This window comes from Micromonospora sp. NPDC049523 (genome assembly GCF_040676775.1).
GTDB lineage: Bacteria > Actinomycetota > Actinomycetes > Mycobacteriales > Micromonosporaceae > Micromonospora_G.
On sequence record NZ_JBFAPP010000019.1, the window covers coordinates 1 to 115,343 of the forward strand.

The 115,343-nt window shown below is 70.2% G+C and carries 92 protein-coding genes, 1 tRNA gene, 2 pseudogenes and 1 CRISPR repeat array (1 of these 96 running past the window's edge); of the genes and pseudogenes, 43 read left to right on the top strand and 52 right to left on the bottom strand.

Annotated elements, in window-relative coordinates; translation table 11 throughout:
- Both AB0J90_RS25940 and AB0J90_RS25945 read right to left on the bottom strand, forming a co-directional pair.
- On the bottom strand, positions 1-161 hold a 161-nt coding region (locus tag AB0J90_RS25940), incomplete at its 3' end, for a glycogen/starch synthase (RefSeq protein WP_363600292.1).
- Positions 162-448: 287 nt separating this feature from the next.
- Positions 449-2,383 (bottom strand): amylo-alpha-1,6-glucosidase, encoded by a 1,935-nt coding sequence (locus AB0J90_RS25945; RefSeq protein ID WP_363600036.1) that lies wholly within the window; start codon positions 2,381-2,383, stop codon positions 449-451.
- Between the two features lie 53 nt (positions 2,384-2,436).
- Between AB0J90_RS25945 and AB0J90_RS25950 the strand changes: the two genes are divergently transcribed.
- The 5 genes from AB0J90_RS25950 (at position 2,437) to AB0J90_RS25970 (ending at position 9,681) form a co-directional block, all read left to right on the top strand.
- Entirely contained in the window at positions 2,437-5,160 is a 2,724-nt protein-coding gene (locus AB0J90_RS25950) for a glucosidase (RefSeq protein ID WP_363600038.1), read from the top strand.
- Between the two features lie 170 nt (positions 5,161-5,330).
- Positions 5,331-5,867: a (2Fe-2S)-binding protein gene (locus AB0J90_RS25955; protein WP_363600040.1), complete on the top strand. Its 537-nt coding sequence runs from the start codon at positions 5,331-5,333 to the stop codon at positions 5,865-5,867.
- Complete coding sequence (locus AB0J90_RS25960; RefSeq protein WP_363600042.1) at positions 5,864-6,856, top strand: xanthine dehydrogenase family protein subunit M; 993 nt, start codon at positions 5,864-5,866, stop codon at positions 6,854-6,856. The genes AB0J90_RS25955 and AB0J90_RS25960 overlap by 4 nt, the downstream gene beginning before the upstream one ends.
- The gene (locus AB0J90_RS25965; RefSeq protein ID WP_363600044.1) at positions 6,853-9,060 is read left to right on the top strand and encodes a xanthine dehydrogenase family protein molybdopterin-binding subunit; all 2,208 of its coding nucleotides are present in this window, start codon (positions 6,853-6,855) and stop codon (positions 9,058-9,060) included. Before AB0J90_RS25960 ends, AB0J90_RS25965 begins: the two co-directional genes overlap by 4 nt.
- Positions 9,061-9,084: 24 nt before the next feature.
- The gene (locus tag AB0J90_RS25970) at positions 9,085-9,681 is read left to right on the top strand and encodes an HD domain-containing protein (protein WP_363600046.1); all 597 of its coding nucleotides are present in this window, start codon (positions 9,085-9,087) and stop codon (positions 9,679-9,681) included.
- Between the two features lie 48 nt (positions 9,682-9,729).
- Here the strand turns inward: AB0J90_RS25970 and AB0J90_RS25975 are convergent, their stop codons facing one another.
- Genes AB0J90_RS25975 through pdhA form a run of 3 tightly spaced genes read right to left on the bottom strand, consistent with a single transcriptional unit; the run spans position 9,730 to position 13,426 of the window.
- On the bottom strand, positions 9,730-11,181 hold the full coding sequence (locus tag AB0J90_RS25975; protein ID WP_363600048.1) for a dihydrolipoamide acetyltransferase family protein: 1,452 nt from the start codon (positions 11,179-11,181) through the stop codon (positions 9,730-9,732).
- Entirely contained in the window at positions 11,178-12,200 is a 1,023-nt protein-coding gene (locus tag AB0J90_RS25980) for an alpha-ketoacid dehydrogenase subunit beta (protein ID WP_363600050.1), read from the bottom strand. The genes AB0J90_RS25975 and AB0J90_RS25980 overlap by 4 nt, the downstream gene beginning before the upstream one ends.
- Positions 12,200-13,426 (bottom strand): pyruvate dehydrogenase (acetyl-transferring) E1 component subunit alpha, encoded by a 1,227-nt coding sequence (pdhA, locus tag AB0J90_RS25985; RefSeq protein WP_363600294.1) that lies wholly within the window; start codon positions 13,424-13,426, stop codon positions 12,200-12,202. Before pdhA ends, AB0J90_RS25980 begins: the two co-directional genes overlap by 1 nt.
- A 72-nt stretch (positions 13,427-13,498) precedes the next feature.
- On the opposite strand from pdhA, the gene AB0J90_RS25990 reads away from it, so the two are divergent.
- A complete protein-coding gene (locus AB0J90_RS25990; protein ID WP_363600052.1) occupies positions 13,499-14,005 on the top strand; it encodes an Lrp/AsnC family transcriptional regulator in 507 nt (168 codons plus the stop codon).
- Positions 14,006-14,192: 187 nt separating this feature from the next.
- Here the strand turns inward: AB0J90_RS25990 and AB0J90_RS25995 are convergent, their stop codons facing one another.
- The 3 genes from AB0J90_RS25995 to AB0J90_RS26005 all read right to left on the bottom strand — a co-directional run bounded on the left by AB0J90_RS25995 (position 14,193) and on the right by AB0J90_RS26005 (position 17,612).
- Positions 14,193-15,164 (bottom strand): hypothetical protein, encoded by a 972-nt coding sequence (locus AB0J90_RS25995; RefSeq protein WP_363600054.1) that lies wholly within the window; start codon positions 15,162-15,164, stop codon positions 14,193-14,195.
- Positions 15,161-15,835, bottom strand: coding sequence for a hypothetical protein (locus AB0J90_RS26000; RefSeq protein ID WP_363600056.1), 675 nt, complete (start codon positions 15,833-15,835; stop codon positions 15,161-15,163). Before AB0J90_RS26000 ends, AB0J90_RS25995 begins: the two co-directional genes overlap by 4 nt.
- An 85-nt stretch (positions 15,836-15,920) precedes the next feature.
- Positions 15,921-17,612, bottom strand: a complete 1,692-nt coding sequence (locus AB0J90_RS26005; protein WP_363600058.1) for a metallophosphoesterase family protein — start codon at positions 17,610-17,612, stop codon at positions 15,921-15,923.
- A 256-nt stretch (positions 17,613-17,868) separates the two neighbouring features.
- Here AB0J90_RS26005 and AB0J90_RS26010 point away from each other — a divergent pair, with 256 nt between their 5' ends.
- From AB0J90_RS26010 to AB0J90_RS26035, 6 genes are all read left to right on the top strand, one after another.
- Positions 17,869-18,372, top strand: coding sequence for a hypothetical protein (locus AB0J90_RS26010; RefSeq protein WP_363600060.1), 504 nt, complete (start codon positions 17,869-17,871; stop codon positions 18,370-18,372).
- Between the two features lie 399 nt (positions 18,373-18,771).
- Entirely contained in the window at positions 18,772-20,910 is a 2,139-nt protein-coding gene (locus AB0J90_RS26015) for a hypothetical protein (RefSeq protein WP_363600062.1), read from the top strand.
- Positions 20,910-23,831 (top strand): hypothetical protein, encoded by a 2,922-nt coding sequence (locus AB0J90_RS26020; RefSeq protein ID WP_363600064.1) that lies wholly within the window; start codon positions 20,910-20,912, stop codon positions 23,829-23,831. The genes AB0J90_RS26015 and AB0J90_RS26020 overlap by 1 nt, the downstream gene beginning before the upstream one ends.
- Positions 23,831-25,378 carry a hypothetical protein gene (locus AB0J90_RS26025; RefSeq protein WP_363600066.1) on the top strand — a complete coding sequence of 516 codons (1,548 nt, stop codon included), beginning with the start codon at positions 23,831-23,833 and terminating at the stop codon, positions 25,376-25,378. The genes AB0J90_RS26020 and AB0J90_RS26025 overlap by 1 nt, the downstream gene beginning before the upstream one ends.
- A 13-nt stretch (positions 25,379-25,391) precedes the next feature.
- Positions 25,392-26,930, top strand: coding sequence for a vWA domain-containing protein (locus tag AB0J90_RS26030; RefSeq protein WP_363600068.1), 1,539 nt, complete (start codon positions 25,392-25,394; stop codon positions 26,928-26,930).
- Between the two features lie 37 nt (positions 26,931-26,967).
- Positions 26,968-30,066: a tubulin-like doman-containing protein gene (locus AB0J90_RS26035; protein ID WP_363600070.1), complete on the top strand. Its 3,099-nt coding sequence runs from the start codon at positions 26,968-26,970 to the stop codon at positions 30,064-30,066.
- Positions 30,067-30,172: 106 nt separating this feature from the next.
- On the opposite strand, the gene AB0J90_RS26040 is transcribed toward AB0J90_RS26035, so the two are convergent.
- Entirely contained in the window at positions 30,173-30,745 is a 573-nt protein-coding gene (locus AB0J90_RS26040; RefSeq protein WP_363600072.1) for a snapalysin family zinc-dependent metalloprotease, read from the bottom strand.
- A 230-nt stretch (positions 30,746-30,975) separates the two neighbouring features.
- Between AB0J90_RS26040 and AB0J90_RS26045 the strand changes: the two genes are divergently transcribed.
- Positions 30,976-31,692 (top strand): hypothetical protein, encoded by a 717-nt coding sequence (locus AB0J90_RS26045; RefSeq protein ID WP_363600074.1) that lies wholly within the window; start codon positions 30,976-30,978, stop codon positions 31,690-31,692.
- Positions 31,693-31,814: 122 nt separating this feature from the next.
- Here the strand turns inward: AB0J90_RS26045 and AB0J90_RS26050 are convergent, their stop codons facing one another.
- Complete coding sequence (locus AB0J90_RS26050) at positions 31,815-32,090, bottom strand: hypothetical protein (RefSeq protein WP_363600076.1); 276 nt, start codon at positions 32,088-32,090, stop codon at positions 31,815-31,817.
- 46 nt (positions 32,091-32,136) lie between these two features.
- Positions 32,137-32,568, bottom strand: coding sequence for a hypothetical protein (locus AB0J90_RS26055; RefSeq protein ID WP_363600078.1), 432 nt, complete (start codon positions 32,566-32,568; stop codon positions 32,137-32,139).
- Positions 32,569-33,020: 452 nt separating this feature from the next.
- Between AB0J90_RS26055 and AB0J90_RS26060 the strand changes: the two genes are divergently transcribed.
- Entirely contained in the window at positions 33,021-33,149 is a 129-nt protein-coding gene (locus AB0J90_RS26060; protein WP_363600080.1) for a hypothetical protein, read from the top strand.
- A 131-nt stretch (positions 33,150-33,280) separates the two neighbouring features.
- On the opposite strand, the gene AB0J90_RS26065 is transcribed toward AB0J90_RS26060, so the two are convergent.
- Positions 33,281-35,191, bottom strand: a complete 1,911-nt coding sequence (locus tag AB0J90_RS26065) for a chorismate-binding protein (RefSeq protein WP_363600082.1) — start codon at positions 35,189-35,191, stop codon at positions 33,281-33,283.
- Positions 35,192-35,532: 341 nt separating this feature from the next.
- On the opposite strand from AB0J90_RS26065, the gene AB0J90_RS26070 reads away from it, so the two are divergent.
- The 3 genes from AB0J90_RS26070 to AB0J90_RS26080 all read left to right on the top strand — a co-directional run bounded on the left by AB0J90_RS26070 (position 35,533) and on the right by AB0J90_RS26080 (position 40,033).
- Positions 35,533-36,903, top strand: a complete 1,371-nt coding sequence (locus AB0J90_RS26070) for an FGGY family carbohydrate kinase (RefSeq protein ID WP_363600084.1) — start codon at positions 35,533-35,535, stop codon at positions 36,901-36,903.
- Between the two features lie 140 nt (positions 36,904-37,043).
- Positions 37,044-39,614 (top strand): nitrate- and nitrite sensing domain-containing protein, encoded by a 2,571-nt coding sequence (locus AB0J90_RS26075; RefSeq protein WP_363600086.1) that lies wholly within the window; start codon positions 37,044-37,046, stop codon positions 39,612-39,614.
- Positions 39,615-39,619: 5 nt separating this feature from the next.
- Complete coding sequence (locus tag AB0J90_RS26080; RefSeq protein ID WP_326563248.1) at positions 39,620-40,033, top strand: roadblock/LC7 domain-containing protein; 414 nt, start codon at positions 39,620-39,622, stop codon at positions 40,031-40,033.
- A gap of 25 nt (positions 40,034-40,058) precedes the next feature.
- Here AB0J90_RS26080 and AB0J90_RS26085 read toward each other — a convergent pair whose 3' ends face one another.
- The gene (locus AB0J90_RS26085; RefSeq protein ID WP_363600088.1) at positions 40,059-41,066 is read right to left on the bottom strand and encodes a phosphotransferase; all 1,008 of its coding nucleotides are present in this window, start codon (positions 41,064-41,066) and stop codon (positions 40,059-40,061) included.
- Positions 41,067-41,271: 205 nt separating this feature from the next.
- Positions 41,272-41,979 (bottom strand): SDR family oxidoreductase, encoded by a 708-nt coding sequence (locus tag AB0J90_RS26090; protein ID WP_363600090.1) that lies wholly within the window; start codon positions 41,977-41,979, stop codon positions 41,272-41,274.
- Positions 41,980-42,102: 123 nt separating this feature from the next.
- On the opposite strand from AB0J90_RS26090, the gene AB0J90_RS26095 reads away from it, so the two are divergent.
- Positions 42,103-42,468 carry a MerR family transcriptional regulator gene (locus AB0J90_RS26095; protein WP_363600092.1) on the top strand — a complete coding sequence of 122 codons (366 nt, stop codon included), beginning with the start codon at positions 42,103-42,105 and terminating at the stop codon, positions 42,466-42,468.
- Positions 42,469-42,517: 49 nt separating this feature from the next.
- Positions 42,518-44,281, top strand: a complete 1,764-nt coding sequence (locus AB0J90_RS26100; protein ID WP_363600094.1) for a serine/threonine-protein kinase — start codon at positions 42,518-42,520, stop codon at positions 44,279-44,281.
- Positions 44,282-44,299: 18 nt separating this feature from the next.
- Here the strand turns inward: AB0J90_RS26100 and AB0J90_RS26105 are convergent, their stop codons facing one another.
- Positions 44,300-44,821, bottom strand: a complete 522-nt coding sequence (locus AB0J90_RS26105) for a hemerythrin domain-containing protein (RefSeq protein ID WP_363600096.1) — start codon at positions 44,819-44,821, stop codon at positions 44,300-44,302.
- A gap of 124 nt (positions 44,822-44,945) precedes the next feature.
- Positions 44,946-46,448 (bottom strand): GH1 family beta-glucosidase, encoded by a 1,503-nt coding sequence (locus AB0J90_RS26110; protein ID WP_363600098.1) that lies wholly within the window; start codon positions 46,446-46,448, stop codon positions 44,946-44,948.
- Between the two features lie 1,093 nt (positions 46,449-47,541).
- Between AB0J90_RS26110 and AB0J90_RS26115 the strand changes: the two genes are divergently transcribed.
- Entirely contained in the window at positions 47,542-50,445 is a 2,904-nt protein-coding gene (locus AB0J90_RS26115; RefSeq protein ID WP_363600296.1) for a glycoside hydrolase family 48 protein, read from the top strand.
- A gap of 305 nt (positions 50,446-50,750) precedes the next feature.
- On the opposite strand, the gene AB0J90_RS26120 is transcribed toward AB0J90_RS26115, so the two are convergent.
- Entirely contained in the window at positions 50,751-51,413 is a 663-nt protein-coding gene (locus AB0J90_RS26120; protein ID WP_363600100.1) for a DUF3159 domain-containing protein, read from the bottom strand.
- Positions 51,414-51,605: 192 nt separating this feature from the next.
- On the opposite strand from AB0J90_RS26120, the gene AB0J90_RS26125 reads away from it, so the two are divergent.
- Positions 51,606-52,487 (top strand): phosphatase PAP2 family protein, encoded by an 882-nt coding sequence (locus tag AB0J90_RS26125; protein ID WP_363600102.1) that lies wholly within the window; start codon positions 51,606-51,608, stop codon positions 52,485-52,487.
- A 106-nt stretch (positions 52,488-52,593) separates the two neighbouring features.
- On the opposite strand, the gene AB0J90_RS26130 is transcribed toward AB0J90_RS26125, so the two are convergent.
- Complete coding sequence (locus AB0J90_RS26130; RefSeq protein ID WP_363600104.1) at positions 52,594-54,144, bottom strand: ricin-type beta-trefoil lectin domain protein; 1,551 nt, start codon at positions 54,142-54,144, stop codon at positions 52,594-52,596.
- A 193-nt stretch (positions 54,145-54,337) separates the two neighbouring features.
- Between AB0J90_RS26130 and AB0J90_RS26135 the strand changes: the two genes are divergently transcribed.
- Positions 54,338-54,865, top strand: coding sequence for a GNAT family protein (locus AB0J90_RS26135; protein ID WP_363600106.1), 528 nt, complete (start codon positions 54,338-54,340; stop codon positions 54,863-54,865).
- A 55-nt stretch (positions 54,866-54,920) separates the two neighbouring features.
- Here the strand turns inward: AB0J90_RS26135 and AB0J90_RS26140 are convergent, their stop codons facing one another.
- Complete coding sequence (locus AB0J90_RS26140; protein ID WP_363600108.1) at positions 54,921-55,766, bottom strand: DUF1028 domain-containing protein; 846 nt, start codon at positions 55,764-55,766, stop codon at positions 54,921-54,923.
- A gap of 131 nt (positions 55,767-55,897) precedes the next feature.
- On the opposite strand from AB0J90_RS26140, the pseudogene AB0J90_RS26145 reads away from it, so the two are divergent.
- Positions 55,898-56,854: pseudogene (locus tag AB0J90_RS26145) on the top strand (LLM class F420-dependent oxidoreductase); the annotation flags it as partial.
- Between the two features lie 201 nt (positions 56,855-57,055).
- On the opposite strand, the gene AB0J90_RS26150 reads toward AB0J90_RS26145, so the two are convergent.
- The 6 genes from AB0J90_RS26150 to AB0J90_RS26175 form a co-directional block, all read right to left on the bottom strand.
- Positions 57,056-59,515: a DUF3488 and transglutaminase-like domain-containing protein gene (locus AB0J90_RS26150; RefSeq protein ID WP_363600110.1), complete on the bottom strand. Its 2,460-nt coding sequence runs from the start codon at positions 59,513-59,515 to the stop codon at positions 57,056-57,058.
- Positions 59,512-60,693, bottom strand: a complete 1,182-nt coding sequence (locus tag AB0J90_RS26155; protein WP_363600112.1) for a DUF58 domain-containing protein — start codon at positions 60,691-60,693, stop codon at positions 59,512-59,514. The genes AB0J90_RS26150 and AB0J90_RS26155 overlap by 4 nt, the downstream gene beginning before the upstream one ends.
- A gap of 12 nt (positions 60,694-60,705) precedes the next feature.
- A complete protein-coding gene (locus AB0J90_RS26160; RefSeq protein WP_363600298.1) occupies positions 60,706-61,701 on the bottom strand; it encodes a MoxR family ATPase in 996 nt (331 codons plus the stop codon).
- Positions 61,702-61,772: 71 nt separating this feature from the next.
- Positions 61,773-64,382: a fibronectin type III domain-containing protein gene (locus tag AB0J90_RS26165; RefSeq protein ID WP_363600300.1), complete on the bottom strand. Its 2,610-nt coding sequence runs from the start codon at positions 64,380-64,382 to the stop codon at positions 61,773-61,775.
- A gap of 211 nt (positions 64,383-64,593) precedes the next feature.
- Positions 64,594-66,228 carry a tetratricopeptide repeat protein gene (locus AB0J90_RS26170; protein WP_363600114.1) on the bottom strand — a complete coding sequence of 545 codons (1,635 nt, stop codon included), beginning with the start codon at positions 66,226-66,228 and terminating at the stop codon, positions 64,594-64,596.
- 125 nt (positions 66,229-66,353) lie between these two features.
- A complete protein-coding gene (locus tag AB0J90_RS26175; protein WP_363600116.1) occupies positions 66,354-66,803 on the bottom strand; it encodes a RidA family protein in 450 nt (149 codons plus the stop codon).
- A gap of 149 nt (positions 66,804-66,952) precedes the next feature.
- Here AB0J90_RS26175 and AB0J90_RS26180 point away from each other — a divergent pair.
- A tRNA-Leu gene (locus AB0J90_RS26180) sits at positions 66,953-67,036 on the top strand.
- Here AB0J90_RS26180 and AB0J90_RS26185 read toward each other — a convergent pair.
- A complete protein-coding gene (locus AB0J90_RS26185; protein ID WP_363600118.1) occupies positions 67,018-67,653 on the bottom strand; it encodes a hypothetical protein in 636 nt (211 codons plus the stop codon). The two genes, AB0J90_RS26180 and AB0J90_RS26185, sit on opposite strands and share 19 nt — an antisense overlap.
- A gap of 80 nt (positions 67,654-67,733) precedes the next feature.
- On the opposite strand from AB0J90_RS26185, the gene AB0J90_RS26190 reads away from it, so the two are divergent.
- On the top strand, positions 67,734-68,660 hold the full coding sequence (locus AB0J90_RS26190; RefSeq protein WP_363600120.1) for a hypothetical protein: 927 nt from the start codon (positions 67,734-67,736) through the stop codon (positions 68,658-68,660).
- A 403-nt stretch (positions 68,661-69,063) separates the two neighbouring features.
- Here the strand turns inward: AB0J90_RS26190 and AB0J90_RS26195 are convergent, their stop codons facing one another.
- Positions 69,064-70,380 (bottom strand): hypothetical protein, encoded by a 1,317-nt coding sequence (locus tag AB0J90_RS26195; protein ID WP_363600122.1) that lies wholly within the window; start codon positions 70,378-70,380, stop codon positions 69,064-69,066.
- Positions 70,377-70,817: a hypothetical protein gene (locus tag AB0J90_RS26200; protein ID WP_363600124.1), complete on the bottom strand. Its 441-nt coding sequence runs from the start codon at positions 70,815-70,817 to the stop codon at positions 70,377-70,379. The genes AB0J90_RS26195 and AB0J90_RS26200 overlap by 4 nt, the downstream gene beginning before the upstream one ends.
- 222 nt (positions 70,818-71,039) lie before the next feature.
- Here AB0J90_RS26200 and AB0J90_RS26205 point away from each other — a divergent pair, with 222 nt between their 5' ends.
- A complete protein-coding gene (locus tag AB0J90_RS26205; RefSeq protein WP_363600126.1) occupies positions 71,040-71,591 on the top strand; it encodes a hypothetical protein in 552 nt (183 codons plus the stop codon).
- Between the two features lie 122 nt (positions 71,592-71,713).
- Here the strand turns inward: AB0J90_RS26205 and AB0J90_RS26210 are convergent, their stop codons facing one another.
- From AB0J90_RS26210 to AB0J90_RS26250, 9 genes are all read right to left on the bottom strand, one after another.
- On the bottom strand, positions 71,714-72,112 hold the full coding sequence (locus AB0J90_RS26210) for a hypothetical protein (protein ID WP_363600128.1): 399 nt from the start codon (positions 72,110-72,112) through the stop codon (positions 71,714-71,716).
- Positions 72,113-72,405: 293 nt separating this feature from the next.
- The gene (locus tag AB0J90_RS26215; RefSeq protein ID WP_363600130.1) at positions 72,406-72,762 is read right to left on the bottom strand and encodes a hypothetical protein; all 357 of its coding nucleotides are present in this window, start codon (positions 72,760-72,762) and stop codon (positions 72,406-72,408) included.
- A 497-nt stretch (positions 72,763-73,259) separates the two neighbouring features.
- Positions 73,260-73,508 (bottom strand): hypothetical protein, encoded by a 249-nt coding sequence (locus AB0J90_RS26220; protein WP_363600132.1) that lies wholly within the window; start codon positions 73,506-73,508, stop codon positions 73,260-73,262.
- Complete coding sequence (locus AB0J90_RS26225; protein ID WP_363600134.1) at positions 73,493-73,720, bottom strand: hypothetical protein; 228 nt, start codon at positions 73,718-73,720, stop codon at positions 73,493-73,495. Before AB0J90_RS26225 ends, AB0J90_RS26220 begins: the two co-directional genes overlap by 16 nt.
- Before the next feature lie 299 nt (positions 73,721-74,019).
- A CRISPR array of direct repeats spans positions 74,020-74,292; the repeat unit is 21 nt; unit sequence CGGACCACCCCCACGGGCGTG.
- A gap of 124 nt (positions 74,293-74,416) precedes the next feature.
- Positions 74,417-77,053, bottom strand: coding sequence for a hypothetical protein (locus AB0J90_RS26230; protein ID WP_363600136.1), 2,637 nt, complete (start codon positions 77,051-77,053; stop codon positions 74,417-74,419).
- Complete coding sequence (locus AB0J90_RS26235; protein ID WP_363600138.1) at positions 77,050-78,438, bottom strand: hypothetical protein; 1,389 nt, start codon at positions 78,436-78,438, stop codon at positions 77,050-77,052. Before AB0J90_RS26235 ends, AB0J90_RS26230 begins: the two co-directional genes overlap by 4 nt.
- 755 nt (positions 78,439-79,193) lie before the next feature.
- A complete protein-coding gene (locus tag AB0J90_RS26240; protein ID WP_363600140.1) occupies positions 79,194-79,688 on the bottom strand; it encodes a hypothetical protein in 495 nt (164 codons plus the stop codon).
- 256 nt (positions 79,689-79,944) lie between these two features.
- On the bottom strand, positions 79,945-81,234 hold the full coding sequence (locus AB0J90_RS26245; RefSeq protein WP_363600142.1) for a nucleotidyltransferase: 1,290 nt from the start codon (positions 81,232-81,234) through the stop codon (positions 79,945-79,947).
- Positions 81,231-81,857, bottom strand: coding sequence for an SLATT domain-containing protein (locus tag AB0J90_RS26250; RefSeq protein WP_363600144.1), 627 nt, complete (start codon positions 81,855-81,857; stop codon positions 81,231-81,233). The genes AB0J90_RS26245 and AB0J90_RS26250 overlap by 4 nt, the downstream gene beginning before the upstream one ends.
- 769 nt (positions 81,858-82,626) lie before the next feature.
- On the opposite strand from AB0J90_RS26250, the gene AB0J90_RS26255 reads away from it, so the two are divergent.
- Positions 82,627-83,688: an integrase core domain-containing protein gene (locus AB0J90_RS26255; protein ID WP_363600146.1), complete on the top strand. Its 1,062-nt coding sequence runs from the start codon at positions 82,627-82,629 to the stop codon at positions 83,686-83,688.
- A 311-nt stretch (positions 83,689-83,999) separates the two neighbouring features.
- On the opposite strand, the gene AB0J90_RS26260 is transcribed toward AB0J90_RS26255, so the two are convergent.
- Complete coding sequence (locus AB0J90_RS26260; RefSeq protein WP_363600148.1) at positions 84,000-84,218, bottom strand: hypothetical protein; 219 nt, start codon at positions 84,216-84,218, stop codon at positions 84,000-84,002.
- 15 nt (positions 84,219-84,233) lie between these two features.
- The gene (locus AB0J90_RS26265; RefSeq protein WP_363600150.1) at positions 84,234-84,890 is read right to left on the bottom strand and encodes a hypothetical protein; all 657 of its coding nucleotides are present in this window, start codon (positions 84,888-84,890) and stop codon (positions 84,234-84,236) included.
- A 66-nt stretch (positions 84,891-84,956) separates the two neighbouring features.
- Between AB0J90_RS26265 and AB0J90_RS26270 the strand changes: the two genes are divergently transcribed.
- Positions 84,957-85,673: an IS6 family transposase gene (locus tag AB0J90_RS26270; RefSeq protein WP_363600152.1), complete on the top strand. Its 717-nt coding sequence runs from the start codon at positions 84,957-84,959 to the stop codon at positions 85,671-85,673.
- 155 nt (positions 85,674-85,828) lie between these two features.
- Here AB0J90_RS26270 and AB0J90_RS26275 read toward each other — a convergent pair whose 3' ends face one another.
- The gene (locus tag AB0J90_RS26275) at positions 85,829-87,115 is read right to left on the bottom strand and encodes a vanadium-dependent haloperoxidase (RefSeq protein WP_363600154.1); all 1,287 of its coding nucleotides are present in this window, start codon (positions 87,113-87,115) and stop codon (positions 85,829-85,831) included.
- Positions 87,116-87,439: 324 nt separating this feature from the next.
- Here AB0J90_RS26275 and AB0J90_RS26280 point away from each other — a divergent pair.
- The 3 genes and pseudogenes from AB0J90_RS26280 to AB0J90_RS26290 form a co-directional block, all read left to right on the top strand.
- A pseudogene (locus tag AB0J90_RS26280) lies at positions 87,440-87,603 on the top strand (transposase); the annotation flags it as partial.
- A gap of 1,769 nt (positions 87,604-89,372) precedes the next feature.
- Positions 89,373-90,878 (top strand): alpha/beta hydrolase, encoded by a 1,506-nt coding sequence (locus AB0J90_RS26285; protein ID WP_363600156.1) that lies wholly within the window; start codon positions 89,373-89,375, stop codon positions 90,876-90,878.
- 183 nt (positions 90,879-91,061) lie between these two features.
- Positions 91,062-91,448 (top strand): helix-turn-helix domain-containing protein, encoded by a 387-nt coding sequence (locus AB0J90_RS26290; RefSeq protein ID WP_363600158.1) that lies wholly within the window; start codon positions 91,062-91,064, stop codon positions 91,446-91,448.
- A 9-nt stretch (positions 91,449-91,457) separates the two neighbouring features.
- Here AB0J90_RS26290 and AB0J90_RS26295 read toward each other — a convergent pair whose 3' ends face one another.
- From AB0J90_RS26295 to AB0J90_RS26325, 7 genes are all read right to left on the bottom strand, one after another.
- Positions 91,458-91,865: a RidA family protein gene (locus AB0J90_RS26295; protein ID WP_363600160.1), complete on the bottom strand. Its 408-nt coding sequence runs from the start codon at positions 91,863-91,865 to the stop codon at positions 91,458-91,460.
- 398 nt (positions 91,866-92,263) lie between these two features.
- A complete protein-coding gene (locus tag AB0J90_RS26300) occupies positions 92,264-92,866 on the bottom strand; it encodes a response regulator transcription factor (protein ID WP_363600162.1) in 603 nt (200 codons plus the stop codon).
- The gene (locus AB0J90_RS26305; protein WP_363600164.1) at positions 92,863-94,017 is read right to left on the bottom strand and encodes a histidine kinase; all 1,155 of its coding nucleotides are present in this window, start codon (positions 94,015-94,017) and stop codon (positions 92,863-92,865) included. The genes AB0J90_RS26300 and AB0J90_RS26305 overlap by 4 nt, the downstream gene beginning before the upstream one ends.
- A gap of 348 nt (positions 94,018-94,365) precedes the next feature.
- A complete protein-coding gene (locus AB0J90_RS26310; protein WP_363600166.1) occupies positions 94,366-94,962 on the bottom strand; it encodes a TetR/AcrR family transcriptional regulator in 597 nt (198 codons plus the stop codon).
- 316 nt (positions 94,963-95,278) lie between these two features.
- The gene (locus tag AB0J90_RS26315) at positions 95,279-95,959 is read right to left on the bottom strand and encodes a GPP34 family phosphoprotein (RefSeq protein ID WP_363600168.1); all 681 of its coding nucleotides are present in this window, start codon (positions 95,957-95,959) and stop codon (positions 95,279-95,281) included.
- Entirely contained in the window at positions 95,956-96,675 is a 720-nt protein-coding gene (locus AB0J90_RS26320; RefSeq protein ID WP_363600170.1) for an ABC transporter permease, read from the bottom strand. Before AB0J90_RS26320 ends, AB0J90_RS26315 begins: the two co-directional genes overlap by 4 nt.
- Positions 96,676-96,701: 26 nt before the next feature.
- Positions 96,702-97,583, bottom strand: a complete 882-nt coding sequence (locus AB0J90_RS26325; RefSeq protein ID WP_363600172.1) for an ABC transporter ATP-binding protein — start codon at positions 97,581-97,583, stop codon at positions 96,702-96,704.
- 620 nt (positions 97,584-98,203) lie between these two features.
- Here AB0J90_RS26325 and AB0J90_RS26330 point away from each other — a divergent pair.
- The 3 genes from AB0J90_RS26330 to AB0J90_RS26340 all read left to right on the top strand — a co-directional run bounded on the left by AB0J90_RS26330 (position 98,204) and on the right by AB0J90_RS26340 (position 101,866).
- Complete coding sequence (locus AB0J90_RS26330; RefSeq protein WP_363600174.1) at positions 98,204-99,670, top strand: alpha/beta hydrolase; 1,467 nt, start codon at positions 98,204-98,206, stop codon at positions 99,668-99,670.
- 463 nt (positions 99,671-100,133) lie between these two features.
- The gene (locus AB0J90_RS26335) at positions 100,134-100,526 is read left to right on the top strand and encodes an ester cyclase (RefSeq protein ID WP_363600176.1); all 393 of its coding nucleotides are present in this window, start codon (positions 100,134-100,136) and stop codon (positions 100,524-100,526) included.
- A gap of 686 nt (positions 100,527-101,212) precedes the next feature.
- The gene (locus AB0J90_RS26340) at positions 101,213-101,866 is read left to right on the top strand and encodes an SDR family NAD(P)-dependent oxidoreductase (RefSeq protein WP_363600178.1); all 654 of its coding nucleotides are present in this window, start codon (positions 101,213-101,215) and stop codon (positions 101,864-101,866) included.
- A 560-nt stretch (positions 101,867-102,426) separates the two neighbouring features.
- Here AB0J90_RS26340 and AB0J90_RS26345 read toward each other — a convergent pair.
- Complete coding sequence (locus AB0J90_RS26345; protein WP_363600180.1) at positions 102,427-103,452, bottom strand: NlpC/P60 family protein; 1,026 nt, start codon at positions 103,450-103,452, stop codon at positions 102,427-102,429.
- Positions 103,453-103,885: 433 nt separating this feature from the next.
- Here AB0J90_RS26345 and AB0J90_RS26350 point away from each other — a divergent pair, with 433 nt between their 5' ends.
- The 6 genes from AB0J90_RS26350 (at position 103,886) to AB0J90_RS26375 (ending at position 108,660) form a co-directional block, all read left to right on the top strand.
- The gene (locus AB0J90_RS26350; protein ID WP_363600182.1) at positions 103,886-104,797 is read left to right on the top strand and encodes a cation diffusion facilitator family transporter; all 912 of its coding nucleotides are present in this window, start codon (positions 103,886-103,888) and stop codon (positions 104,795-104,797) included.
- Positions 104,798-105,062: 265 nt separating this feature from the next.
- A complete protein-coding gene (locus tag AB0J90_RS26355) occupies positions 105,063-105,488 on the top strand; it encodes a hypothetical protein (RefSeq protein ID WP_363600184.1) in 426 nt (141 codons plus the stop codon).
- 254 nt (positions 105,489-105,742) lie between these two features.
- Positions 105,743-105,970, top strand: coding sequence for a heavy metal transporter (locus AB0J90_RS26360; protein ID WP_363600186.1), 228 nt, complete (start codon positions 105,743-105,745; stop codon positions 105,968-105,970).
- Positions 105,971-106,019: 49 nt separating this feature from the next.
- On the top strand, positions 106,020-106,985 hold the full coding sequence (gene ccsB, locus AB0J90_RS26365; protein ID WP_363600302.1) for a c-type cytochrome biogenesis protein CcsB: 966 nt from the start codon (positions 106,020-106,022) through the stop codon (positions 106,983-106,985).
- Positions 106,986-107,183: 198 nt separating this feature from the next.
- Positions 107,184-107,843, top strand: a complete 660-nt coding sequence (locus AB0J90_RS26370; protein ID WP_363600188.1) for a DUF3105 domain-containing protein — start codon at positions 107,184-107,186, stop codon at positions 107,841-107,843.
- Positions 107,844-107,946: 103 nt separating this feature from the next.
- On the top strand, positions 107,947-108,660 hold the full coding sequence (locus AB0J90_RS26375; RefSeq protein ID WP_363600190.1) for a DUF1775 domain-containing protein: 714 nt from the start codon (positions 107,947-107,949) through the stop codon (positions 108,658-108,660).
- Positions 108,661-108,761: 101 nt separating this feature from the next.
- On the opposite strand, the gene AB0J90_RS26380 is transcribed toward AB0J90_RS26375, so the two are convergent.
- Positions 108,762-110,264, bottom strand: coding sequence for a SulP family inorganic anion transporter (locus tag AB0J90_RS26380; RefSeq protein WP_363600192.1), 1,503 nt, complete (start codon positions 110,262-110,264; stop codon positions 108,762-108,764).
- A gap of 196 nt (positions 110,265-110,460) precedes the next feature.
- Positions 110,461-110,808 (bottom strand): hypothetical protein, encoded by a 348-nt coding sequence (locus AB0J90_RS26385; protein WP_363600194.1) that lies wholly within the window; start codon positions 110,806-110,808, stop codon positions 110,461-110,463.
- A gap of 285 nt (positions 110,809-111,093) precedes the next feature.
- Here AB0J90_RS26385 and AB0J90_RS26390 point away from each other — a divergent pair, with 285 nt between their 5' ends.
- Positions 111,094-111,462 carry a BlaI/MecI/CopY family transcriptional regulator gene (locus AB0J90_RS26390; protein ID WP_363600196.1) on the top strand — a complete coding sequence of 123 codons (369 nt, stop codon included), beginning with the start codon at positions 111,094-111,096 and terminating at the stop codon, positions 111,460-111,462.
- Positions 111,459-112,355, top strand: a complete 897-nt coding sequence (locus AB0J90_RS26395; protein WP_363600198.1) for a M56 family metallopeptidase — start codon at positions 111,459-111,461, stop codon at positions 112,353-112,355. The genes AB0J90_RS26390 and AB0J90_RS26395 overlap by 4 nt, the downstream gene beginning before the upstream one ends.
- A 42-nt stretch (positions 112,356-112,397) precedes the next feature.
- On the opposite strand, the gene AB0J90_RS26400 is transcribed toward AB0J90_RS26395, so the two are convergent.
- Positions 112,398-113,099, bottom strand: a complete 702-nt coding sequence (locus AB0J90_RS26400; RefSeq protein ID WP_363600200.1) for a M23 family metallopeptidase — start codon at positions 113,097-113,099, stop codon at positions 112,398-112,400.
- Positions 113,100-113,285: 186 nt separating this feature from the next.
- Here AB0J90_RS26400 and AB0J90_RS26405 point away from each other — a divergent pair, with 186 nt between their 5' ends.
- Positions 113,286-113,792 (top strand): PH domain-containing protein, encoded by a 507-nt coding sequence (locus tag AB0J90_RS26405; RefSeq protein ID WP_363600202.1) that lies wholly within the window; start codon positions 113,286-113,288, stop codon positions 113,790-113,792.
- A 283-nt stretch (positions 113,793-114,075) separates the two neighbouring features.
- On the opposite strand, the gene AB0J90_RS26410 is transcribed toward AB0J90_RS26405, so the two are convergent.
- Positions 114,076-115,343: the 3' portion of a zinc ribbon domain-containing protein gene (locus tag AB0J90_RS26410; RefSeq protein ID WP_363600204.1), read on the bottom strand. 583 nt of this gene lie beyond the right edge of the window; 1,268 of the gene's 1,851 nt are visible here — the last part of the coding sequence; its start codon lies off the right edge, out of view; it ends in the stop codon at positions 114,076-114,078.

Here is a 115,343-nt window from a genome sequence, read left to right on the forward strand (position 1 = left end):
ACGACGGTGACGTCGTGGCCGGCGGCGGCGAGGGCGACGGAGAGGGCGTGTACGTGTCGGCCGAGTCCGCCGACGAGGACGGGTGGGTATTCCCACGAGAGCATCAGAATCCGCTGCTTACGAGCCGACCGGATGTCTATTACCTCGGCGTTCGGTGACATGGACCGGCCCTCCAAGTCTGTTTCGGCGCAGGCTCCAGTGGACACCTGAGCGGGTGCCGTGGCGCGTCCTTTGGGTTGGCCCAATCCTGCCGGTACGGAGATAACCAGCGAAGACGCGGCCGTTGCGGTCATGTAACGGCGATCGGTCAGTTTTGTCCAGCGCACGAATGAGGTTTTGCTCGACGGTATGAAATATGTGCGTCGGAACGTGGAAGATGCGTATTGACCGGGGGTCGTGGGCGTTGCCGTCCGGTGACGGTGAGGTGAAACTGTGCGGTGCGGTGCGGTCAGCTGCGACGGACCCGCAACACTTCGGCCACCGACCAGGCCTGGAACGGGCAGCCGGTGGCGGTGTGTGGCGGCAGGCCGTCTGCCGTCTCACTCACCGAGCCTAGGCCAAATTCGGGCAAATGTGAATCTATGCCGATCAACATATCGCCGGTTGGCACACCCGCCCGACGGGCGGCGTCCACGTACGGGCCGAGCAGCCAGGGCCAGACCGTGCCCTGGTGGTAGGCCCCGTCCCGCTCGGCCGGGCCGCCCCGGTGCCGGCCCACGAAGCCGGGACCGTCCGGGGCCAGGCTGCGCGGGCCGAGCGGAGTCAGCAGCGCCGCCCCGAGCAGCCGTACGGTCGCCGGGTCCGGATCGAGCGGCGCGTACGGCAACGACCACGCCAGCAGTTGGTTGGGGCGGACCAGGTCGTCGTCGTGCAAGACGGCGCCACCCAGCGGATACGTCGGTGCCGGTGCGTCGACCACGTCGTAGAGCCAGCCCGCCGGGGTCGGGAACCGCTCCCGGAACGAGGCCAGCGCCCGCGCGTGCGCCCGTGGCGCGGCACCCGGATCCTGCCCGGCCAGTCCGGCCAGTTCGGTGACCGCCGCCAGCCCGTTGACCCACAGGGCGTTCACCTCGACCGGCTTGCCCGCCCTGGGCGTCACCGGGATGCCGTACACCCGGGCGTCCATCCAGGTCAGTGCCTCACCGGCGGCGCCCTGGGTGAGCAGCCCGTCGACCGGGTCGGCGCCGATGCCGTACCGGGTGCCGGCGAGGTGGCCGTCGACCACCGCGCGCAGCGCCGGCAGCAGCTCGTCGGCGAGATCGGTGTCCGACGTCAGCTCCACGTGCCGGGCCACCGCGTGCAGGAACCAGAGCGTGGCGTCGGCGGTGTTGTACTCCACCCGGCCGGTGTCGGCGGTGTTCGCCAGCATGCCCTCGGACAGCGTGGCCGCGTACGACCGCAGCAGCTCCCGGCCCTCGTCGGCCCGACCGGTGTGCAGGAACAGCCCCTCGTACGAGGTCATCGTGTCCCGCGACCAGGCGCCGAACCACGGGTAACCGGCCACCACGTCCGGCCCGGTGCCGGTACGCACCACGAACGCGTCGGCGGCCAGGGCCAGGGTCGCGTCGACCGGGTCGGCCGGCTTCGCCGCCGCCACCACCTGACGGTTGCGCCGCCGCGCCTGCGCGACGATCTCCACTGCCGGCGGCGGCTGCTCGCCCAGCTCGTCCGCCCAGGCCAGCACCGACACCGTGTCGCCGGGGCCGAACAACTCGGCGGAGAAGGTGCCGGCGTGCCAGAGGTCCTCCTCCGGGTGCAGTCCCCGGACGGCCTCCTCACGGTGGTGCACCCCGTGCCACCACTGACCGGCCGGCAGCCAGCCCGGCCCGGACAGCCGGTACGCCCCCTCGACGACCGCCCCGTCGGCGACCTGCTCGACCCGGGGCGCCGGCCCGTCCGCACGCCGTTCGCCGTGCACGTCGCGCCAGGTGCAGGCGGCGGCCAGGTTCAGCCGTACCGGGCCGCCGGAGATCAGCCGGTGTACGACGGCGACGCAGGACCGCCCGTACGCCATGGCCAGCTCGCGTTCGATCACCAGGTCGCCGATCCGCCACCGCCAGCGCGGCAGCCCGTCGACCAGGTCGAAGCGTTCGAGCAGCTCGAAGCCGCGCGGGTCGACCACGCCGGAGTGCCACTCGTGGGTGGCCAGCCGGACCTGGGTGCCGGTCGGGAGGGTGATCGCCGCGTCCAGGCTGGCCAGCCCGAGCCGCCGGAGCGCCGGGGTGTCCCCGGCGACCACCAGCAGCCCGTGGTATCGGCGGGTACGCAGCCCGCTGACCGTGCCCATGGCGTATCCGCCCCGACCGTCCGGCACCAGCCATTCGCGGCTGGCACCCGCGCTCAGTTGGCCACAGACCTGCGGACCGAAGCCGATCTCGATCAATCTTCCTCCCGATGCACGCCCCACGAGGGTGTCTGTAACACGCCCCAGGAACAATGGCGAGTGTGGTCAAGTTCGTGCGAGGGATCTTCCAACGGAAGATCGAGAAGGTGGAGGTGATCAGCGACGTGCCGGCCGCCGCAGAACCGGGCAACGACGCGGAGCGGGCCCGGTTGGCCCAGGCCGACTCGGGGGAGCAGGCCTGGCGACAATGGGGTCCCTATCTGTCGGAGCGGGCCTGGGGAACGGTACGCGAGGATTACAGCGAGCACGGTACGGCCTGGGACTACTTCCCGCACGATCATGCGCGCTCCCGTGCCTACCGGTGGAACGAGGACGGCATGGCCGGCGTCTGCGACGACCGGCAGACGTTCTGCTTCGCCCTCGCGCTGTGGAACGGCGCCGATCCTATCCTCAAGGAGCGGATGTTCGGGCTCGGCAGTGACGGCGGGAACCACGGCGAGGACGTCAAGGAGTACTGGTGGTACCAGGACTCCACGCCGACCCACTCCTTCATGCGCTGGCGCTACCACTACCCGCAGGCGCGCTACCCGTACGACGACCTGGTCTCGGTCAACGGCCTGCGTGGCCGCGACGAAACCGAGTACGAACTGGTCGACACCGGCATCTTCGACGACGACCGCTACTGGGCGGTGACGGTCGACTACGCCAAGGCGTCGCCGACCGACATGTGCGTCCTGATCACCGTGGCGAACCGGGGCGACCAGGCTGCCCGACTGCACGTGTTACCCACCCTCTGGTTCCGCAACACCTGGGCCTGGGGACTGCCCGGCCGCGACGCCGTACCGACGATCACCGGCGCCGACGCCCGGCTGGTCGGCCAGCACGGCATCCTCGGCCAGATCGTGCTCCAGGGCGACGGCGACCCGACCGCGCTGTTCTGCGACAACGAAACCAACGCCGAACGGCTCTGGGACCTGCCGGGACGCAGCCTCTACCCGAAGGACGGGATCAACGACCACGTGGTTTCCGGCGCGGCCACGGTCAACCCCGACCGGCAGGGGACCAAGGGCGCACTGCACTACGTGCTCGACGTACCCGCGGGTGCGCAGGCGGAGATCCGGGTCCGGCTCAGCCTGACCGCCCCGCCCCCGGGCACCGCCCCGGCCCCGGAACTCGACCTCGGCGCGGACTTCACCACCACCATGGCCGCCCGCCGGGCCGAGGCGGACGACTTCTACGCCCGGATCATCCCGCCGACCGTCCCGGCCCACGAGGCCGAGGTGGCCCGGCAGGCCATCGCCGGGCTGATGTGGGGCAAGCAGTTCTACCACTTCGACGTGCAGCAGTGGCTCGACGGCGACCCCGCCTCGCTGCCGCCGCCGCCCGGCCGCCGACACGGGCGCAACAGCGCCTGGTGGCACATGAACAGCTTCGACGTCATCTCCATGCCCGACCCCTGGGAATACCCCTGGTACGCGGCCTGGGACCTGGCCTTCCACTGCGTCACCATCGCCCGGGTCGACCCCGGTTTCGCCAAGGCCCAGCTCGTCCTCCTGCTCCGCGAGTGGTACCTGCACCCCAACGGCCAGATCCCGGCGTACGAGTGGGCGTTCGCCGACGTGAACCCGCCCGTGCACGCCTGGGCGGCGCTGCGGGTGTTCGAGATCGACGGCGGGCGCGACTACGACTTCCTCGCCCGGGTGATGCACAAGCTGCTGCTCAACTTCACCTGGTGGGTCAACCGCAAGGACGTCAACGGCAACAACGTGTTCGAGGGCGGCTTCCTCGGGCTGGACAACGTCGGGCCGTTCGACCGTTCGGCCGCGCTGCCGGTGGCCGGGGTGCTGGAGCAGTCCGACGGCACCGGCTGGATGGCCATGTACGCGCTCAACCTGCTCGACATGGCGCTCGCCCTGGCCCAGCACGACCCCACGTACGCCGACATCGCGACCAAGTTCTTCGAGCATTTCGCATACATCGCGGGGGCGGCGTACAAGCAGGGGCTCTGGGACGACGAGGACTCCTTCTTCTACGACCAGCTCCGGCTCCCCGACGGCAGCAAGGTGCCGCTGAAGGTCCGTTCGGTGGTCGGCCTGCTGCCGCTGGCGGCCACCACCCGACTGAACGCGAAGACCCTGCACCGGCTGCCCGAGCTGGCCGCCCGGCTGCGCTGGTTCCTCACCCACAAACCCGAGTACGCCGACGTGCTCGGCGCCCGCCGGCTCGCCCCGGACGGCCGCCAGCAGCGGCTGCTCTCCATGGTCGGCCCGGACCAGGTGGTACGCCTGCTCGGCCGGATGCTCGACGAGGAGGAGTTCCTCTCCCCGTACGGGCTGCGCACGCTGTCCCGCCAGCACCTGGACAAGCCGTTCACGGTGTCGCTGGGCGGGCAGGACTTCACCGTCGGCTACGAGCCGGCCGAGTCGACCAGCGGGCTGTTCGGCGGCAACTCCAACTGGCGTGGCCCGATCTGGATGCCGACCAACTACCTGCTGATCCACGCGCTGCGCGACTACGCCGCGTTCTTCGGCGACGACCTGCTGATCGAGTACCCGACCCGGTCCGGGACCAAGCGCACCCTGAGCGAGATCGCCGACGACCTCTCCAACCGGCTGATCTCGCTGTTCGTACCGGACGACTGGGGCCGGCGGCCGATGTACGGCGCCTGCGACCTGTTCCAGCGGCACCCGGACTGGAAGGACCTGATCGCGTTCCCGGAGTACTTCCACGGTGACAACGGCGCCGGCTTGGGAGCCTGGCACCAGACCGGCTGGACCGCCCTGGTCGCCGACCTCATCCTGACCACCCGTCGGTAGCGGGAGGGCGCCGCCGGTCAGTGAGGGTGCTTTCCGCACTGGAAGATGCCCTTACTGGCCGGTTCGGCCCGCTCCCGGTGGCCGGCGCCGGTAGATTCCCGGCAGGGCGTTCGTCGTCCGTGCGCCTCGTGGACACCACCCCCCGAGCAGCACGCGGAGGGGTCGTATCCATGACAGCCGGACATCCCCCGGACGTCGAGGTGACGTTGCGGGTCAACGGGCAGGCGCGGCCAATACGGCTGGAAAGCCGGGTCACCCTGCTCGACGCACTGCGCGAACACCTCGGCCTGACCGGTACGAAAAAGGGCTGCGACCAGGGCGCCTGCGGCGCCTGCACGGTCCTGCTCGACGGCGAGTCGGTGGTGTCCTGCCTGGTCCTCGCGGCCCAGTGCGACGGCCGGGAGGTGACCACCGTCGAGGGACTGTCGTCCGACGGGCGGCTGCACCCGGTGCAGCAGGCGTTCGTCCGGCACGACGGCTTCCAGTGCGGGTACTGCACACCGGGGCAGATCATGTCGGCGGTCGCGCTGCTGCGGGCGGGGCGGGCGGGTTCCGACGACGAGATCCGCGAGTTCATGAGCGGCAACCTGTGCCGCTGCGGGGCGTACCCGAACATCCTGGCGGCGATCCGGGACGTCGCCGCGCAGGGTGATCACGTCGAGGTCGTCGGAGCCGGCCGGGTCCCGGCGGGCGGTGAGCGGTCATGACCCTCTTCGAGTACGTACGCCCCGACGACGTGACCGGTGCGGTCGACCTGGTCAGCGCCGACCCGGGTGCCGCCTACCTGGCAGGTGGCACCACCCAGCTCGACCTGCTGCTCAAGGACGGTGTGATCCGGTCGAACCGGCTCGTCGACATCGGCCGGCTGCCGCTGCGGGGGATCACCCGCGACGGCGACACCCTGCGGGTGGGTGCGTTGACCACGATGGATGCGCTGGCCGCCGAACCGGTGGTGGCGCAGCGGGTGCCGTTCGTGCGGGAGGCACTGCTGGCGGGTGCGTCGCCGCAGCTGCGCAACATGGCGACGATCGGCGGCAACCTGCTGCAACGTACGCGCTGCCGGTATTTCCGGGACTCGGCGGTGGCGGCCTGCAACAAGCGCGTACCGGGATCGGGGTGTGCGGCGGTCACCGGGGTGGCGCGGATGCACGCGATCCTCGGCGCGAGCGAGCGCTGCATCGCACTGCACGCCTCCGACCTGTGCGTGCCGCTGGTCGCGCTCGACGTGCGGGTGCACCTGCGGGGCACCGACGGGGAACGCAGTGTGCCGCTGACCGAGTTCTACCTGCCGGCGGGGGAGAGCCCGGAGATCGAGACCGTGCTCCGGCACGGCGAGTTGATCACACGGGTGGAGCTGCCGCTGCTGGCGCCCGGCACCCGCTCGGGCTACCTGAAGGTACGCGACCGGGCCTCGTACGAGTTCGCGCTCACCTCGGCCGCCGCGGCCCTGGTGGTCGACGACGGCGTGATCACGTACGCCCGGTTGGCTCTCGGTGGCGTCGGGACCGTTCCCTGGCGTGCCCGGGCGGCCGAGGCGGTCCTCACCGGGGCGCCCGCGAACGTCGAGACCTTCCGCGCGGCGGCGGAGGCCGAGATCCGGGACCCGTTCACCGTGCCCGGTACCGAGTTCAAGGTCGAACTGGCCAAGCGGACGATCGTCCGCGTCCTGCGGACCGTGGCCGGGGCGCGGCCGTGAGCCCGGTGACGGTGGACGCCAAGCTGCTCGGTGATCCGATCGACCGGGTCGACGGGCCGCTCAAGGTGGCCGGAGCCGCCCCGTACCCGTCGGACGTCTCCTATCCGGGGATGGCGCACGCGGCGCTGGTGCAGTCGACCATCGGGGCCGGCACGATCATCCGGATCGACGCCGCCGCGGCGAGGTCCGCGCCGGGCGTGCTGACCGTGATCACGTACGAGAACACGCCCGCGCTCCCGGACGGGCCGATGACGATCCTCGGCCCCTCGCCCCGCTTCCCGTTCAAGGACAACCGGATCGTGCACTACGGCCAGCACGTGGCGATGGTGGTCGCGGAGACAGCCGAGCAGGCGGTGGCGGCGGCCCGGCTGGTGAAGGCCGAGTACGAGCCGACGACCCCGGTCCTCGGCATCACCAACCCGGACGCCCCGCTCGAGTTCGACGCGTGGGGGATGGACTCGACACGCGGCGACGTCGAAGGCGCGCTCGCTTCCGCCGAGGTGACCTACGACGAGACGTTCACCATCGCCCCCGAGACCAACAACCCGCTCGGCCTGTTCGCCACGGTGGCCCGATGGGAGGCCGGCCGGCTCGTCGTACACGAGTCGACCCAGTGGCCGATCATGGCCCGGCAGACCCTGGCGACCGTGTTCGAGCTGGCCGAGCAGGACGTACGGGTGTTCGTACCGTTCATCGGAGGCGGATTCGGCGCCGGACTCCGCTTCCCGCCGCACGCGATCCTGACCGTGCTCGCCGCCCGGATGCTCGACCGCCCGGTCAAGGTGGTGCTGACCCGGCCGCAGATGTTCACCTCCATCGGCCACCGGCCCGAGACGAGGCAACGGCTGCGGATCGGCGTCGCCCGCGACGGCCGGTTGCTGGCCATCGACCACGAGGCCACCTCGACCATCGGGATCGAGGAGACCAACCTCGAACCCGTCACCATGCCCACCCCCAACTCGTACGACTGCGACAACGTCGCCACCCACGAACGCCAGGTACGGCTCAACATCCCGAACCCCGGCGCGATGCGCGGCCCCGGCACCACCCAGGGCAACTTCGCGGTCGAGTCGGCCCTGGACGAGGTCGCGTACCGGCTGCGCTGCGACCCGATCGCGCTGCGGTTGCACAACTATGCCGAGGTCCAGCCGGGCACGGGCCTGCCCTGGTCGAGCAAGGCGCTGCGGGAGTGCTACCGGGTCGGCGCCGAGCGGTTCGGCTGGGCGGACCGTAATCCCGAGGTCCGGTCGATGCGCGACGGCGACTGGTTGATCGGGTACGGGATGGCCGGGGTCACCTTCGACTGGTACCAGGCCCCCTGCCGGGCCCGGATCTCGATCCGCCGCGACGGCACCGCGTACGCCCGCAGCGCCGCGACCGACCTCGGTACCGGCACGTACACGATCGCGACCCAGCTGACCGCGCAGCTGCTCGGCCTCGACCTCGACCGGGTCCGCTTCGACCTCGGCGACAGTGACCTGCCGCTCGCCCCGCAGTCCGGCGGCTCGGGGCTGGCGATGTCGCTGAGCGGCGCGCTGCACCAGGCCGCCGGCAACCTGCTGGGCGCCTTCCTGGACGCGGTCGCCGACGACGCCGCGTCACCGCTGCGCGGCCGGAGCCCGGACGACGTCACCGCCAGTGGCGGGCGGCTGCACCTGGTGGACGATCCGTCGGTCGGGGAGACCTACACCGACATCCTGGACCGGCACGGGCTCGACGAGTTGACCGCCGACGGCGCCGTGGACCCGAAGGCGGAGGGTGCGGGCATGATGCCGGCCGGTGGGTTCGCCGCCCGGTTCGTCGAGGTACGGGTGGACGAGGACCTCGGTGTGCTGCGGGTCGCGCGGGTGGTGACCGCCATCGACGCCGGCCGGATCCTGAACGAGAAGACCGCCCGGAGTCAGGTGCTCGGAGCGACCGTGATGGGCATCGGCATGTCGCTGCTGGAGCAGACCGAATTCGACCCCGGTACGGGCCGGGTCGCGAACGCGACCTTCGGCGACTACCTGATCCCGGTCAACGCCGACGTACCCGATCTCGACGTCGTGTTCGTCGGCGAGCCGGACCGGTTCAGCCCCGTTGGTATCAAGGGCATCGGCGAGATCGGCATCGTCGGGGTCGCCGCCGCCATCGCCAACGCGGTCCACCACGCCACCGGCCGGCGGATCCGGTCGCTGCCGATCACCATCGAAAAGCTGCTGTAGCCGGCCGTCGGTACCCTTGCCCCGGTGACGAACACGGTGCTCGACAACGCGCTCACCGACACCGGCATGCCGCTGCGCCCGCTGCCGGACGAGGTGGTGGACCTGCTCCGGAGCCTGGAGGCCCCACCGCGACTGGCCGCGCACCTGCGTGCCGTACACGACGTCGCGGACCAGCTCACCGACCTGGTCACGGGTCGTTTCCCGGGGCTCGCGGTCGACCGTCCGGCCGTGCTGTACGGGGCGGCGACCCACGACATCGGCAAGGTGGTCCACGTCGAGGAACTCTCCGGCCCCGGTACGGCGCACGAACCCGCCGGTGAGGCCCTGCTGCTGGCCCGGGGTGTGCCGGCGCGGCTGGCCCGTTTCGCCGGCAGCCACGGCAGTTGGACCCGGAGCGGGATCCCCGTCGAGGACCTGCTCGTCAGTCTCGCCGACAAGATCTGGAAGGCGAAGCGGGTCACCGACCTGGAAACCCTGGTCCTCGACCGGATAGCCGACGCCGCCGGGGTGCAGCGCTGGCAGGCATTCATGGACCTGGACGACATCCTCGACCGGTTGGCGGCCGACGCCGACAAGCGCCTTGCCTACCAGGGCAGCTATCCAATCCGTTCGACCCGCTGATCGTCGCGCCGGCCCCTCGACCGGGGGCCGGCGCGTCCGTTTCTCCGGTCAGGAGTGGGCGATCAGCATCGCCGGCTGTTCGACGCAGTCGGCCACGTGCCGCAGGAAGCCTCCCGCGACGCCACCGTCACAGACCCGATGGTCGAAGGTGAGGCTGAGCTGGGTCACCTTGCGTACGGCAAGTTGGCCGTCGACCACCCACGGCTTGTCGACGATGCGCCCGATGCCGAGCAGCGCCGCCTCCGGGTGGTTGATGATCGGGGTCGACCCGTCGACACCGAACACGCCGTAGTTGTTCAGCGTGAAGGTGCCCCCGGTCAGCCGGGCCGGCGGCAGCGTACCGGCGCGGGCCGCCGCGGTCGTCTCCGCGAGCGCGGTCGCGAGTTCGCTGGTGGTGAGCGCAGACGCGTCCCGCAGAACCGGTACGAGCAGGCCCCGGTCGGTCTGCGCCGCGATGCCCAGGTGCACGGCGGCGGACTGGACGATCCGCTGGCCCTCGGTGTCGACCCGCGAGTTGAGCTGAGGGTAGCGGCGCAGCCCGCTGAGGCAGATCCGGGCCAGCAGCGCGAGGATGCTGACCGGCTGGTCGGGGCGGGCGGCGTTGATCGCCGCGCGGGTCTCCAGCAGCGCGGTGGCGTCCACGTCGACCCAGATGGTGACCTCGGGGATCTCCCGCCGGCTGCGGGAGAGCTTGTCCGCGATCACCTTGCGGACCCCGGTCAGCGGAATGATCACGTCCGCGCCGGCCTGATTGTCGACGGGTCGGTGCGAGCCCGGCAGCGCCGCCTCGGGCTGCGGTGCGGGTTGCGCCGCCGCGGCCACCGCGGCCTCGACGTCGGCCCGCCGGACCACACCACCGGGTCCGGTGCCGTGCAGCCCGGCCAACTCCAGGCCGTGTTCCCTGGCCAGCCGCCGCACGATCGGCGAGAGGACCAGCGGCGCGTTGCCCGGCCGCGCCGGCTCGGCGACCGTCGTGGCCGGGGCGACGCTGGTGGCGAGTGCGACCGGGGTCACCGGGGCGGGCGTGACAGCCGCGACGGCGGCCGCGGGCTCCCGGCCGGCGTCAGCTCGGCTCTGCTGCTCGGATGCCGCGACGGACTGCTCCGGCGCCGGGCGGGGACGGCGGCGTCGGCCGGAGGTGCCGTGGCCGGTGCCGTACCCGATGAGGACGTTGCCGGAGCCGGCCCGTTCCTCCTCGCGATAGGTGGCGTGCGCGGCGGGCTCGGCCGGGGTGTCCGGGCCGGCGTCCAGTGCCGCCACGGTGATCAGGGGCTGGCCCACCGGGCGCACCTCACCGACCGCGCCGTGCAGGGCGACCACCCGACCCGCGTACGGGCAGGGCACGTCGACCACCGCCTTGGCGGTTTCCACCTCCACCACGCTCTGGTCCACGGTCACCACGTCACCGACCGCGACCCGCCAGCCGACGATCTCCGCCTCGGTCAGCCCCTCGCCCAGGTCGGGCAGCAGGAAGACCTGCGCGGCTGCGACCGCACTCATGCCGCGCTGCCTTCGAGCGCCGGCAGCCAGCGCCGGTCGGGCTGGTCGTCCCACTGGAGGCGGGCCACCGCGTCGAGCACCCGGTCGACGCTCGGCAGGTGGGTGTGCTCCAGCATCGGTGCCGGGTACGGGATGTCCAGGCCGCTGACCCGCAGCACCGGAGCGTGCAGCGAGTGGAAGCAGCGTTCCTGGACCCGGGCGGCGATCTCGGCGCCCACGCCCGCGAAGCTCTGCGCCTCCTGGATCACCACACACCGGCCGGTACGGCGTACCGAGGCGCTGATCGTCTCGTCGTCGAACGGCACGATGGTGCGGCAGTCGATCACCTCGAGGTCCCAGCCCTCCTCGCGGGCGGCCTCGGCGGCCTCCAGCGCGACCGGGACCGACGGCCCGTACGCGACGAGGGTGGCGTCCCGTCCGGGGCGCCGGACCACGGCCCGGCCGAACGGCTCGGCGGTCACCGGCAGGCTGACCTGATCACTTGCGAAGTAGAGCTTCTTCGGCTCCATGAAGACCACCGGGTCCGGATCGGCGATCGCCTCCCGCAGCAGCGAGTACGCGTCCTCGACGGTGGCCGGGGTGACGACCTTCAGGCCCGGGGTGTGCGCGTAGTACGCCTCGCTGGAGTCGCAGTGGTGCTCGACCCCACCGATGCCCCCTGCGTACGGCACCCGGATCACGATCGGCACGCTCAGCGCGCCCCGGGTCCGGTTGCGCAGCTTCGCCACGTGCGAGGCGATCTGCTCGAACGCCGGGTAGGCGAACGCGTCGAACTGCATCTCGACCACCGGCCGCAGCCCGGACATCGCCATCCCGACCGCGAAGCCGACGATGCCGGCCTCGGCCAGCGGGGTGTCGAAGCAGCGCTGGTCACCGAAGCGGGCCAGCAGCCCGTCGGTGATCCGGAAGACGCCGCCGAGCTGGCCGACGTCCTCACCGAAGACCACCACCCGCTCGTCGGCGGCCATCGCGTCGGCCAGCGCCGCGTTCAGCGCCTTCGCCATCGTGGTGCCGGCCATCAGCGTGCTCCCCGCTCGTGTGCGTCCCGTTCGTCGGCGGCCTGTTCGGCGTCCGCGGCCAGCTCGGCGCGAACCTGCTCGCGCTGCTCCACCAGTTGCGGGGTGGGCTCGGCGAAGACATGGTCGAAGAGGCTGAGCGGGTCTACGGTCGGCTGCACGTTCATCCGGGCCCGCAGGTCGGCCGCGTACGCCTCCGCCTCGGCCGCGATACCCGCCTCGGCCCCGTCGTCCAGCACGCCGAGATGCCGCAGGTAGGCCGCCAGCCGGGCGATCGGGTCACGGTCGCGCCAGGCGTCGACCTCGGCGCCGTCGCGATAGCGGCTGGCATCGTCCGCGTTGGTGTGCGGTTCCATCCGGTACGTGTGCGCCTCGACCAGGAACGGCCCGTTGCCGGCCCGCGCGTGCGCGACCGCCCGGTTCAGCACCGCCAGTACGGCCACCGGGTCGTTGCCGTCGACCTGCTCGCTGGGCACCCCGTAGCCGACACCCTTGTACGCCAGCGACGGCGCGGCGGTCTGCCGGGACAGCGGCACGCTGATCGCGTACCGGTTGTTCTGCACGAAGAAGACCACCGGTGCCTTGAACACGGCGGCGAAGTTGACCCCCTCGTGGAAGTCGCCCTCGCTGGTGGCGCCGTCACCGATGAACGCCAGCGCCACCGTGTCGTGCCCCTGGTACGCCTCGCCGTAGGCGACCCCGGCCGCGTGCACCGTCTGGGTGGCCAGCGGGGTGCACTGCGGCGCGGTACGCCGGGCGGCCGGGTCGTACCCGCAGTGCCAGTCGCCGCGCAGCAGGGTCAGCACCTCGACCGGGTCGATGTCCCGGGAGACCAGTGCCATCGACTCCCGGTAGGTGGGGAAGACCCAGTCGGTCGGGCGGACCGCGAGCATCGCGCCGACCTGGCAAGCTTCCTGCCCGCGCGAGGACGGGTAGACCGCCAGCCGACCCTGCTTGGTCAGCGTGGTGGCCTGGAGGTCGAAGCGGCGCCCGATGACCATGCGCCGGTACAGCTCGCGCAGCGCGTCGGCGGAGGGCTCGGGGTAGTCGGACCGCTCGGGCAGCCGGTTGCCCTGCTCGTCGATCATCCGGACCGGTTCGAGACTGGGCAGCAGGGCGCGGGCCGGGTCGGGCGGGGTGACCGCCCGACGGGTACGCGGGGATGCCCTGCGGACCGCCTGGGGTGTGGTTGTCACGGCGGGGACCTCCTGGACGTGTGGTGCGCCTATGCTCACGCCCACGGATGATTGACTCAAGATCCTCAGGAAACGCGGGACGATTGGCAATGGAGGCGTACGCGGATGGACCAGGAGGACCGGGAGCGGGGCCCGTTCGCCGCCGACGCGGGACGATCGGCCCGACCCCTCGACGAGGTCGACCGGCGGATCCTCGACGAACTCGTACGTGACGGCCGGACCTCGATCCGTACGCTCGCCGAACGCATCCACATCTCCCGGACCAACGCGTACGCGCGGGTGGAGCGGCTGCTGCAGGACGGGGTGATCACCGGGTTCCGGGCGCAGGTGGTGCCGGAGCGGGCCGGGCTCGGCACGTCGGCGTACATCGCGCTGAAGATCGAGCAGAACAGTTGGCGGGAGGTGTCGGTGGAACTGGGCCGGGTGCGTTACATCGAGCACGCGGCCCTGCTCGGCGGGGACCACGACGTGTTGGCCCTGGTCAGGGCGCCGGACAACGTTGCCCTGCGGGACGTGGTGCTCAACCGGGTGCAGGGCATCGCCGGGGTGCTTTCCACCCGTACTTGGCTCGTCTTCGAAGAGTTCGACGGCGCCACAACCCCCTGGACCTAACCCCCCGCCCCCCGTCCCTCCCTCCCCCGTCCCCTCCCTCCCCGCCCCGATCTCGCCAACGATCTTGCAGTTGTGGCGCCCGGATCAGGGCATTCATCCAGATTTGTGCGCCGCCACAAGTGCAAGATCGTCGCGTGCAAGATCGTCGCGGTGCCTGCGGTTGGGTGGCGGGGTGCCGGCGCGGGAGTCAGGTGAGGACGGTGAGGGCGGCCAGGACGTAGAGGCAGCCGCCGAGGGCGACGACTACTCCGGCGGCGGCGGGGACCCAGCCGATCACCTTCGCGAGTGGTGACCAGGAGCGGGATCGGCCCGCGAGCAGGGCGTACCCGCGGATGGTCAGCACGCCGACCCCGGTCAGGGTGACCGCCATGCCGATCCCGAACACGATCACCAGGATCACCGCGTCCAGCGCGCGTCCGGTGAGCAGGCCGCTGACCAGCACCAGGAACGCCGACGGTGAGGGGAGCAGCCCACCGGAGAGGCCGAGCGCGAGCAGCCCACGACGGGACCACGGGTCGGTCATCTCGTCGGCGTCATGGTGGTGGTGGTGATGCGCCGCCTCGGTAGCGGTGACCGGGTCGGCGGTGAGCGTCGCGGTGGCGCTCGCCGCGTGCGCCCCGTCGACCGCGTGGTCATGGGAGTGCTCGGCCACCGGCTCCGGCTCATGCGAGTGCCCGGGGGCGTGCGAGTGGCCGTGCCCGGGGGCGTGCGAGTGGCCGTGCCCGGGGGCGTGCGAGTGGCCGTGCCCGGGGGCGTGCGAGTGGCCGTGGCCGTGCGTGTGGGAGTGGCCGTGGCCGCGCAGGTGGCGGTAGGTGAGGTGGGCGCCGACGCCGATCACCACGAGCCCGGCGAGCACCTGGAGCCAGGCGGTGATCGTCTTGGTGCCGAGACCGGCGGCGCCGGTCAGACCCACCCAGACCAGGGCGAGAACGAGTACGGAGAAAGTGTGCATCAGCGCGACGATGGCGCCGAGCCGTACCGCGTCCCGATACCGTCCCCGGGTGCCGACCAGGTATGCGGCCGTCACGCTCTTGCCGTGTCCGGGTGCGACCGCGTGCGCGGCGCCGACGCCGAGCGCCACCAGCAGGGCCAGCCAGAACACCGCTCCACTGTCGAAGAGCGCGATCAGGCGGCTGTCCAGCCCGTTGATCCCGGTCATGCCGTCCTCCTCGTCCGACGCCGCCGGTTCACCAGCATCCCGGCGATGATGGCGACCGCGGCTATGCCCGTACCGGCGGCGACCGTGCCCACGGCGGCCGGGCGACCGGAGCCGCCCTCGCCCGCGGTGAGGCGGACCTGGTGGCTGCCCTCGGTGGCGGTGAAGAGCGCCTCCGTCGGGGTCATCGGCACGTCCGAGGTGAGCGCCGTGCGGTACGCGGTGTTCAGGTCGGTGAGCGCGCTGACCGTCACGTCGAGGTCGCTGACCGGTTGCGGGCAGTCGAAGGTGAGCCGGGCGCCCTTCTTGACCAGCTGTTCGAGGGTGTCGAGGCGGCTGGAGCAGGGCGTGCCGGTCTGGCTGACCGTGATCCGCTTCAACAGGTAGTCGTGTACGGCGGGGGAGCGTTGCAACTTCTGCTCGCCGGTGAGCCCGGTGTCGACCTTGCCCGTGGCGGGGTCCTCGAACGCGCCGAGGGACTGGCCGAGGGCCACCCAGTCGTCCTCGGCGGCGAGCCAGTTGATGGTCACCCGCGTATCGTCGGCGCTGATCCGGGCCGTGGCCGGTGGGCCGAACGGGTGGGCCGAGGCCGGGCTGGCCGGCCCGGTGACCGCGACCAGCGCGGCCAGGGCGCCCAGCATCGTGCCGGCCAGTGCGCGCGTACGGATGGTCACAAAGGCTCCTGTCCGGGCCGGACCGGGTGCGGACCGACCGGTGTGGCCGGTCCGCACCCGGGGCGGATCACTGCTTGCGGGCGGATTACTTCTTGATGGTGATCACCGGGGTGGTGATCTTCTGGTTCTCGCTGACCAGGTAGACAACCTGGGTGCTGCCCTTCTTGGTGCCCTCCGGCACGGCGAAGGTGTAGTTGAACTGGCCCAGCTCGTCGGCCTTCTTGGAGGCGATTAGGACGCCGGGCTTGCCCTCGCCGAGGGTGGTGCTGCGCAGGTACACGCTCACCGTCTCGTTCGGGTCGTAGTTGTACGCCTTGACCTGGACCTTCTCGCCGACGGCGACGGTCTTCTGGGCGGTCAGGGCCCGCTCGCCGGTGGTGTTCTCCGGGGTGCGGAACTCGTTGACGGTACGCACACCCGCGTCGTTCTTGCGGATGAGGAAGCCGTCCTCGTGCTTGCCCGTGGCGGTACGCGCCTCGAACCGGATCGAGTCCTTCTCGACGTCGATCATCTGGTAGAGCTGGACGTTCTCGTCCCGGTCGCTGATCTCCGCACCGTTACCGGTCCAGTTCTCGCCACCGTTGAGCTCGTACATCTTGCCGCCGGAGACGGACACCACGTAGACGACACCGTTGTGCACGGTGCTCGACTTACGGTTCGCCGCCACGTTGCCCCGGGCGTACGAGTGGTCGTGGCCCTGCAGGACCAGGTCCACGCCGTACTTCTCCAGCAGCGGGCCCCACTGGTCGCGGACCTGCGGGTTGTTGCGGGAGCCGGTGTTCGAGTAGACCGGGTGGTGGAAGGTGACCACGGTCCACTTGTTCGGGTTGTCCTTGAGCAGGCTCTCCAGCCACGCGGTCTGCGCGGCCATGACCTCGGGGATGCTCTGCACGTTGCTGTTCAGCCCGATGAACCGCACACCCTGGTAGTCGGTGTAGTACGCGGTCTTGTCCAGGGCCGACTCGGTCCCGGCCGGCCACTGCGGCCCGTTCGACGGGAACGGGAACTGCGGTGCCCAGAACGAGGACAGCGCGGAGCCGCTGTACTCGTGGTTACCGGGGATCGCGATGTTGTTGACCTGGCTGTTGATGAAGCCGTCGGCGTCGAACCACTGGCCCCACTGCTCTTCGCTGTTCGCGCTGTCGATGAGGTCACCGGCGTTGACGACCATCTTGGCCTCGGGCCGGTCGGCGAAGGCCTGCCGGAACACCCGCGGCACCGCGGAGTCGATGTAGTTCTGCGCGTCGCCGTAGTAGATGAACGAGAACGGCGAGAACGCCGAGTCCGCGGTGGTGAAGTCGGACCACTCGTTCCAGTTGGTGCCGTCGCCGACCCGGTAGGTGTAGCGGGTGTTCGGCTTGAGGTTGGTGAACTCGACCGTGTGGTAGGTCGAGGCGTAGCCGAGTGAGGTGTTGACCGCCGAGTTCGCGCTCGCCTTGACGGTGGACACCGCGCCGGCTGCCGGTGCGACGTCACCGAGTGCGTTGGGCGCCTCGAGGATCTGGGCCTGGGCCCACTCGGCCGACGCCTCGGCCCGCCAGGTCACCTTCTGCGAGGTGGCCGGCGTGGCGGTCGGCGTCAGGATGACGCGGTCGGGCATCGGGGAGGGCTTGTAGATCTCGGCCGCCGGGAACTTGGTCGGCGCGGCGTCACCGAACGCCGACGGGCCGAACGCGAAGCCGCCGACGATGAGCGCGGCGGCACCCACGGCGGCGAGTTTCGCCCGCCGCGAGCCCGTGTTCCACGGTCGCTTGTTGTCGTCCAAGGTAGGGGTCACCCCTCAAGAGAAGTGGATCGTCCACCAGCGGGAGCGCGGCGGACCTTCGCATTGAGTCGGAATAGGCCGACCTCCACTCGACGGTTGGCTTGCCGCCAGGTGAACTGATGATCACTACGGCGAAGCTCGCGCCGGGCGTCATCCGGTGGCCGTCGGGCGGACCGCTCATGTCCCCCGTCGGTTCACCAATGCCCACTTACCATGCGGCGGGGCCCGTCCGGTAGCCCGTACCGCCCGTCCAGAACAGGCCGCGTCGATGACTCTCGCCCTGCCGAATTCACTGCTGCAGCGCCGTCGCCGCTGGGCCGCGGTGGCCGCCGTCGCGCTGATCGCGGTTTTCCCGAAGGCCGAGCCGGCGCAGCCGATCGCGGTCAAGGGCGACGACTTCATCTCCGCGGAGACCACCGGCATCCTCAACATCGAGGGCGGTGAGTGTTTTTCCGACCCCGCCTATTCGAAGCGGTCGAACGACGTGGTGGTGATCTACAAGGCGTGTGAGGAACGGGCCGACAACGAGTCGTTCGGCTTCGTGCACGTCGCTGACGGGGAGTGGAACCGGCCGGCGGTGGCCGCGTACGGCTGGGCCGAGTGCGGGAAGGACTTCCACCGACGGTGGGGCACCCCGCAGGAGTCGGGCCTGAACTTCTTCCCGATCCTGCCGACGGCCGAGACCTGGGCCGACGGTGACCGGGACATCATGTGCGTGGTCTACAACCCGGACGGCAAGATCACTCGGAACATGGTGCCGCTGGTGCACTGAGCGGCCGGACCGTTCCCGCCCCATCCGCGTACATGGATCAGACGGACAAACCGGTGTAGGTGACCCGGTTGCAAAGTCCTATGTGGTGTTCTGCGCGCAGGCGACAGTCGAACCCCATCTGATGATGGCAATCGCGACTGCGTGATCCGCTGCAATAGCGGCATGGCAAACCTCGGTCTCATTCTCGCGCGTACGCCGTCGACCCAATCGGCTCCTCCGGTCGGTCCGTACGGCCCTTTTTGCTGATTCCGTCCGCTGAATTGTCAGCTTGCTGACATCCACGTTTCGTCGGTGGGCCCCGCATTTCTTTCCGCCCTTCCCCTCCGGGTAACCGTGACGCCACCAACGTGTGTCGGCGGTGGTGTCGCGGAACACCGTACGAGCAGTCAGGAACAGCCCGTGCCCAGATCAGAAGACTCGGCAGCCCAGATCCGGGCGCGGGCCGAGCGACTCCTCCGACAGGTCGACACCGCCGCCCCGCCGGGTTCGCCCAGCGCCGGGCTGCTCGAACCCGTACACCTGGCCGGTGCGGCGGTCCGTGACGCCGTGGACGCCCCGCTGTCCGTGGCGGTGCTGGCCGAGTCGGCCGGCGACGACCGGGTGGTCAGCCACCACCTCTGGGGGCAGATCCTCGGCGACCGCGGGGTACGGATCAGTCCCGAAAGGACGATCACCGGTTACGTCACCGTCGTACGGCTGCAACCCGTCGACGGGCCGTCGGTGACGCTCGGCCCGGCCACCGTCGACATCCTGGACCGGGATGCCCTGGCCCGGTGCCGCCGGGACCTGCTCGCACAGCTCGACTCGGGCGGATGGGATTCGCTGCCCGCCGACGCGGGCTGGCCCGAGGTGATCGCCGAGGCCCGGCGGCTCGGGCCGGCCACGGCCTCGGACAGCCGCGGGTGGCTGCGCGAACTCTACGACCTCTACCGGGCGGAGAGCTTCGCCGAGCACCTGCTCGGTGCCACGGACCGGCCGGTACGGCTGGCGACCGTGCACCACGCGGCGATGCCGTTCGCCCGGCCCGACGGAGGGCTCGGCCAACCCTTCGTCGAACACGTCCCACCGGCCGTCGCCCTGCCCGCCGACACCAACCTGACCGACGGCGTGCTGCACCGCATCCTGCCGGCCGTCGCCCGGGTGGTGGTCGCGGTGCAGGTGCCGGCATCGCTCTGGAAGCTCGACGGCGACGCGTTGGACCTGGTCGACCTGCCGATGCTGCACCCGCACCGACCCGCCGGACGGGAACGGCACCTGATCGAGTCCGAACTCGTCCGGGCGGGCGCGGTGGTCGTCCTGCCCGGGCCCGACGCCGCCGTCGCACGGTTCACCGCGACCCTCAACGGTGCGAGCCCGTCGACCGTGCTCGCCGGGCCGGAGAGCCGGTCGGTGCTCGCCGGGCGGGTGCCACCGGGCGAGTACGAGCAACTGCGCGCCGCGGTCGCCGGCACCGGGCTGGCCGCCGCCCTGGCCGTCCGCGCCGAACGGGCGGGCCGGGCCCACCTGGGACTGCGGGGCGCGATCCGGGAGGTGGTCGTCGCCCTGGACCGGGCACCCGCCGAGCAGCCCGCGCCGACGGCCCGCCCCGAGGACGACCTGCGCGAGGTGCTGGGACGGATCGCGCAGGAGACCGCGGCGCTGATCGAGGACGTCGAGGAGGGCATCGCCGGCTCCCGGGCCTGCCTGGCCACCGGGATGACCCCGCAGGACGCCGTACGTCAGGCCGTCACCGCCCAGGTCCACGCCTGGCCCCAGTGGCCGGTCCTGTTCGCCGCGCTGAGCCAACAGACCGTGAAGCGTGGCTCCGGCTTCGGTCGCGACGAACTGCCCGACACCCCGGATGTCTTCGAGGCCCGGTTCCGTGCCGCGGTCGGCGAAAGCGCGGCAACCGTGGAGCAGGTGGTGGACGCGGTGGTGGCGAACTGGCTGAGCCGCCGGTCCGGCCGCCTGGTCGAACTGAAGGCGGCCCTGCTGGAGCGCGTGGAACCGGTCCGGAGCCGGTTGGTGCGGCCGAACCGGGAACCGGTCCTGCCCGACCTGCGGCGGGCCGTCCAACTCGACTGGTTGGCGCAGGTCCGGCCGGAGGAGAACAACCCGGCAGGCACGCCTGTGCAGCCGGCGGGAGGCGCGACGGCGGGGGTGCCGCGTACGGCGGCGGAGCGGCAGGCGCTGCGCCAGGCGTTCCCGCTCGATCCCGTACGGCCGCTGCCCTGGGCCGCCGAGGGCGGGCTCCGGACCCGGTCCCCGCACGGAGGTCACCAGATGGCCGTGATGCGGCTGCGTCGCGAGATGGTCGAGGCCACCCGGCGGCTCGCGCTGGCCCGGCTCGCGGTCGAGTTGCCCCGGCGGGCCGAGGCGATCCACCGCAGTCTGCGCGCACTGCAACAGCGGCTGCCGCGTACCGACAGCGAACTGCGGGCCCTGGTCGACGGGCCGGACGCACAGCTTCCGCCGGAGCCACCGGCCGTCGTCGCGCGGCGGCTGGAGGCGGCACTCGACCACGACGACGACTGGCCCACGCTCTCCGAGGAGCGCTGATGAGCGACAGCACCGCCACGACACCGCCGGATCCCCGGATCGTCCCGTTCCCGCGCTACTGCCCCGACCGCCACAGCGGGTTCGCGGCCGTGGACTTCGGCACCACCAACTCGACCGTCACCCTCTACGATCCCAGCCGCCCCCGGCCGTCGCTGCCGCTGCCGGTCGACCAGCGGGCGGCACTGCGCCGGCAGACGGCCGACCTGCTGCGCCGCGAGCCCCGCGACGAGGAACTCACCGAGCCTCGGGAGGCGCAGTGCCGGGCGGAGTGGACGGTGCTGCGTACGCGGGTGGCCGCCGACCTGGCCCAGGTGGACCCGTCGGCGTTGGAGGACCTGGTCACCGCCGACGAGTCGACCAACGGGCCGCTCCTCTACGACGTGCTGCTCGCCCTGGACAACGCCCAGGTCGGTTGCACGCCCCAACTCGGTGCCTGGCTCGCCGCCCGGCTGCACGACTGCTACGACACCGCCTTCAGCACACCCGCGCTGGCGCACCACTCGCTCTACCCGGTACGCCTGGACAGTGCCACCGAACTCGACGAGGTGTCGAGTCGGCTGGACGTCATCGAGATCGACCCGTACCTGCGCGTACGGTTGGGGATCCCGCTCGCGCACGGCGCCACGTACGGCACCGTGCTCGGCCTCAAGCACCACCTCAACGATCCCGACTACGCGCTGCCGCTGGCCGACGACCCGCGCCGGGTCGGCTTCGACGCCCTGCTCGGCGCGGCGGTCGGATTCCTCCTCCAGGAAACCGACCGGTTCACCGCGGCGAACCCGGACCGGCTGGACGGCGCACCGGTCGACCACGTGGTGGCGACCTATCCGACGATGGCTCCGCCGTCGGCCCGCCGCCGTCTCGACGAGGTGATCGGTTCCGTACTCGGCGTCGGTGACGTCGACCTCAGCTACGACGAGGCGATCTCGGCGGCGCTGTTCTTCCTGATGCGCGACCTCGGCACCGACTACGAGCTGGGCATCGAGGCGCTGCGGGCGCGTTTCCGGCCGGTGCCGGGGCAGGAGCGGCACTGGACCGAGAACATGCTGGTGATCGACATCGGCGGTGGTACCACCGACATCGCCCTGGTGACGGTCCACCTGCACGACAGCACCCCTGAGCTGCCCGACGTCGAGCGCGGCGCCGCCGGGCGGTACTACCGGGTGGTGCCGCAACTGCGCGGCACCAGCGGTCGCAACCGGCGCGGCGGCGACTTCCTCACCCTCCAGGTCTTCCACTGGCTGAAGGCGGTCGTCGCCGACCATCTGCTGACGATCGCGCCGCCCCAGCAGAGCGAGTTCGGCGACAGCCCCGAGTCGTGGCGCCAGTGGCAGGACGGGGTGACGGCGAACCTGGAGCGGTCCTACCAGGACGACACCGGCCGCTACGTACCGGGCAGCCTGGTCGAACGGACGCTGGAGGCGCTGCGCCGGGACACCGACGTGCCGGACAGTGACGCGGCGCAGCGGGTCCGGGACAACGTCGAACGTGTCGTCGGCACCCGGTTCGACCCGCACCGGGTGGGGCCCGGCTCGAACCAGGTCCGCGAGCAGACCTTCTGGGCGATCTGGCGGCGGGCCGAGGAGGCGAAGAAACAGATCGCCCCGGGTACGCCGTACCGGCTCGCCACCGACCACGTGCAGGACATCGTACGGGCGCTGGACAGCGTCCCCACCGACCAGCCGGCGGAGATCGGCCAGGGCCCGGTGGAGATCGGGTACGGGTCGTTCGTCGGCGTCGCCAGGCCGATGCTGGTCGAGATCAGCAAGCTCGCGGCGGGGCTTGCCGAGAGCCGGCTCGACGCCACCGAGCGGCTGGACCGGATCATCCTCACCGGCAAGGCCAGCCAACTCGCGCTCGCGGCCGAGGTGGTCGCCGGGGAGTTCGCCGCCCGCCGTCCGCGCGGTGAGCCGGCCGTAGAGGTTGTCGTCGAGCGGACGTACCCGAAGAACGCGGCCTCGATCGGTGCGGCCTGGGCCGCGTCGATCAGCTCGCTCGGGGCGCCGGACGCGGACACCGAACTGCTCCGGCAGGGCGTGACCGAGGTTGCCGTGGAGGTCGACAACCTGCTGCTGGAACTGCCCTGCGCGCTGGCGGTACGCAGCCGGGCCGACCGGAACCGGATCGTGCTGCCGGCCGGGACACCGTTCGAGGAGTTCGCCGACGGGCGGCTGCGCGCCTTCGCCCACCTCGGTCCCCTCGGTGACCGGTGCGTCATCGAGCGTCAGGTCGACGGCGGCCATCCGCTGCCCTGGGGTTCGTTCCAGTGGCGGGACCTCGACGCCCGGATCCGGGCCGCCGACCTGGGACTGTCGCTCGACCGCAAGCTCTGGCCGGCGCGGATCACCGCCGGGATCGAGGTCGATGGCAGCCTGAACCTGGAGTTGCTGCTCTGGCAGGGCAACCGGCCGTACCTGCGGGTCGACGAGTCGCAGCCGGCGTTGCACGTGCCGACGGGGTCGGAAGGTGCACCGGCCGACGTGTTACGGCTGGCCGACCGGATCCTCGTCGAACTGCCCGACGGTGAACCGGCCCGACCTGCCTTCGGCACCGCCACCGGCAGTCGGCCCTTCACCCGCGAGACCTTCGTCGACGAGATGGGTGCGAGTCGGGCCGGTGTGCTCGGGCACCTCCCCCTGCCGCCTCCCGGCGACGACGGCTGGACGTTCCTGATCCGTACCGACGACGGCGGGGAGCGGCTGCTCGGCACGCTCGTCGCGGCGTACGACACCGAGGCGACGCACGTGGTCAGCCTGGACGCCCGTGGGGCGATCCGGGTACACGCCGGTGCCCCACCGCTGTGGACCACATCGACCGTGCTGGACATCGAACACGAGCGCGGCCTGGTTTTCCGGCTGCCGCTGGGCACCCCGCAGTCCGACTTCGACGACCACGACAGCCCATTCGACGGGACACACTGATGGACAACCAGACCGAGTCCACCCGGCACGGCTTCGAGGAACTGCTGGGCGAGGTGCTCCGGGACGCCGGCCCGGCCGCGGACGCGTTGCGTACGCACCTGCCCCAGGTCGCCGGGGCCGTATACACCGCGCTGCTGACCGAGCGGATCGAACACCTCGGCGCCGCCGGCAACTCCGACGAAGCGGCCGAACGTGCCGACCGGTGGCGCCGGATCCACGAACTGGGTACGCGGGTCTGGCAGCTGACCGAGCCCGACACCCCCGGGCGCACGTCCCCGACATCCCGGTCCGGGCCGGAGGTGCGGGAGCCGGACGCGGTCGACGCGGTTGCTCCGACCGCCTCGGTTCAGCCGGGGACGGCCACGGCGACCGTCACGAGCGGGACGACCGACGGGAGCGAGAGCGCCCAGGCGCCTACGCCGGACCGGCCCACCGGGGAGTCGTCAGCGGGTACCGAGGTTCGTACCGAGATGCGTGCCGAGCAGGTGACGAGCCGGCACGACCCGCACGACCAGGCTCCGGGTGCCCGGCCGGACGTCGTCCCGGCCCAGGTCGCGGAACAGGTGGAGCGGATTCTGGCCAAATTCGTCGCCGACGACCGGGTACGGGGGTGGCTCGGCGACACCCCGGCCCCCGGCGAAACCCTGGCGGCTCGCTGGCACAGCTTCCACCTCGGTCTGCTGCGCCTGCCGGCGTCCTCCGCGCGGCAGTGGGCCGGTGACGCGGCCCAGGCGGTGCCAGCCGAGTGGCGCTCCGCGGACGGCGAGTGGACCATGCTCCCGGACGACCTGCACCGGCGGATCATCCCTCGGCTGGGCGGCGCACCCGGGGTGTGCCTGGACCCGCGGGGCGCCCATTCGCAGGGGGCCCTCGCCGCTTCCAACTCCGTCTTCGAGGAGCACTTCAGCGTCACCTCGTACGCCACCCAGATCGAGTGGCTGGTGGCCAACGACAGGTTCGCCCTGCACGTACGTGAGACCAAGCTGGAGCCGCTGCGTGAGGAAGAGGAACAGGAGCGGTACCGCAAGCGTCTCCACGACGCGATCCAGTCCTACGCGGGGCAGCCGAACCTTTCCACCGGGGGCGGCGACCCGGCCCAGCGGCTGATCCGCGCCGCCGGTCTCGCCGAGGTGCTGCGTTCCGTGGTGCACCAGCCACTCGTCGCACCGGACAGCTGGTGGGGGACCTTCCGCAGCCGCGCGTCCGCCCTGGTCGACGCCACCGTTGCCCAACTCGGTCGGCAGTGGGCCCAGCAGCTCGAACGGCAGGTCGACCAGCCGTTCGACCAGCAGTTCGAGCGCCAGTTCGACCAACGGCTCGACCGGCGGCCGGACCGGAGGCTCCTGCCGAAGTTCGAGGCCCTGCACCTCAAGGGTCGCTACGCCGACCTGATCCAGCAGCGGACCACCGACCAGACGCTGGACGTACGCCTGCCGGCGCAGCCCGGGGTCAAGCCCGGTGAGGTGCTCGACTGCCTACGCCCCCGGCTGGTGCTCGGCGATAGCGGGACAAGACCGGGTGTGGTCATGTACGTCGGCGACGCGTGAGCGGGAGGAACAGATGATCCACCTCGACCGGGTGACGTACCGCAAGCTGTTGCCGTTGTTCGCGGCGGCGCTCGCCGTCGCCGCCAACGTCCTGCCCGTGCCGGCGACGCCGGTCGTGCCCGTGCGGTTCGCACCCGCCCAGGCCGGTCTCGCCGAGGTGCTGCGCGATCTCCAGGTCGACCGACTGCCGGCGGACTACGTCGTGCTGGTCGACGTCTCCTCCTCGATGCAGGACGGCGCCGACCTCTACCGGGCGGCCAAGGACGCGTTGCGTCCGTTGCTCGCCGAACTGGACCCGGTCGACCGGCTGCACCTGTTCGCCTTCGCCAACCGTCCCGACCCGAAGTTCAGTGGGGTGGTCGGCGGCGCCGGTGCCGGAGCGCTCGACCGGATGCCGGCAACCGCGGACGGCACCGCCACCGACATCGGCGCGGCCATCGAGGCGGCGCTCGACATCGTCGAGGAGGCCGGCAACACCGATCCCGCGACCGTCATCATGCTGACCGACGGCCGGCACGACCCGCCGGCCAACTCCCGGTACGCCGGCAACGCGTCCGCGGCCTTCGCCCGCTTGACCGAGCGCGCCCGCGGCGTCGAGCAGCGCCGCAACGTCCGGGCGTACGGCGTGCCGCTCGCCGGCCGGACCGACGTGCAGTTGCTCGACCAGGTCTTCGACAACACCATCCTGATGGACCTGCCGCCGGACCAGGTCGGCAGCTATCTCGACCGGATCCGGGGCCGGGTGGCGGTGCAGAAGGCGGCCGCGTACGTGGCCCGGGACCAGCTCACCGCGACCGCCGTGCTGCCGCCGGGCGGGCTCACCGTCGGCGCCGAGCCGGTCGAGTTCGTCGCCCGGTTCCGCAGCACCGCGACCCGGGTACCGATCACGGTCGGCGACCTGCGGGTAGAGATCGACGGCGTCGAGTTGCGTGCGGTGCCCGAGCGGGCCGAGGTGCTGCTCACCCCGACCGAGCCGGAGCAGGAGGTACGGATCCGGGTGGAGCCGGTGACGACCACCGAACGCCGGATCGGCGGTGAGCGTACGCGCGACGGCGAACTCCGGGTGACCGGGACGGTCGACTCGCCGTGGCGCGACGTCATCACCCGTGATCTCGAACTGACGTTCACACCGGGCCCGGTGAGCGTGACGGCTGCGGCCCGGCACACCACCACCGGCGTACCGGTCTGGCTCGTGGTGCTGGTGTTCGTACTCGTCGCGATCGCCGTCGGGTTGGCGTTCTACCTGCCGGCGCGGCGGTGGAAGGCGCTCGGCGGCGGCTCGTTGTCGATCAGCGAGCCCGGTCACAAGGTTCCCTACCGCCAACCGCTCAGCGGCCGGACGGTCCGGTTCCCGAGCCCGCTGGGCAGGGGTGGCGAGCTGTCGGGCAGCGGCACCGTACGCGGCCGCCGCCTGCGCCGCGAGGTCGGCTCCGGACGGGAACTCGTGCTGTACGTCGACTACCGGCGGGCCGGGGTGCGGCACCGGCTGACCTGCCGGCCCCGGCAGACCGAGTCGTTGCCCGACGGCACCACCTTCACCTACCAACCATGACGACCCGGGCCCTAGGACGGCGGACAGGAGGTTCATCGTGCTTCCCGCACTGGTGATCGGACTCGGCGGCACCGGAAGCGATGCCGTGGCACATCTGAAGCAGCGTCTCGCGATCGAGCAGCGCTGGCGGGACCTCCAGCGGGACCCGGCCGCCGTCGAGCGGAGCGACGGGAACCGCTACGACTGGCCGGTGCTGCTGCGCGCGGTCGACGTGGACCGCAAGAACCGCCCCAACGTGGACGGGCTCACCCTGGACGTGGACGTCGAGGATCTCTACCTCAACAGTGCCGTCGGCGGGATGATCGACAAGATCCGGCAGGGCCCCGAGGTCGCGGAGGAGTTCTACCCGACCGTCGCGCCGTGGTTCGGCCCCCGCGACGCGGACCAGATCCGGGAGGACGAGGCGCTCGCCTTCATGGTCGAGGGCGCGGGACAGATCAGGTCGTTCGGCCGGATGTCGTTCTTCGCCGACGTACTCGGCTCGACACCGGCGATGCGGCGGATCGAGCACGCGTTGGACCTGTTGACCCGTACCCACGCCGACACCACGCCGAACATCTACGTGATCAGTTCGACCGCGGGCGGCACCGGTTCCGGGATCCTCCTCGACGTGCTGGCCTACCTGCAGCAGATGCGTCTGGTGCAGGGCGGTGGCTTCTCGGTGACGCTGTTCTGCGTACTGTCCGGGGCGTTCGGGCGGACGCTCGAAGGACCGCAGCGGATCCGGAGCGAGGCGAACGGGTACGCGCTGCTGCGCGAGCTGGACCGGGTGATGAACGTCGAGCGCAACAATCCGGCCGAGTTCCGCTGGGCGCCCCGGCACAGCCACGAGATGACCGCCGCGCCGGTGCAGTACACCTATCTGGTGGACGGGCGGCGCAGCCGGTCCGCCGGGCGCCGGCTGGAGGGTTTCGACGCGGGCGCGGTCTGCCCGGTCGCGGTTGCCGACGCGATCTACGCGCACCTGCTGCCGACGGTCGGGCCGGCGTTCAGCAGCTACCGGGTGAACGCGCGTCCGTACACCCGCAACAGCACCGACATCTACTCCACCTTCGGCGCCTACCTGGTGGAGTACCACTGGGAGTCGGTGTTGCGCGGCTTCGTCAACCGGGCCGGGGTGGACGTACTCGCCCAGTTGCCGGACAAGGTGGCGGACCTCGGCGCGGACGTGGGCAAGTTCCTCACCGGTACGGACCCGGAAGCCGACGGGGCGCAGCCGCCGCAGGTGTTCAAGGAGTTGGACAGTGAGGCGGCGCGGGAGGGGCTGCTCTCGCCGACGTCCAACTGGCTGGTCGCCGTGGGCAACAACAGGAAACTGCCGGATCCGCCGAGCCTGTCGGCGCCGTTCGAGGACATCACCCAGTTCCGTACGGACCACCGGGGTCAGTTCGTGATCGACCAGACCAGGGCGCGGATCCGCGCCTTCTGGGGCGAGAACGGCGTGCCGCTGGCACCGAACAACGAGCATCAGTGGTACCCGGTCGCCGAGGACCACGAGCGGGAGATCCGTCGGCAGTGGGAGGTGGCGCTGCGCCTGGTGGTGGCGCAGGTGATGTCCCGCCGGGACGGTGGACCGCTGGCCGGGTTGGCCTTCCTCTCCCTGGTCACCCAACGGCTGGAACTGTTCGGGCAGCGGGCCGCGCTGTGCCATCGGGCGGATCCGACCCGGGCCCGGGCCGCGTTGGAACAGGCCGAGGCACGGGTACGTGAGGACAAGGGCCTGCGCCGGGCCAGGCAGCAGCTCAACTACCTCGGCGCGGAGCGGAACCTGCTGCTCGCCCTGATCCAGGAGGACTGCTACGACCGGACCCAGCGCACCCTGAAGCGGCTCACCCAGGTCGCCGCCGAGGTGCGTACCGAGGTCGAGGCGTGGCGGTCGGCGGTGGAGGAGGCCGGCCGGCAGCTCTCCGGTTCCCTCGAGGCGGTCGGCAAGGAGCGTCGTGCGGCCGAGCGGTTCCCGCTGCGCAGGATCGTGCCCCGGGTCGACGACCACGCCACCGAGGAGTGGCTGTACACCCAGTACGCGGGTGTGCCGGACCCCGAGCGTGGCCGGTCCGGTCTGGCCCCGGTCGGCGAGGCTCTGCGTTGGCGGGTGTCGACCGAGGGCGGCCGGGCGGTGCTGGCCCTGCGGGGCGACACCCGGGTCAGCGGCCCGGGTCTGGTGGACGCGCTGGTCGACGGGCTCCGCAGGCGGGCCCGGCCGGTCTTCGCGCCGCTGCGGGAACGGTCGGTGTTCGAGATCCTGGAGCACTCGGGGGAGTCCGGTGAGGTGCTCGGCCGGGAACTGCTCGAGGGCAGCGAGTGGTTGGTCAGCTACGACGACGAGGAGCACCGCCGGCTGGTCAACCTCAACCAGGACGACGACGGCGAGGCCCAACAGCAGGTGTACGCCTTCGCGGCACTGCCGGCGGCCGGGGCGGCCGGTGCCGCGCTGAGCCGGAGCCTGTGGACCTTCCTCGAGGAGCAGCGGGTGGACCTCAACGACATCGTGCCGTCGAACGAGTCCGAGGAACGTCCGGCGACCGACAAGATCATGCTCTTCGCGTCCCGGCACTCGCTGCGCCTGGGTGCCTTCGCCGGCTTCTCCGACCTGCGTCGCTCCTACCACCAGCGGCGCGGCAGCTACCCGTCGCCGCACGTGCTGGCCGAGGAGAAGACCGCCGCGGCGCTGGAGGCGAAGGCGGAGGAGTTGCTCGGGGAGGGGGTGATCCGGGAACCGCTCGGTCCGTTGACCGGCCGCGCGCTGCTGTTGTGCCGCAACGCCGACCTGCTCCGCGGCGCCGCGATCGCGCTCGCCAACGAACGGCTGGTGCCGACGTACCATCCGCACCATCCGGACCAGGTGACGAGCTGGTCGGTGCGGTCGTACCGGGGTCGGCCGGACCAGGAGATCGGCGACAAGGCCGGTCTGGGGCAGGTGCTGCGCGATCTCACGGTGGCCGGTACGAAACTGGCGTCGCTCCGGGTCGCCGCGGTGCGCTCGGCCGCTCAGGAGGTGATCGACGACGGTCAGGACTGGGAGTACGGCACCAAGCGCTTCTACGGGCTGCCGCCGGCGTACTCGCTGGAGCCGGGCCTGTGGCAGATGTTGACCGTCGCCGCCTACCTGACCATCGACGAGCAGCGGCGTCGTTGAGCGGTCCCGGACCAGAGCGGAGGGCCGACGGTTCGGTCGGCCCTCCGCTTCCCTACCTTCGTCCGCCGCGGGGAGGGGGCAGAGGACAGGGATGGGGGATGGGGTCTCAGCCGACCTTGACGACCGAGGCCGGCCAGCTGTCCTGGAAGACCTGGCTGCCGGTGTCGGCGCTGATCCGGGTACCGGCGAAGAGGTTGCTCACCCGGTTCGCCTCGGCGGTGCTCGGGTACGGGTTGGTGCAGCTGGTGCCGGCGCTGCCGCCGGACATCAGCAGGGCGCAGTTGCCGTTGTAGTTGTCCGGCAGGCCGAGGATGTGGCCGATCTCGTGCGTCATGATCCGCAGCGGGCTGTACTGCGCGGCCTGCTGAGTGTCGATGTAGACCCGGCCGTTGCCCAGGCTGGTCCGCACGGCGTACGAGCCGCCGCCGGTGATCTGGTAGATCCGCAGGTTCGACCCGCAGCCCGAGGAGAGGGTGAGGTTGACGGTCGCGTTGTTCCAGATCGTGGCGGCCTGGTTGGCGATGCCGGCGTAGCTGCCGGCCTGGCTGGTGTTGTAGCAGACCGTCGCCTGGATCGACACGTCCGCCGATGCCGGCGGGCTGGCGATCGTGGCGCCGAGCATGGCACCTGCCGTCGTCACGAGTGCGACCAGGAGCCGGCTGACTCTTCGTGAGGTCATAGCTCACTCTCCAATGCTTGCCGAGGGGTGCCAGGATCTTAAACATTCAGATCTGTCGATTTCAATATCCTCTTATGTCCGATGATCTGGTATGAGGGCGCGTCTTCGTCGATCTGCGGTGATCCGCACGGGCCCTCGGCAGCCGGGGAGTCGGTGCGCCATGCCAGATGGCGAAACTTCCAGGTCGGCGCCCCGGTAAACCCCGGCCGGGGCTGGCGCGTCAAAGGGGCATGACACGCCAGCGCGTACCATTTCTCGCATTTCTGGTCGTCGTGCTCGCCGCCGGCTGCACGACGGCCGACCAGGGCGGCCCGGCCACCCCGCAGCCGACCGACGCCACGCGGCCGGCCGGACCGTCCTCGCCGCCCGCCGACCCCGGGGACACCTCGGACACCCCGACCGGTCCGGCCAGCTCCGATCCGTCCGTCACCGACTACCGGGTCACCTACGGCTGGGCCGTGCCGACCCGGGAGGCCCGGATCAGCCACCAGGTCCGGCTGCCGGTCGTGCCGGCGCCGGGTCCGCCGCTGCCGCTGCTGGTCGAGGTACGCGTCGGTGACCATCCGGAGGAAAACCTGACCCGGATCACCTTCGCGTTCCGGGGCGGTCCGCCCTCCTACACGCTGGCCTACGTGCCCGCCGTGGTGGCCGACGGCACCGGCGACCCGGTGTCGCTGGCGGGCAACTCCTTCCTGCGGATCCAGTTCGACCCGGCGCAGGCGCACGACGAGCACGGTCGAGTGTCGGTGACCGAGACGCCCGCGTCCCGACTGGACCACCCCACCCTGCGCGGCTACGCCCTCGCCGGTGACTTCGAGGGACACGTGACGCACGGCCTGGGCCTGCAGGTGGCGCCCGGCAGCGACCAGGCACTCCCGATCCGGGCCCTGGAACTGACCCGCACGGACGGCACCCGCGTCGTCGCGATCGACGTACGCCGGGGCTGACCGGCCGCCCGGCCGATCAGCCCCGCTGCCGGTGTCGTGGTCGCTCGCCGGCCAAGGTCGAGCTGGTCACCGTTGCCGCGGCGAGCCGGTCGCGGCACACGCCACGGCCGGGCCCGCGGGGATCAGTGGTGCGCCTCGCGCACGATCGCGATCGCCACCCGGCACAGCTCGTCCATGTCCGGCGTGAAGCCGGCCGCGATGTCCGGGTGCAGGCCGGCCCGGGTCTCGTCGAGCAGCCGCCGGCAGACCTCCTCGACCGGCTCGCCGGCGTACCCGGCGCGGACCCGATCGCTGGCCACCCGCAGGGCCGAGTTGAGCTGATCCTCCAGCGGTTCGCGCAGGCTCTCCAGGGCCGGGCTCAGCCCGCTCGGGTCCAGCGTGATGTGTGGCTCCGACATAGGTGCTCCCTTCGTCGGGTCCGCGGTACCCAGCCGCGGGCGCCGCTCAACCTGCCGCCGCTATCGCGGCGACTCGAACCTCGTACGACGTCTCCTCCGCCGGCTCCTCCCGGAACGACATCCGGCGAATCTGCCGGTTGTCGAGGTACAGCTTGACGTCGACCAGGGCGCCCAGGTGGGCCAGACCGATGTTGACTGCGTGTCGCTTGTCCTGGAGCACGGCGCCGACGCCGCCGAGCAGCGTCGCCGCGTCGGTGCCGTGGTGTCCGGGCGGGCAGTGCAGGACCAGGTCCAGTTCGATCGGTTCGGTCAGTGCTGTCCAGCCGCTGTCCTGGGCGGCGGCGCAGGCGGCCTCGAGCAGTGCCCGCACCCGGTTGGCCTGGCGGTGCCCGGCCGAGAAGATCGACAGTGCCTCGGTCCTGACCGGGGGCAGCCCACTGACCTGGAAAGACAGCGTGCGGGTCCGAGTGTCCTGCACAGCGGCACCTCCTCGTTGATGACGATCCTGCCGAATGGATCGCCGGGACGGGCGCGTTTCGCCGATCGGGCGCGCGAGCCGGAGGGCTTGGTCCGGGCGGCGGGCCGGGAACGGGTGGGATCCGGGTCCGGGTGGATCGTGGATCCGGGTGCGCCCTGGATCGAGTGAGCTGGCCGGCGTCGACGGCGACCCGCTGTCTCGGAGAGCTTTCGACCACGGTATCCGACCCGGCGCCCACCGGGAATACCACTGTGGACCAGGCGAATGATCGATTTCCCAGGCCAGGACGGGGGTGTAGGGACGTCGGCTTCGTCCGAAGCAACCGATGCCCGCGGCGTGGACCGATCTTCCGGAGCGCCGTCGCCGTACTCGGGCCGGCAGAAGTCGATGTTTCTTCGCGAAATCAGCGGGTAGGTCGCAGTCAGGACAAAGCGGGCGAGGGGAGTGACCTGATGGCGAGCCGGACCAGCGCCGCACCGCGCCTGCGCGCCGGCCACCGCCGGCCCGCCGGGAACGGTCCGGTGACGGTGACGGTGGCGGAGGCTGGGGTGTCGTGGCGCGGGCCGGCGGACGGCGCCTGAGCACGGAAAGTGAACCGGTGGTCCGAGCGAGGGCTCTCAACCCGCTCGAACCACCGGCCCACAAGAGCCCTACCCAACATCCGGGCAGTTATGCCGAACCGTCGGCGAGCGCCGGGTTCAGCCTGGGTTTCTCACCGCGCCGGTGCCGCCGGTGTCGGCAGCAACTCGCCGAGCAACTCGCCCAGGACCGCCAGGCCGTCCTGGCTGAGCACGGACTCGGGGTGGAACTGCACCCCGGCGAAGGTCGACCCGCGCAGGGCGTGCACCGCGCCGTCACCACCGTCGCGGGCCACCCGCACCGACCCGTACCCGGTAACCAACTCGTCCGCCTCGGCCAGCGCGGTGAAGGTCGAGTAGAAGCCGACCCGCCGTACGGTGCCGAACAGCTCGATCTCGCGTTGCAGCCCCTGGTAGGGCGCGTCCCTGCGGTGCAGTCGCAGCCCGAGCAACCCGGACAGCAACTGGTGACCGAGGCAGATGGCGAGCGTCGGCCGTCCCTGCTCCAGCAAACCGGTGAGCAGACCCCGCAGGCTGGCCATCTTCGGGTCGTCGAGCTGGTTCGGATCACCCGGACCTGGCCCCACCACGACCAGGTCGGCCCGGTCCGCCCCCACCGCACCGGCGTCGTGCCAGGGGCGCAGCTCGACGGCGAGGCCCAGGGCCCGCAACTGGTGGGCCAGCATGCCGGTGAAGGTGTCCTCCCCGTCGACGATCAGCACCCGCCGGCCGGCGAGCGCCGGCACCAGGGCGGCGCCGGGGGCGCGCTGCTCCAGCCAGAACCGGGCGAGCCGGTCGTTGCGGGCGGCCAGCGCGGCCCGTACGGCCGGGTCGTCGGCCAGTCGGTCCGGCAGGCCCGCGGCCCGGACCGGGGCGGCCGGGCGCAACCCGAGCGCGGCGAGCACCCCGGCCGCCTTGGCGTGGGTCTCGGCCACCTCCCCCTCCGGTGTCGAGTGGCGGACCAGGGTCGCGCCGACCGACACCCGCAACGCCCCGGCCGGGGAGATCTCCGCGGTACGGATCAGGATCGGCGCGTCGAGGGTCTGCCGCCCCTCGTCGTCGAGGCCGAGCAACGCCAGCACCCCGGCGTAGTAGCCCCGACCCCGCCCCCGCTCCCGCCGGGCGATCACCCGACAGGCGTTCTCCATCGGGGAGCCGGTCACCGTCGGGGCGAACATCGTCTCGCGCAGCACGTCGCGTACGTCCAGCGAGCCACGGCCGGCGAGCAGGTACTCGGTGTGGACCAGGTGCGACATCTCCTTCAGGTACGGCCCCACCACCTGCCCGCCCTGCTCGGCCACGGTCGCCATCATCTTCAGTTCCTCGTCGAGCACCATGTACAGCTCGTCGGTCTCCTTCGGGTCGGCGAGGAAACGCAGCAGCGCGTCCCGGTCCGGCGGTCCGTCCGGGTGCCGGAAGGTGCCGCTGATCGGGTTCATCATCGCCAGCCCGTCCTCGACGCTGACGTGCCGCTCCGGGCTCGCCCCGACCAGGATCCGGGTGCCGGTGTGCACCACGAAGGTCCAGTACGCGCCGCGTTCCGCGGTCAGCAGCCGGCGCAGCGCGGCCAGGGCGGCGGTCAGCGGCGAGCCGACCAGGGTCGCCCGATAACTGCGGTGGATGACGAAGTTGGCGCCCTCGCCCCGGCCGATCTCCTCCCGCAGGACCTGCCGGGTGATCTCCGCGTACTCCTCGTCGGGCAGGTCGAAACCGCCACCGTCGGTGCGTACGGGCTGGTCGGGCAGGGCCGCCAGGGCCCGCTCCAGCGGAACCCGCTGCTGCGCGCCGATGGTCAGGCACTCCAGCGGGGCACCGTCGTCGACGCAGGCGAACCCGCGCTCGGCGATCTGCCGGTACGGCACCAGCGCCAGGGTGCGGGCACCGGCCGGGCCGTCCGGCAGCGGGATGTCGGCGAGCCGGTCGACCGTACGCAGCTCCCCGGTGAACACCTCCAACTCCGGGGCGTCGGCACGCCGGAGGATCGCGAACGGGCCGGGGTCGGCGCCGACGGCGATCGTGGCGAGCAGGTGCGGGAGCAGGTCCATGGGCGTCTCCTCGGGCCGGGGGCCGTCCGGCGTGGCGGCCGGGGAGCGGGGAGAGCGCTGGCGGCCGCCGCGCTGGGCGGCCGCGTGGAAGAACTACGCGCGGAGGTCGGCCGCCGGGTTGGCGGGCCACCAGAATTCGGATCGCGCGAGCATGTTCCGGAGGCTACGAGCCGCCCCGAGCAGGGCCTGCGACCGGCCCGCCCGCCGTCCACCAGGTGGACCGGAAACGGCCGGTGGATCGTCAGGAATCGATGCGGTACGGGTGTGCGAGGGGCCGGTCCGGTGCCGGCGGCCGGCGCCGTGGGCGTACCGGCGACGCCCGTTGGGTACGGTGGCCGGCGATGAACATTCTCGCGCTCGACCTGGGCACCTCGTCGGTACGGGGGCTGGTCCTCGACAGCGACGCCGTGCCGCTGCCCGGTGCCCTGGCACGTCGGAAGATGACCATCACGATCGGCGACGACGGTGCCGCGACCCTGGACGCCGCCGACTACCTGGCCGCACTCGAGGCCTGCCTCGACGAGCTGAGCGAGGCCGGCCACCTCGACCACATCGGCCTGGTCGCCACCGCCGCCCAGTGGCACTCGGTGCTCCCGCTCGACCAGCGCGGAAACCCGCTCGGCCCGGTGCTGACCTGGCTAGACAGCCGCTCGTCGCCACCGGCGAACCTGCCCGGCCCGGCAGACCCGGCGGACTTCCACCACCGTACGGGCACCTGGTGGCACCGGTTCTACTGGACCGTACGGCTGCCCTGGCTGCGGGAGTCGCTGGGACTTCGCCCGGCGCGTTTTGTCGGACTGGTCGAGTACGCCTTCGGCGCCCTGCTCGAACACGCCCCGATGTCGGTCTCCCAGGCCTCCGGCACCGGCCTGCTCGACCTGCGCACCCTGGACTGGGACGCCGAGGCGTGCGCCCTGGCCGAGGCGGGTCGCACCGAGCTGCCGGAACTGGCGGCGGTGGACTGGACTGGACGGCTGCGCGCCGACTACGGGCGCCGCTGGCCGGGGCTGCGTGACGTACCGTGGGCCGCCCCGACCGGCGACGGCGCGGCGTCCAACGTGGGCTCCGGCTGCGTCGACCCGTACCGGGCGGCGATCACCGTCGGTACGTCGGCGGCTGTCCGACTGGTCCAGCCGGCGCCCGCCGGTGCCATCCTGCCGCCGCTGCCCGAAGGGCTGTGGCGGTACCGGGTGGACCACCGGCACGTGGTCACCGGCACCGCGTACTCGGCCGGCGGCAACCTCTTCGCCTGGGCGAACAAGGTGCTGCTGCTGCCCAAGGGACCTGAGCTGGAACAGGCCCTGGCCGCGATCAAGCCCGGCGGCGGCCTGGTCGCCGACCCCCGGCTCGGTGGCGACCGGCCGCCGGGCCTGGCCCCGGCCGGCTCCGGCAAGGTGTACGGCCTCAGTTTCGGCAGCCGGGCGGTGGACATCTTCGCCGGCCTGATGGAGGCACTGTGCCGGCAGGTGGCGGCCGACCTCGCCGAGATCGAATCCACCGTGGACTACCCGGTCGAGGTGGTGCTCGGCGGCGGTGCGGTGGCCGCGTCGCAGTGGTGGCGGCAGGCTTTCGTGGTCGCGCTGGCACCGCGCCGGGTCAGCCACGTACGCAATCCGGAGATCGGCGCGACCGGGGCGGCATTGATCGCGATCGGTCGCTTCCACGACGGGGTCGCTCTCGAACGCATCAGCCGGACGGATGAGGGCCAATAGGCGACTCCGACACCAGGGGCTGGGCCGCAGTATCCTTCCTGTGCCGCGCTGCTGTTCGGATGGTTGACAGGGCTCTCCCACCTGGTTGAGATGAACCCCGCTCCTCGACGTGCCCGGCATCGAGGAAAGTAGGAGGCGTGGTGGCTGCTGCTCTTGACCCCTCGGGCAGCGGGGTGCCCAACCATCGTCGCCGCCGGCTCGACGTGCGGGTCGTACCGCATCGACGGCGGTCTCCGCTGCGCCTGCGGGACTGGCGACTCCGGGTCAAACTCGGCGCGGTGCTGATCATCCCGTCGGTGGCGTTCCTGGTGCTGGCGACCGTGCAGACCGGAACCCTGCTCGGGCAGGCCAACGTCCTGGGCGAGTTCTCCCAGGAGGTCACCATCGGCCGGGAGATCACCGCGCTGGTGCACGAGTTGCAGCAGGAACGGGACCGGACCGCGGGTGAACTGGCCGGTGCGGGTGCCTCGTCCAGCGGTCGCGGCGACCCGGCCCAGATCGCGGCCGCCCTGAAGACGACCTACGACGCGGCCAACCTGGCGACGACCCGGTTGCAGGAGGCCGCGGCGCCGCTCGCCGACGCGGACGCCTCCTGGCGGATCTCCTACTCCAGGGCACTGGACGCGCTGCGCCAGCTGCCCGACGTACGGTCGGCGGTCCCGGCCGGCGTACTCAACGTCAACACGGTGCTGGGCACCTACAACCGGGCCGTCGACGCGCTGCTCACCCTGCTGGCCGAGCCGTCGCCGGGTGAGGACCAGCCGGACCTGACCGACCGGGTGCTGCGCTACGTGCAGATCGCGCGGGTCAAGGAGATCAGCTCGCGGATCCGGGGCACGCTCTACAGTGCCGCCCGCGCCGGTCAGTACGACCTCGACGACGCGGTGGAGCTGACCGACCTGCGGGCCCAGCAGCTCACCGCGCTCGGTGACTTCCGGGTCGCGGCGACCACCCCGCAGATCCAGCTCTACCAGCAGGCGTCGGCCGACCCGGGCTTCAAGACCGCGATCGAGATGGAGGAGGACACGATCGCGGTCGGCGCCAGCGGCCCGCAGGTGCTCGTCGCCGACACCTGGTGGCGGGTCAGCCAGCAGCGGCAGGAACTGCTCCGCCAGGTCGAGGCCGCGGTGCTCGGGGACGCCGTACGCGTCGCGGAGGACCGCAGCTCCGACCAGTTGCGCCAGACCCTGCTCGTTGCCGGCGGGGTGCTCGCCGTACTCCTGGTCGGTCTCGCCACCTCGATCATCATCGGCCGGTCGCTCAACCGCTCGCTGCGGATGCTGCGGGGTCAGGCCCTACAGGTGGCCCAGATCGATCTTCCGGAGGCCCTGGAGCGGCTGCGTACGGTCGAGTCGGGTGTCCCGCACATCGAGGTACCACCGGCGATCGTCCGGTCCATGGACGAGATCGGTGAGGTGGCGGAGGCGTTCGTGGCCGTACACCGCAGTGCGGTCACCGTCGCCGTCGAGCAGGCCGTGATGCGGCGCAACGTCAACGCCATGTTCGTCAACCTCGCCCGGCGCAGCCAGCTGCTGGTCGAACGCCAGCTCGAACTCCTCGACGAACTCGAACGGGAGGAGGGCGACCCGGACCAGCTCGACAACCTGTTCAAGCTGGACCACCTCGCGGCCAGGATGCGCCGTAACGACGACAGCCTGCTGGTGCTCGCCGGCACCGAGTCGACCCGCCGCTGGAACCGGCCGGTGCCGCTCTCCGCGGTGATGCTCGCGGCGGTCGCGGAGGTGGAGCAGTACCAGCGGGTCCGGCACGAGAGCGCGGACCAGCTATACCTCGTCGGGCACGCGGTCGCGGACCTGGTCCACCTCCTCGCCGAGCTGTTGGAGAACGCCGCCACCTTCTCCCCACCGGAGACGGTGGTACGCATCTCGGGGCGCGCTCAGGCGCCGGGTTCGGGTCTGATCGAGATCGTCGACGAGGGGTTGGGTATGAGCCCGAGCGCGATCGACGAGGCGAACGCGCTGCTCGCCGTACCACCGGCGGCCGACGTCGCCGCGTCGGAGCGGATGGGTCTGTTCGTGGTCAGCCACCTGGCGGCCCGCCAACACGTAGAGGTGCGGCTGTCGGCCACCGAGCACGGCGTGATGGCCTCGGTGCTGCTGCCGCCGGCACTGATGGCCGCGCCGCCGTCGCAGGCGGAACTGGACCAGGCACCGAACCGGCGGATCCTGGCCGGGCTGCCGAGCAACGGGCCGCGTAACGGGTCCGGACCCGGCAGGGGGCTGCCGAGCCCCGACGAACTGCCGGTCGCCGGCCGTCAGCCGGGGCGCGGCACCTCCCGTCGACCGGCCCGCAGTGTGCCGACCCGCGCCGAGGACGTGCTGGCCCCCGCGGCCGGTGGTACGGCGGCGAACAGCACCTGGTGGTCCCGGCAGGGCAAGGCCGGCGGATCGTCGTCCGCCAGGGCGACGCCGACCGCCGTTGCCGCGCCGCCGCGTGCGGAACCGGTCACCCAGGTGACCGTGGCGGTGAACGCGAACGGCCTGCCGGTACGGGTGCCGATGGCGCAGTTGCCCGCGGCGAACGAGCCGACGCCGCAGGTCGTGCCGGTGCAACGGTACGAGCCGGACCCGGACGCGGTGGGTGGCATGCTGTCCAAGTTCTACGGCGGCGTACGGCGGGCCGAAGCCGAGGAGACCACCGAGATAACCATGGCGCCGGCCGGCGCGGGCAAGGAAGAGGAGCAACAGTGACGACGCTGAGTCAAGCGGCACGAGACCTGAACTGGCTGGTCAGTGGTTTTGCCGAGCGCGTGCCCGGAGTGGCGCACGCGATCGTGGTCTCGGCCGACGGGCTGCTCGTCGCGGTCTCCGACCACCTGCCGCGTGACCACGCCGACAAGCTGGCCGCGGTCACCTCGGGACTGATGAGCATCACCGCCGGTGCGGCTCAGATGTTCGACGGCGACATCGTCAAGCAGACCGTGGTGGAGATGGGCCGCGGCTACTTCCTCGTCATGCAGGTACGCGACGGTTCGATCCTGGCCACCCTCGCCGCCACCGACGCCGACATCGGTGTGGTCGGCTACGAGATGGCCCGGCTGGCGAAGCAGGCCGGCGAGATGCTGACCCCGGCGCTGCGTGCCGAGTTGCAGCAGGCGCTGCCCCGCTGACCCGACGTTTCCGTGGCCGCCGTGATCAGCGGAGCTGGTCGAGCTGGGTTACCAGCAGCTCGGCCAGCCGCCGCTCGAACTTCTCCCGTTCCGGCCCCTGCCACCCGCGGGTGGCACCCTCCACCGACATGATCAGGTACAGGTAGCAGGTGTAGAGCGTCAGCCGCCGCCGTACGTCCGGGGTCGGCTCGATGTGGGCGTGGCCGGCGTGGTTGTAGGCGGCGAGCAGGTCCGGGAGTTCGGCCGGGTCCCGGAACAGGGTCATCGCCACGAACTCGGCCACCGGGTCGCCGTAGAAGGCCCGCTCGCCGTCGATCAGCCCGGTCAGTGTGGCGCCGCCGGTGCCGTCGGGCAGGACGAAGACGTTGCCGTCCCAGAGGTCGAAGTGGACCAGCGCCGGCCGGTCGACCTCGTCCAGCACGTCGAAGTGCCGGCGGAGCAGGTCCCCGATCTCGTCCACCGCCATCGGCAGTCGGGTGCCCAGGCGTAGGGCGTCGTCCAGGATGTCCTGCACCATCGCACCGAACGCCGCCCGCCAGGTCGGCTGCCAACTGCGGCTGTTACGCAGCGGGTACCCGTACGCCGGGCCGGTGATCGTGTGCAGGCGGGCCGTCTGGGCGGCGGCCTGCGCGCGCACGGCGGCCAGACCCGCCGGGGTCAGGTCGTCGCGCACGGTGTTCAGGGCCACCCCGTCGATCCGGGCGAGGAAGACGAAGTCGCTGCCGACCAGGTCCCGGTCGACGTCCGCGAAGACCACCTCGGGTACGGCGACGCCGGCCGCTCCGGCCCGGCGGAAGAACTCCACCTCGGTACGCATCAGGTCGACCTCGTGGCTGAGCAGCTTCAACGTCGGCGGTGGTGCGATCTTGAGGATCAGGTCGGCAGCGTCGGCGAGCCGGATCGCGTAGGCGACGTTGTAGTGCCCCTCGGTCAGCTCCTGCCACCGTTCGATCCGCGCCGAGGGGCCGAAGCCTCGCCGCACCAGCGCCCCGAGTTCGGCTTCGGTGACCCGTAACTTCGTCAGACTCTCCACGTTCCTCCTCGCCCATGGCCGACCCGCGCCGTTCGGGTATCCGGGTACGGTAGCGACCCGGCGCCGTGTGGTGGGGTCAGAGGTGGTGTCCGAGGAGGTGGGCGACGGCTCCCGTTTCCCGTGCCGTCCAGACGGCACCGACGGTGCTGCCGTGCGGATGACCGCCGCCGAGGGGGAGCGGCGGCGGTCACCCGGAGCAGCACGGTCAGGAGGCCGACGGGACCTGGGTGTAGAACAGGCTCGGGTCGGCGGCCAGGGACGCCTTGATGTGGGCGCTCCAGTCGTCGACGACCACCTCGAACCTGCCCGCCTCGATGCCGTCCAGCCCGGCGCGTACGACCTCGGCGGGGTCGACCTTCTCGCCTTCGTAGTCGGCCATCATGTCGGTGTCGGCGGCTCCCAGGTGCAGGCCGGTGACCAATGTCCCCTGGGCGGCGAGTTCGAGGCGGATGCCGTTGGTCAGGCTCCACTGCGCGGCCTTGGCCGCACCGTAGGCGTTGGCCCCGTCGTAGGCGAACCACGACATCGCCGACAGCACGTTGAGGATCGCGCCACCGCTGGCGGCCAGTACGGGGGCGAAGGCGCGGACCATGTGGAGGGTGCCGTAGTAGTGGGTGTCCATCTCGCGGCGGATGGTGTCGAGGTCGCCGGTGACCAGGTTGGTGCCGGTGGAGATGCCGGCGTTGTTCACCAGGAGCGTGACGTCGTGCGCTGCCGAGGCGGCGGCCCGTACCGAGGCCGGGTCGGTGATGTCGAGTCGGAGCACCTCCACGCCCGGCAGGTCGACGAGTTCGGGGCGGCGTGCCGTCGCGTACACCTTCTTTGCGCCTCGCTCCAGCAGTTGGCGGGCGAAGTGCCGGCCGAGGCCGCGGTTGGCGCCGGTGACCAGGGCGGTGGAACCAGAGATCTTCATCGCTACCTTCTCGGGCGGATATCGAGGATGGTGCTGCGCAGCGGTACGCGGACTACGCTAAAACTTGACGTTGACGTCAAAGGCAAGCCGTGTGACCCACGACACACGTACGAGGAGAAGTTGATGCGCATCGGTGAACTCGCCGACCGGACCGGCGTGAGTACGCGAGCCCTGCGGTACTACGAGGAGCAGCACCTGCTCGCCTCCGAGCGCAGCCCCAGCGGGCAACGGACCTACCCGGAGGTCGCGGTCGACCGGGTCCGGCTGATCCAGCAGCTCTACGCCGCCGGTCTGGCGAGCAGGTCGATCGTCGAACTGCTCCCGTGTGTCGTGACCGGTGTCGCGTCACCCGAACTGCTCGACCGGCTCGCGGTCCAGCGGGCGCGGATAGACGCCCAGATCAACGACCTGATCGACACCCGGGACCGGCTCGACCAGATACTCGTCGCGGCCGCCGAGAGCGCCCATCGGCCGTGTGTCCCGATGTAGCCGCGCGCGGGGGTGTAGTCACCACCGCACCTGGGCAATGGATCAGGTCATGGGCGGTGTGGGGAGAAACGGCACGGAACTGCTCGGCGGCCGCTACCGGCTGGTCGAGCGGCTCGGCGCCGGTGGCATGTCGGTCGTCTGGCGGGGTTTCGACGAGGTGCTCGGCCGTCAGGTCGCGGTGAAGGTGCTCGCCTCGCGGCTGGCCAGCGACCGCGCCTTCCGGCATCGGCTGCGGATGGAGGCCCAGGCGGCGGCGCGGCTGGTGCATCCGAACATCACCAACGTCTACGACTACGGCGAGTCCGTCGAGGGCGGGCTGACCGTCCCGTACGTGGTGATGGAACTTGTCGACGGTGACTCGCTCGCCGCCCGGCTGGGCGGGGATCGGCGGCTGCCGTGGCGGGAGGCCGCCGGTACGGTCGCCGAGGTCGCGGCCGCGCTCGCCGCCGCGCACGCCCGTGGGGTTGTGCACCGGGATGTCACCCCCGGCAATGTCATGCTCACCGGCTCCGGGGCGAAGGTGGTCGACTTCGGCATCTCGGCCCTGGTCGGGGAGAGCGAGGCCGGCCCCGACGGCCAGATCTTCGGTACGCCCGCATACCTCGCCCCGGAGCGCCTGGACGAGGGGCAGGTCTCGGCGGCGACCGACGTCTACGCGGTCGGCCTGCTGCTCTACCGCACGCTGACCGGCCGGCTGCCGTGGCAGGCGAGCACCACCACGGACATGCTGCGGGCCCACCTCTACGCGAATCCGGCGCCGATGCCGCCGGTCGAGGGCCTGCCCGACGAGGTGGTGGAGCTCTGCTCCCGCTGCCTGGCGAAGGCGCCCGAGGACCGGCCGAGCAGCGCGGAGGTGGCCGCCACGCTCGCCGCCGTCACCGGGCGACCGGTGGCGTTGCCGTTCTTGCCGCAGCCGTCCGGTGCGATGGGCTCGGACGACACCTCGGCCGAGCTGGCCGCCGCCGGCACCACGATCCTGCCCTGGTCGACCACGACCGGCGCGCTCTGGTCGGCCTCACCGACCGCGCAACCGCGACCGACCCCGCAACCGCGCCCGGGTCACCGGAACCCGCTCGTACGGACCCTGGCGGGACGTCGCCGGATCAAGGTCGCCGCGGTCGGGGCCGGGCTGCTCGCGCTGACCGGCGCGGTCTGGGCCGCCGGTACGTCCACCTCCGCCGGTGGCGACGGCACCCCCGTACGGGCCGCCGCCGCGGCCGAGCCGAAGCCACCCACCTGCCAGGCCGGGTACGCGTTGCGTACCGACTCGGGGCGGGCGTTCGACGCGGAGTTGACCGTGAAGAACACCGGTGACCAGCCGGTGCGCGACTGGCAACTGGCCTTCGCCTTTCCTGCCGACCAGGCCGTCACGGGGACCGAACCGGCGCAGTGGCAGCAGCAGGGCCGCGACGTCCTGCTCCGCCCGGCGGACGGCGCGACCGACCTGGTTCCGGGCGCCTCGGTGGCGGTCCGGATCACCGGCACGTACGCGGGCGCCAACCCGCTGCCGGTGCGTTTCCAACTCGGGGAGTCGGTCTGCGACGTCCAGGTTTCCGGGGTCGCCGGCACGAGCGCACCGGCCGGCGGTAGCTCCGCCGAACCACCCGCGACCGTGCCATCCGCCGCCGTGCCGCCCGCGGCCGTACCGGCGGTGGGCGGGGGAGGCGTCCCGGTTGCCCCGCAGCCCCAGGATCCCGCCGTCAAGGGCAAGGACAAGCCGAAGCCGGAGCCGAAGAAGCCGCCGACCAGGCACACCGGGGACGACGAGGAAGAGGAAGACGAGGACGACGACGAGGGCGACGGCGAGGAGTGACGATCGTGCCCGGGCGGTTCACCCGCCGTTGTCGTCCCCGCTGAGCAGGAACTCCGGTCGGTTCGCGCGCCACCCCGGCACGTCCATCGAGTTCAGTACGGAGATCAGCTTCTTCTCCTCGTAGACGAAGTGTGTCTCCATGATGGCCGCCAGCCCTTCCAGTTCCTCCCGTACCCGGGTGGCGGTGGCCGGATCCGGCTCGGCCGGCAGGTTGCCCAGGAGCTTCTGCAGGCTGCCCAGGATCCAGTCGATCCGGTTGTGGTCGGTCTTCAGCTCCGTGATCACCGAGCGCAGCTCGGGAAACTCCCGCGCGATGACCGGGAACGCCAGGCCGTCCTCGCCCCGGTGGTGGCGGGTCAGTACGGAGCAGAAGCCGAGGCAGTACGCCCGCAGGTCGCGTGGCGGCAGCCCCTCGCCCGCGAAGTAGGCGTCGACGTTGTCGCGCAGGTCTTCGAGCTGTTCCCGTAGCCAGATGTGCACTTCGATCAACTGGTTGCCGAAGGCGGTGAGGCGGCTGCTCGCCTCGAAACCTGAATCCATGCGCTCCCCAGGATGGGCCGTCACCGCCGCGGTAGCGCGACCGGCCGGGCCAGTATCCCAAGCGACATCGGGCCGGGGAGGGCGCGTACCGGTTACGGGACGCGCCCTCCGTGACCGGGGGTGCTCAGACCTCGTTGTCCTTGATCACCTGCCGGTACCAGTGCGCGCTGCGCTTGAGGATGCGCCGCTGGGTGGGGTAGTCGACGTAGATCAGGCCCCAGCGCTGCTCGTACCCCTGGTCCCACTCGAAGTTGTCCAGCAGCGACCAGACGTGGTAGCTCTCCAGCCGTACCCCGTCGGCGATGGCCCGGTGGGCGGCGGCGAGGTGGTCGCGCAGGAAGCCGATCCGGCCCGGGTCGTCGACCCGGTCGCCGTCGAGCAGGTCCGGGGTGGGCAGGCCGTTCTCGGTGACGGTGAGCGGCACGTCACCGTAGTCGCGGCGTACCCGGGTGAGCATGTCGTACATCCCGTCGGGATAGATCTGCTGCCACTGCGCCTCCGAGGTGGGCCATTTCTGCACGGTGCCGCCGCCCGGGGTGACGTAGATCGGGGTGTAGTACTGCACGGCGAGCAGGTCGACCGGCGCGGAGATGGTCTTCAGGTCGCCGTCGCGGATGGCCCTGACCATGCGGCTGTCCGGTCCGAGGTCGTCGAGCACGTCGGTGGGGTAGCTGCCCTTGAAGATCGAGTCCAGGTAGAGCCGGTTCTCGTAGCCGTCGTAGAGCCGGGTGGCCGCATCCGCCTCGGCACCCTCGACCGCGGGGTAGCAGGGGTGCAGGTTCAGCGCGGGGCCGATCCGGGTCTTGCTGCCGGTGGCGCGCAGCGCCGCGACGGCGAGCCCGTGCCCGAGCTGCAGGTGGTGGGCGACCAGGTAGGCGGCGTCGGGATCGCGGTGGCCGGGGGCGTGGTGCCCGTGCAGGTAGCCGTTCTGCACCACCGTCTTGGGCTCGTTGACGGTCAGCCAGACCGGCACCTTCTCGCCGAGCGCCCGGAACACGTGCTCGGCGTAGTCGGCGAAGCGGTACGCGACGTCGCGGTTTTCCCAGCCGCCGGCGTCCTGTAGCGACTGGGGGAGGTCCCAGTGGAAGAGGGTGGCCATCGGGGCGATGTCGCGGGCCAGCAGCCCGTCCACCAACCGCCGGTAGAAATCGAGTCCGCGCTGGTTGGGCACGCCGGTACCGTCGGCCTGGATCCGGGACCAGGAGATCGAGAACCGGTACGTCTTGAGCCCCAGGTCCCGCATCAGGTCGAGATCGGCCTCGTACCGGTGGTAGTGGTCCGCGGCGACGTCGCCGGTGTCCCCGCCCCGGATCTTGCCCGGGGTGTGGCTGAACGTGTCCCAGACGGACTCGCCTCTCCCGTCGTCCTTGGCCGCCCCCTCGATCTGGTACGCCGAGGTGGCCGCGCCCCAGCCGAAGCCGTCCGGGAAGCGGAGGCCGAGCCGGGTCTCCGGACTCGGGCTGCGGTCCCGGTCGGAGTCGGTGTCGGCGTCGCAGGCGGCGGTGACGGCGGCGCTCGCCGCGACGGCGGCCGTCGTGGACGCGCCCGCGCTCACGCGGGCCGCGCTTGCGGCGCTGGCGGAGAGCGCGGCGCGGCGCAGCAGGTGGCGCCGGGTCAGTACGGACATATGGCTTGTCTCCTCGTGTGTGGGGCCCATCCGCGAAGTGGCGCGTCCGGGAGCGCTCCCATCACAAGGTAGCGGCTGCCCAGGTGGTTTGCGTATGGGTTGTTCGGCTGGCGAAAGACTTCGGGCTGGGCCTCGTCCATCGCCCGCGCCCCCGTGCCCGGTGGCCACGCCGTCGGGGCCCCTCGCGGCCAGGGGCGGACTGACTCGTTCGGCGCCGGGCACGCAACAGGTCGACCGGGTGGGCGCGGTGCGCCTGTCCTGTCGACCTATTTCCCCCTTGTCGAAGGGGGTATAGCGTGGGGACGGGGAGGGCAACCCCCGTCCCCACCATCAGTTACACACACGCACGAACGGAATTGGCGTCCAGGTCGTGCGTGTCGCGCGGGAGCCGGGCCACGCGAGTGGCTCTGGTTCCACCTCCTCTCGACGGTGGTGAGTCGGCTGACGGCGGAGTCCGGGCTGGCCCGTCGTCAGCCCCACGGCTGAGCGGTCAGCGCTGTCCCGGGGGCACCGGGCAGCGCCCGATCGGGAGGTCAGGGGCGTCGCGTTGCCGCTTCATCCCATGCTTCCCGTAGGTGCTGTAGGTTCTAAGCACTTACATCGCTATCGATGGAAGCGCTCCCATCGACTTGATTGGACTGTATCCCGCGTCACGGGTTTGTGAAAGACCCAAAATAAGATCGAAACATCTGACCAACGTCGATGAAACGCCAATGTGCTGGCTTGATCGCCCATGGGTGCAGGTCAATACCAGTGGACCGGCCGTCCCCGGTTGGAGTGCGGCCGTTGACGGCTTGCTGCGGGAGCGCTCCCATGCAAGACTGTCGAATTATCGCGGAGCGGGAGCCACGCCGACCGCGGGCCGCCGAGGGCATCCGACACTTTTTCGGTACGGCGCCCAGCACCGACCACAGCCGCCACGTCCGGCGCGTGGCCGTCGATCGCCGACCCCGGTCCGGGACGGGTCGAACACCTTCCCCGGCGCCTCCCACCCCATGCGCACCCTCACCACCCCAGCCCGCGCACGGAGGCGCCCAGCCGAGGCGGCAACGCCCCGGCCAGGTCCGCGAGGAGAAGTCAGCATATGAAGCTCATCGCAAGTAGACGCCGGGTGGCGATCCTCGCCACCGGTGTGCTGGCAGCGCTAGGCGTGGTCGTCGTCCCCGGCGTCGCCCAAGCGGCACCAGCCTGCGACGTGGTCTACGCGACCAACGACTGGAACAACGGGTTCAGTGCCAACGTCACCATCCGCAACACCGGCGACCCGATCAACGGCTGGACCCTGCGCTTCGCCTTCCCCGGCAACCAGCGGGTCACCCAGGGCTGGTCGGCCAACTGGACCCAGTCGGGCACCCAGGTCACCGCCACCAGCATGTCCTGGAACGGCAACCTGGCCACCGGCGCCTCCACCAGCATCGGCTTCAACGGTTCCTACTCCGGGACCAACGCCAAGCCCACGTCGTTCTCGGTCAACGGCGTCACCTGCGGCGGCACCACCACACCGCAACCGCCCACGGTGACCCTCAGCGTCCCGGCCGGGCCGTTCGTGGCCCCGGCCGACGTGCCGCTGACCGCCACCGCGAGCGACCCCGACGGCACCATCGCGAAGGTCGAGTTCTACCGCAACGGGCTGCTGGTCAACACCGACACCACGGCGCCGTACAGCTATCTGCTGGAGGACCAGCCGGCCGGCAGCTACACCGTCCAGGCTCGCGCGTACGACAACGCGAACCTGACCGCGACCGCGGAACGGGCCTTCACCGTCACGCCGGGCTCGGGTCCGGTGCTGGTGGCCACCCCGACCTCGGTGAACGTCACCGAGGGAAGCAGCTCCCCGGTGAACCTGAAGCTCAGTGCCGCGCCGACCGGCAACGTGGCGGTCACGCTGGCCCGTACCGGTGACACCGACGTCACCGTGACGCCCACGTCGGCGACGCTGACCACGGCGAACTGGAACACCGGGGTCAACCTCACCGTGGCCGCGGCCGAGGACACCGACACCGCCGGTGGCACCGCCACCATCACCGCCTCGGCCACCGGTTACGCGCCGCTGGCGATCGTCGCCACCGAGATCGACAACGACACCCCCGGCGGCGGCGACAACGTCTACACCGCCCGCTTCCTGGAGCAGTACGGCAAAATCAAGAACTCCGGTTACTTCAGCCCGGAGGGCGTGCCGTACCACTCGATCGAGACGCTGATCGTCGAGGCGCCCGACCACGGGCACGAGACCACCTCCGAGGCGTTCAGCTTCTGGATCTGGCTCGAGGCGCAGTACGGCCGGGCCACCCAGAACTGGGCCCCGTTCAACAACGCCTGGACGGTGATGGAGCGCTACATCATCCCGTCGCACAACGACCAGCCGACCGCCGGCGTGGCCGGCACCCCGCAGTACGCGGCCGAGTACAACCTGCCCAGCCAGTACCCGTCGCAGTTGCAGCCGTCGGTGCCGGTGGGCGTCGACCCGCTGCGCAACGAGTTGCAGTCGACCTACGGCACCGGCGACATCTACGGCATGCACTGGCTGCTCGACGTCGACAACACGTACGGCTTCGGCCGCTGCGGTGACGGGACCACCCGGCCGGCGTACATCAACACCTTCCAGCGGGGTCCGCAGGAGTCGGTGTGGGAGACCGTGCCGCAGCCGTCCTGCGACACGTTCGTCCACGGCGGCCCGAACGGCTTCCTGGACATCTCCATCGCCGACTCGGGTGCGCCGGCGAAGCAGTGGAAGTACACCAACGCCCCGGACGCCGACGCGCGTGCCATCCAGGCCGCGTACTGGGCGCTGACCTGGGCGAAGGAGCAGAACAAGCAGGCCGACGTGGCGGCCACCGTGGCCAAGGCGGCCAAGATGGGCGACTACCTGCGCTACGCCATGTACGACAAGTACTTCAAGCGGATCGGCAACTGTGTCGGGCCGACCACCTGCCCGGCCGGTACCGGCAAGGACTCCGCGCACTACCTGATGTCCTGGTACTACGCCTGGGGCGGCGCCACCGACCCGGCGGCCGGCTGGTCGTGGCGGATCGGTTCCAGCCACAACCACTTCGGCTACCAGAACCCGTTCACCGCCTGGGCGTTGACCAACGTCCCGGAACTGCGGCCGCGTTCGGCGACCGCCGTGACGGACTGGACCAACAGCATGAACCGGCAGCTGGAGTTCTACCAGTGGTTGCAGTCCGCCGAGGGTGCCATCGCCGGTGGGGCGACGAACAGCTGGGACGGTGCGTACGCCCAGCCGCCGGCCGGCAAGCCGACCTTCTACGGCATGTTCTACGACGACCACCCGGTCTACGAGGACCCGGGCAGCAACGGTTGGTTCGGTATGCAGGTCTGGTCGCTGCACCGGGTCGCCGAGCTGTACTACGTGACCGGCAACGCCAAGGCCAAGGCCATCCTGGACAAGTGGGTGCCGTGGGCGATCGCCAACACCACCATCGGCACCGGCGGGAACTTCCAGATCCCGTCCGACATGTCGTGGAGCGGTGCCCCGGCGACCTGGAACCCCACCAGCCCGGCGGCGAACACCAACCTGCACGTCACGGTGACCGCCAAGGGCACCGACGTCGGTGTCGGTGCGGCGTACGCCCGGACCCTGATGTGGTACGCGGCCAAGTCCGGCGACACGGCCGCGAAGACCACCGCCAAGGGCCTGCTCGACGCGATGTACGCGCACGCCGAGTCGAAGGGCATCTCGACCACCGAGACCCGGACCGACTACCAGCGGTTCGACGACGTGTACAACGCCTCCACCGGGCAGGGCCTCTACCTGCCGCCGAACTGGACCGGCGACATGCCCAACGGTGACGTGATCGCCGCGGGCAAGAGCTTCGTGGACATCCGGTCGTTCTACCGCAACGACCCGGACTGGCCGAAGGTCCAGGCGTACCTCAACGGAGGTGCGGCACCCACGTTCAACTACCACCGATTCTGGGCCCAGTCCGACATCGCGATGGCGTTCGCCGACTTCGGCAGCCTCTTCCCGAACGGCTGACCCTCCCCGAGCGGCCTGATTCCCACGGTCAGGCCAATCAGTGGTGAGCCGGCCGGCTTGGCCAACGCAGCGAACCGGCCGGCTCACCACCCCCGGCACGACCGCCGGCGTACGACCCCCGGGCGGGTGGCACCACGGTGTCACCCGCCCGGTTCCACCTACCGTACGGATGAATGATTGGCGCCCAGCGCTTTCCCGACTCGCGCCTGGCTCCGCTGCGATGTACCGTTTCTTCACGGAGAGGCCGCTCCCCCCGTGGCGGCCTCTCCGTCTATCTCCGCTCGATCCGTGTCCCTGCCGGCGAGCTACCGGTGCGCCGTGGTCGGCGCCGGCTCGACCGGATGCCGCAGCCCGGGATGGTCGGCCGGTAGGGTCCGCCGGATCACCCACCAGCTCACCGCGACGCAGGCGGCGACCAGCGGCCAGGTCAGCGCCACCCGCGCGCCGACCAGCGCCACCACCTGGTCGGCGGCGTAGAGCGGGACGAAGACCGCCAGCCGGATCAGGTACTGGCACACCCACACCCAGCTGCCCCGCCCGTACGCGCGCAGCAGGTCCGGGTCGCGCCGCCAGCGTCCACGCTGGCCGAGCAGGGTGCCGACGACCACACCGAGCAGCGGCCAGCGCAACAGGATGCTGACCGACCAGGCGAGTGCGCTGGCCGCATTGGACACGAGTTGCAGCAGGAAGAAGTCGCTGGCCCGGCCGGTGCGCAGGACGACGAGGGCGGCGACGCAGACGGCGAGCAGGCCGACCAGCACCGACGCCGGCCGGTCGCCCCGGCGCAGCCGCCAGCCGGCGACCGCGACCCCGACGACCAGTGCGGCGAGGGTGCCGTACCAGATCGAGCCGCCGGAGAGCAGCCAGCCGGCGCCGAAGGCAACCGGCGGCACGGTGGCGTCCCAGCCGCCTCGCCGCCCGCCGAGCAGGTCGGCGAGGGATTCCGGCCGGTCCCGGTCGGATGCCATCGACCACCTCCGCAAGTCTTAGGGGAGCCTAACTTATGGTCACCCGGAGACCCTCTCAGATCTTGCGGTGACGGCTCGCCGGATCCTCCGGGACGACTGCGCACCGGCGGTTGTCCCGGTGGTCTGCTCGGCTCCGTCCCGGCGATTCGACCGCCGAGTTGCCGTGCTTCGGGAGTTCGTTACGGTGACCGGATGCATGGGCGCAGAACGGCGTTGACGGTGGCTTGGCTGGTTCTGCTGACCGCTGTCCAGGGGGCCGCGTTCGTGCTGCTCTGGCGGTTCGCCGTACGCACCGAACACGGTCAACTACTCGACACCATCGCACTCACCGGCAACAAGATCGGCCAGGATCGGATCGACGGGCTGGTCGGCACCGTACTCGACGCGATGTCGGTGGTCTCCCTGGTCGCCGCCACCCTGGTGATCGGTTTCATCGCTTTGATCCGGGGCCGGGTCGCGCTGGCCGTGGTCGCCACCCTGCTCGTCGTCGGGGCGAACGTCACCACCCAGGTGGCCAAGTACGTCATCCACCGGCCGGACTTCGGTGTCGACCCGGAACGGGCCGCCGCCGGTAACAGCCTGCCCAGCGGGCACACCACGATCGCCGCCGCGGTCGCGGTGGCGCTGGTGCTGGTGCTGCCGCCCCGGGTCCGCGCCTGGGGTGCGTTGCTCGCTGTCGCGTACACGGCGCTCGCCGGGGTGGCCACCCTGTCGGCGGGTTGGCACCGCCCGAGTGACGCGGTCGCCTCGCTGCTCATCGTGGGCGCGTGGGCCGCCGTCGCCGGCATCCTGCTGCTGATCTTCCAGCGGGAGGATGCCCAGGTGGAGCCGGGGGACGCGCACTGGCGGGCGGTGACTCTGTTCGGGCTGGCCGGGTTGGCGCTGCTGGCCGTCGCCGGGTACGCGCTCTACTCGACCGACGAGGTGCTGGGCATCCCGGTCGAGGAGCTGAACCGGCCGAGGCTTTTCGACGCGTACCTGGGCGGCGCCGCGGCGATCGCCGGTACGGCCAGCCTGATGATGTCGTTGTTGCTGGTCAGCGTGCACCGCGTGGTGCCCCGGCACAACGGCTGACCGGGCTCGCCGCCCGGGGCGCGGTGCTCGCCCGATCGTCGCGTACGCAAGTCGCCCGCCGGTCGGTAGTCCGACCGGCGGGCGATCTCGCGTCGGGGTTGTTACGTCAGCCGCGTCGCCACTTCTGGTTGGCGGTGCCGGCGCACTCCCACAGTTGCAACTGTGCCCCGTCTCCCGAGTTCCAGTCCTTGATGTCGACGCACTTGTTGGCCTGCGGGTTGACCAGGTCGCCGGCGGCGGAGAGGACGAACTGCTGGGCCGGGTTGCCGCTGCACGTGACGATCTGGATCGCCGCGCCGTTCGCGGTCGAGCCCCACGCGACGTCCATGCACTTGTTGTTCGAGGTCTGCAGCATGCCGTTGACGAAGGTCCACCGCTGCGCGTTGGTGGAGTTGCAGCCCCACATCTGCAGCAGGACCCCGTCGGAGAAGTTCGAGTTCGGTACGTCGATGCACCTGTTGTTCCAGTTGCTGACCAGCGCACTGGTGCTGCCCCCGCCGCCGCCGGAGGTGGTCAGCGAGAGGCCGTAGACGCCGAGGATCTCGTTGACCGGCTGGAACCACATGGTGCCGCCGGACGAACAGTTACCCGTACCGCCGGAGGTGACGCCCTGGGCCTGGTTGCCGGAGATCCACGAGCCGCCGGAGTCTCCCGGCTCGGCGCACGCGTTGCTGCGGGACAGACCGGAGACGGCGCCCTGGGCGTAGACGATGGTCTCGTTGCGGCCGAGGATGGTGCCGCAGCGCCACCCCGTCGTACGCCCGGAGCGGCAGACCGAGCTGCCGATCGCGGCGTCCTGCGAGCCGGCGACGAGCACGTTGCCACCGGAGTAGTTGTTGACCCACGGCTGCGGTGTCCACGAGGCGTTGGTCCGGATCCACGCGTAGTCGTTGCCCGGGAACGACGAGCCGGCGAAGTTGCCCTGGGAGACGTTGTTGTAGCCGAGAGTCGGGCTGCCCGTGCCGCCGCAGTGTCCGGCGCTGACGAAGCCACCGGCGACGGCGAAGCCGACCGAGCAGAGCGTGTTGCCGTTGATGACGTACTGGTCGCCGCCGCGGATGTCGTACATCGGTCGGGGTGCCTCGGCGGTCTCGACGACGGTGACCGCGCCCGCGCCGCTGGCCTCGGCGTACGCCCTGGCCGCTGCCGTGCCGCCGGGGCCGGCGGTGACGACGACGCTGTTGGTGGCGACGTCGACGTACCAGCCGTGGACCGGGCCGCCGCGCAGCGTCGCCGCGTTGCGGTCGAGTTTGGCATGTACGGCGTCGAGGTCGGCGGCGCTGCGCGCGACGACCCGTGCGTCCGCGCCGGCCGCGCGTACCTCCGTGGCCGCGGCCGGGTCGGTGACCGCGACCGTCAGCCGGTCGGCGCCGGTCGGGATCCAGGCTCCGGCGAACGTGGAGCCGAGCCGTTCGCGCAGCCGTTTCTCCACGGCCGGGGCCGCCGCCTCGGTCGCCAGGCGGGCGGCGATCTGGTCGTCGTCGAGCCCGAGGTCGCGGCGCATCGCGGCGACCATGCCGGGGTCCATGTCGAACCGGGTCGTCGCGGCGGGTGTGCCGGGTGCGGGGGTGTCCGCGGCGAAGCTCGCGGGCGGCGCGAGGGCGGTCGCGGTGAGTGCCACCGCCGCGATCCCGAGCGCCTTGACCGTACGGAACATAGGGGTCCTTCCGTGCACGGTGACGCACGTCCCCGGGACTGCGGGGACGTGGCCGAGCGTGCTGACTGGGGGGAGTCAAGAGGAAAGAGAGCGCTCTCTGCATCGGAGTCTTTCGATAAAAGGGGTCCAATGTCAAGGATTCAGTAAAGGTTGTTAAGAGCAGAGGTCCACGTACGCCGGTAACGTCGAGCGCGTGGGAGACGAGATAGCGCTGCGGCCCGTACTCGAAGGCGACCTGTCCTTCTTGCACCACCTGATCAACGATCCCGTCGGGAGCGGCGAGCACCAGTGGTACGGCTTCTACGACCCGCACGTCTACCGCAGACGGTGGGACGAGAACGGGTTACTGGGCAACGACGGCGGTGTCCTCATCGTCGCCGCCGGGGACGACCGGCTCGGCCTGGTCTCCTGGCGCAAGGTCATCGCCAACCGGAACGCCTTCTACTGGAACATCGGCGTCCTGCTCGCACCCGAGGCGAGAGGCCGGGGCCACGGCGCCCGGGCCCAGCGGCTGCTCGCCGAATACCTGTTCGCCCACACCCTGGTGAACCGGGTCGAGGCCACCACCGAGATCGGCAACGTGGCCGAGCAACGCTCCGTGGAGAAGGCCGGCTTCACCCGCGAGGGCGTGCTGCGCGGCGCCGGTTTCCGCGACGGACGATGGCACGACGGCGTCGTCTACAGCCTGCTCCGCGCCGAACTGGGCCGCGAGGCCCGATAGGACGCCGGACTGGTCCGGCGGGGGCCGACCAGGCGGCGGTCAGGTCCGGCGCCGGTCAGGGACGACCGCGCAGGTGGGCCAGGACCACCGGGTCGATCCGGCCCGGCACCATCCGCTCCTCCAGGTTCTCCACCCCGGCCCAGTCCGTCAACGCGGCGTCGACGGCCGCGTCACCGGCGTCCGCCGGGGCGTGCCCCGCCGCCGTGAGCAGGGCCCCGACCTCGGCGGCCAGCTCACCGGTCAGGTCGAGCAGCGTCTGCGGATCCGGCTTCTCGAACAGCATGATGTGTACGTCCAGCAGCCGGGCCAACTCCGCCACCGGATCCGGATGGTCGTCCACCCGCAGGTCCACCACGACGTCGCTGCCGCCGCCGTACCCGCCGCGTTTGGCGACCACCAGCAGCCCTGCGCTCTGCCGCCCCCGCCGGTCACCGCCGGCCAGGTCACCGGCGCGCAACGCGTCGACCAGCCGTTGCGCGAACCGCCGCCCGGTGTCGCCGCCCAACCAGGTGTCCCGGATCGCGTCGACCACCTCCGGGCCGACCAGGATGTTGCCCTGCGCGGCCCAGCCGTCGCCGGCCTGCCCACCGGCCCAGTCGTGACAGTCGTCGCCGGTGTAGGTGGCGGCACCGCCGTCGGCGTCGACAACACCGAGCTGCCGGGAGGCGCGACCGGAGTCGGCGGCGACCAGACCGGCGATCACGTCCGCCGCCCCGAGCCCCGTACGCAGCAGCGCCAGCCCCTGCGGCCCGTACGCCAGGTTCGCGTGCGCCTGGGTGGCCAGCGCTCCCACCTCGGCCTCGGCAACCGGCACCACCGCACCGGCGGCGAGGAACTTACTGGCCACGGCGACGCCGTGCAGCCGCCCGTCGTCCGAACGCGCCACGATCGAGAAAGTCACGCGGTGAGGCTACAACCCGGCGGGCACCGCCGCGGACCTGGTGTGACGGACCGGCCGGGATGGACAGCGGGGAGATATTGCCCGTGCCCCCGATTACCGGGCACGATCGACCGGTGACGAAACGTTGGGGTATGACGGTGCCGTTCAGCGGGGTGCCGCTGGCTGACCACGCCGCGGTCTACACCGCGCTCGCCGAGGCCGGCTTCACCGACCTGTGGTCGGCGGAGGTGAACGGGGCGGACGCGTTCACCCCGCTCGCCCTGGCCGCCGCCTGGCGTCCCGACCTGCGCCTCGGTACGGCGATCGCACCGGTGTTCACCCGCGGCCCCGGGCTGCTGGCGATGACCGCGGCGGCGCTGGCCGAGGCCGCACCGGGGCGCTTCGCGCTCGGTATCGGCGCCTCGTCGCCGGTGGTGGTGGGGGACTGGAACGCGGTCGACTTCGTCGACCCGTACCGGCGTACCCGCGACATGCTGCGGTTCCTGCGGGCGGCCCTGCGCGCAGAGGCGGTCGACGAGGTCTACGACACCTTCGCCGTACACCGGTTCCGGCTGGAACGACCGCCGGCCGTCCCGCCGCCGATCCTGCTCGCCGCCCTACGCCCACGGATGCTCCGGCTGGCCAGTGCCGAGGCGGACGGGGTGATCCTCAACTGGCTGGCCGCCACCGACGTGCCGCGGGTGCTCGCCGAACTCGGCGAACGCAGGGCCGGGTTCGAGGTCACCGCCCGGATCTTCGTCTGCCCGACCGAGGACGTCGAGTACGCCCGCAACCTCGGCCGGCGGATGATCACGACCTATCTGACCGTGCCGGCGTACGCGGAATTCCACCGCTGGCTCGGCCGGGAGTCCGTCCTCAGCCCGGTCTGGCAGGCCTGGGACGCCGGTGACCGCCGAGCGGCCAGTGCGGCGGTGCCGGACGAACTGGTCGACGCGCTGATCCTGCACGGGCCGCCGGAGGAGTGCCGCGCGCAGGTCGGCAACTACGCCGAGGCCGGAGTGGACGTACCGGTCATCGCGCTGCTGCCCACCCCCGAACTCGCCACCGGCGGGCTCGCCCCGCTCGCCACCCTGATCTCCCAACTCGGCCCGGTGCAGTCCGCGGCGCAGGTGACGGCGGCCATTCCCGGTCAGGTGCACCCGTCGGCGGAAGTGACCGTCGGCACGGCGGCCGTCGACGGCGGCTGAGCACGGGCCGACCCGCGCCGGACCAGCCGCAACGGCAGGTGTGGTGTCGGGTAGCACCTCCCGCCGTCGACACCACCTGCGGCGCCGTTGCCGGGGCGGGGGTCAGCGGCGCCAGCGCAGCGGGCCGGGGTGCAGCGACCAGAGCAGCCGCCGCCACCAGGGCCGGACCGCCCGCAGCGCGGTGGCGTACGCGACCGCGAGTGCGCCGGCCCGCCGGGCCTGCTCGTCGTCGGCGGTGCCGGGCGCGAACGTGGCCACGTTGACCAGGGTGGCCAACTCGTCGATCGGCGGCACTGTCGTTCGGGGCTGCTCCGGCGCGGGTGGTGGGGTGGGGCGCGGCCTCGGTGACGGGCGTCGCTTCGTCGACGACGCGGCCGTCGGCCGCACGGGTGACGGCGGTGCGGCGGGATCCGCGCCGACGCGGGCCGCGTACGCCGCCACCTCGGTCGCGTCCAGGTGGACCGCTACCGGGTGACCGGCCAGCCGCAGTGCGTCGGTCACCTCCCGCCACGCCCCGGCGATCCGTTCCGCCGGGCTGCCCTGGTCGAGCCGGCGCCGCCGCAGCCCCCGCCGCATGATCGTGACCGCCAGCACGAAAACGAGCAGCACCAGCAGCAGCGCCCCCGAACCGCCGCCGGCCAGCACCGGCAGCGACGGGCCGGAGCCGCCGGCCGGGGCGGCGGCCGGTCCGGCGCTGGCCTGCGGCGTCGGTGTGACGGCCGGCGCCGGTTCGTCGGGCACCGGCGGCGGTTCCTGCGGTTTCGGGGTGAAGTCCTCCTCGACCGCCCGTGGTTCGGTGTCCGGGCGCGGCAGCGGATCGAACGCCACCCAGCCGAGCCCGTCGAAGAGCACCTCCGGCCAGGCGTACGCGTCGCCGCCGGTGACCGGGCCCTCGCCGGTCGCCGAGTGGAAACCGACCACCACCCGGGTCGGCAGGCCCATCAGTCGGCCGAGCACCGCGAACGAGGCCGCGAACTGCTCCGACGTGCCCCGCTGGCCACCGCCGTCACGGGGTCCGAACAGGAAGAAGTTCAGATTCGGGTACGCGTGCCCGCTCGGTGCGTCCGCGACGAGACGGTAGTGCTCGGCGAGGAACTCCTCGATCGCCATCGCCCGCGAGTACGGGGCCCCGTTGTCGGTGGCCAACTGGTCGGCGAGCCGCCGGACCGGATCGGGCACCCCGTCGGCGACCCGCAGCACCCGTACCACCTGCTCACCCGCCGGTACGTTGGCCGAGGCGAGCAGGTTCGACTCGGGGCGCTCACGGGCGGAGGTGACCGTGTACCGCAGCCCCGGCGTCAGCCCCTCCGGCCGGATCAGCGTCCCGCTGCCCTGGTCGTACGCGACCCGCGCCCCGGCGACCTCCCGAGGCGTCGGCATCGCCGGCAGCAGCCGCCCGGCCAGCTCACCGATGGTGACCTCCTGCTGGACCCGGTCCACGGTGACGTTCGGCGGCGACTGCACCGGGGGCAGGATCCGCCCCGCGTTGCGGTACGTCGCGCCGACCCGCCAGGTGACCCCGTCGTAGTCGCTGAGCACCGCGAGCCGGAGACGTACCCCCTGGTCCAGGGGGGACCCCGCAGCCGGGCCCGGGTTACCCACCCGGCCACCGGTTTCCTGGTCCTCGTCGCCGGGCTGCTCGGGCGGGTCGCCGTCCCCGGCCGGCGGGACGGCATCGTCGGCCGGCACCGCCGCACCAGTGGTACGCAGGTCGAGCAGCTTCTGGTCGGGGTTCAACGCCCAACCGGAGATCCGGATCAGCGGGTTCTCGTCCAGACTGTCCACCTGGGGCGGTTGCACATAGCGGCGCGGATCGACCGGCGCGCCGCCGACCCGACCGGCGACCACCGGCGCCAGCAACGCGGCTAGCCCGACCACCAGCACCACCCCGGCGGCGGTGCCGGCGAGCATCCGTACCCGGATCGCGGCCCGTACCGCGGGGGAGACCATCGTCTCGTCACCGCCCGGTGCCGCCGGTACGGCTGCCACCGCCGGCACGGCCAACCCGATCGCGCCGGCAGCGGCGAAAGCCACCGTCCACCAGATCGCCGGCTCCGCGTTCGGACCCACCAGGTACAGGGCGCCCGCGTAGAGCAGGGCCGGTGCGGTGTAGCCGAGCAGCACCCGACCGGCGCGCAGCGCCACCTCCGCCCCGGCCAGCCCGGCCAGCCAGGTGGCGACCAGCGGCACGATCACGGTGTCCGGCACCGGCTCGACCGGGATCATCGCGGTGAGCAGCCGGGGAATGCCGTTACGGCCCGCCTCGGCGACAAGGTCGGCGAACTCACCGGGCAGTTGCGCCCGCTGCGCCGCCACCCGCAACGCGAACGCGGTGTAGCCGACCATGGCCAGCACCGACACCGGGGCGACCAGCCAGGACGGCAGACGCCGGGCGGCGACGCTCACCCCGACCGAACCCACCGCCGCGCCGAGCAGCAGTTGACCCAGCAGCGGACCGGCGTACACCCGGCCGAGAACCGCACCGGCCAGGCCGATCATGGCGATCAGCGCCAGCGGCACCGGGATCGCCCGCAGCAGCGAGGCGATGTTCGGCCGGCTCACCACCGGCGTACCCCGTCCCACTCGGCGGCGAACTCGACCCCGTCGGCCACGTCGAGCACCTGCACCCCGGCCGGTTGCGCGGGCGTCCGCGCCGCATCACCGAAGACCGCGGCCAGCACCGACGGGTACGCCGCTCGCAGCGTCCCGAGCTGCCCCAGGTCGTCGCGGCCACCCGGTCCGGTCAGGAAGACCAGGGTGTCGCCGAGCCGCTGCTGACGCAGCCGGTTGAGTACGGCACGCAGCGGCTCACCACCCGCGTCGGCCAGCTCCCGTTCCTCGCTGACGATCCGGGACGTCGTACGCAGCTCCGCGGCGGCCAGCCGGTCCAGGAAGTCGTCACCCGCCCCCGGATCGGCGACCAGGACCAGGGCGACCGGAAGTTCCTCCCGCCGGGCCGCGGCCACCACCGACGCGGCCGCCTCGCAGGCCGACTCGAAACTCTCCGCCACCCCGTCGACAACCACCGGATGTGCCGCGGCCCGGTCGTCGAGCAGGACCACCAGCTGCGGCAGGCTGGTGTCGAGATTCTCCCGGACCATCAGCTCACCGATCCGCGCGCTGGTCCGCCAGTGCACCCGGCGCAGCTCGTCGCCGACCACGTACTCACGCAGCGAGTCGAAGGTGATCGACCCGTGCGGCACCCGGTCGACCCGACCGTCCATGCTGCGCGCCACCCCCGCGGGCACGGCGGTCAGCGGGTGGATCCGCGGATGCACCCACACCCGGGCCACGTCGCCGTGCGCGCGGGCGACCACCACCAGCCCCAGGGCGTCGCGGCCGGTGACCCGCAGCGGTCCGACCGGCACCACACCCCGGCGGTGGGTCGGCACCGGGTAGCTGACCGTGGTGTCCCGGCCGGGACGCAGCCGCAGCAGGGGCACCGGCACCGGGCGGTTGCCGCACCGGTCCTCGGCGATCAGGTTCGCCGAACGGACCCGGCCGCCGTTGCGGATCGTCAGCGTCATCGTCGCCGGTTCGCCGCGACCGACCCGGTCCGGGTCGGCGAGCCGGTCCACCCCGAGCCGGGGCCGCCAGGCGGCGGCACCGACCGCGCAGCCGACAGCGATCGCCGCGGCCGTACCGAGCAGGGTCAGCTCGGGGTAACCGAACCGGAATCCGAGCAGCAGCAGGAGGCAGGCACCGACGAGCAGGCCGATGCCCCGGGAGGTGATCGTCATGGCGTACCCGGGTCAGGCTCCGGTGCGGGCGAGCTGACCGGAGGGGAGCGGCACCGGGACCGACGCCACCGCCTGACGCAGCACGTCGGCGGCGGTCACCCCGCGCACCTGCGCGTCGGGGGAGAGCAGGATCCGGTGCGCGAAGACCGGCTCGACCAGTGCCTTCAAATCCTCCGGCTGGATCCAGGCCCGGCCGTCGATGAGCGCGTACGCACACGCCGCGCGGGTCAGCGCGATCACCCCACGGGGGCTCACCCCGACCCGGACCTGGGCGTGCGTACGCGTCGCGGCGGCCAACCGGACCGCGTACGCGTAGAGCGGGTCGGCGATGTGCACCCGCTGGGCCATCCGCACCATCTCGCCGACGGTGGCGGTGTCGGTCACCGGTTCGAGTGCCTCCGGTGACCGGTTCGTGGCCCCGCGCAGCACCTCGATCTCCACCGCCTCGTCCGGGTAGCCGATGGTCAGCTTCACCAGGAACCGGTCGAGTTGCGCCTCCGGCAGCCGGTAGGTGCCGTCCATCTCGACCGGGTTCTGGGTCGCCACCACGAGGAACGGCTGCGGGACCGGGTGCCGTACGCCGTCGACGGTGACGGTCCGCTCCTCCATCACCTCCAGCAGCGCCGACTGGGTCTTCGGCGACGCCCGGTTGATCTCGTCGGCGATGACGATGTTCGCGAACACCGGTCCGGGATGGAACTCGAAACCACGGGTGGCCTGGTTGAAGATCGTCACTCCGGACACGTCGGACGGGAGCAGGTCCGGGGTGAACTGGATCCGCCGCCACTGTCCGCGTACGGTCGCCGCGATCGCCCGGGCCAGGGTCGTCTTACCCACACCCGGTACGTCCTCCAGCAGCACGTGACCCTGCGCGAAGAGCGCGGTCAGGGCCAACCGGACCACCTCCGGCTTGCCGAGCACCACCGAACTGACGGCGTCGGCGAGCCGGGCGGCCAGCGCGGCGAAGCCCTGCACGTGCTGCGGGCTGAGCGGCTCGTGGCTGTTCATCGGCGGACGGTGCTCCTCGCGCGGTCGGTCCGGTTCGGTGGCGGTCGGATCCTCGGTGGTCAGGTGGCCGTTCAGCAGTTCGGCAGCACGTTGATGTTGTCGCCGCCCTCCAGGTTCAGCCACGCGAACGGAATGTAGTTTCGCCCGTCGTAGTTCACCTGCACCCACCAGGTGCTGCGCTTCTGGTTGTTGTAGATGTACGAGTCGACGTCCTCACCCTGCACCTTGCAGTACGCCTGCAGCCGGGTGCCGGGCTTCGCCCAACCGGCCTGCTGCGCGTTGTCCTGCCGGGGCACCCGGAAGATCTCGTTGCCGTTGCGGCCGTCCCGTTCCCGGTCACAGTAGGTGGCGGTGTCGCCGTTCTGGCCGTTGTTGCAGGTCGCGATCCCGAACTGGTCGTTGGTCTGCCGGGAGCCGGTGGCCGTGCCGGGGCCGGCGGCGTTGTTCGCGGTGACGGTGAAGTTGTAGTTCGTGCTCGGCGTCAGCCCGGTGACCCGGATGCTGGAGCAGGCACCGGCGACCGCCGGCCGCCCGGTCAGGGTCACCGAACAGGTGGCCTGACCACCACCGGCGTCCACGGTGAAGTTGACCGTCACCGAGGTGACGTCGGAGGTGCTGCCGGTCACCGTCACCCGAGGCGGCGCCACCGTACGGGCCGTGTCGGTCGCGTCGGCGCCAGCACCGGCCTCGTTCACCGCGTGCACCTTGATCGTGATCGTCTGGGCGTCGCCGAGCCCGGTCAGCTTCACCCGCGGCTCGGTCACCTCGGTGGTCTTCCCGCCGGCGGTGACCACGTACTTCGTCACCGGTCGACCGTTGTCGCGGGCGTCGGCCCAGACCGCCGAGATCGCCCCGGCCTCGCCGGCCACGGTGGTCGCGGCAAGATTCGTCGGGGCGTCCGGCTTGGCGAACGGAACCACCGAGTTGCTCACCGGCGACGGGGTCGAACCCGCACCCTTCTCGTTGACCGCGACGACCTGGAACGCGTACTGGTTGCCGTAGTCGAGTTCACCGGCGGGGATGACCAGTTCGGTCTTGGTCGACTCACCGGCCAGCGAGGTGGCGCCGGCCGAGATCGCGGTCACCGCGTACCGGCCGATCTTGTAACCCTGGCCGTTCGCCGCCGGCCACTTCACCAGCACCGTACCGTCCGGACGCTCCTGCGCGGTCACGCTTGCCGGCGGATCCGGCACCTCGGACGTCGGGACCACGGCGTTACTGGTCCTCGCCGGACCGGTGCCCTTCGCGTTCACCGCCCGCACCGAGAACCGGTACGACTCCCCGTTGGTCAGACCCGTGACCTCCAGCGAGCGCTGGTTCGCGCCGACCTCGAACTCCTTGCCCGCGCCCTCCACCACGTACCGAGTGATCGCCGCACCGTTGGCCGGCGCCGCCCGCCAACTCACCCGCGCCTGCGCGTTACCGGCCGCGGCCGTCACGTTCCTCGGCGCGCCCGGCTTGCCGACCAGCGGCTTCTGCGGCGGGGCGGGCGGCGGCGCGACCGGCGGCGGATCCCCGCCGAGAATGTCGTTGGCATACTTGTTCACCGGCCGGGTCGTGTTCTTGTCGTCGACCACCTGGGCGTAGGCCGAACTCGGCGCGTTGATGAACAGGTGGTTCTCCCGAACCTCCAACTCCAGCGGCCCGGTCGCCTCGGCGACCTTGATCGTGTCGACGAGCTTGCCAGCGGAGTCGAACGAGTAGACCGTCCCGGTCTGCGCGTCCGCACAGTACAACCGGCCCGCCCAGGCGACCGCCGGGGTCAGCAGGCCCGCACCGGGAACCGCGAACTGCTGCTGCACCGCGTCGTCACCGACCACGTAGACATTGCGAGCGTCCGTCACCGTCACCGCCACCCGGTCACCGGTGGACCGCTCCGGCATCGAGGCCGGACCACTGATGTCCAGCTTGACCGTACGGGGCTGCTCCTCGCCCCGCACCGTGGTCAGCACCCCCGCCGTCCGGTCCAGTACGGCCACCCCGTCGTCCAGGGTGGAAAGGGCAAGATCGTGGCTCGGCTCGGCGACCGTGAGGCTGCGTACCTCCTTCGGGCTCAACCCGGCACCGTTCCCGCCGCCGGAAGAGGCCCTGGCCGACGGCAACGCGGCCGGCGTGATCGCCGAGATCGTGCCCTCGCTCGGCACCCCGACCCAGAGCCGGCCCTTGCCGTCGAAGGCACCACCGGTGATCCCCGGCAGGAAACGCACCTGCTCGCCGACCGGCGCCAGCGTACGAGGGTCGAGCTGGCGCACGATGCCCTGGACCGTGTCCACCACGAACGCCGAGTCCTCGTGCAGCGCGACGTTGACCCCGATCCCGGAGGTGCTCTGCGTCCGGGCGACAACCTGGAGCGTCGCCAGATCGAGAGAGCTGATCTGGCCGGTGGTGAGATCGCGCAGCACCAGCATCCGGTCGGTCTGGGTCACCTGCATCGGATGACTGCGCCCCTGCGGCAACTGCATCCGGGTGTCCACCCGCGCGGTGATCCCGTTGACCCGGGCCAACTCGCTGCGCGCCGTGCTCCACAACCAGGAACTGGCGTCGTAGCTGGCGACCGCGTTGTCCGCCGAGCCGAGCCCGAACACGGTCAACCCCATCGCCGCGACCAGTGCCCCCACGACGCCGATCGTGACCAGACCGCCGCGCATCCGGGACCGCCGCAACGGCGCCGGCCCGGACATCGACGGATCGTTGCCGCCGGGGTCGATGGTGCTCATGGTGCCGTTGTCTGTGGTGACCACAGCCGGCCGCCTCTCACCTGATCGCGGCCGGATCCGACCGCGCGCCTCCCAGAAACCGGGTGCCATCATATGGCCTGGTCAATCCGGGTGGGAACCCGCCGGGTACGTCTGTGGACACAGCCGGTGCCGACTGTGGACCCTACCGGCGGACCTAGCCGCGCTTGGTGCACACCTGCTCGGAGGTGGCGACGACCTCGGTCGAGTAGATCGCGACCACGGTGAAGCAGTAGTCGACCGTCGCGCTCAACCCATTGACCGTGTGCTTCGTGCTGCCGGGCTTCAGGGTCGCCATCGGACCGAGCTGCTGCCCGCTCCGGCCGCCGGCCACGATGAACGACACCGTACCGCCGCTCGAATCGACCCAGGTGATCGTGACCGTCGTACCCTCGTCGCGCAGGGCAAGCTCGGTCGGCGGACTGCCACCGGCACCCGGATTCCCCTCCGCCCCCGCACTCGGCCCGACCGGCGGCCCGCCGTCCGGCCCGGTGTTCGGTGTGGCCGGTGCGTCGAGCAGCGTGACGACCACCACCACGATCGCGGCCAGCACCGCCACCGCCGCCGCGATCCCGGCCGCGATCACCGCGCCGTGACCCCGGCCGGCCGGGGCGGGCTCCGGCGCCGCCGAGGTCGGCGTCGTGATCACCTGGTACGGCGGCAGCTGCGGCGCCGACACCGACGGGTACGCCGAAACGCCCGCCTCCGGTTCCGTTCCCGGCCACGTCCGCTGCATCGGGATGGGCCGGGTCGGAGCCTCGTCACCGGCACCCGCGTACGTCACCCGGCGCCCGGTCTCGCCCGTGGGCAGGCCCGCCTGTGATGCCATCGCCTGCGTCGGTATTGCCTGCGTCGGCGTCTGTTGTGGTGCCGGCGGCAGTGTTGGTGTCGGCGTTGCCGGCGGTGGTGCTGGTGGCGACGACGGTATTGGGGTCGGCGATGCCGGCGGTCGTGCTGGTGGCGACGACGGTATTGGGGTCGGCGTTGCCGGCGGTCGTGCTGGTGGCGGCGACGGTGCTGGCGTAGCCGGTGGCGGCTGTACCGACCCCGGCTGGGTTGCTGGCGGCCCTAGCCGCCCGGGTGGCGGGGTTGGTGCGGTCCGGGGCGGGGACGAGGCGAATCGCGGCGCGACCGGTGGCAGGGCGGCCGTGGTCGACTGCGGCGCGACGGGTTGGTGCACGCTGGCGGTCCCGTCAACCGGTAGCGGCCCGGGCACGGGTGCTGCGGCGTTCGGCGCAAGGCCTCCGGCACCACCGACCGCCGACGGGGCGTCCGCTGCGGCAGCCGCGGCTCCGGTTCCGGCGCTGCTTGCGGAGAAAACGATGGTGGACGGTTCCGGAACCGCTCCGGCGCCACCCGCCGCGGGCGACTCGCCGAGGTATTCACGCGCCGCCCGTACCGTCCAGTGGTCGGCACCGAGCGCCGCGGGCCCGGCGGTGGCCACCCGGGTGAAGTTGCGGCGGGCCTCGTGCCGGTTGCCCAACTCCTCCGCGACCGCGCCAAGATCGAACGAGATCGCCAGCAGCAGCGGATCGCCATCGCCCCACCGCCGCAGACCCGCGGCGAGCGCCTCCTCCAACACCCGCCGCGCAGCAGCCGGATCATCGGCCTGTACGTGCAGCCGGGCCAGCAGATGCCCGGTCGCCAGCACCTCCCGGTCATCCTCCCCGTACGCCGGCCGGCCCGCCTCGATCGCCTGGCTGAGCAGCCTGCGGGCACCGGGGGAGTCGCCGGCGTCGGAGAGCGCCTGCGCGTTGCGTCGGACGGCGGGCAGGGGAGGCGGCTGGGACACGTCCGTCATCGTGCCCGTCGCACCCGCCCGCACGCCACCCGGCGCGTCCCGTTCCACCGCGATCCGCGCGCTCAGGAACCGCCCGAGGTGTCAGGTTCTGGACAACAGGAAGAAGTGGCCGGCCCCTAGGCCAGGGCGGCGGTGACGTCGAGTTCCACCAGTTGGCCGGGGAAACCCAGCTGGGCCACCCCGAGCAGGGTGCTGGCACTGGCGAACGCCGCTCCGAGTGGCGAATCCCGCAGACGCGACCAGACATCGCCGAGCACCGCCCGATCATCGGTGACCACGTAGATCACCGTCCGTACGACCTGCTCGGGACCGGCGCCGACCGAGGCGAGTGCGGTAAGAGTGTTCGCGACCACCTGGTCCACCTGGGCGCCCACGTCCCCCGCACCCACCAACGCCCCGGTCGAATCGAGCGGACACTGCCCAGCGAGATACGCAGTACGCCCAGCGGACACCACCGTCACGTGGTGATACCCCGGAGTCCCATGCAACCCCTCCGGGTTCGTACGCGTGATCGTCATCGCGCCATCGTGCGCGGGGCTGCCCTGGGAGGCCATGGAATTTCGCATGATCGGACATTTGTGCTGGTCAGGCGGGTGGGTGGCGGGCGTTGTGCATGATCCACGCCTGACGTGTACAGTAATCCACCGTGCGGCCCGCCGGGCAGCCGATGGACGGTGAAACCGCTCCAAGGTCAACGGCAGGGAAACGTATGTAAGTCCGGGTGGCGGAATGGCAGACGCGCTAGCTTGAGGTGCTAGTGCCCGTATAGGGCGTGGGGGTTCAAGTCCCCCCTCGGACACGTACCAATACCCCACGGTGCGCATTGAGATCAATCTCGGTGCGCACCGTTTGTGCGTCCGGGTCGTAGTTCAGTCGGAGTCCGAGTTGTCGGTAGACCTCGGCCTTGTCGGCGGGGTCGGCGTCGCCTAGCACGGTGACCATGTCGCCGAGTGTCTGCACGAGGGACGTGATTTCGCCCCGCGTCATACGACCGGAACTGGTGTTCGTTTGTGCTTGTAGGTCGGCTTCGGCGCGGGCGCGGTCTGCCTGGGTCTGGGTGATCCAGGTGGTGACCACCGCGAGGTCGGCGCCGGCGTCGAGGGTGGCCCGGTAGCGCTCAAGCTTGGCGTCACACTCGGCGATGATCGCCTTGGCTGCTGCAGCGAGGGCGGGTGGGTGTTCGGCGGGCTGGGCGTCGGTGATCGCGGTGATGGTTCGTTCGAGGCGGTGTGGGGTGAAGGCGGAGGCCAGCCAGGTGTCTAGTGTGTCGGTGAGGGCGTCTTCGCGGAGGTAGACGTTGCGGGGGTGCTCGATCTGGTTGGCGAGCGCGTACTCCTGCCGCCTGCACCGACCCCGACCCCCACCCGAAGGCCATCCCCGACGAACCAGACGCCGACGACCTGTCGACGGACTCACTCGACGCCGTCCGCCCGGAGGCGCTGCGTGCGGTGATCCTCTGGGGCGTGCGCGCACAGCGGCGATCCGAGGGCAGCAGCGTGCCTGAGGTAATGCAGGTGCTCGACGCCCACGTATCCCCGGCCACCGACCGGGCACCGGCGATCCGCGAGATCTTCGGCAAACACCTGCAAACGCTGCTGCGACTGGACCATGCCTGGACCACCACCCACCTCCGCGACATCCTGCCGACCGAGCCCGAACACGCCCGGGCCTACCGCGCTGCCTGGAACGGGCACCTCGAAAGCAGCCCGACTGACGCAGGGTGGGCGCTCCTTCGACCGCAGTACATGCGCGCGGTGGAGACCCTCACACCCACGACCGACAACGAGTGGGCCAAGATGCGAGCCAGCCGGCTAGCGTTTCACCTAGGCAACCGGTTCTGGTTCGGCCAGCTCGACCTCGATGACCCGGACGGTCTCCTGCGGCGGTTCTACGAGCGGGCGCCCGCCGAGGCGACCAGCACGATCATCGGATCGGCGGGGCGCACCTTGAAGCGCGAGGAGCCGATCGATCCTGGACTCCGCGACCGGCTCGTGCGGCTGTGGGAGCACCGCATCGACGCGGTCCGGGACGGATCCGATCCGACCGAGCTACTCGACTTCGGCCTCTGGTTCGTGAACGGTGAGTTCGACGACGCGTGGTCACTCGCCCAGTTGCGCGACGTCCTTGTCCTCGACCCGGACGTCGGGCTCGACCTGGCAGTGCTGCGCCGACTGCATACCCTCGCGCCCGCGTACCCGCAGGAATGTCTACGCGTTCTTGAACGGTTCGCCGGCCGTCCCGATCATCACGGGGGAGTGGTTCGACGAAACGAGACGCTCATCCGCGACATCATCGCCGCAGCATGCGTAGTGGATGACGCCGCCGCGAGCGCCGCCACCCGGCTGGTCAGCGCCTTCGCGGCCGACGGCTTCGACTTCCGCAAATCGCTCGACGGCAACACCGGTCCCAGCGCGGAGAACTGACTCGACAGCATGGCTCCCCCGGATGACGGGATACCCCGACTGGCAGTGGGTCATCGGCAGGTGGCCTGCCGCCGCAGCAGCGGTCACGCGCCGGTGAGTCACAAGAGTGACTCGCTGGACTCTCTGCGTCCATGTGGCTAATGGGGCAGTCCCGGCATACCGAAAGATACGGCACTATCCTCCCATCGATCGGCTGAACTCGACGCGCTCCTCGACGACCTTGCTCAGGCCCGGTGGATCTGTCGTAGTCGCTGTTCCAAGATCTGGACGAGGTGGTCGACACCTCGGACAGCGACTACCCCGGGCCACAACGAAGCGCTCCACAACAGACCTGTGCCTACCAACCTTTGTAGCCCTTTGCTGCATGGGTCGGCGGTCGGATGCTGGCGAGGTTTTTAACGGTTTAGAGGTCACCCTCGGGCTCAAGGAAGCCGAAGTTCGTGGCCATGCGCCGGAGTGCGACGCTGACGAGGTCGTCGACCTGCGTCGGCGGCACCGGCGGGGAGGTGACAGCGATCGACATCCGAGGAAGCACGTCCCGGGTGGTTTCGCCCAGCACGCTCAGGTCGATCAGTTCCTGCAGGTCGCCGGCGTGGCCGTCGGCCGGTGTGTTGGCGAACTCGGCTTGTAGATGCAGTTCCGTGACTGTTGGTCCTGCGGGAGCTTGATCGCGTGGGTCAGCAGTTACGGCCAACGGAAGGTCATCGTGCACGGTGGTCCAGGCCGCCACGAAGAAGCGGCGGAGATCGCCGAGATCCAGGCGGAGGGCCGCGCCGCTTGATGTTCCGTCCAACGCCGTCAACGCGGTGCGATCGATCCGCAGGTCGACGATGGCCACGATGGTGGGCTGCAAGCCGTCGGGTAGCTGGAACCGTGCCCACAGCCCAAGGGCCGTGCGCCCGGACTCGTTGGTGAGGCGGAGCCGGTAGCTGGCAAAGCGCTCGTCGTTGTAGCCCTCGTCGGTCGGGGTTCGTTCCCACCTGCCCATATCGGTGGACAGGCCCATACGCCGGGCCAGAGACGTCGCGAGCGCGGGCAGCGGGCCGGCGTCCAGGGCAGCACGCAGACGTTTACGACCGGCTCCATCGATGGCCCGTTCGCTGTGCCGCCAGGAAAGTCGAGCCACGCACCGCAGTCGCAGGTCCATGCGTTCACCGGTGGAGGTCCACCAGTCCAGGCCTCGCGTCTCGAACCCGAAACGCAACTGCGGTTGCCAGCGCCACGACCCGTCTTCGCGGCGTACCAGCTCGCCCGGCCCCCACTGGCCCCCGTCGAGCGTGACCGAGCGAGAAGCGCCGTCCACGAACGAGGACGAAGCGGATCGGACCGGGTAGCCGACGTCAGCGAACTGGCCTGGACTGATCGCCCGCAGCGCATCCCAGGTCCCGGCGTCTATGGCAACCGGGTCGTGCCCGAACCGGGCGCAGATCACCGCCTCGGGCTGACCGGGGCCACCGTGGAAATCCTGCACCCACCCGGGGCCGTCCTGGTAGGCCTCGTTGTCGGGCGCTCCGAGAACTCGCTCGCCTCCGGCTGCCTGGTGAGCTGCCCGAAACGCTCGCTCTTGGCCCGGCGCCCCCTGACCCACGCCGATGCTGGGCGAGCGGCGGGCGTCGTCGCTGGAACCAAGCAAATTGATCGTCCCGCCCGGGGCGTTGTACTGGACCCCGTGGCCTGACGCCTCGAACCGGTCGCCGCCGGCTTCCGTGGGGCCGTTCACGAGGTAGAGGATCGGTCGGGGCCAACGTTGACGGTTATCGTCCCGTCCGGTGCGTTGTACTGCGTCGCGTGGTCTCGGGCGATGAACGTGTTGACCCGTGCCTGCTCAGCGGCCGGCAGTCGGCGACGCAGGTCGTCCACCCAGGTCCGCAGCTCTTCGCCCAGATCGGGGTGCTCCTCGACGAGGTCGGCGAGTCGTTGCTGCCAGGTCTGCTCCCATCGCCGCCGCACCTGCGTCTGCTGCCCAGCCGGCGCGGCGGTGATCTCCGCCGACGTGTCGTCCGCCCACTCGGTCGCCAGGTCGGCGCGGCGCTGATTCGTCCGGCTGAACAGATGGGTGACACCGGACCGCGCTGTCTCCCACGCATCGGTGGCCACGGCCCCCACCAGGGCGTACCCACCTGCTGTCACCGCCGACAGAATCCACTCCGCGACCATGCCCACTCCCATCGACCACCGACCAGACGATTGTCCACCGTAGCGTCTGCAGGCAGGCACGGGCACAGACGATCGTGACCCGCTGACCGAGGGGGTCAGCCCGAGTGGTCTCAACCCATCCCGTGGTCCGATCTCGGCAGGTTGAGCCGGTGTTGTCCCCGGCCCCGCAGTACGGTGCTCACAAAATGCGACCGGTCGACAACAATTCCGCCAGGAGGGCCAGTGCCAGAGCACCTCATTCCTGCCAACTTCAGCGACGCCGAGACGTCCCTGCCAGAGGTCGACCACTGGTGCCGCGCGGTCCTGTCCGGCTCCAAGGCCCGCCTCCTCCTGCTCGGCCCCTTTATGTCCGGGAAGACCCACAACGCGTACGCCGCACTCCGCCGCCTACTCGACGCCGGCTACCCGCCGGCCGATTTGGGGACGTACCGGGCCTACGAAATGGCCCGTGACTACGACCCGCGACTCATCGAGCAAGGGCCACCGGTGATCTTCCTCGACAACTTGACGGACCGCAGCGACAACGTGGCTGGCATCGAGAACCTCCAGCCCGACGAGCCGGACATCCAGGCCTTAATGGCGGTGCATCAAGGGGCGGTAGCTGACGCTGCGGAAAGGCTCGCGGGCAGGGCCCGAAGCTCGTGGATCGCATGTGCCTCGACCCGCGAGCGGCTGGCAGTGGACCTGGGAGACTACGTGGCGGCCAAGCTCCTCGCGGTTGCCGATGTGGTCGAGCTTCCACCCAGACCGCAACAGCCCATCAAGGAGTGGTAGCGATCGCCGCGAGAGCCGATTCTGGATGGCCGCGACGGCGGGCTGATGGCGATCGAACAGTGGCGGCTCGTGAGCGCCGACCCGGAAGTGGCCTCGTGTACACCCGGATCGGCGCTGCGGCTCTACCTACGCGCCACCCAAGCCCGCTTAGCGGTCCGCTCTAGGGTTTCCGGAATGTACGGGTAGTACTCGTTGGCGTCCGACAGCCAGTGTTGGGTCTCTTCGTCCTGGAAGTGGGGCCGGGCCTGCTCGTACCACGGCAACTGGACCCGCCGAAAGAGGTCAACGAACTCGTCGAGATCGGCGACCCGGTTAGTATCCGGCACGCCCCTCACCGGGCCCATACTGAGCCAACTGAGCAGGTAAGCGGCTCCCGCTTCTCCGAGAAACGTGCTCAGCTCGCTGCTCTCGCGGTATCCGGCCTGGTCGCCCGGGTCGCAGCTCCGCCCATCGACGGACTTGTGCACGATCAGGAAGCCCTTGAGCTTCTGATCCTCGCGGCGCCACACCACAAGTGCCATGTCCGGGTCGGTGATCAGGTCGGGGCATCGGTCGCATTGCCAGGCTTTGAGGGCGCAGTGCCGGTCATGTCGCTCCCAGAGTCGGGGCCAGAGGTATCACCGGCCACCATACTGCGCCGGCTTGACCGGGGTCGGCGTGGCGCGACGGCACGACGCGGACCACGGATGCTGCCGGTTGAGGTAGCGACCGGTGCCGGCTTGCGCCTTCTTGGCGGGAACCGATGTCCGGTTTGGGTACTTCACGTTGACTCCGGCGCCCACCCCTGCACCGCCACGGCACCTCAGCTGCTTGACTACTGGTGATCTGAGGGCTTGTCGTACCGGGCAAAGTCCCGAGAGATGCGTCCAAGCTGGACCGCAGTGATTTCGAAGGTGAACTCCTCCTCCTCGCAGCCACGGTCACCGATCAAGGTGAGTTTGTGGATTGGTTCCCCGGACGAGCCGATGCTGAGCATGTTGGTCTCGAAGCGGTAGCCTCTGAAGCGCAGGTTGCCAGCCGCCAGGTCGTCCCCCATCAAGATGACCACGGGACGACGGTCGTGGTTCACCTGGTCGGCGTCAGGCCGCCACTCAGCACCGCCACGGATCCTTTCAGCGTGCGAGGTACACACACCGTATTCCCGGCGTCGCGTCGAGTTGTCGGCGACCACGTCTTCAACCGGATTCGGGCACCGAAGTACTGCGCAATTGCTCATGCCCGGACCTTATGTGCTGGGTATGACTCTATTCGGAAACGAGGAGGGCTTGATGTCGATCCTCACCGGCGACGCCTGGTCGCTACCGTACGAGCGTGCGGCCGGAACACGGCGCAGGTAGTCCTCGACGTCGCTGGTCACGTTGTGCGCCAGGGCGATGACGACGCAAGGTCCTTGCCGGGTGTGACATTACCCCGGGGAGGTACCCAACCAACCGATCGACACCTCATACCACCGAGTCCATCGGCCGTCGCATCGGACGGCCGGCCACCGCCGGTCGGCATCAAGGTCTACCCCTTCCCGTTGCGCGTGCCGCTGGCCGCACTGCTTTCGACCGGCACGGGCCGAAAGGTTAATGGGGCTGGATAGGACGGGCGATGTGTTGTCCATACCGGACGGCGCGTTGCAATCGCTCGCGACGCGACGCGCCGTCCGTGACGGCGACCCTGCCGTCAGGCGGTTGTCGCGTACGGACGGTCGGGCATGTTGTCGAATCGTTCGAACAGGTTGGCAACCTCCTTTGCGGGCAGCTTGCCCCGGGAGGTCATCAGCCCGGCGTAGTCGTTGTCCTGGAAGAAAGCGTCCAGGACGCCCTCCCAGTCGTAGTCGGCGGCCGACTCGGGCAGCCGTTCCAACTCGTCGTCGGAGCTGCCGAGTTCGAGTTCCACGATGGCGCGGTCGGTCATCATGTGCAGGGCCATCTCCTCGGCGTTTGTCTGCGGGTGGGGTTCGACACCGTGGGCGTGGCCAGAGTGAGGAACGCGGTGCGGAATTGGGCCAGCGCTGCCGGGGGCAGCTTCTTGACAAACGGCGGGAAGCCCCACACGTCCAGGTCTCCCATGGCGCCGGTGATCTCGTCGCTCAGGATCACCGCCGCGACGTACAGCAGCTGCGCCGTTCGGGGCGTGATCACCGGTGGTATGCAGGTGTCGCACTCGCCGTTGTCGCAGGCCGAGCAGTCGAGGCATCCGTCGCCGCATGTCGTGCAGGTGTCGCATCCTCCTGACGGGCAGCCGCTGACGGGGAAGCTACCGATCCCAGCGTTGGCCCGGCGTCGCAGCTGGACGGCCAGGTTGTATTTGCTCGGGCGGAGAGCATCCAGGATCGAGGTGACCGACGCGCGGACCGGGCCCGGCTCGGTGTCCAGCGCGGCCAGCAGTCGGACGCGCGTCAGCTCCGGCGGGTGCCGAGGGTCCAGAAGTCCGCGGTGCCCGGACCACCCCCACGGGCGTGGGGAGCACATCGGGTTCTCCGGCCGTCACACTGCGGTCGGCGGACCACCCCCACGGGCGTGGGGAGCACTCGATCTGGTCGACCAACAGGCAGGCGTCCCACGGACCACCCCCACGGGCGTGAGGAGCACGACGCCCCCGCGGTACTCCATGGTGCCGCCGCCGGACAACCCCCACGGGCGTGGGGAGCACTCGATCTCCACCACCCAGGCAGAGATTTCCGGCGGACCACCCCCACGGGCGTGGGGAGCACGAGACGAAACCGAGCCCACCGTAGAGCGGTTTTTCGCACCCCCCGTTGATGTTTTGCAGGGTCACGCCCTGCACACGTGGCAGTCCGACCGGGCGCGGCTGGGGCCACCGTCGTGCCCGTGACGTCAGGATTTCAGGCCGGCGGCCGTGGCGGCGAGGTCCACACCGAGCAGCTGGCCCAGCTCGCTTACCTGCGGAGGTGGGGTGCGCAGCGGACGACGGGTGCGGGCCCCGGAGGGGGGCCCGCCCACCGCACCGGCGACGAGGGAGAGCGGCGTACGCACGGAGGACAGCTCGTACACCGACCACATCGCGGTGCGCGAGTCGACCAGCAGCATGATCCGGTCGTCGCAGGCGACCAGCACCGCACGGGTTCCGGTGCAGGCCACCGCCACCGCCGCTCGGCCGCTAACCCGCCCCACCGTGGTCACCACGTCGGCGGCGGCCCGCTGCGGGTTGCCGGTGACACCGTCGAGTCGCCAGACACCCGCCTCGAGGCGTACGGCCAGCCCGGCATCGGCGAACGCCGACCGGGCCTCGGCGTACGGGTCGTCCTTGGCGCCGCGCGCGAGCTCGACGGTCTCCCGCAGCGCGGACGCACTCGCCACCACGGCGAACAGGTGCCCGGCCGGCAGCAGCAGAGCCTCGGCCAGCGCGAGGTCGGTCTCGGCCACCCACTCGGCGGCGTCCCGCCAGGCCGCGGTCACCAGCGCGTCCGCGTCCTGGCTGCCGTGCAGTCGCGCGCCTTCCCGCAGGGTCGCCACTACCAGGGCGAGCCACGCGTACAGGTGCGCGAAGGCTTCGGCCGGCAGCTCGTCCAGGGCGTTGTCGTCGGGCACCAGCGCCCACGCCAGCCACCGCAGATCGTTACGCCAGCCGTCGTCGCGCCACATGCCTTCGGCGAGCAGCGTGAGGTACATCGACGCGGCGAGCATCCGCAGGTGCATCGGTGGCAGCGACCCACGGTCGCTGTCCACCGTCGGCGTGCTGACCGCCTCCGCCCACCGGGTGGCGAAGTCCCGGTAGCGGGCCCGCTCGCTCGCGGTCAGCCGGTCGAGGAGGTTGCCGTCCGCAGGGTCGTCGCCCGTCGGCGCGTCGGGCGCGATGTCGGCCTCCTCCTCGGTCGGCTCGTCCTCGCGTACGTCGTCGACGACGAAGCTCGATCGACGGTCGCCCACCGTCGGTGGGCGGCGCGGGAAGACGAGGCGGGACAAATCCGGTCCCAGCACGCGGTCGGAGTCCTCCAGGTAGTCCCGCCAGCGGTCGCTGTCGGTGCGGACGTCGACCCCCGGCCGGTCCGAGGGGGCCGACGGGGTGCGGGGCCGGGGCGGCACGAGCGTGGTCAGCCGTTCCAGGTCGGCGGTGAACCGCGCGGCGAGCGCCGGATCGGTGAACACCTCGATCGCCTCGTAGGGCGTTCCCCGGCCAAGGCGCGGCGCGTCGTCCGCGTCCCGTACCGGTCGGCACCGGGCCGGATCGGTGACGAAGACGGCCGCCGACTCCACCCGTACGCCGTCGACGTCAACGACCGTGCGCACCGCGCCACCGGTCACCTCCGTCAGCACGAAGCGGGCCGTGGCCTGGCCGACCGGAATGACGCCCATAGCCTGCCAGGTGCCGGGCTCACCGGAGGGCGAGGTCTCCACCACCACCCGTCCGGTGACCGGGGCGGCCAGCTCCACCAGCAGCGTCCCGTCGACCACGGCGCAGCCCAGCAGGACCGGTGCCGGGCTCCCTGCCACGCTCGTGCTCCGGCCCGCACGCAGCTGGGCCATCGCCGCCTCACTCGGCTCCTCACCCTCGGGAAGGAGTGACACTGGGTGGGGTGCCAGCACGGCCAGCTCACAGTTGCCGCCGTGCTCGGTGCTGCGCAGCAGCGCCGCGGCGGTGATGTTGGCGCTCCCGGTCATCCCGTGGGTCACCCCGGCGGGCGTCGTCCACTCGACCACCTTGCCGTGCAGCGCCGGGCTGGCCGCCAGCACCCGGAACTCGCGCTCCACCGCTGCCTCGGTCGCCCGCAGCAGTGCGCCGCCCTCGAATCGGCCGAAGGCGGGCTGCACCGCGACGCGTACCGCGTGGGGTTTCATCCGGTCGACGAGCGCGCGCACGGCCGCAGCCTGCGGGTCGTAGAACGGCGCGGCGAGGCGCAGCTCCGCCACCGCGTCGGTGGGCAGGCGACCGAGCAGCGAAGCGCGCAGGTTGCCGACCACCCGGACCTGCGACCAGCCCTCATCGACCTCCACCGGGCGCATCCGCCCGGCGACTTCCCTGAGGGTCAGGGCGATCCAGCTCGGTACGGCCACAACCGTGGGCAGGTCCACCAGCCAATCCGCCACATCGTGCAGCAGCCGTGGGCCTCGGCCGAGGCTGCTGCAGGCGGTAAGCCACACCTCGCGGTTGTGGCCCCAACCCGAGGCCGTCGGGTTGCCGGAGCCGACCGTCACCCACACGTCGTCGTCGCCGAGCAGGACGGCCAGCTTCGGATGGAACGCGCCCCGGGTGACCGCGTGGCCGTGCTGGTACGCCAGACCCGCGCGCCGCACGTCCACCGGGTCGTGCACCGCCTGCCCGGCGTCGGCCAGCACGGTTATCCGCGCGCCGAGCGCCCGGGCGGTGGGCACCGCGAACCGCTCCAGGAACCCCAGGTCGAGGGTGTACCCGGTGACCAGGAACTCCCGCAGCCGGGCCCCGTCGAACCGGTCCCGCCACCGTACGAGCAGGCTGAGCGGCGACCGGAACGACCACTGCACCTCGTCGGTCACCGTGCCACGTCCAGCAGGGCCAGTCCGAGCGGGGTAACGGGCTGGTGCACCTCCGGGGTGAGTAGCCCCAGCTGGACGGCGAGCCCGGCGAGCTGGTTGATCCGCAGCCCGATGTTGTCCCGGCTCTCCTGGGTGGCCGCCACGTACGCTCCACCGCGTTCGTGCAACCGGCTGGGCATCGACATCGTGCCGCCATGGTGGACCTTCGCCTTGCGCAGCGCCACCCGCCGGGACTGGGCGAGCATGTCGTCGACCAGCTGGCGGCCCAGGTCGCGCAGCGGCCAGTCGACGTACTCGGTGCGGCGCTGCGCCACCCACGACGGGTCCAGGTAGGCCCGCCGACGACCGAGGAAGTAGCGCCGGGCTGTCCCGGTGAGCAGGTCCGCCCGCCGTGCGCCGAGTAGCAGCAGCGCCACCTTGGCGGTAAGCGTCTCGTCCTCTCGCAGGGCCAGTTCCGCGGGGAGCGGATCACCACGGCCGTCCACGAGGTCGGGCAGCCCCGCCTCCAAGCCGGCGACCGTGCCGGCGGGGAGCTGGTCGGCGAACCAGTCGCGCAGGTGCTCCCGGGTGACCGGCCCGTTGCGGTGCACCTCGCCGACCAGGGCGGCCCAGAGGTGACGCCACGCACCCACGGAGTGGTGGCGCAGCAGGACACCCCGCCACGCCTGGGTCCGGTCGTCACCGGCGAGCACCGAGTCCTCACGCGCCGCCGCCCCGTACGCGACGGACTTCCGGAACGCCCCCACCCAGGTCGGCTTGGCCGGATGCAGATGGCAGGCGCGGGCGAGGATCCGCAGGGTCGCCCGGCGGGTCTGGTCGTCGCCGGTCCAGTCGTCCGGGTCGTGCCGGCCGGCGACGGTCGCGGTCATCAGCGCGGTCAGCGCGCTGAGGTCCTCGGGCCGGCCGGCCAGCGCCGCCGGCTCCTGCACCCCGGCGTCGCGTTCGGCGATCTCGAACAGCGGGGCGAACATGTCGACGATTGACGGCGGGCAGGGGTGCCGGCCGCTGCGCAGCGCACCTCGATCCACCGTCACGGTGCCCAACTTGATGCTCGAGCCGCCGTACTGGGACCAGAAACCCCAGGCCCGGGGCGAGTAGGACCGCTGGCCCTCACGGTCGGCGACGCTGAACTCGCGACCCGGCTCCGGGGCGAGCCGGACCAGGGCATCCACGCCGTGCGCCGGCGCCGGATCCGGACCGTCCGTGCCTGCGGCCCGGGAGATCACCGCGAGCGCCACCTCGGTCCGCCGGATTAGCCACCGGCACCGCTGTTCGTCCAGGCCGGTGGCCTCCGCGTGGGCGGCCAGCGCCCAGTAGAGGGCGTAGTAGCGGGCGTAGTGGCTCAGCGTGGAGACGCCGGGGACCAGGATGTCGACGCCCGCCATGACCGGCGCCTCCACGGCCAACGGGTATCGGCCGGCACGCGCCGTCAGCCCCGGCTCGCCCCAGGCCGGGCCCTCTATGGCAATCGACGGTGCGATCACGGGCAGTGTCCCCTCACTGACATCTCGCCAGTGTCGCCCGCCCGGACCGCGTATCACATCCGCCGAGCGGGCAACCACTATGGATGGGGGACGGAGCGGCCACCGGCGGCATCGCCGAGCTGCATGTCCGCGGATGGAGAAAGCCACCGCGAGCATTCGCCAGTCGTCCTGTTGAGGCCGACTGCGGGCAAGGCTTAACTTCGGAATCTACCCTGAGATGCCAGCGAAGAAGATCCAGGCCAGACGCTTTCGGCCGAAGTCAACGGGTGCTGAACGACCTCGGTGAGCTCCTCGAGGAAGTCGTTGCACCAGCCGCAGGGCAGATACAACTCCCGGTCATGACCGGTCTCTGCCCCGGCCTTGACAACCGTGCCGTCACTCCAGTTGATGTCCACGGTGTCGCTTGATTTGCGTGAGCTCGAGAGTCGTGCCGAGCGTAATCGGCGGTGGGGCAATGGGTCGCGTCGCCTCGCGGACGCTGCGCCCGGTCCCCGGACCGGGCGAGCATCCCAACGCGCTTGGCGTTGGTTGCGTGGCCGGCTCGGCGTCCCCGCTGCGCCCGGTGAACGGACGGTAGGCGCCGAACAGTGCACACGTTCCACGAAGCTCGCAGGGGAGGCCGTCCGGGCCGCGCGTACGCCACTTCACAGAGATTCCTATGTGTTGACCTCTTCGACCGACTTTTTGAGCGGTACAAAGTTGCGTGACCCCCGACTCCTTCGCGAGATGTTGCCACTGGACCCGATCGTCCGAAGCTTGGCCTCGATGTCACGTAACGCGCGAACATACTCTGCCCGGGCCGAATCCCACTCGTGTGGCTTGCTGAACGAGTCGCGTAGCGCGCGATGAAGTTTGCGCAGCTCTTCGACTTCGTCGAGTAAAAATTCACTGCCGGGCGTTGCTGAAAACTGCGTCCCGACGCGGTAGCGCTCTGCGCTACCGCCGTGTACGCGATCGACAGATATACCAAGCTCGTAGGCCTCAACAAGTTCGCCAACGAGGCGATGGTGAACCGTAAGCAGTTCGACGCCATTATCCAAGAGGCGCTGCAACTGCTGCCTCCTCCACTCCGAACGTCTACGAAGCACGTCAGTCACCATGACGAGCAGCCCACCGACTAGTACGCCAACGAGCGATGCGAGTGCCTGCATAGTCAGATTGTGCTAGGACTGTCAACAGTCGGGGATGGCCGGATGATCGCTCGGTCTGCCGCGGCTGGAGGGCGGTGTTCGAGGAGGACCTGCTGGCCGAGGTCACTGCGGGTGGCGTGGCTGACGGCTCCGCGCGGGGGGTGGTGTACCACGTGGGCACCTGGTCGATGGTGAACGCCAGTATGCCCGACTCTCTGCATAGAGCCCGGCTTTCCGGCCGCCTACCAGTAACGACGACAATCGCCGCTCTGTAGCGCTAGGCCGCGTTGTTGCTGATTGGCACGTCGATGACGTCCCGTGCGACCACGATCCCGTCCTTGACGATGTAGCACTCGACGACGTGCTCCCCGCGGAAGCTGGTTCGCTCGTGCCTCACGCCGGGGCGGCTCGACGAGATGATCTGGCCGCGGATGTTGTTCCGGCGCTCGGCCTCCTCCCCTCGGTTCAGCACCTTCCACTTCACGTCATACGGCTCCGGGACGCCGCACTCGGTGATCGTGAAGTCGAGGCCCTTGTTCGCGAGGAGCGGAGTCCGGTCGCGGAGCATCATCCGCAGCAGGGTCGGTCGCCAGCCGTTCTGCGTGACCTCGCAGTCGATCGTCACCGAGTGCCCGATATCGACGGGGAACAGGTTCTCGATGAACTCCTCCGTGTCGCTGAACGACCGGGCAGACTTGGTCGCCTCAAGCGGAATCGCCGTGCCGAACACCTTGCGCCACTTCTTGTTCGAAGATACGTTGCCCTCGTCCGCGATCGCCTCGAGGCAGCGGTTGTACGCCTTCTTCGCCTTCGGCTGGAACCGCTTCTTCACCGTCACACGCTGGTTGCTGCCCAGCGCGAGGTAGTAGTCCTTGTCAGGCTCGTCCGCGAGGAACTTGAAGAAGTCCCGGACCATAAAGTCGAACCAGAGAGACCCCTTGTCGTCGTACTCGGTGGTGGTCGAGAAGAACCGGTGTACCAGCGTGTCGATAAGCAGGCCGCCCATGACCACGCCGTTCGTGTCCTTCCACGCCCGGGCCATCCGAGCGAGGTGGCGCATGTTCTTCGACGTGCGATCGTTGCAATCCTTGGTCGCCGTGATCTCGTCGCGCGGCTTGGTGACCTTCCAGGTCTCGGACTTTGTGTCCGGGTAGTCGAAGGTGCCGTCAGCGTTCTCGAAGGCCGGCTGAACCTCGAACTTGAACTTGTTGCTGGTGAACTGCACCCGCACGACGCACTGGTCGACCTGGATGTCGGTGCTGGGATAACGAGCCGCCAAATCATCCCGGACGCGGTTGAGGATCCTCCGCGGCCCAGTCTCGCTGTCGTAGTTCGAGCGGAGGTTGGCGGGGAGGATGTAGATCATGTCGAGGTCGGACACTCCATGGATCGCTGTGTGTCGCCCGTAGGAGCCCACCATTAGCCGGTTCGCGGTGGATCCCTCGACCGACCTGAAGTCCTTGTTCAGCGCCTTAGTGATCTCATCCCGACGCGCGGCGATGGTGGTGCTGGCGTCGCCGACCTTCAGGTTCTCGAGAAGGGTGTCGAAGATCTCCGAGACCTTCATGCGGCCGCGTCCCTCTCGTTGAGCCGGAGGGCCTCCGGGAGGAAGAGGTCGATCTCGCGTGACGTGAACGTCAGCTCCTCGTTGTTCTTGAGCCCGTCCTGCGCCTTGCCATATGCCTTGGATGTGGTCCTGGGCGCGTCGGTATAAGCCGCACGCGTGGCCTCCTGGAGCTTGGCACGGCGCTCGCGGGCATCGGACGCCGACGTCGCGCCGGACATCAGGTCGGCGATCAGAGACAGGTACGACTCGCGCACGTCCCACAGGCGCGAGGCGATGTCGCGGTGCGCCTCGGACTCCTCGCCGAACTTGAAGCTCTGCGTCGCGAGGGTCAGCGCTGTGACAATCAGGGCGATGAACGACGTGACGAGGCTTGCGATCTGCGGGCTCACGAAGTTCCCGAGCAGCGCCGCGAGGAACGTGCCGGCGCTGGCCGCCGTGAAGACGACAAGCGCAGCCTGCTGGCTGCGGTGCTTCCGGAAGCATAGGTCGGCTTGCTTCTCGTGGGTCTTGTGGCTGTATACCACGCGACCGAACGCCTCCCGCACCTGCGCCAACAGGTACTCGTCTCGCTCTGTCTCGACGGCGGGGTCTGTCGCCATCTCTCCCCGTTCGCTAGCGACCATGAGGTGCACACCCTCGGTGGGTTCCTCCCCGGCCGCACGTGCCGCGGGAGAGCGACGGTCGCTGACTATCGCTGCACTCGAACTTAAGTATGGCTGGGACCACCGACACTCTTAGTGCCAGAGAGGCTCTTCCTCAGCCTCGGAGTTGTGTGGCAGCGGGCCCGTACCCGGTGGGGTACGGGACTGGGCCCGGTCGACGTACTGGGCGAGGATCGCAACGGCGAGGCGGTCACGTCGACGTCGCGCAAGGGCCCCGGGCTGCGCCCGGTCCCCGGACCGGGCGAGGATCGCAACTGGGTCGGCCCGGTCAACCCGGACGACGTCGACGGCGCCGGCTGCGCCCGGCCGACGGACCGGGCGAGGAGGAGGACGAAGGTCGGACAGCTGCACCGCTCGAGCCCCCATGCCGGGCAAGAGCATCCGCAGGGACCGTCGGCGTGCCCCCCGCTTACCCCCCGAAAACCCCTGGTTACCACTGACAATCAGTGACAGGCGATGATTAGTGGCTGGCGGCGTTTGTGCAGGTCAACGCCAGGATCTGACAACTACCGACAAAGGCAGGGCGGTCACGATTGGTAACAAGGGGTCGTCGGTTCGAATCCGGCCGTCCCGACAGAGTTTCAGCAGGTCAGGGCCTTGATTCACTGATGTGAATCAAGGCTCTTTCGCTGTTCCATCTCACAATTCATCACGTACGCCCTGTGCCGTGCCATAACTCGTCGCACGGTTTGTGAGCTGGGGTTTCGCCGGTCGGACGCATGCTCGGGTGATGGTGTTCCGGCTGCTGTATCTGATCATGGTTCAGGTGTTCGGCTGGCTTGCGTGGTTGTCGCGCAGCGACGCCGCCAAGACCGCAGAGCTGCTGGTCCTGCGGCATGAAGTCGCGGTCCTGCGCCGTCAGGTCGGTCGGCCGCGACCGTCCTGGCCGGACCGGGCGGTGCTGTCCGCGCTGACGCGGCTGCTACCCGGCTGGCTGAGGCAGCATCGCCTCGTCACCCCGGCCACGCTGCTGGCGTGGCACCGCCGGCTGGTCCAACGCCGGTGGACGTACCCGATCCGCCCAGGCCGGCCGCCGATCACGACCGAGATCCGCGGCCTGGTCCTCCGGCTGGCGCGGGAGAACCCGACCTGGGGACACCGCCGTATCCAAGGCGAGCTGGTCGGCCTTGGGTATCGGGTCGGTGCCGGCACGATCCGCCGGGTCCTGGCCCGCACCCGGACAGGACCGGCGCCGCGCGGTGCGGACACCAGATGGCGCCGCTTCCTCCGCACCCAAGCGCACGGGCTACTCGCCACCGGCTTCTTCCCCCTCGATACCATCGCGCTACGGCGGATCTACGTGCTGGTCATGATGGAAGTGGTCACCCGGCGGGTGCACATCCTCGGCGTCACCGCCAACCCGACCGCCGACTGGACGACGCAGCAGGCCCGCAACTTGATCGTCGACCTCGGCCAGCGGGCGAGCTCGTTCCGGTTCCTGGTCCGAGATCGCGACGCCAAGTTCACCGCCGCCTTTGACGCGGTATTCACAGCCGAGGGCATCGAGGTCGTCCGAATCCCGCCGCGGACACCACGGGCGAACTGCTATGCCGAGCGGTTCATCGGTAGCGTCCGCCGCGAATGCACCGACCACATCTTGATCTATAGCGAACGACACGCCCGCACCATCCTCGACGGCTATGCCCGGCACTTCAACGAGCACCGTCCGCATCAGAGCCTCGACCAGCACCCACCCCGCCACGACCCGGGGGTCGTGATCCCGCTCGACCGACCGGTGCGCAAACGCCGGGTCCTTCATGGCCTGATCAACGAGTACAGCCGAGCAGCCTGACCGCGGCCGGAGAACGCCAGCTCGCAGGCCCTACACGGAGAATTGGCACGGCACAGGGCGTGGCGTTCGTGTGGGTGCTGGCCGACGAGTTGCCCTCACTCCCCGCCGATCAGGCGCTCAGGGTTGGAGTCAAGGGCCTTCGCGAGATGCGCTCTTTGACTGCGACGCGTGCCCGACGCGAGGCAACCCCAGAATAGGCATTGAGGATTAATGAGACATACTTCGAATCCGGTCCGGAAGGCTTTTCTCGAACCACACGAAAGCGGCAGCTCATCAGTGATCGAGCTGCCGCTTTCGTTGCACTTCCGGAACTACTCTTCGCTGCCCTGCTGCTCACTGGCGGGTGGACTCGAAAGCCACCCGGCTTTCATGGATGTAGCCAAAGCTATGGCAAGAAGAATGACCAACAAAAAGTCGAGCTCGCCGAAGTCCTTGTTGCCGAACAGAGAGAGACCGGACGCCAGTAACACCATGACGCCCAGGCTTCCAATCACAATCCGACTGACGAGACGCTTTCTTTCATGATCCATAGATGGATCTTATCATCAGAGCGGGTTGCAAACAACGCCTGGAGTGGGGGTCAAGGTGATGATGTATAGGAATACGTCACCCCCGGGCTCCTTGCATACCCCAACCATCGGAATCATCGCGAGGGCAACAACGCCGATGATCGCGGCTGCGCCCCCTGTGGCACCCACTGCGGTAATAATTGCCGCAATGCCTCCAGCGGATGCCAAGCCTTGCTGGAGCTTGTCCGTGTAGTAAGCGTCGAACCAGACCTTGAAGCCGTACCATGCAGTCTCAATATAGCCGTGGGAGCCACTCCATCGGGCCATGACCTGCATTCCACCATCGGCACTACGAACTACTGGGCCCACGGTGCCAGCCGGCGTCATAGCCACTGCACCAGCCGCGATGCTGGCGTTCGTCGCTGCGATGTGCTTCTCGATAGCCGTTAGCTCGCTCTGCGGAACTGACCTGCGAACTGAGTCGGGGGCGTTGAGCTGCCAGCCGTCCACCGTAGCTTTTACGTAGGGTTCCAGGGCCGTGATCGTCTTCGACTCTGGGAAGCGAGATGCGTCGAGCGTAACCGCTGAGACGTCCGGCGTCTTGGCTGTGGCTGCCTGCGCCGTCCCTGTGGCCATGGCCAGTGCGGTAATCGGAATCACCACAGCGGACAGGAGCTTCTTGCTGATCCTCACGAAGACCGGTTCCTCTCTCGGGGCTGTTGCGTTGCCTGCGGCCAGGGGGCGAGGCAGGCTTCACCGGTGAAGCTATCGCGTCGTCGTTCCTGGTCGCCGCCGAAGTCGGCGTTCGCTGGGTTTCGTTTCCCGGCCGAGGTGATCGTCGTCGCGATCCGCTGGTACCTGCGTTACAACCTCTCCTACCGGGACGTGGAGGAGCTTCTCGTTGAGCGCGGTGTTGAGGTCGACCACGTCACCGTGTTCCGGTGGGTGCAGCGGTTCACACCGCTGCTCGCCGACGCCGCCCGATTCTGCCGCCACTCGCCTGGTGACCGTTGGTTCGTGGACGAGACGTACGTGAAGGTCAACGGTGTGTGGCGGTACGTGTACCGGGCGGTCGACCAATACGGGCAGGTCATCGACGTGCTCGTCTCCGCCCGCAGGGACGCCGAGGCGGCTAGGCGGTTCTTCCGTCGGGCGCTGTCAACGCTGAAGGTGACACCGAGCGAAGTCGTCACCGACGCCGCGCCGGTCTACCCCAGAGTCCTCGATGAGCTGATTCCGCAGGCACGGCACCACGTCGAGCGATACGCGAACAACCCCATCGAGGCCGATCATAGCCAGCTCAAACGCCGGTTGAGACCGATGCGCGGCCTACGAACCGACAGAACAACGCGGCTGATCATCGCCGGACACGCCTTCATGCAGAACCTCCGACGCGGCCACTACGAACTCGCCGTCCACACCCCGCCGGCAATGCGGGTGTCGACGGCGTTCGCTGAGCTCGCCCAGGCGATCTGAACCTCGGCCCCATCCAGGTACAACGCGTTCATCGATCCGGCAACGCAACAGCACCGGGCGCGCCACGCAGTCATTCCATGATGGCCGCAGTCGGGCGAGACCGTAGCCAACCAGGTACCGCGGCTCGACAGGAGGAACTCCGGTAGCCGGGATCGTTACCGCTGTGGCCGGAAGTGGTTCCGGACCAGGTACGCGGTGACCTGCTTGCCGATCTTCGCGCCCTCCACGTCGGCGGTCCGGGTGTGGATGCCACCCCAGATGCGCGCTTCGACGACCTCGGAGAGGGCGTGTGAGAAGCCACGGAAGTACCGGGTGGTGCCCGAGGCGGCGCTGTATCCGCTGAACGCGATGTCGTCCCGACCGAAGAGGTACGCCAACGCCGACATGCTGGCCGCGGTGAAGCAGGTGTGCCCGGAAGTGAAGTCGGGGTGCGGGGGAGTGACCAGCAGCGGCGACCACCCGGGGTCGGCCACGGTGGCCGGGTTGCCGTCGGTGTCGGCGAGCTGGACCGCGGTGATCGGCCGCCAGAAGCTCCATGCGGCCTTCTCGTTGTAGCAGGCGGTCGTGGCGTCGGCTTCTGCCAGGTCCACCACCGCGAACATCCGGGCGGTCTGGACGAGGTTCAGCCGCTGCGTCGTCGCGAGCTGCCGCTTGATCTCCCATTCGGCCAGGTGCCGGTCGTGCCACCAAATCGCCGCCTGGGTCTGGTCGAGTGTCCGTATCGTGCTGTTCGCCGCGCCGATCTCCTTGACCTCGTTGAGGTCCCGGGCGTACCGGTTGCTGGTAAGGGCGGGCGGGCCGGCGGTTCGGAACATCGACGCACGCGGGATGACGAACGGCTTGAGGTTGCCGACCCAGGCTCCGTCGTAGGTGAAGGTCGGGGGCGTGGGCCGCCACTGACCGGGTTGACTGCCGATCACCCAGGTCTGGTCGCCGAACGCCCCGTCGTTCCTGCGCGCGGCGATCATCGCGGCCGCCGTTCGGCTGCCGACGGTGATCCCGCGCCGTTTTGCGACGCTGTCCGGGATCGTGGCCAGCGACTCGTCGTACTGCGTCCGCAGTCGCTGGTGCTGGTCGGGGAACAGCGCGTCCAGCACGGTGAACGCGGCGGTGGCGACGGCCGCGTCCGTCGACTCGGTTCCCCGGGCCGCCGGTGCGACCAGGTACGGCTGGTACGGCGTGCCGGCGATCGCGTTCACCGCGTCGTAGACGGCCCCGTGCACCATGGCGAAGCTGCGTGCCTGGACCTGCGGTTGCTGGCCGGCGACTTCCCAGATCGCGGTCTCGGCGTTGCGGTCCCAGACGATGACGGCGTTGGCGGACGGATCCGGGTCGGACGCGTACGCCGGTGCGGAACCGAGCACGGCGGACGACCCGACCGCGAGGATCCCGACGACGGCGACCTGTCCGGCCTTCCGGAGCAGCGGATGACGGTCCGTCATGAGGCGGCCGACCGCTGGTCGTTTCGCCCCGGTGACCGGGGCATCGACGATGATGTCTGCATGGCTGCAAAGTACCCCGCCGGGCGTGGTCCGTGGGGCCCTGAGAAGCGGGGTGGGCGTTCGGGTGTCGAAGAACCGGCGGCGGCAGCGGCACCCGCAGGAACACTGCCCGCAGGTCCAGCCAGCCGCTCGTCGGGGTACGGACCAGGCTGGCACCGCGCTGGGCGATGGTGAGGATTGGCCGTCGCCCTCGGCCACCGAATGTGAGCGATAACAGGACCGTCGTCACGTGCGCCCATGGTGTCGAGGCGGTGCGGCTAGACCCGGACTGGTTGTCAGTGGGCGTACCTGCCGCACGGTCTGCCGCCGAGGTCCGCGACGTACTACTTCGCCCTGTGGCGTGACGACGGCACCGACCAGGTGATTCATGATCTGTTGCGCTGCCAGGCGTGGGAGGGGTCGGCCGGGCGGAGGATCCGACCGCGGTGATGGCGGATGCGGTGGGGCGTGGGCGGGTCCCGACGGTGGCCCCCGGTTACCTCCCGAAAACCCCGGTTTGACCCTGACTATCAGTGACGATGGAAGACGAACGTCTGGCCGTATCTGTGCAGGTCAACGTTCAGCTCTAGCGAACAACGACAAGTTCGGTGCGACTACGGCTGGTAACAAGGGGTCGTCGGTTCGAATCCGGCTGTCCCGACAGGCAAAAAGCCCCGAACAGCGAAAATGCTGGTCGGGGCCTTGATCTTTGCCTACGGAGTCTTGAGCCTTTCCCCGGAAACCCCCACTTACTGGAGTCGACGACCACCTTTGTCATCCGTGAGCGTCGTTGTGCGCTGGACGCGAGTGGTTGGCGCTGAGGCGTGCCAGGATTTCGGAGACGTCCGGGGTTCGGACGGGCTTGGCTATGAGCACCCCCGCGGGCGTGGGGAGAACGGACCGGCCAACGCGGTGAGCGTCGAGTACGGACCCGGCACCCTCAGTCCAGTCCATCCCGGCCCGACGACGTACGAGATTGCATTCGCTGCCGAGGTAGCTCCAGCCGGCAACGCTTCGGAAGTAATGGGTAACAGTCACTTCAATTGCAGGTCGGCGGCAATTCGGATTATGTAGTTGGGGTTCAACTCGGGCCTCGGACACGTTATTTTCACACGAAGCGCGTTGGTTCTTCGTGCTCTTTGCGCGATCCCCGCTCCGTTGAGCGGGGATTTTCGTTGTGGCCAGGATGCTCGCCGGAGTGATGAACGTCAGGGTTTCTTCGTCGGTTTCGATGGTCCAGGTGTCCTGGTCGCAGACGATCATCATGTTGTTGGTCTTCAGGCAGGTGGCGACCTCTGTCTATCGGGTCGGGGCTGCGCCCTGTGGGGTGCTGGCGGTGAAGTACCGGGTTGTGTCGATGCGGTCGATCAGGTGGTCTTCCCGGAGGTAGAGGATCTTCGGCCTTGGCGAGTGTCGGTGCGGGCGCGGGTGCTGGTGTGTCCGTGGCGGCATCGGTATCCGGGGCGGCCGTGGACCTCGTCGGCGACGGCGCGAGCCTGACGGGCCGGCTTGTTCGCGGCCCAGCGGTGGAACCCAGACCGGGACACCACCAGGACCCGACACAGTCGCTTGACGCCGAGGGCGGCGCGATGGAGGGAGATGAACCGGAAGCGGCTGGTCGCCGATCGATCTCCTTCGCGAAATGGGCGGCTGCGTTCCAGGGATCTCCTTCTCCTGTGGACGCCCCAACGGGGACACCCCTTTCGGATCAACATCCAGTCTCAGGGTGTCCACACCTCAGAGGGAAGCCCACCACCTGATTCTTCGCACGGTCCGGTGCCGTGAACAGTGACGGCACGTCAGGTATCGGCGTGACATGGCGTCACTGCCGAGTGGCTGCGGCGGCTGGTGGGATGGAGGCATCGCACCGGGCGCAGAGGAACAACCGTGAGCAGTTGGCCGGGAGGGCAGGCATGAAACGACGTCGAAAGTCGCCTTGACCGTCGTCGTCGGGCTCGCCGCGTCCCTGATGGCGTACCGGCCCAAGCGGTGGGGCGCAGCGGCGGGCCGGCTCCCTCGACCGGCTGCGACGCACACGCTGATGCCGGTCATGAACACCAGGTGCGGTGCAGACAGTCTCGACTTAGCAGAAGCGTACAAAGGAGTCCGTAACGTGAGCAGAAGGACGAGCATTACGTCTCACCGCGGCAGGGGCCGCCCGCCTCTACGGCGATTCGGTTTCGCGAGTATCGCCCTGCTGGCCTGTGTGGTTTCGATCGTGGCGTGCACACCCGGCGAGGAGGAGAATCCAGCTCCGGACGAAAGCACGGCCAGCGGCGCGCTGGAGCGGTACTACACCCAGAAGCTGGAGTGGAAGGGCTGTACCGACTTCGCCACCAGCCCGCGTGAGGCGGAGATCCTCGGGAAGGCTCCGGCCGAGTGCGCGTGGCTGAGTGTGCCGCTGGACTACGACAACCCTCAGGGCACCGCCACCACTGTCGCGGTCCTGCGCTTCGCCGCCCGGGGAGAGTCGCAGGGCTCGCTGCTGTTCAACCCCGGAGGTCCGGGCGGCTCCGGCATGCTGGGTGGTCTGGGCGTCGCGGCTCAGCTGACGAAGAGCCGCATCACCGAACGGTTCGACGTGGTCGGTTTCGACCCGCGAGGTGTCGGCGCTACGAAACCTGCGGCCGATTGCTACACCGAGGGAGGCACGAGCCGGGGCGACCAGGTGTTCCCGCTGATGACCATGACCGCCTCGCTGACAGAGGAGGACACCCGGGCGGTGCTCGACCGTTGCGCCAAGGGGTCCGGGGGTGTGGAGGCGCTGACGCAGATGGGTTCGCGTACGACCGCTCGTGACATGGACGTGCTGCGGGCGGCGCTCGGTGAGGAGAAGTTGACGTTCCTCGGTCAGAGCTACGGCACCCGGCTGGGAGCGGTGTACGCGGAGCAGTTCCCGCAGCGGGTGCGGGCGATGGTCCTCGACGGCGCCATCGATCCGAAGCTGGGGACGATCGAGCGCCGGCTCTCGGCGTACGGGGGTTTCCAGCGCGCCTTCGAGGCGATGGCCGCCGCGTGCGCGCAGAAGGCTGACTGCCCGTTGGGGACCGATCCGAAGGCGTGGACGTCGACGTTCCAGACGATCGTCCAGCCACTTCGGGAGCGGCCTGTGCCCGCGCTGGACCAGGAGCTTGACTTCGACGAGGCGCTCGGCGGGGTGATGGCGGGCCTGTACAGCCCGGACAAGTGGCCCGCGATCGTGAGTGGTCTGACGGAGGTGCGGCAGGGGCGTGGCGACACGCTGCTGAAGCTGACCTTCGACTTCGAAGGTGGTGAGCCCGACTCCGTGATCAACGGCAACGCCATCGAGGCGATGTTCGCGATCAACTGCATGGACGAGCAACGGCTCACCCCGCAGGACGCCACCCGGCTGCGCGTGAAGACCTACGAGGTGGCGCCCTTCATGAACCCCGGCGGAGATCCCGCGGCGGGCGCACGCGACGGATGCGAGTTCTGGCCGGCCGTACCGACGCTCGGCATCCCGTACGCGCAGAACGTCAAGGGCCTGCCGGACACTCTGGTCATTTCGATTACCGGGGACGCCACCACTCCGCACACGGGTGCCATCAGCCTCGCCGACACCCTGGGCAGCGCCCTGCTGACCGTCGAGGGGGAGGGACACACCATCGTCTCGTCCGGAAAGAACGAGTGTGTCGACACCATCGCCGCGGACTACCTCATCGACCTCAAGCTGCCGGCCACCATGCCCACCTGCTCCATCTAAAATCCGGCAGTACGGCGATCGCGACGAGCGCGGGAAGGAGAGACTTGGCCTAGCTGTAATGCCCACAGACGCGCCTGCCGACAACTCGGTCGGACATCGCGGCCATCCTGACCAGTTCCACTCGACAGCCAGCCGCGGTCACGCTCTTTTGCGGATAATCAGGAACTGATAGAGAGTGGCTGGATGGGGACTAGACAGGAGATCAGTGAGTTGTCGCCGGATGCCGACCTGGCGCGGGCCGACTCACTCGCGCGGGAGATTTTCTCGGACGTGGCTAACAAGTGGGCGTTTCTGATCATCGAGTTTCTCGGACAGCGCACCATGCGCTTCACCGAGCTGCGCCGGGAGGTCGGCGGTATCAGTCACAAGATGCTCACCCAGAACCTGCGGATGCTGGAGCGAAACGGCCTGGTTGAACGGACCGTGCATCCCACCATCCCACCCCGCGTCGAATACACCCTCACGGAGGCTGGTGAGGGCTTGCGCGGCATCGTCGGCGGTATGTGCGGCTGGACCCAGCGCTACCTGAGCCACATCGAGGCCTCACGCCGCGGATTCGGTGACGTGTAGTCGTTCTCGTTAGTCGAGGATGGCCGTCGCCTCGACCTCCACCAGGTGCTCGGGAAGGTGCAGCGCCACGATGCCGAACAGGGAGGCCGGCGCCGCCGGGGTGATACCCAGTTTGGCGGATGCCCGGGCGATTCCGTCCAGGAGTTCTGGCATCCGGTCCGGGGTCCAGTCGACGACGTACACGGTCAGCTTCACCACGTCGGCGAAGGACGCACCGACGCCGGCCAACGCGGTGGCGACGTTGAGATAGCTCTGCTCGACCTGGGCGCTGAGATCGCCCTCGCCGATCGTCTTCCCGTCCGCATCCCATGCGACCTGTCCGGCGACATGGATCAGCTTCGAACCTGTCGCCACCGACACCTGCCGGTAGACGTCGACCTGGGGCAGGCCGTTCGGGTTGACCAGGGTGACCGCCATGATAAATACCTCTTCCTTCGGTTACTGGATGACCATAAGAGCTCGTCAGCATGCAGGGAAGAAGGCACTTTTCCGAGACTCGGGAACCCTTTGGTAACTACCTACTCCATCCATACCGCCCAGTCGGTGGGGGACGTCGGCGAGCGTCTGCGGCGCTGGCGTTCCTTCCTCCACAGTTCTTGCGCCAGAAATGACAGTCACGGTGAGCGACATATACTGAATCCCACGGATCGCCCGCTGGGGCCAAATCAAACCGTCACACCGTTTGCTCGCGCCAAGTGGTGGAGCCGGATCAAGCCGTCCGGGTGAGGCCATCCCAGGCTGTCAGAGTCATGCAGGCTGTATCTCGGGCCCTCGCTCAGCAGCGCCAGCTGACGGGGTGCCGTGCGGACCGTTGCTTACAGCCAGTCGTGTTCGCGGGCGTAGCGCGCCGCCTCGTGACGGGTGTGGGTCTGGGTCTTCTGCATGGCGTTGGAGAGGTAGTTGCGCACCGTGCCCTGCGCAAGGTGTAGCCGGCCGGCGATGTCGGCGACCGAGTAGCCAGAGCCGGTCTCCCGCAGGACGTCGAGTTCGCGGTCGGTCAGGGGGCAGTCGTCGATGACGGCCAGCGCGGAGACTTCCGGGTCGATCCAGCGCCTGCCGGAGTGCAGGGTGGCGATGACCGAGGTGATGTGGGCCGGCTCGGCGGACTTGCTGACGAAACCCTGGACACCGAGTTTCAAGGCCTTTCGCAGCACGCCCGGTCGCGCGTGCCGGGTCAGCATGAGGACGACCTGTTCCGGGCGCGCGCGGCGGATCTGCGCGACCGCGCCGAGGCCGTCCACGCCCGGCATCTCCAGGTCGATGACCAGCACGTCGGGTCGGTGCCGCAGGGTGGCTTCGACGGCCGTTTGTCCGTCTTGCGCCTCGGCGAGGACGGTGATGTCGCCCTCCAGCGGCAGTAGTGCGGCCAGGGCCGTGCGGAGCAGCACCTCGTCGTCAGCGAGGACGATGCTCGTCATCGGTCGTGCCCCAGCCCAGCCGCGGTGGCGCCGGCACCGGCGGACGGGAACGTCGCGGCCGTCCGGAACCGCCCCTCGTGCTGTTCCACGGTCAGCTCACCTCCGTCACCGGACACTCGTTGTCGCAGGGCCGACAGCCCCCTGAGCTCTGGAGGTGAGTTGCCCGCCACCCCGTCGTTGACGATCGTGATACCCGCCTCGGAGAGCGTGATCTGGACCTGGGTGGCCTGCGAGTGGCGGAGGATGTTGGTGGTCGTCTCGCGTAGTACCTGGCCGAGCAGTTCGCCGGCCCGGGTGTCGACCTCGGCCTCACGTGTCAGCCGCACCCGGATGCCGGCGGCCTCGAACAGGTTTTTCGCGTTTTCGATCTCCGCCGAGAGGTTGAGCCGCCGTTGGGCGTAGGCGAGTTCCTTGGTCTGCGCGATGGTGTCGCTGACCAGGGCGTACGTCTCGCGTAGTTCCTTCTCCGCCCGTCCGGCATCGCGGAGCAGCAGTTTCTGCGCCAGCGCGATCTTCAGCTTGACGACGTGCAGGGTGTGGCCCTGGATGTCGTGCAGGTCACTGGCGAACCGGACGCGTTCCCGGACGACGGCCAGCTCCGCTTCGCGCTCCCGGGTCTGTTCGAGTTCCCGGATGAGGTCGTAGAACCGCTCGCCCACTATCGTCATGACCGTCACCAGGACGGTCAGGGCGGTCGGGATGAGGACGTAGGTGGCCAGGACCTCGCGTACGTCGTCCCGCTCCACCAGCAGGCGCGCCGCGCCGACGACGGCGACGTAGGAGAACAGCCCGGCCACCGCCAGGCCCCGATGCCGCCGCACCTCGCGCATGGCGAGGGAACCCACGGCGCAGAAACCCCAGTACGCGTTCGGGCTGCCGGTCAGCAGCACTCCCAGCGGCCATACGGCTCCCGTCACGATCAGGCCGGGCAGCACGGCCCGGGCGAGGTCGTTGGCCGTCCACCGCTCGAAGGCCACCAGGCCCGCCGCGAGCCCCGGAGCCAGGATGATGACGTGCCACCAGGCATGCGTGTCGATGACCAGGAGGACTGCGGCGGCGAGCACGAGCGGCGGCAGTGAGACCGCGAGATTGAGCCGGCGCAGCCGTCCCTGCGTCGACTCGGTGTAGCGCGGCGATCTTGCGGTCACCATCCCAGTATCCGTCTGTCCCCGGCTGCGACCAGTGACGCCATGTCACATGTACCTGTGACGTGGTTGCACTGACGGGCGACCGCGAGTCCCGCTGCATGGATGAGATGCGTGTCCAATAGACCAGTCATCGAAGTCGGCGTCTGAACCTCACGTACGGCGGCTTTCACGCGGCGAGGAATCTCTCTTTCGAGGCGCGGCGGCGGGAGCTGCACGCGCTGCTCGGCACCAACGGGGCTGGACCAACGGGCTGGCAAGACCCAATGCTGGAGGTCATCGAGGGACACCGGAAATTGACGGGGCCGCCACCACCTGGCCCGGGCACCGTCAGGGCTGCAGGGTCAACGTTGCTCAGGCTGCCTGCCGGAAGGCAGCCAGGGCACGCTCGGCCACGCGCGACAGCTGGTCGCGAGTTGCGCCGGCCCCCGCCTGGATGGCCTGGCCGCTGGTAACCGTGAGCAGGTACCTTGCCAAGTCCGCCGAATCCTCGTCGGACGAGAGGTCGCCGTCCGCGATCGCCTGCTTGAAGCGGGCGGCCAGCCGTACCTCGACGGCAGCCCGGTGGGTATTGAGGAACTGCACGACGCGTTGGTCTGCCTGCGAGCCGGAAACACCGCCCTGGACGGTCAGGCAACCGGGCGGCCGGTCCGGATTGGTGCTGGCGCGGATGTGGCCGCGGAGATACTCCGTCGCCACGGCGAGAGCCGTGGGCTGGGCCAGCGCCGTCTCGACGTAGCACAGGTCGACCTGTGAGTACCGCTCCACGGCACGCTTGAACGTCGCTTCCTTGTCACCGAAGGCGGCGTACAGGCTCGGGCGGCTGATGCTCATCGCCGTAGTCAGGTCGTCGAGCGTCGTTCCCTCGTAGCCCTGGCTCCAGAAGAGGTTGATGGCAGCGTCCAGCGCCTGGTCTATGTCAAATTCTCGGGGCCTGACCCTGCGCGCCATCTAGTAACACCCATATTCAGAGTCATTTCGGAACTCCGCATATCCCGGCAACGCCTCACCCGGGGATGATATTTCAGCAGAGGACCGCGGAGACTGCTCTCGTGTCTACCCACGTGGGCCTGAGCGCCCGTGTCAACGCCTGGAAGCCTGGCCCTAACGGGTCTGCGTCACACGGATGTCGTCGCGATGAGACGTGGGTGGGCGTACGCCGGATAGGTGAGGTAGCCATCGTCGCCGCCGGCGTAGTAGGTGTCCTGGTCGGCGACCGCCAGTGGAAGGTCCGCCCGGAACCGCTCGACGAGGGCTCACCCACGCCCTAGCTTCGAGGAAGCACGGTGATGGCCACGATGGCGCTGTTCACGACCGTGGCCGTCACGGTGCGGGTCACGGCCGTCGCCGCGGCGTCGGCACCCCAATCGCCGCGCTCGAGTTCCTTGGCCCGCGCGATCACCGCTGACGTCCACGGGATCTCGCGGTCGAACTGCGGGAGCGTCCCGCTAGCCGAGAGCAGCGCCGCGAGCGCGGCGACGCGGGCTTGCGGCTCCGCACCGTCCACGAGGACCTGCCGAACGTCGGCGAGCAGGCGGGCCCGTCGTTCGGTCCTGCCGTCCCGCAGGGCCGTCGTCCGGAACAGGCCGAGCACCTTACGGGGCTGCTGGTCGATGTCGCCTCGCGTGATGAGCCGCTCCAACACCGGCTTGCGCAGGGCGGGACCGATCGCCGCCAGTGCCGTCTGCACCCCCCTCGGTTTCTCGGCGAGGTAGTCCCACGCCGGGCGAAGGAGGCCATCCGACGGTGGGTGACCCGCCACGCTCCTGACCCGCCCCCGATCCGCCGTGGTCAGGTGATCGCCGAGGGCGAGGTCCGCGAGGACCGCTCCACCGAGGACGTAGAAGAGGATGTTCTCACCCGCGATGGTCCCGGACCTGGGTTGGAACAGAAGCAGGAGGAGATCTTCCACGAGGGTCGGGACGTCTGACCGGGGTTCGGTGGTCATCGGCGGGGCTCCCAGCGGAAGAGTCGGGTGGCGAGGGCAACGGCGATGACGACCCAGCCGAGCGTGGGCGCGAGCAGGAGCAGGGAGTCGGCCACGGCGACGCCGCCGTTCCAGGCGTTCATGGTCAGTTCGGTGGCCGCGCCGCCGGGCAGCAGCCGCTTGAGCCAGGCGAGATTCTCGGTGCCGGAGATGCCCACCCAGCTCGCCATGGCGATCACACCGAGGGTAACGGGCAGGGTGGTGACCTGGGCGTGTTCGGGGGAGTTCGTCAGCCCGGCCGTGGCCAGGGCCAGGCCGATCATCATGGCCAGGGTCGCGAGGACCGCCACGACCAGCAGGGCGACGTTGGCCGGTCCACCGGCGACCACGGCCAGGGCGGTCAGGATCGCGCTCACCTGCACCACGGCGAGGACGAGTACGGGCAGCAGCAGGCCGGCGAGGATGCCGGCGTCGCCTTCGGCGGTGGAGCGCAGCCGCTTGAGGAAGAGATTCTGTCGCCGGGAGGCCAGGGTGGTGACGGCCGTGGCGTAGAGCCCGAACGCGGCCACGGTGAACACGACGATCGCGGCGATGTAGCCGAGGCTCCCGATGGCGGCGTAGGTCTCGTGCTGGCGGACGAAGAACACACAGACCACGACCGGGATGATGAGGCTGGTGATCAGCACCAGCCGGTTGCGGAAGAATTGGATCAGTTCGCTAGACGCGATGGACAACACGGTGACGCTCCTCTCGAAAGAACGAATCAACTGTTGATGGCGCGGAAGACGTCGTCGAGCCGGGTCGGCCCCGCCGCCAGGTCCCGCAGCTCCACGGCGTGGTCCTGCGCCCAGCCGAGCAGGAGGTGCAGGTCCTTCTGCAGCTCGAAGGTCTCGACCGTGACCTTCCCGTCCGCGTCGACGGCGGCCCGCACCGGCAGCATCGGCGCCGGTGCCGGGAGGGAGAAGCGGATGACGGCCGGCAGGGTGCGGGTCAGCTCGGAGACGGTGCCCTCCCGGTGGAAGGCGCCCTCGTGCATCAGCCCGATCCGGTCCGCGCGCTGTTGCGCCTCCTCCAGGTAGTGCGTGGTGAGCACGATGGTCGCGCCGTTCTCCCGCAGCCGGTCCACAGTCGCCCAGACGGCGTCGCGGGACTGAATGTCGAGGCCGGTGGTCGGCTCGTCCAGAAAGAGCAGCTCCGGGGTGCCGTAGACGGCGGTGGCGAAGTCCAGCCGCCGCTTCTCCCCGCCGGACAGCTGCGCCACCTTGCGGCCGGCCCGGTCGGTGAGGGCGACCAGGTCGAGCACCCGGTCGACGTCGTCGGTGCGCCGGGTGAGCCGGCCGACCAGACCGACGGACTCACGGACGGTGAGGTCCGGGGAGAACCCGCTCTCCTGGAGCATGACACTCATCCGGGGACGTACCGCTCGTCGGTCGGCGGGGCTGTGCCCGAAGACGCGTACCGTGCCCGAGGTCGGCCTCCGATGTCCCTCGACAACCTCCAGGGTCGAGGTCTTCCCGGCTCCGTTGGTACCCAGCAGTGCGTAGAGCTCTCCGGGCCGTACCTCGAAGGAGAGGTCCTTCACGGCGTGGAAATCGCCGTAGGTGAGGTTCAGCCGCTCGACTTCGATGACTGGTGTGGTGGACATGTACCCATGACAGCGCGGGCGCGGCCGACCCGTCAGTGGCACCATGTCACCACCGCATGTGACGTGGTGTCACTGGTCGTGGCCCCTGGCCGCCGAATACTGGTGTGGTGACCGCGAGATGGCCCCACTCCACCGAGTCGACACAGGGAAGGCTGCGCCGGCTCAACCTCGCCACGTCACTGCCGCCGGTGGTGCTCGCCGCGGTGGTCCTGCTCCACACCGACGCGCGCACCTGGTGGCACGTCGTCGTCCTGGCGCCGGGCGCCGTGGCGGCCCTTCCCTTGTCGAAAGAAGCGGCACCCGCTGTGGCGCGACCACGGTCACAATTTCGTGCTGGCCGGCTACTTCGACCTGCTGGCCGCGAAGCTGCTGAGATCAACGGCGAGTAGTCGCCGAGACAGTCTGATGTTCACGTTTTCGAACGTTAGTCGTCCACACGGGCTCAGATCCACAACGATGGCTCCCCATGACCCCGACCAGTCGCCGAGACGGTCACCCATACCTGTTGGGCGAACCGACACCGTGGTGCTCCGGCCGCCGGGCTGATAACTGGCGGGCGACGGTACTTGACCGTGTCCCGGCGACATGGTTTCCACTGACGCGATCGGAACGGAGGGAAAATGCGGAAAATATTGTCCGGCGTTCTCGTCATCGCCGTCTCCGCGGTTACATTGGGCTCGGTCCGCGGGGTGTCGGAGGCGGGAACGTCAAGCGCGTTGCGGTGGCAGGCGTGTCCGGCGGACGTCGCCTCGCCTGACCTGGAGTGCACGACGGTCCGGGTCCCGCTGGACTACCGGAGGCCGGAGGGGCGGCAGATCGACATCGCCGTCTCCCGCCTGCCGAGCAAGGATCCGTTGCAGCGCCGCGGTGTGCTGCTGACCAATCCCGGCGGCCCAGGCGGCGGGGGCCTGAGTTACCCGGGCCTCCTCGCGAACCCCGTGTTCCCCGAGCCGCTGCCCCAGAGCATCCGCGACCGGTACGACGTGATCGGGTTCGATCCCCGCGGTGTGGACCACAGCGCGCCGGTGACCTGTGACTACACGCCGGAGCAGATCGCGCGGCTCAACCTGCCGTACCCGGGCAACCCGGCCGACGTGCTGACGGACGCCCGGATCGCGAGGACGATCGCCCGGCAGTGCACGACGTCGGAGACGGCCGGGATGCTGCCGTACATCACCACCGCGAACACCGCCCGGGACATGGACCGGATCCGGGAGGCGCTGGGCGAGCCGGCGATCTCCTACCTCGGCGCCTCGTACGGCACCTACCTCGGCGCCGTCTACACGACGTTGTTCCCGACACGCAGCGATCGGATCGTGCTCGACAGCAACCTGGGCCCGGGCGGTTACGACCACACAGCCTTCCAGCGGCTGGCCCTCGGTATGGAGCAACGGTTCCCGGACTTCGCGAAGTTCGCCGCGGCCAACCCGCAGTACGGGCTGGGCGTCACTCCGGAGCAGGTGCGTGCGAAGTACTTCGAACTCGCCATGCGGCTCGAGAGGACGCCGGTGCAGGGCATCGACGGCTCGCTGTTCCGCGGGACCACGTTCGACCTGCTCTACACCGACGTGGGCTTCACCACGCTGGCGACGATCTGGCAGGCGCTCGACACCGGCCGGCCGGTGCCATCCGCGCCGCCGCCCGGCAACCCGGATAACTCGTTGTCCAGCCGTCTCCACGTGCTCTGCGGTGACTCAAGCTGGCCTCGGTCGGTCCGGGGTTACCAGCGTGACGTCGCGCTCTACCGGATGAAGTACCCGTTGATCGGTGCGGCCGCGGCCAACATCGGGCCGTGTGCCTTCTGGCCAGCGCCGATCGAGCGCCCGGTTCGGATCGGTGACCGGGGGCCGTCGAACGTTCTCATGGTCCAGAACCTCCGCGACCCGGGAACCCCGCTGGCCGGCGCCCGGGAGCTTCGGGAGGCGTTCGGTGACCGGGCGCGGATGGTCACGGCCGACCAGGGCGGGCACGGCGCCTACGGGCTCTTCGCCCGGAACACGTGCGCGAACGACACGGTGACGACCTTCCTGACCACCGGGCAGCGCCCGCACCGCGACGTCGCCTGCCCGGCCGCGCAGGGGAAGTGATTCGTCTCAACCGATCGGGGTGAGGAGCGGCTCAGCGGTCGAGGGCGGCCATGTTCGCTTCGTGGCCTGCTGATGCAGCTACTCCACCGTGGCGACGGCCGCCGCCGACCCACATCCGCGCGTCGTCGGCGGCCAGCGTCTCCATACCGGCTCGCAGTGAGAAGGACGCCAGCTGCGACGAAGCCCTGATCGCCCAGGCGACGGCGGTGGCGATCGCCCAGCTGTGACCGGCATGGTGGGCTGAGGTCCGGCGATGCCGCCCGCAGGCCGGTACCGACCGGTACCTCGGCAAACAACCTCATCGGCTTCGCGACCGTGCCTCGGTCGACTTCTGTACCGATCAGAATAGAAGTTGTGGGACCGAGGTTGTGTCCTTCAGCGACGGCCACCACGGCGAGATCGCGGAAGGGCGTCGCACGTCATCACCTTCCCAGTACACACCAACCAGGAGAGGGAGACCAACATGTCTGAGTCTGAGGTGCGCGAGGTCTTCGAGCGCTACATCGACGCACTCAACGCCCATGACTTCGACCGCATGACCGATTTCGTTCACGACAAGCTCATCGAGAACGGCAAGGCGGTCACGAGGGACGACATCATCGCGGAGCTGAAGGCGCACGGCGATGCGGTGCCCGACTTCACCTGGCGGGTCCAGGACATCGCCATCGACGGTGACCGCGTGGCAGCCCGTCTGTTCAACAAGGGCACGCACACGAAGGAGTGGCTCGGCGTAGCCCCCACCGGCGCCACCTTGGAGTTTGCCGAGTACTCCTTCCACAAGGTCCGCGACGGGCGCTTCTACGAGATGAACTATCTGATCGACGCCCAGGCAGTGCAGCGACAGCTCGGCAGCTGACAACGCGGTTCGCGTTCGACTTCCCGAGTCGCCGACAGCACCGGCTCGGGAAGTCGAACGCGAGCCACAGCCAAGACCACATCACACCCACCCGGAGGTCGGCTGGACGCCACCGGCGCCCGGCCACTTCATCGGGCCTGGCGATTCCCCTGAGGACCCGCGCCCGTGACCCGGCAAGCCTGTCCGGCCAGGTGCTCCCGGTCAGCGTGATCTCCCTGTCCAGATGGTGTTGATTCTCGGGGGATCGCCGCCGTACAGATTGTCCCTTGCCGACGTGGGCGCTCCCGCCGGTTTCTCGACGAGGCCGCGCTGAGTGGCTGCGCCGACGGCGGTGCTTGCGAACCGCACGCCTGGCCCGGCGGCATGCACGCCTGGGAGGTGCTGGTCGCGGACCGCCCGATGGTCCGGCAGGCGGCCTCGGCCCGGTTGGGCTGGCTCGGGCGGTCTGTTCGCTCGCTCCGCCTCCGCCTGACCTGCGTTCGGACAGCGGGACTCTGCCTCAATTTCACCCCGCGATCCCCTGGACGTCGACCATGATCGCCCGATTCACGCAACGCGGGAAAGGCAACCGGGGAGCCGAAGCGGTTGCCTGAACCGTCATCACAACCATCGTCAACAACGTCATCGTCGCGGAGGGTGCACCCCTCCCCGCAGTGATCGATAAATCCTCGAGGACAAGGATTCACATGGGCACCTACGCAGTGACGGGCTCGGCATCGGGGATGGGATCCGCAGTGACCGAGCGGCTGAACGTCGCCGGACATTCGGTGATTGACGTGGATCTGCACGACGCTCAAATCAACGCCGACCTTGCGACACCGGAAGGCCGTTCGGCAGCGGCCGCCGCAATACTCGAGCGGTCGGGTGGTGTACTCCAGGGCGCTGTCTTCGCCGCCGGCATCGGGCCCCTACCCGGTCCCGACCGTGCACTGAGGATCATGCAGACGAACTACCTAGGCACGGTCGAGCTGCTGACCGCCCTGCGGCCGGCACTCGCTGCGGGCGGTGAATCCAGAGTCGTGGTATTCGGCAGCAACTCGCCCACCATCATGCCTCACGTGCCCCGGCCGGTGTTCCGAGCCATTCGTACGGGCAAGATCGAACAAGCGGTGCGGAGGGTGCGGATATTCGGGCGGGCCGCCCCCAACTTCGCTTATGCGGCGTCGAAGCTTGCGGTGACCGACTGGGCGCGGCGGGCGGCGGTGACTCCGGCATGGGCCGGCGCTGGGATCAGGCTCAACGTGATCGCTCCAGGACCGGTGAAGACTCCGCTGCTCGTCGCGCTGACCACCGAGCCGGACGCGCTCAGGGTGCCGTTCCATAGCTGGGCGCGATGCTAATTGGAACTTCAGTCGATTGCTGTGCTTGGCTCGTGGGCAGTCCTCGCGGGGTGGTTGGCTCCGCCCTGGAGTGATCTTCCCGGTGTTGGGGAAGATCATCCTCACCGTGCGCTTGCCGAAAATGCCATCCGGCCCGCCACATCCGTGGCTCGTGGAGCGGAGCGCGGACGACGTCCGTCGGGACGACATGCCGGGTGATGGTCGTGCCAGCTCGACCCGGTCGACTCTGTTGGACCGCCAACGCCGCGCACCACCGCGTCTGATCCGGTGGTACACGGCGGGGAGATGATCGATGGTGCGGCGTGTGTGCGATCCGGTGGGCCGGGCGAGCATCGCACGGTAACGCCAGTTCGTTGTTTCGGAGCCGAACGAACCACGGATGTCGCGGAGCCGCTCGGGGCGGGCGACCACCAGGAGCACCGGTCTCGCTCCGGGCGATCTGGGACGGCCCGCGCGGATCGGGCAGTTTGGATCCGCGCGGGCTGGTCCGGTGCGGTCACCTCATCGTCGGTCGATCGGGCGCCCATCTCGGGTGCGGGATCGTGACGAGGAGGAAGGGGTCAGCCGGGGCGTCGGAATCCGACGACGGGCATGACGTCGATGCTGCTCATCTTGACGAAATCGCCTGTGCGGGGGGCGTGCACCATCAGGCCGTTGCCGACGTACATGCCCATGTGGTGTAGGTCGCTGTAGAAGAACACCAGGTCGCCGGGGCGGGCCTGGGCGCGGCTGATGACCTTGCCCTCGGTCCACTGCTTACCGGTGTGATGGGTCAGGGAGACGCCGGCCTTGCCCCAGGCGAACTGGGTGAGCCCGGAGCAGTCGAACGAGTTCGGCCCGTTGCTGGCCCACACGTACGGCTTGCCGATCTGGGCGCAGGCGGTCTTCACCGCGGTACCCGCAGGACCGCCGATGTAGGTCGCGGGGCAGGGCCCCTTGCGCAGCGCGCCACCGGCGGTGCTCGAGCCGTAGGCTGCCTGCCGCAACTGCTCCAGCCGCTTGATCTCCCCGTCGATCTGCTTGCGCTTGGAGGCCAGTTCGGTGTCCTGCTTCGTCTGCTGCGCAATCAGCCCGTCGAGCTTCGACTTCTCGGCGTTGAACCTGTCCCGGGCGGCGACCACTTCCGTGATCTGCTGCTGCTCCTCCCGGGCCAGCCGGTCGAGCAGCGTCAGCTGATCAGCGAGCAGCATCGGGTCACCGCTGGTCAGCAGCGCGTTCAGGGTGGACGACGGGCCGCTGCGGTAGTAGCGGGAGGCGAGTTCGCCGACCCGGCCGAGGGCCATGTCGACCTGAAGGGCGAGCGGCTGGATCTTTTTCTTCAGCTCGTCGGATTTCTTCCGGTTGACGAGCAACTGGCTGTGGACCTTGTTGTACTCCTCGATGGTCGGCTCAAGCTGTTCCCACTGCTTGTCCATCTGCGTTTCGATCTCCTGCGGCGTGGGGGCCGCGTGCGCGACGGTGCCGGGCGCCAGGCCGACACAGACCGCCGTGGCGATCAGCAGCAGACGACGGTGCGTTCGTAGCGGCCGGACGCGAGGTGCGGGCGGCCGATCCGGCGAGCGGGACTGGGTGGGCACGTTTGCCACCAGTACGACTCCTTAGTTGATTGACCGTCGGGGTGCCTCTCCGAGGGCTGATGAGGGGGGAGGCCGACGCCCCACAACCGGTCGATGCACCACATTAGGGAAGGGCCCACTCCGACGCAAGATAGGAGATAGCCTGCCCGGTATCGGTACACCTGAAGCCTTCTGGTGGTGAAGGTCGTTGCTCTCGGAACCCGGCGCCGTCGTGGTGACCACGTGCTCCGGCGCTTGGGTGGGCGACCCGGGCGGGGCCTACGCCTCCGCCTGGGCGGGCGTGCCCGCGACGTCGTGCGGAGTCGGCGTGTTGGTTCCCCGAAGGGCCGACCTGCGCCCCGGTTCGTTCCTGCTGTCCCATGCAGATGACAGTCATTCCCGGCTTGCACATATTGCAACGTGAGCATATGTCCGGAGCGGCGGACGGCTGAAGGGTGCGGGCATGGGTGCGGGTCACGATCACGGCGGTCAGGTGCTGCGGGCAGGCGAGCGGCACCGCAAACGCCTCTGGGCGGCGTTCGCCGTTCTGGCCGTGTTCATGCTGGTCGAAGGCGCGGCAGCCTTCTGGACCGGATCACTGGCGCTGCTGTCCGACGCCGGGCACATGTTCACCGACGTGCTGGGCATCGGCATGGCGTTGGCGGCAATCGCCGCGGCGAGCCGGGCGTCCCGCGAGGGACAACGGACCTTCGGGTTGTACCGCCTCGAGGTCCTCGCCGCGCTGGGCAACGCTCTGCTGCTGTTCGGCGTCGCGATCTACGTGCTCATCGAGGCCGTACGCCGGTTCGGTACACCGCCGGAGGTACCGGCCGGCCCGATGTTGATCGTGGCCGTCGGTGGCCTGACGGCCAACATCGTTGCGTTCCTCCTCCTCCGCGCTGGGGCGAAGGAGAGCCTGAACCTGCGGGGCGCGTACCTCGAGGTCGTCGGCGACCTGCTCGGTTCACTCGGGGTGATCGCCGCGGCCCTCATCATCGCCACCACCGGGTGGCTGTACGCCGACCTCGTCGTAGCGGTCGCGGTGGGGCTGTTCATCCTCCCGCGCACCTGGCAACTGGGCCGGTCCGCGGTACGGGTACTGGTGCAGGCGGCCCCGGAGCACCTCGACGTCGGCGAGGTCGAGGCCCGGCTGCGGCAGGTGCCGGGCGTCACGGACGTCCACGACCTGCACGTGTGGACCCTGACCTCGGGCATGGACGTGGTGTCGGCGCATCTCACCCTCGCCGAGGGAGCCGATTCGGCCACCGTGCTCGCCGACGCGCGCGAGCAACTGCATGAGGGGTTCGGAATCGACCACGCCACCCTTCAGGTCGAGCCGCGCACCGCGGCGCAAGACTGCCAGGACTCCTGGTAAACCGCCGGGAACTTCCCCGTGGTTCGCAACGACTACCCGTTGGCCCACCCGTCCCCGCGGGTAACAGGAGTTGACGAAGAAATGCGTCCGCTGCGCCGAGTCGTGGCCGTCCTCGCCGCCCGCGCGATCGCAGCGGTCATCGCACCGTCCTCGGCCCGGGCACACAACCCACTCCGTACGTCGACCCCCGCGAAAGGCGCGACCGTCGACGTACCGCCCGGTTCGCGCGGGAGGTGGCGCGATGAAAATGTTGTACCGTGGCCGCATGCCGGCGCCCGTTGACCAGCCGCGCGCGCCCCACGAGGCACGCGCCCTGATCATCATGGTCGCCGCCCTGGCACTCGCGTGGCTGCACGGTGTGCAGTGCGCGGCCGGTCTGGTCAGTCCCGCCGCGGCAGCCACCGGCACCGCGATCACCGCCGTCACCCACATCCCCGAAAGCGTCGACGTCGCCCAGCGGGAGTCGCCCGGTCCGGACCTCGCCGTGGCTGTTGACGTCGGCTCGGACCACGGCGGCGGGACCGCGAGGACCGTCGGGGCATGCCTGCTCCTGCTGGTCCTCGCGTTTCTTCTCGTCAATCGCGAAACCAGGGGCTACGCCGCGGACGACCCGCGGCCAGGGCCACGGCCCGGAGCACGACCGCGCCCGTCTCGGCGGGCGCTGTCCCAGCTGGGCGTCCTGCGAACGTAGCAGCCGGCTCCACGGCTCGTCGCCACCCTTCCCGGGATGGCGGACGTCCCTTGCCGCGCCTAGGCGCCACCCGCGACCCCGGGCATACGTAACCCCACCCAGGGGTCTGCCCGCATCAGGTTGAGCGGGCCCCTGCGGCAACCCACCCGAAACCCTGACACGTCGGCCTGGCGTGCCTCCCACGACGCCGTCCCGGCGCGGGAGGCCCGCTGTGCCGTACCCGTGTGAACGCTCATGACCGAAGGCGGTCGACCATGCACGAAGCCGTCACCTATCACCTGATCGTGGCCGGACTGAACGGTGTCCTGGACGAGGTCAGCGTCAACGACACCCTCCAGGGTCTGCCGGGGGTGCATCACGCCCACACCTCGGCCCGCACCGGGCGCTGTGTCGTCGACGCCGACCCCACCACCTGCGACCCCCAGCAACTCGCCACCGCCCTGACGATCGCCGGCTACCCGACGGAGGTAGAACACCCGTGACCCACCCATGTGCCCTCTCGCCGTCGACGCCGATCCGGACCTCGCGGTGATGGCCGGCCTGTCGGACCAGCTACTGGTCGCCGCCATGGGCTGCTACCTGGTGGCTCTGGTCGCCCATGCCGCCACCTACGCCTGGAGCCTGCGCAGCCCCGCACACCGCGCCCAGCCTGCGCCCACCCAACTGATGCGAGTCGGTGCCGGGCCGAAGGGTCCCGCGGTCGAGGCACCGCCCATCGCGACGGACGTCCCACCGAGCGCCGTCGAGAGATGGTCCGGCTCGGTGGCGGCGACGGCAACCGTCGTGGCCGCCGTCGCCCAGTCGGGCGCCCTGATCACCCGTGGTCTCGCCGCGCAACGGGTGCCGTGGGGCAACATGTACGAGTTCATCCTCGCCGTGACCCTTGCCGGCGTCATCGCGTGGCTGCTCGTGGCGAAACAACGGCCCGAGCTGCGCCCGCTCGGCCTCTACGTCACGACCGCCGCGCTGATCCTGCTCGGCATCGCCGCCCTGCAGGTGTACACCCCGGCCGGTCCGCTCGTACCCGCCCTCAACTCGACCTGGCTGAAGATCCACGTCAGCGCGGCGGCCATCTCCTCCGGGGTGTTCCTCCTCGGAGCACTCACCGCGGTCGCGTACCTGATCGCCGTACGACCCGACCGGGGGAGTAGCAGTCTTTTCAGCACCCTTGCCGCCCGGCTACCGAGCCCACCGGAACTGGAGCGGCTGACATTCCGGCTGCACGCGTTCGCGTTCCCGCTGTGGAGCTTCGCGGTGATCGCCGGGGCGATCTGGGCCGAGGCGTCCTGGGGCCGGTTCTGGGGCTGGGACCCGAAGGAGACCTGGGCGTTCATCTCCTGGGTCGTGTACGCCGGCTACCTGCACGCGCGGGCGACGGCGAGCGTCCGGCGCTCCACCACAGCGTGGCTGGCCATCGTCGGCTGGGCCACGATGATGTTCAACCTCTTCGCGGTCAACCTCGTCATCTCCGGCCTGCACTCCTACGCGGGCACATAGACGCAGGCGTGCCCGAAGGACGGCTCGCCGTCGTCGAACCTGCCCAGCATCTACCCCGACCCGCCCGGACCAGGCCGATCGCGGCTTGCAGGTCACCAGCTTTCCGCCCGTAGGCGCGTACGTCGCCCACGTGGCGGAGCCGCACCACCCGATCTACCCCGTCGCCCCCATCCCAACCACGACGCGAAAGGGACCACCGTGAGTCCGAAGAGCAGCCGCCGTCAGCGCAAGGTCGTCCCGGTACGCCCACCCCGGCCATGGGGTGTGATCGCTCTCGTCACGGCCGTGGGTGTACTCGCGGTCACGATCATCAGCTACGCGGGCTTCGCTTCCTGGCGGGGATCCCGACCCTGGTCCGATCGGCTCACCACCATCGCCGGGGTCGTCGACTACGTCTCCCAGAAACCCGCCTGGCTCGACAGTGGCCACCGGTCCGGTCCGCTGACCTACGAGGTCACGCCGCCGGTCGGCGGCCAACACAACGGGGCTTGGCAGAACTGCGTTGGCGATGTCTACGACGCCCCGATCGCGAACGAACACGCGGTCCACAGCCTCGAACACGGCGCGGTCTGGATCACCCACCGTCCCGATCTACCGGCCGATCAGGTCACCGCTCTCGCCGCCCGGGTGAGGGGCACCGAGTACATGCTGATGAGCCCGGTGGAGAACCTTTCCTCGCCGATCACCCTGCAGGCGTGGGGCTACCAGCTCAAGGTGGACTCCGCCGACGATGCGCAGATCACCGAGTTCATCAACGCCGCACGGATCAACGCGGGTCTCGAGCAGGGCGCGGCGTGTTCCGGCGGGGTTACCGCGACGGGCACCACTCCACGCGACCTCGACGGCCAGCAGCCGTGACGTCGCACCGGCGGGAACAGTTCCCACCCCTGCCGCCGGCCGACGCTGCGTAACAGGGCGCAACGGCGTTATCCAGCAGGGGTTCTTCAGGAGGAGGTCAGCAATGCGCGTTTCTCACCTGCGCCGAGCCGTGATCGTCGGCGCCGCCACCGGGGCGACGGTGGGCATGCTCGCGGCGCCCGCCTGGGCGCACGTCGAGGTCAGTGCGAACAATCCCCAGGCCGGGGCCCGCGATGTCACGGTCACCTTCGACGGCGAGGCCGAGTCCACCCGCTCCGGCATCGTCTCCGAACGCGTGATCCTGCCCGCGGGCATCCGGCCCGAGGACGTCAGCCTGGCCAAGGCGCCACCCGGCTGGAAGCTGGTGCCGGCCGCCGACGGGTACACCGTGGCCGGTAAGGCCCTGCCGGTCGGGGAGAACGCCGTGCACTCGATCGTCATCACCCAACTGCCCGCTGATGCCACCGAACTCGCCTTCAAGACCATCGAGACCTACGGCGACGGCAAGGTTTCCCGCTGGATCGGTGTCGCCGCCGCGGGCCAGCCGGAGCCGGACAACCCGGCTCCGGTGCTCAAGCTGAAGCCGGCGGCCCTGCCCGCGCCGACCTCCGCGGCACCGACGGCGCCGACACCCGCGCCGAGCAGCGCGACGCCAACGGCCTCGGCCGACACCAGCCCAACCCCCACGGCGGGTGCCGGCCAGGACGACGGTCCGCCGCTCGGCCTGTGGATCGCCGTTGCCAGTGTGGTCGTGATCGCCGCGGCCGCCTTGGGTCTGGTCTTGTACCGCCGCCGGACGGGACGGGCGCGGACGTAGCAACACCCGCCCCGGGAGCATCGCGGTCGCCGGGAACCGCCGGGACACCCGACCTGTCGCGAGCACCGATCGCGACCGGTTGGTGTCCCGGCGGGCGATCCTCAGCCGTTGGGCCGGTCGGACGTTCCCAGCATCGCCGTGGCGGGGTCTTGCAGGTGTACCTCGGATCCGCCGCTGCGGTGGTGGGTGGCCCAGGTCAGTAGCGCGGTCCGGCATGCCTCGTCGAGGTGCCGCAGCTCCGACAGGTCGAGGGTGACGGGACGGTTGTGCGGGACGGACTCGAGGACGTCGAGCAGGCGGGGCAGCCGGAGGAAGGTGGCGTTGCCGGCGAACGCGATCCGTGTCGCACCGGCGTCGTCCTGCCGCCGTACCTCGACGTGCGACATGTTCCAGGCGGACTTGACCAGGGCCATGAGCAGCCCGGCGATGACTCCCTCCAGGAGGTTGGTGGCGACGATCGCCGTGGTGGTGCCGACGAACACCGCCACCTCACCCCGGTCGAACCGCCAGAGTGTCACCAACCGCTTGAACGGCAGCAGCTTCACCCCGGCGTGGATCAGGACTCCGGCGAGGGCGGCCATGGGAATGATCCCGAGAACCGTGGGGAGGAACGCGGCGAACAGCAGCAGCCACAAGCCGTGCAGCGTACGGGACGCCTTCGTCGTCGCCCCGGCCCGCACGTTCGCGGCGCTGCGGACGATGACCGCCGTCATCGGGATCGCGCCGAGCAGACCGCAGATGGTGTTGCCGACCCCTTGGGCGACGAGTTCCTGGTTGTACCGGGTCCGGGGGCCGCGGTGCATCTGATCCACCGCGGCCGCGCTGAACAGGCTCTCGGCGGAGGCGATGAGGGCGAACGCCACGGCGGTGCCGAGCACACCGGCCTGGGCGAGGTACGCGAGGTCCCCGACGGCGACCGGGTGCAGCGTGTCGAGGATCCCCTGCACCTGGATGCGGTCCACGGGCAGGTCCAGAACAGCCGTGACGGTCGTCGCGATGGCGATCGCGACAAGCGATCCCGGGACGGCCCGTACCCGTTTCGGTGTGTGGGGCCACGCGGTGATCACCGCGATGGTCCCCAGTCCGAGGCCGGCCGCGACCAGGACGGCCGGGGTGTGCACCGCTCCGGCCAGCAGACCGGGTAGGCCGGTCAACCCCGCCACGGCGGACGCCGGGGCTGCCTGGTCGAACGCCGCGTACGTCTGGCCGATCACCAGGACCACGCCGATACCGGCCAACATGCCCAGGACGACCGACGAGGAGATCGCGCGGAACCAGCCGCCGACCCGTAACAGGCCGAGCAGGACCTGGACCACGCCTGCCGTGAGGACGATGACGCCCAGCGTTGCGAGGCCGTAGGCGCGCACGGCTTCGTAGACGAGCACGGTGAGACCGGCGGCCGGTCCGCTGACCTGCAGGCTGCTGCCCGGTAGGAGACCGACGACCAGGCCACCGACGATCCCGGTCACCAGGCCGAGCTCGGCCGGGGCGCCGGACGCGACGGCGACCCCCAGACAGAGCGGTATCGCGACCAGGAAGACAACCAGGGACGCCGGAAGGTCATGACGGAGGGCACCCAGTGCCGCGCTAATTCTGAAATTCATCGCTATCGCCTCGGGTCACAGGGCAGGAAAGACATGGGTTCGAGTGCGCGGCAACCACCCGCGGAATTCGCGGGCACGGTCGATCAAGGGCGCACTGTGCGCCCGTTGAGGAAAGTTGCGTCACCGTCGCGTGAGATTGCGCTTCAGGCAGGCTGAAACCCGGTGCTGAACTGAGGAACGTCGACGCGGAGCGTCTCTAGCAGCGGATCACCTGGGTCGACGGCACCGGGGGGTTGCCCGGGTCGGGGGCGTCGCGCAGACAGGATCGGCCACCGGGAGGCACGGCGGCCGCAGCGGCCGGCGGCGTCGCTGCCGTGCCCGGGTCCGGGATGCCCGTGATCGGCGTGGGGGAGACGGCCAGGATGGTGCGCCCCCGGAGGGCGTCGTCATGTGCCTGGTGGGGATGCGCGGGACCGCTCACCGAGGCACCCGCGTGGGGTGTCGTCACCTGCGCCACCGCACAGTCGAGGCTGAGGCCGAAAGCGAGGAGCAACCCCACGAGCGGGACGCCGAGCGCGACGGTGAGCGTTCGCATGAACGTCATCGCCCCACCCCCGGTGTCTCCGCAACCCCAAAAGGGGCCTACGATAACTAGATGGGAGTTTGCCCGATTAGCACCGATACTGTCAATGGTTACGTACCCATAAAGACGAGTTGAATACCTTTTAGAATATGAACCCGTTTTCACTCCATTGACGATGGTTCTCCGTGTGATGCCGACGGGCGTAGTGCGTCGTGGCGACGGAGGGCAGACCCCGACCGGCGGGTGGCTGACCGATCGCGGCGCCGACGGCACTCGCTACAGTGAGGCCCGACGAGGAGGATCGGCATGCGCGGGCTGGGGGACCTGGAATCGGCGATCATGGATCGGCTCTGGGCGTGGCGGCGGGCCGCCACCGCCCGCGAGATCATGGAAAGCCTCTACGAGGAACGACCTCTCGCCTACACCACCGTCCAGAAGGTGATGGACAACCTCTTCCGTAAGGGTTGGCTCACCCGGACCCAGCACGGCCGGGCCCACCTCTACGAGGCGACCGCCTCACGCGAGGTCGCGGCGGCGAACCTCATGCGTGAGGCGTTGACGGACACCCCGGACCACCGCGCTGTCTTCGCGCACTTCCTCGCCGGAATGGACGACGAGGAGGCCAAGGCGTTACGGGCGGCACTGCGTCAGCACGGGCGGCGAGAACCACAATGATCGCCGCCCTGGTCCTGCTCGCCTACGCGACGGTCGTGGCCACCGCCGGGCGGCCCCTGCTGGTACGCGCCACCCAGCGGACCGCGTACCCACTGGTGGCGGTCGCCGGTTGGCACATGACCATCGTGTGGATGCTCGCGGCCACGGCCACAGCTGCCGCTCTCGCGGCCCTGCACCCACCCGGGGTGATCGCCGAACTCACCCTCACGTACGCGGTCGTGGCGAGCCGGGCCGATGCCCATGTGCCGCTGCTGGTCGGGCCCGCAGCCCTCGCCCTGCTCGTCGCTGTGGCGCTGCGGTGGACATGGGTCGCCGTGGCCTGCACCATCGGCGACCTCATACGACAGCGCCGACACCTGGGCACGGTCCGGCTCGTCGCACGGACCGACACCGCACGCGGAATACACGTCCTGCCGGCGGACGAAGCCGCCGTGTACTGCCTCGCCGGCCGAACCCCCGCGATCGTCGCCACCACCGGCGCCGTCCGATCACTGACCGACGCCCAACTGGCGGCCGTCCTCGACCACGAGCGTTGCCACCTGCGCGAGCGCCACCACCTGCATATTCGGTGGTCGACCATTCTCGCCCGGGCGTTTCCGTTCGTGCCGGTCTTCACCGCCGCGCAACGGCACGTACCAGCGCTACTGGAGCTGCGCGCCGACGACGTCGCCGCCCGCCGGCACGGCGCGCGGTCCGTCGCCGAGGCGCTCGCGGTACTGGCCACGGCACGCCGCCAGGGCGTACTCAATGCCGGCGGTCCCGGTGCCGCGGTGCGCGCGCACCGGCTGTTGGGCGGACGCGCGGGACGGGAGCGCCCATGGCGGTTGGCCGTCGTCCTGCTCGCGATCGCCACGGGGCCGCTCAGCGTGTTGCTCGTCCCGTTCTGCTGGTAGGGACCGTCAGGCCGGTGTCGCCGGTTGCCGGGCGGTCGGGTTTCACCCGACGGGCTCGACCCCGAGTTCCAGATCGACGCCGAACGACCGCAGCAACGGAACAGGATCGTGGGCTGCCCCGTCGGTGTGGACCTCGAGATGCAGCCGGGGACCGTACGTGTCGCCGGTAGCGCCGACCTGCCCCAGGACCTCACCGGCGGACACCGACTGACCCTCGGTCACCCGCAACGTGGAAGCATGCCCGTACAGGGTCTGGATTCCGTTGCCGTGGTCGACGACCACGCTGTCGCCGTAACCGCCCCGCCAACCGGAGAACGTCACCCTGCCCGCGTGCACCGCCCGGAACTCCCGCCCCTGCGCGGCGGTGAGGTCGACGCCCGGGTGGGTCTGCCCGGCGACAACCCCGTACGCGACGGTGAACTCGTACTCCCCGAGCGGCAGCCGCCACCGATCCTCGTCGGCCCCGACACCGTTTTGCGCGGAGTCGCGCGTCCTGGAGCGGGAGGCGCGCTCGGCGGACTCGGCCCGCGCCGCCACGTCGGCCGTCGACGAGCCGGCGCCGAGGTCGACCAACGCGGGCCGCGCGGCCGATTTCGTATCGGGCAGGTACTGCATGCCCGCGACGGTCAGTCCGGCGCCGACTAACGCGGCCATCGCCACGTTCCCGTAACGCCGCCGGGCCGGACGCGGCACCCGGCGACGCCCACGATAGCGATCGGATTCTGATGAAAGCCGTTGCCGCACACACTCTCCCGCCGTAACACCGTCAATGGTCGAGGCAACGGTATCCGCGAACCGCCGGCACCGCCCATCGGTACACTGACTATCGGTGGGCGTCCGTGGTTTCCGGACGAGCCGTCGTGACGTCAGCGTGCCCGTTGAATGAGTTCAACGCCGCCTGACCAGGAATCGAGCGATCAGGAGCTTCGCGTGAGCGACGACCAGCAGCACACAGTGACGTCCCTCACCGTGCGTCCCCGGCGACTGCGCCGAATCTCGATCGTAGCCGCGCCGATTATCCTCGTCGCCTACATCTGGTGGGGTTGGACACTGAGCGGCACGACCAGCAACGGCGGCGCGCTCACCGAAGAAGACCAGTGGGCCCTCATGGGCCTCGGCCCGATCGTCGCCGCCCTGGCCCTGCTCCCGCTGCGACTACGGGTCGACGCCGACCCCCATGGCGTGCGGGTACGCGGCTTTCACCGTGACCTGACCGTGCCGTGGACGATGGTGTCGGCCGTCCGGTTCAACCGCACCGCCCTGTGGGGATCACTGGTGCTGACGAACTCCGAACCCGTGCAACTGCTCGCCATCCAAATCTTCGACGGACCGCGCGCCGTCGCGGCGATCCGGCAGTTGCGCGCAATTCACGCCGCCGCCCAGGCCGATACTTCCGTCAATGATCGCACCACCGCGACAGCCGCAACTAGCGAATAGCACAAACGACCACACCGCCCGTCGGCAGTCCGTCAACGCCAGGCCCCCCACACCTCAGGTCGGCGCGGGATAACAGCGACCGCCAACCCTTCCCAGCGGTCGGTAACGTCGCAACTACAAAGCCGTTGCGCGGGCACTGTTCGAGCCGATTGAGGGCCACGACGTGACCGCTGTAGTCGCAACTACAAAGCCGCTGCGCCGGCATCTCGACTCTCCACAAGCGGTTAGCACCTCACCGGACCGATACACACCACGATCGGTCGCGCCAGGTGTGTCCGCGCGCCTATCCCATGCGCGACCCCGGATCGACCGACGCGGCGGCGAGCATCAGGACGGTCGCATTGCGGTCCTGATCGTATGTCTGACCACACCCCGTACAGACCACCATCAACGACGCCGCGTACCGCCCGTCGCGATCACCGACACGACCGCACACCGCGTGGGTCCGGGACAGGCCCGCGGCCGCCACCACCCGGACCGGAACACCACGCCGCCCGGCGGCCTCCGTTACCGCCTGCCGCAACCGGCCCGGGGCCATCAGCGTCGCCCTCGCCCGTGCGGCATGGGCGGCATGACCAGGCAGCACGGGGTCGTCCTCGGTGGCATCGTCGCGTTGCCTCAACACCGCGAGATTGGCATCGTCGACCACGACGAGCCCCGCCAGGCCCGCCAACCACGACCCGACGCGACGCCACGCGTCGTCACGAGCGTTCGTCACCTGGGCCCGCTCGTGGGCCTCCCACTCCCATAACTGGCGGTCCGCGCGCCGCCACGCCTCCAGCGCTTTCACCACGACCCCGGCGCCGGGCGGTGGATCTTCGCGCCACCGCAACGCCAACGCGGCCAGCCGCCCCGGCGACCGCCATGCCCGTACCCGGGCACCGGTCAGCAGCCGCTCCGGATCCTCCGGGCGAGGATCGGGCTGCGGATGCTCGTCCAGCCACCGGGCCACCTCGTCCCGCGCGGGCGCGAACCCCACGTCCCGCGCCGACCTGGTCGCCTCCGGCCGCTCGACGATCCCCACCCACCGGCCCGGGCCCGACATCGCGGGACGGACCACGATCTCTCCCCAACTCCCGGCGTCGTCAGCGGTGACGACGTCAGCGAGGTGACCCGGAACGGGCAGTGGGTCGCTGCTGGCCCACGTGGCGACCCGCACCGCGCCGTGGGGACGGGACCTCCAGCCGACGTGGACGGCGACCCGAGGCCCTTCGGCCACCGGCGGCGGGTCCGGCAGCCGGACCGTCACCGCGACCTGCAGCGACCAGTTCCCCGCGGTTCGGCGGCGGGTCAGTTGGACCTCCACGACATCGGCGTCGTCGGGCAGCATCCGATGCACCTGCACCGGAACGGTGATCATTCGCCCACCGCCGATGCACAGCATCGCCTCACCGCGACCGGCACGCCGCTGCTCGGCCCGGCTCATCGCCGCCCACTCCACCGCCGGGACCCACGGTCGCAACTGGAACACCTTGCGCCAGCTACCCTCACCCGAGGCGAGCAAGGCGGGTGTACGAGGGGGCTGCCCGGAGCTGCGCTGCAACTGCACCC

Excerpts from the sequence above, each read along its gene's own strand:
- AB0J90_RS26160 (WP_363600298.1), bottom strand. The coding sequence starts at position 61,701 with ATGAACAGCCACGAGCCGCTCAGCCCGCAGCACGTGCAGGGCTTCGCC.
- AB0J90_RS26310 (WP_363600166.1), bottom strand. The coding sequence starts at position 94,962 with ATGGCGCGCAGGGTCAGGCCCCGAGAATTTGACATAGACCAGGCGCTG.
- AB0J90_RS26100 (WP_363600094.1), top strand. The coding sequence starts at position 42,518 with ATGGGCGGTGTGGGGAGAAACGGCACGGAACTGCTCGGCGGCCGCTAC.
- AB0J90_RS26050 (WP_363600076.1), bottom strand. The coding sequence starts at position 32,090 with ATGTCGGAGCCACACATCACGCTGGACCCGAGCGGGCTGAGCCCGGCC.
- AB0J90_RS26335 (WP_363600176.1), top strand. The coding sequence starts at position 100,134 with ATGTCTGAGTCTGAGGTGCGCGAGGTCTTCGAGCGCTACATCGACGCA.
- AB0J90_RS26305 (WP_363600164.1), bottom strand. The coding sequence starts at position 94,017 with ATGGTGACCGCAAGATCGCCGCGCTACACCGAGTCGACGCAGGGACGG.
- AB0J90_RS25950 (WP_363600038.1), top strand. The coding sequence starts at position 2,437 with ATGGCGAGTGTGGTCAAGTTCGTGCGAGGGATCTTCCAACGGAAGATC.
- AB0J90_RS25980 (WP_363600050.1), bottom strand. The coding sequence starts at position 12,200 with ATGGCCGGCACCACGATGGCGAAGGCGCTGAACGCGGCGCTGGCCGAC.
- AB0J90_RS26290 (WP_363600158.1), top strand. The coding sequence starts at position 91,062 with ATGGGGACTAGACAGGAGATCAGTGAGTTGTCGCCGGATGCCGACCTG.
- AB0J90_RS26045 (WP_363600074.1), top strand. The coding sequence starts at position 30,976 with ATGACACGCCAGCGCGTACCATTTCTCGCATTTCTGGTCGTCGTGCTC.
- AB0J90_RS26375 (WP_363600190.1), top strand. The coding sequence starts at position 107,947 with ATGCGCGTTTCTCACCTGCGCCGAGCCGTGATCGTCGGCGCCGCCACC.
- AB0J90_RS26090 (WP_363600090.1), bottom strand. The coding sequence starts at position 41,979 with ATGAAGATCTCTGGTTCCACCGCCCTGGTCACCGGCGCCAACCGCGGC.
- AB0J90_RS26030 (WP_363600068.1), top strand. The coding sequence starts at position 25,392 with ATGATCCACCTCGACCGGGTGACGTACCGCAAGCTGTTGCCGTTGTTC.
- AB0J90_RS26155 (WP_363600112.1), bottom strand. The coding sequence starts at position 60,693 with ATGACGATCACCTCCCGGGGCATCGGCCTGCTCGTCGGTGCCTGCCTC.
- AB0J90_RS26105 (WP_363600096.1), bottom strand. The coding sequence starts at position 44,821 with ATGGATTCAGGTTTCGAGGCGAGCAGCCGCCTCACCGCCTTCGGCAAC.
- AB0J90_RS25975 (WP_363600048.1), bottom strand. The coding sequence starts at position 11,181 with ATGAGTGCGGTCGCAGCCGCGCAGGTCTTCCTGCTGCCCGACCTGGGC.
- AB0J90_RS26070 (WP_363600084.1), top strand. The coding sequence starts at position 35,533 with ATGAACATTCTCGCGCTCGACCTGGGCACCTCGTCGGTACGGGGGCTG.
- AB0J90_RS25990 (WP_363600052.1), top strand. The coding sequence starts at position 13,499 with ATGGACCAGGAGGACCGGGAGCGGGGCCCGTTCGCCGCCGACGCGGGA.
- AB0J90_RS26020 (WP_363600064.1), top strand. The coding sequence starts at position 20,910 with ATGAGCGACAGCACCGCCACGACACCGCCGGATCCCCGGATCGTCCCG.
- AB0J90_RS26390 (WP_363600196.1), top strand. The coding sequence starts at position 111,094 with ATGCGCGGGCTGGGGGACCTGGAATCGGCGATCATGGATCGGCTCTGG.
- AB0J90_RS25955 (WP_363600040.1), top strand. The coding sequence starts at position 5,331 with ATGACAGCCGGACATCCCCCGGACGTCGAGGTGACGTTGCGGGTCAAC.
- AB0J90_RS26250 (WP_363600144.1), bottom strand. The coding sequence starts at position 81,857 with ATGGTCGCTAGCGAACGGGGAGAGATGGCGACAGACCCCGCCGTCGAG.
- AB0J90_RS26120 (WP_363600100.1), bottom strand. The coding sequence starts at position 51,413 with ATGGCATCCGACCGGGACCGGCCGGAATCCCTCGCCGACCTGCTCGGC.
- AB0J90_RS26125 (WP_363600102.1), top strand. The coding sequence starts at position 51,606 with ATGCATGGGCGCAGAACGGCGTTGACGGTGGCTTGGCTGGTTCTGCTG.
- AB0J90_RS26395 (WP_363600198.1), top strand. The coding sequence starts at position 111,459 with ATGATCGCCGCCCTGGTCCTGCTCGCCTACGCGACGGTCGTGGCCACC.
- AB0J90_RS26175 (WP_363600116.1), bottom strand. The coding sequence starts at position 66,803 with ATGCGAAATTCCATGGCCTCCCAGGGCAGCCCCGCGCACGATGGCGCG.
- AB0J90_RS26330 (WP_363600174.1), top strand. The coding sequence starts at position 98,204 with ATGCGGAAAATATTGTCCGGCGTTCTCGTCATCGCCGTCTCCGCGGTT.
- AB0J90_RS26235 (WP_363600138.1), bottom strand. The coding sequence starts at position 78,438 with ATGGCGGGCGTCGACATCCTGGTCCCCGGCGTCTCCACGCTGAGCCAC.
- AB0J90_RS26210 (WP_363600128.1), bottom strand. The coding sequence starts at position 72,112 with ATGGCACTTGTGGTGTGGCGCCGCGAGGATCAGAAGCTCAAGGGCTTC.
- AB0J90_RS26095 (WP_363600092.1), top strand. The coding sequence starts at position 42,103 with ATGCGCATCGGTGAACTCGCCGACCGGACCGGCGTGAGTACGCGAGCC.
- AB0J90_RS26200 (WP_363600124.1), bottom strand. The coding sequence starts at position 70,817 with ATGGTCGCGGAGTGGATTCTGTCGGCGGTGACAGCAGGTGGGTACGCC.
- AB0J90_RS25960 (WP_363600042.1), top strand. The coding sequence starts at position 5,864 with ATGACCCTCTTCGAGTACGTACGCCCCGACGACGTGACCGGTGCGGTC.
- AB0J90_RS26040 (WP_363600072.1), bottom strand. The coding sequence starts at position 30,745 with ATGACCTCACGAAGAGTCAGCCGGCTCCTGGTCGCACTCGTGACGACG.
- AB0J90_RS26010 (WP_363600060.1), top strand. The coding sequence starts at position 17,869 with ATGACTCTCGCCCTGCCGAATTCACTGCTGCAGCGCCGTCGCCGCTGG.
- AB0J90_RS26240 (WP_363600140.1), bottom strand. The coding sequence starts at position 79,688 with ATGCAGGCACTCGCATCGCTCGTTGGCGTACTAGTCGGTGGGCTGCTC.
- AB0J90_RS26245 (WP_363600142.1), bottom strand. The coding sequence starts at position 81,234 with ATGAAGGTCTCGGAGATCTTCGACACCCTTCTCGAGAACCTGAAGGTC.
- AB0J90_RS26025 (WP_363600066.1), top strand. The coding sequence starts at position 23,831 with ATGGACAACCAGACCGAGTCCACCCGGCACGGCTTCGAGGAACTGCTG.
- AB0J90_RS26360 (WP_363600186.1), top strand. The coding sequence starts at position 105,743 with ATGCACGAAGCCGTCACCTATCACCTGATCGTGGCCGGACTGAACGGT.
- AB0J90_RS26065 (WP_363600082.1), bottom strand. The coding sequence starts at position 35,191 with ATGGACCTGCTCCCGCACCTGCTCGCCACGATCGCCGTCGGCGCCGAC.
- AB0J90_RS26355 (WP_363600184.1), top strand. The coding sequence starts at position 105,063 with ATGCCGGCGCCCGTTGACCAGCCGCGCGCGCCCCACGAGGCACGCGCC.
- AB0J90_RS26165 (WP_363600300.1), bottom strand. The coding sequence starts at position 64,382 with ATGTCCGGGCCGGCGCCGTTGCGGCGGTCCCGGATGCGCGGCGGTCTG.
- AB0J90_RS26255 (WP_363600146.1), top strand. The coding sequence starts at position 82,627 with ATGGTGTTCCGGCTGCTGTATCTGATCATGGTTCAGGTGTTCGGCTGG.
- AB0J90_RS26110 (WP_363600098.1), bottom strand. The coding sequence starts at position 46,448 with ATGTCCGTACTGACCCGGCGCCACCTGCTGCGCCGCGCCGCGCTCTCC.
- AB0J90_RS26295 (WP_363600160.1), bottom strand. The coding sequence starts at position 91,865 with ATGGCGGTCACCCTGGTCAACCCGAACGGCCTGCCCCAGGTCGACGTC.
- AB0J90_RS26385 (WP_363600194.1), bottom strand. The coding sequence starts at position 110,808 with ATGACGTTCATGCGAACGCTCACCGTCGCGCTCGGCGTCCCGCTCGTG.
- ccsB (WP_363600302.1), top strand. The coding sequence starts at position 106,020 with ATGGCCGGCCTGTCGGACCAGCTACTGGTCGCCGCCATGGGCTGCTAC.
- AB0J90_RS26350 (WP_363600182.1), top strand. The coding sequence starts at position 103,886 with ATGGGTGCGGGTCACGATCACGGCGGTCAGGTGCTGCGGGCAGGCGAG.
- AB0J90_RS26275 (WP_363600154.1), bottom strand. The coding sequence starts at position 87,115 with ATGACGGACCGTCATCCGCTGCTCCGGAAGGCCGGACAGGTCGCCGTC.
- AB0J90_RS26300 (WP_363600162.1), bottom strand. The coding sequence starts at position 92,866 with ATGACGAGCATCGTCCTCGCTGACGACGAGGTGCTGCTCCGCACGGCC.
- AB0J90_RS26380 (WP_363600192.1), bottom strand. The coding sequence starts at position 110,264 with ATGAATTTCAGAATTAGCGCGGCACTGGGTGCCCTCCGTCATGACCTT.
- AB0J90_RS26060 (WP_363600080.1), top strand. The coding sequence starts at position 33,021 with ATGGCGAGCCGGACCAGCGCCGCACCGCGCCTGCGCGCCGGCCACCGC.
- AB0J90_RS26260 (WP_363600148.1), bottom strand. The coding sequence starts at position 84,218 with ATGGATCATGAAAGAAAGCGTCTCGTCAGTCGGATTGTGATTGGAAGC.
- AB0J90_RS26340 (WP_363600178.1), top strand. The coding sequence starts at position 101,213 with ATGGGCACCTACGCAGTGACGGGCTCGGCATCGGGGATGGGATCCGCA.
- AB0J90_RS26130 (WP_363600104.1), bottom strand. The coding sequence starts at position 54,144 with ATGTTCCGTACGGTCAAGGCGCTCGGGATCGCGGCGGTGGCACTCACC.
- AB0J90_RS26315 (WP_363600168.1), bottom strand. The coding sequence starts at position 95,959 with ATGACCACCGAACCCCGGTCAGACGTCCCGACCCTCGTGGAAGATCTC.
- AB0J90_RS26220 (WP_363600132.1), bottom strand. The coding sequence starts at position 73,508 with ATGGCCCTGCACATGATGACCGACCGCGCCATCGTGGAACTCGAACTC.
- AB0J90_RS25995 (WP_363600054.1), bottom strand. The coding sequence starts at position 15,164 with ATGACCGGGATCAACGGGCTGGACAGCCGCCTGATCGCGCTCTTCGAC.
- AB0J90_RS26325 (WP_363600172.1), bottom strand. The coding sequence starts at position 97,583 with ATGTCCACCACACCAGTCATCGAAGTCGAGCGGCTGAACCTCACCTAC.